Here is a 115,343-nt window from a genome sequence, read left to right on the forward strand (position 1 = left end):
ATCGGGGCCATCCGCGGCACCGGCGTGTGCGGACCGGTCCCGGCGGTGTACGGCGGCTGGGGCTGCGGGTAGCCGTACGCGTGCGCCGGGGGCCGGTGCGCGGCGAACGCCTGGTACGCGTAGCCGAGCGCGTGGAAGTGGCGGATCTCCGCCGCGAGGTAGTACGAGATCACGGGGACGAGGGAACCCAGGAGCAGGGCCAGGCCCGTCCAGGCTCCCGTGGTGTGGATCTCCTCGCCGGGCTCGGTGCCGATCAGCACGAAACCGAGCATCTCGGCCGAGAAGGTGGCCACCAACAGGCCCCAGTCGAGCGATTTACGGGTCACGAGCGCCAGACGCAGCATCAGCACCCAGCCGAGAAGGCCGAAGCTGCACACGGAGATCACCACGAAGAACACGCGCAGGGAGACCAGCACCCCGGTCGAGGGGGGTGGCTTCACCGGCTGCGTCTGGCCGTGGCCTTGCATGGTTGCTCCTGGAGGCCTGATGGGGACGGACGGAAGTACGGGCGGAAGTATGGACGTACAAGTGCGGAGTCCGAGCGTATAGGCCGACAAGGACAACTGGTCCAGGGTTGTACCGAACCGTTGTCGTGCTGGTCACCGCGTCCGTCCCACGGGCCTCAGCCGGGCTCGACCGTGCCGTCCGTCAGACCGTCGTACATGCCGCGGACCAGCTGCTCCCCGAGGCGTCCCGCGAGCCGCAGCGTCTCCTCGAACTCGGCGAGCGCGCGGAACCGTTCGCCGTAGACACGCTGCTGCGCCAGGGGCAGCCGGGGCAGTTGGAGGCGGCGTACGTCGAGCCGGGTCGCGGTGGACGCGTAGCTGCTGGCCTGGCGGTTGTTGGCGGTGCCCCGCAGGAAACCGGCGAGGAACCACGGGTCGAGCGCGGCCGGGTCGGGCCGCAGCAGCGCGAGGTTGCGGCCGAGGGCCGCCCCCGCGGTCGCCCCGTCGACCACGCGCGCGATGGAGCCGCCGCCGAGCACGGGCACGACCACGTCCCCCGCCTCGGTGAGCACGGCCTCCTCGTCGCTCTCGGGCAGCGTCCCGGACGGTGCCGTGCCGGCCAGGACGTCATGGTCGGTGAGGACGGGCACGCGCGCGTGCCCGCCGCTGCCTCCCGTACGCAGCTGGAGCGCGCCCCCGCGCGCGAGTTCACCGATCGTGGTGAGCGGCCAGCGGACGGGCGGGCGCGGCGCGGCGGGGGGCGGGGTGAGGCGGTCGGTCAGCCGGAGGGTCTCGCCCAGGCTGTCGCGCACGTCGGCCAGTCGCTCCGCGCCGCCGCCGGCCGCGGAGGGCGGCAGATGGCGGGCCGGGGCCAGGTCGACGTCGTCGTCGAGGAGTTCGATGACCGGCACGCAGCGGCTGAGGCCCGGCTGCTCCGGCACGGTGCCGGTCCGGTCGAAGGGACGCCAGGCGTCGAGGACGGCGGTGCGCACGGCCTGCCAGTCGAGGCCGCCCCGGCTGTCCGCGGTGTACACACCCGTGTCGGCGAGGAGCACCTCGGGCTGCGCGGCCTGCGAGCCGACGGCGGGCTTGCGCAGCACCCACAGATGCAGGGGGAGGTTGTACGGGGGTGCCGCGCCCGGCGGCAGGGCGATCACCGCGCGCAGGGCGCCGCGGCGCAGCAGATCGGCGCGGATACGGCGGCCGGAGCGGCGGGAGGCGGCGGCGGGCGGCATCAGCAGGACGGCGACGCCGCCTTCCCTGAGGCGGGCCAACGCGTGCTGCACCCAGGCCAGTTCCGACTCGGTACGGGCCGGGAAGCCGTACTCCCAGCGGGGGTCGTAGGCCAGCTCGTCGTGCCCCCAGTTGCGCTCGTTGAACGGCGGGTGGCAGACGACGGCGTCGGCCCGGAGGCTGTCGAACGCGTCCTCGCGCAGGGTGTCGGCGGCGGCGGTGCGGACGACCGCGCGGGTGTGGAGGGCGAGGCGCAGCGCCGTCAGGGCGGCCAGTTCGGGTGCGCTGTCCTGGCCGTCGAGGTGCTGCTCCTCGGTGGCGGACGTGCCGTGGGCGGTCGCCACCGCGCGCAGCAGGGCTCCGGTGCCGCAGGCCGGGTCGAGGACGGTGGTGGCCGGTCCGGCGAGGTCGGCCATCAGGGCGGCGAGGCCGGGCGGTGTGAGCGTGTACTGGCGGGGGTTCGCGTCGAGGTGCCTGCCGAGCAGGAACTCGTACGCCTTGCGCGCGTCCAGTTCGGCGGCGAGTTCGGCGGCGGCGCGCAACAGGGGTGCGGACGGCCGCAGTCGGTCGGCGGTCGGTGTGGCGACGGCCCGTTTGCGGATCGCGCCGAAGCGCGGGGTGAGGACCTGGTCGAGGGGGGCGGGCAGCAGTTCGGCGAGGCGGGCGTCGGAGCCGGCGCTCACCTCCAGCCAGACCGTGGGCCGGTCGTGCACGAGCAGCAACGCGCAGCCGACGTGGATCAGTGCGGTGACCGGGCCCTGCGGGTGTCCGGCGACCTGCTGCCAGACGCGCTCGCGCAGGGGGACCTCGGCCAGCTTGCCCTGGGCGCGCAGCCAGTCCTCGATCTCGGCGAGCGCGAAGGAGGGGCTGGTCTCGGTGCCGCCGACGGGCTTGGGGAAGTCGGCGTGCCGGCGGCGCCAGTTGCTGACGGCGGCGCGGCCGACTCCGGCGAGCCGGGCGATCCCGGCCGCGGTGACCTCTGTCCCGTTCTCCTGCACCCGCTCGGCTCCCCTCGTCCGGTGTGACGCCCGTCTGGTGTGTGGCGCCGATCATAGCGACGCAGGCAAGGTCTACCCATTCACGCCCGTGTACACAACCATCTCCGTGAACCATGTTGACTCGGTTCACAAGCTCTGCTGTGATTGACCCATCGGATGAACGGCCGCCGGGTTACGGCGGTCGTCAGCCTCTGGGGAGGGGACTGTCATGGGCGCCAAGGGAAAGATCGCGCTGGGGGTCGTCGTGGGCGTCGTCGTCATCGGCGCGGTGTCGGCGAACGCGGGCGACGACGGCGACGGCGGTTCCGGGAGCGGCAAGGACTCCACGGCCGCCGCCGGGCGCGAGTCCGGCAAGAAGGCCGGGGACGACGCCGGTTCGGACGCCGACACCAAGAGCGACACCAAGGCCGGCAAGGCGGCGGGCGCCGAGAAGAAGGCGGCGTTCGAGGGGGACGGCGACTTCCAGGTCGGCACCGACGTACAGCCCGGCACCTACCGGACCACCGGCAACGCCGACGGCCTCTGCTACTGGGAGCGCTCCAAGGACGCCTCGGGCGAGATGGACTCGATCCTCGCCAACGACAACGTCAGCGGCGCCAGCTACGTGACGATCCTGAAGACCGACAAGCTCTTCAAGTCGAGCGGCTGCAAGGACTGGGAGGCCGTGGACGCGAAGACCTCCGGCACGCCGGCCAAGCTGATCAAGGGCGACGGCGGGATGCACAGAGTGGGCGCCGACATCGCCCCCGGCACCTACAGGTCCGCGGGCAACACGGACGACCTCTGCTACTGGGAGCGGACCAAGGACTCCTCCCACTCGATGGAGTCGATCATCGCGAACGACAACGTGTCCGGCTCGGCCGTCGTGACCGTCGCCGCCGGGGACGCGTACTTCAAGACCTCGGGCTGCAAGGACTGGAAGAAGACGGGCTGACGCCCCGCCCTCCCCTGCCCCACCACCGTTCCACCTCGATCTCGAAGGAAACCGTCATGCGTCGCACCGCACTTGCCGCCCTCTGTCTCGCCGCCGCGGCCACCGCCTCGCTCACCGGCTGTCTGCCCGGCGAGGACAAGGCCGACAGCAAGCCGAAGGGCCCGTTCGCCGGGCTGACCGGGGGCGAGATCGCCGACCGGGCCGTGAAGGCGACCTCGAACGCCTCGTCGCTGCGCATGAAGGGCGACATCCTGGACGACGACGGCAGCCGTATCGACCTCGACATGGCCCTCGACAAGAAGGGCCGGTGCGCCGGCACGATGAGCGCCGACGGCCAGGGCGAGGCCCAGCTCATGAAGACCGGCGACACCCTCTACATGAAGTACGACGAGAAGTTCCTCCGCGCCCAGGACGAGGACGCGCCGAAGGAGGAGACCGACCAGGTGGTGGCGATGCTGGCCGGCAAGTGGACCAAGATGTCCGCGAAGGGCTCGGACGCCAAGGACATCGCCGGCTTCTGCGACCTCGGCACCGTCCTCGCGGACTTCGAGGACGTCAGCTCCGACGCCACCCGCGGCAAGGCCACCACGGTCGACGGCGCCCCGGCGATCGTCCTGCACGAGAAGGACGGCAAGGACACCTCCACGCTGTTCGTCGCCACCGAGGGCAAGCCCTACCTGCTGAAGGTCGTCAACAAGTCCGCCAAGGACCCGGGCACGGTCATCTTCAGCGACTTCGACACGCCTGTCCCCGCCGAGACCCCCAAGGGCAAGATCCTCGACCTGGACGCGCTGGGCGGCTGACGGTCGTCGCGGGATCCCGGCGAGGCGCGCCCACGGGGGGGCGCGTCTCAAAGGGCGTGCCGCACCCATACGTTGGGCTCGACGTACACCGCGTACCCGAGCGCCGGCTCGCAGTGCACCGGCACCAGCGCGCCGGGCACCGCGACGCGGCCCTCCTTGTCGAACGGCAGCCCCGTCCACTCCCGCCACTCGTCCAGCGACGCGGCGACGGTCATCGACGCCGGTGCCACCGCCTCGATGCGCCCGCCCGCCCGGACGTGGACCCGCAGCCACGGGTCGTGCGGCAGCCCGTCCTCACGCGTCCGGAACGCGTACTCCTCCATCGCCGTCCACGGTTCCCGGTGCTTCGCGCTCGGCCGCACCGGTGCGACGACCTCGCCGAAGCCCTTGGCCCGGGCGTTGTCGCGCATCGCCGAGAGCATCCGCGCCGACAGGCCGGTGCCCTGGGCGTGCGGGGCGACGACGATCGAGATGGCGCTCACGGTGTCGGGTGCGACGCCCTGGCGCAGATCCCCGAACGCCCGTACCAGCACCTCGTCCCAGCCCCGGGCCGGCAGCGCGCCCGGCCCCTCGTCCCCTAGGGCGAACGGCACGCTGTAGGCGTGCGCGACCACTTCGCCGCCCTCGTCCTCGGCGAACAGCACGTACTCCGGCAGTTCCCTGGCGATCCGGCCGTAGTGCGCGTTGCCGACGAGGTCGTTGCGGATGAACTCCGGCCAGGTGTCGGCCATCCCCGTCACCGCGTCGTACATCTCCGGACGCTCGGCGAGGCTCGCGATTCTCAGCACCATGCCGGACACGGTAGGCACCGCACCGGCCCCGGTGAAACCGCTTTTCCGGCACGGAACCGCCCGGCCCGGGGCCCGCGTGGAGCCGACGCGAAGCCCGCCCCGGAGCCCTGCCGCAGCCCCTCTGCGACTCCTCGTCAGCCCGCCGCGAGCCTGCCGTCAGTCGGCGTGGAACCGGCTCGGCGCCTGCGTCGACGTGCCACCCGTGGGGAGCTTCTGCCCCGGGCAGGAGGACAGCACCTTCTTCATCGCGGCCTTCTCCGCGTCGGTGACCCACAGTTCGTACTTCTTCTTCACGGCCACCTGACCGGCCACGTACGTGCAGCGGTACGCCTTGTGCGGCGGGAGCCAGGTCGCGGTGTCCCCGTCGCCCTTGCTGCGGTTGCGTCCGGCGTCGACGGCGAGGAGGTTCAGCGGGTCGTTGGCCAGCGCTATCCGCTTGCTCGCGTCCCACTTGCCGGCACCCTTCTGCCAGGCGTCCGACAGGGCGACGAGATGGTCTATGTCGACCTCGCTGCGCCCGCCGCGCACGAAGGTGACGTCCTTGTCGGTGTACGGGTCGGGGGAGAGCGTCCCCGATTTCACGCTGCAGTCGCCGTCGCTGAACTTCACCTCCTTCAAGTCCCGTTTGAGGATGTCGTCGCGGGTGTCGCAGCCGTTCGAATCGGTGTCCGCCCAGGGGGTGCCGAACTTGTCCCGGTCGTACCCCGTCTTGGGCGCCCTCCCCTTGACGGTCAGTGAGTCGACCGCGGTGAGGGCCGCTCCGCCCGCGCCGGCCGGCTCCTGAGGTCCGGCGGCACCGGTCGTCTCCGCGGTGCAGCCGGTCGCGGCGAGCAGCAGAACCGCGGCACCTGCGGTCCTGGTCCAGAACGTCACGGGCGCTCCTTCTTCTTGCTTTCCCTGCCCGCCCCGAGGGGCGGTCTTCCGTCATCTCACCGTACTGGCCCGGAGGTTGGGAGAGAACGGCGCGAAAGGTACGTATGGTGACTTTGGTGAGCAAGTGGCGCACAACCGGCGTGACGGAGGTGGTGAGACGCCCCCGGTCCGCGGTGAGGCGTCCTCGACCCCCGGAGACCGGCTGTCCCGGATCACGCCCCTCACACCTTTCCGATCCCCAGCGTCGTCTCCGACGGCGCAACTCGGCGCTGGCGGCGGCGAGGGGCCGCCCGGCCGGGTCGACGGACTCGGCCGCGCGACGGGCCAGGCGGCGGCTTCGCGACGCTCCTCCTGAGCCACAATCTGAACTGCCCGGTGGGCGGCCAGGACCCGGAGGAGGTGTTCCACGCTCTGACGGGGCTGCTCTTCAAGTCCACGTGACACCGGCGCACCAGCGCCACAGGCCCGCGGCCCACCCGGGCCGCAGCCCGCAACCTCCCCCTACGACCCCAGGATCGAAGCCAAGAACTCCCCCGTCCACCCCAGCAGCTCCCGCCCGACCAGCGGCTTGCCGCCGACCTTCGCCGTCTTCGGGCGCGGGACCAGAACCTGGTGGGCGGACGGCTTGACGACGGTGCCCGGGTACAGGCGCTGGAGCCGTAGTTCCTGCGACTCCCGCAACTCCACCGGGGCGAACCGGATGTTGTTGCCCTGGAGGACGACCTCGCCCACTCCGCACGCGCGCGCGAGCATCCGCAGTCCGGCCACCAGGAGCAGGTTCTCCACCGGCTCGGGCAGCTTCCCGTACCGGTCGACGAGTTCCTCGCGTACGGCCTTGATGTCGTCCTCGGAGTTGACCGAGGCGATCGCGCGGTAGGCCTGCAGGCGCAGCCGCTCGCCCGGCGCGTAGTCGTGCGGGACGTGCGCGTCGACCGGGAGCTCGATCTTGACCTCCAGCGGCGCCTCCTCGACGACCCCGCCCTCCATGGAGGCGCGGTAGTCGGCGACCGCCTCGCCCACCATGCGTACGTACAGGTCGAAACCGACGCCGGCGATGTGGCCCGACTGCTCGCCGCCCAGCAGGTTTCCGGCGCCGCGGATCTCCAGGTCCTTCATGGCCACGTACATGCCCGCGCCCATCTCCGTGTGCTGGGCGATGGTCGCGAGGCGTTCGTGCGCCGTCTCCGTGAGCGGCTTCTCCGGGGGGTAGAGGAAGTAGGCGTAACCGCGCTCGCGGCCTCGCCCCACCCGGCCGCGCAGCTGGTGCAGTTGCGAGAGGCCGAAGTTGTCGCCGCGCTCCACGATCAGCGTGTTCGCGTTCGAGATGTCGATGCCCGACTCGACGATGGTCGTGGAGACGAGGACGTCGAACTTCTTCTCCCAGAAGTCGACGACGACCTGCTCCAGGGCCTGTTCGGTCATCTGGCCGTGGGCGGTGGCGATCCGCGCCTCCGGCACGATCTCGCGCAGCCGGGCCGCGGCCCGGTCGATCGACTCGACGCGGTTGTGGATGTAGAAGACCTGGCCCTCCCGCAGCAGCTCCCTGCGCACGGCGGCGCCGATCTGCTTCTGCTCGTAGGGGCCGACGAAGGTCAGGACCGGGTGCCGCTCCTCCGGCGGAGTGGTGATCGTCGACATCTCACGGATGCCCGTCACCGCCATCTCCAGGGTGCGCGGGATCGGGGTGGCGGACATGGTCAGTACGTCCACGTTCGCGCGCAGCTTCTTCAGCTGCTCCTTGTGCTCGACGCCGAACCGCTGCTCCTCGTCGACGACGACCAGTCCCAGGTCCTTGAACTTGGTCTCCGAGGAGAACAGCCGGTGCGTGCCGATGACGACGTCCACGGAGCCCTCCCGCAGCCCCTCCAGGGTGGCCTTCGCCTCGGTGTCGGACTGGAAGCGCGACAGGGCCCGTACGTTGACGGGGAACTGCGAGTAGCGCTCGCTGAACGTCCCGAAGTGCTGCTGCACCAGCAGGGTGGTGGGCACGAGGACGGCGACCTGCTTGCCGTCCTGGACCGCCTTGAAGGCCGCGCGGACCGCGATCTCCGTCTTGCCGTAACCGACGTCGCCGCAGATCAGCCGGTCCATCGGGACCGTCTTCTCCATGTCGTCCTTGACCTCGGCGATGGTCGTGAGCTGGTCGGGCGTCTCGGTGTACGGGAACGCGTCCTCCAGTTCGCGCTGCCAGGGCGTGTCGGCGCCGAAGGCGTGGCCGGGGGCCGCCATCCGGGCCGAGTACAGCCTGATCAGGTCCGCCGCGATCTCCTTGACGGCCTTCTTGGCGCGCGCCTTGGTCTTCGTCCAGTCGGCGCCGCCGAGGCGGTGCATGGTCGGCGCCTCGCCGCCCACGTACTTGGTGATCTGTTCCAGCTGGTCCGTGGGGATGTAGAGGCGGTCGCCGGGCTGGCCGCGCTTGGCGGGCGCGTACTCGACGACCAGGTACTCGCGGGTCGCGCTCTGCACGGTCCGCTGGACCATCTCGATGTAGCGGCCGACGCCGTGCTGCTCGTGGACGATGTAGTCGCCCGTCTCCAGCGTCAGCGGGTCGATGCTCTTCCTGCGGCGGGCCGGCATCCGGGCGCCGTCCTTGCCGGCAGCCTTCTGCCCGGTGAGGTCGGTCTCGGTGAGCACGGCGAGTCTGAGCGCCGGGTCGACGAACCCGTAGTCGATCGAGCCGCAGGACACCTGCACGACCGAGGGGGCCAGCGCGCCGAGGTCCGACTCCAGGCGGGCCGCGATGCCCTCCCCGCCGAGCACCTCGACCGTACGGGCCGCCGGGCCGTGCGCCTCGGTGACGAACACCGTGCGCCAGCCGTCCGCGAGCCAGCCCTTGGTGTCGGCGAGGGCCTTCGCGGTGTCGCCGCGGTAGGTCTCGGGGGCGTGCATCCCGAGCTTCAGCGTGTCCGCGTCACCGGCGGCGGCGTCCGCGAACGTCTCCGTCAGTGCCTCGTCCGCCGCGAACTGCGACACCGACCACCACATCATGTCCAGCTCGCGCGCCCGCTCCCGGACGTCCGCGATCGACCACAGGGACGCCGCGTCGACGTCGATGGGGGCCTCGCCGCCGCCCGCCGTCGCCGCCCAGGACGCCTGGAGGAACTCCTGCGAGGTCGCCACCAGGTCGGCGGCGCGCGTACGCACCCGCTCGGGGTCGCACACGAGGGCCATGGAGCCCTTGGGCAGGACGTCGATCAGCAGCTCCATGTCGTCGACGAGGACCGGAGCGAGGGATTCCATGCCCTCGACCGCGATGCCCTCGGCGATCTTGCCGAGCAGCTCGCCCAGCTCGGGGTGCTCCTCCGCCAGCGCCGCCGCCTTGGCCCGTACGTCGTCCGTGAGCAGCAGTTCGCGGCAGGGCGGCGCCCACAGTCCGTGCTCGGCGACCTCAAGGGACCGCTGGTCGGCGACCTTGAAGTAACGGATCTCCTCGACGTCGTCGCCCCAGAACTCCACGCGCAGCGGATGCTCCTCGGTGGGCGGGAAGACGTCCAGGATCCCGCCGCGTACGGCGAACTCGCCGCGCTTCTCCACCAGCTCCACCCGGGCGTACGCCGCTGCCGCCAGGCCCTTCACGATGTCGCCGAGGTCGGCGCTCTGGCCGGTCCGCAGGGCGACGGGTTCCAGGTCGCCCAGGCCCTTGACCTGGGGCTGGAGGACCGAGCGCACGGGGGCGACCACCACGGAGACGGGGCCGGTCTCCGGGTCGTCGGGGCGCGGGTGGGCGAGCCTGCGCAGGACGGCGATCCTGCGGCCGACGGTGTCGCTGCGGGGGGACAGCCGCTCGTGCGGCAGGGTCTCCCAGGACGGGTACTCCACGACGCTGTCCGACGGCAGCAGTGAGCGCAGGGCCGCCGCCAGGTCCTCGGCCTCGCGGCCGGTGGCGGTGACCGCCAGGACCGTGCGGCCGGCCTCCCTGGCCAGGGCCGCCACCGCGAAGGGCCTGGCGGCGGGTGGGCCGACCAGGTCCACGTGCATGCGGTTGCCGTCGCCGGCGGCCTTCACCGCTTCGGTGAGTGCGGCGTCCTTGACGACGGCGTCGAGCAGACCGTGCAGGCTCATGAAGGGGTTCCGTCCGAGGATCTGGGGAGCTGAGGGGGTGGGTGGGGTGGGCAACGCGAGGCACCCGACACGTCTGACGGGCCGGGGGTGTCCAGGGTACGACGCCGGGGTGCTCCCCGCCCGCCCCTGTGGACAGAGGGGGGCTTCCTCGCCCCCGCCGCCCCTACCCTCCCCGTCACTGCATGGGGGCTGCGCCCCCTCGCCCCCATCGCGCAGTTCCCCGCGCCCCCAGGAACCTGGGGCGCGGGGAACTGCGCGATCTTTCGGGGCCACCCCCACCGGGCCCGCACCACCGGGCTCCCACCAAGACCCCCGTCCGTGGTGGACGCTCAAGCAGCGCAGCGGCCCGGCGGCAGCTAATCCGTCGCGATCGCGTTCAGGACGTTCATCCGGCCCGCCCTGAACGCGGGGACCAGCGCCGCGAACAGCCCCACGAACGCCGAGCCGATGAAGACTCCGATGATCGTCGGCCAGGGGATGTCGAGGACCTTCAGGCCCTCCAGGGCGAGGAGCTGCTGGGCGGTGGCGCCCCAGCCCATGCCCAGGCCGAGGCCGAGCAGCGCTCCGAAGAGGGCGATGACGACCGACTCCAGGCGGATCATGCGGCGCAGCTGGCGGCGGGAGAGGCCGATGGCGCGCATCAGGCCGATCTCGCGGGTCCGCTCGACGACCGAGAGGGCCAGGGTGTTCACGACGCCCAGGACCGCCACGATGATCGCGAGGGCCAGCAGGCCGTAGACCATGTTCAGGAGCTGGCCGATCTGGTCCTTGAGCTCCTCCTTGTAGTCGGTCTGGTCACGGACCTGGTACTGCGGGTAGGCGTCCAGGGACTTCTTGAGCGACGCGTACGCCGTCTTCTCCTGGCCGTCCTCGGCGGTGGCGAACATCATGTCGTTCGGCGGCATCTTGTCGGCCGGGACGTAACTCTTCAGCGTGGTGATGCTGAGGTAGCGCGAACCCTTGTCGAGGGCCGTGTCGTCGTCCGTGATCGCGGCGACCTTCAGCTTCGCGGTCCGTGCTCCCTTGAAGGCGACGGTCATCGTGTCGCCGACCTTCACGCCGTGCTTCTTGGCGTAGTCGGAGCCGACCGACATGGCGTCCTTGCCGTACGCCGCCGACAGCTCGCCGGAGAGCGTCTCGCGGCGCAGGTCGCTCGCGTACGTGGGGTCGGCGGCCGTGACGTCGGTGTCCTCGGTCTTCCCGTCGGGCGAGGTCAGCTTCGCATCGACGATCTTGTAGCTGGTGACGTGCTCCAGGCCGGGCGTGTCCTCGATGGCCTTCTGGGCCTGCGGGACGATCCGCTGGTTGCCCTGGACGATGAAGTCCGTGCCCACCGACTTGTCGAGTTCCTCCGTCGCGGAGGCGACCATGGAGGAGCCGACCACGGAGAGGCAGGCGACCAGCGCGAGGCCGATCATCAGGGCCGCTCCGGTGGCGCCGGTACGGCGCGGGTTGCGCAGCGCGTTGCGTTCGGCGAGGCGTCCGACGGGGCCGAAGCCGCGCAGCAGGACCGCGCTGAGGACGCGGACCACGCCGCCCGCGAGGACCGGGCCGATGATGACGAGCCCGATCAGCGAGAGCACCACACCGATGCCGAGCATCGACGCGCCGTCGCCGGCCTTGTCGGCGCCGGCCGCCGTGAAGAGGGCGGCGCCGCCGGCACCGGTGAGGACCAGGCCGATGAGGCCGCGGATCCAGCCGGCCTTGCCGTCGGCCGGCGTACCGGCGTCGCGCAGTGCGGCCATCGGGGAGACCTTGCCGGCCCGGCGGGCGGGCAGGTAGGCGGCGAGGACGGTGACGACGACGCCGAGGACCAGGCCGATGACCGGGGTCGCGGCCTTGACCGTCAGGTCGGCGGTGGAGAGGTTCATGCCCGCCATCGACATGAGCTTCATGAGGCCGACCGCGATGCCGACACCGGCGGCGACGCCCAGGATCGAGCCGACGATGCCGAGGAACAGCGCCTCGATGAGCACGGACCGGTTGACCTGCTTGCGGGAGGAGCCGATGGCCCGCATCAGGCCGATCTCCCGGGTGCGCTGGGCGACGAGCATCGAGAAGGTGTTGATGATGAGGAAGATGCCGACGAGGAAGGCGATTCCGGCGAAGCCGAGCATGGCGTACTTGATGACGTTCATGAACTCGCCGATGCCTTCGCGGCTCTCGTCCGAGTACTCCTTCTGCGTCTGGACCTTGAACGTCCCGTCGGCGGCGGTGAGCTGCGCGGTCACGTTCTGCTTGAGCCGGGCGTCGGTCACGCCGGCGGCGGCCGTGACGTTGATCTGGGTGAACCGGCCGGTGGCGCCGAGCAGTTCGCGCTGCGCGGTGGCGGTGTCGTAGTAGACGACGGCCGCGCCGGGGTTGGTGATCTTGAAGGTGGCGATACCGACGATCTTCGCCTTGAAGTCACCGGTGACGGCTATGGTGCGCAGCTCGTCACCCATCTTGAGGTGGTGCTTGTCCACGGTGTCGGCGTCGACCATCACCTCGGTGGGTCCGCGCGGGGCGTGCCCGGAGGTGATCTCCATCGAACGCAGGTCGTTCTTCGTCCAGTTGCCCGCGATCGTCGGGGCGCCGGTGCTGGACCCCATGTTCTTGTTGTCGCTGTTCACGACGGTCACGTTCATCGAACTGACCGCGCCCTCGGCGGACTTGACGCCCTCCGCCTTCCGCGTCCGCTCGACGGCCGAGGCGGGCAGCGATTCCGGCTTGCCGTTCTGCGGGGTGTCGTCGGCCTCGGCGCCCTTGGGCGAGACCGTGACGTCGGACGAGGTCGTCGCGAAGAGCTTGTCGAAGGTGGTGTTCATGGTGTCGGTGAAGACGAGCGTGCCGCACACGAACGCCACCGACAGCAGGACGGCGACGGCCGACAGGGCCATGCGTCCCTTGTGCGCGAAGAAGTTGCGCATCGAGGTCTTGAAGACGGTCATGACGTGCGCCCCCGGGCGTCGAAGTCCTTCATGCGGTCGAGAACGGCGTCGGCGGTCGGCCGGAGCATCTCGTCGACGATCCGGCCGTCGGCCAGGTACAGCACGCGGTCCGCGTAGGAGGCGGCGACCGGGTCGTGCGTCACCATCACGATGGTCTGGCCGAGTTCGTCGACCGAGCGGCGCAGGAAGCCCAGTACCTCGGCGCCGGCGCGGGAGTCGAGGTTCCCGGTGGGCTCGTCACCGAAGATGATCTCGGGCCGGGCGGCCAGGGCGCGGGCCACGGCGACGCGCTGCTGCTGGCCGCCGGAGAGCTGGTTCGGCCGGTGCTTGAGCCGGGAGGCGAGGCCGACCGTCTCGACGACCTGGGCCAGCCACGCCTTGTCGGGCTTGCGGCCCGCGATGTCCATCGGGAGCGTGATGTTCTCCAGGGCGCTCAGTGTCGGCAGCAGGTTGAACGCCTGGAAGATGAAGCCGATCCGGTCCCGGCGCAGCTGCGTGAGCTTCTTGTCCTTGAGGCCGGTGATCTCGGTCTCGTCCAGGTAGATCTTTCCGGCGGAGACGGTGTCGAGGCCGGCGAGGCAGTGCATCAGGGTGGACTTGCCGGACCCCGAGGGGCCCATGATCGCGGTGAACCGGCCCCGCGCGATGTCCACGTCGACCTGGTCCAGGGCGACGACCCGGGTCTCCCCGGACCCGTACGCCTTGACGACCTGCCGTGCCCGCGCGGCAACGGCCGTACGCTCTCCAGTGCCCCCGTGCCTGGGAATGGTTACAGCCGATGTCACGGTATGTCTCCTAAGTCGGTCGCTGTCAGGACAGTGACGGTCTGCGGTTGTCTTGCAGTGCCCGCGTGCTGCGGTTGTCGTGCGGTGCGGCGGTGCGGTCACGCCGCCCGGTCACAGCCATAAGTCTGGTGGTGGAGGGCGGTCCCCCGCGCTGGTGCCCAGCGCAGTCTTCTGCTGGGGAAAACCCCACCCCCGAAGGTGCGGGACACCGCCCCCGGCACCGCCCTGAGTACCGCCCGCGGCGGCACCCTCAGCGGCATAAAGCCAGGTTAAGGACGGCACGCCTACCGTCTCGTCCTCCGCCGGGACGAACCCTCCCCGAGCCGTAGTACGGAGGTTCCCCTAGGGGCTGTCCACCCGTCGGTGGAGTCCTCCTCGGGGATGCCTCCACCTTCCGGCCCTTCGAGCATCCGCCCTCCCGCGACGTGGGGCGCAAGTGGGAGAGTGGCCACGGCAGATAGGTGCAAGGGGAAGGAATCCTGTGGGCCAGGGGGACACCGAGATACCGGCGGTCACGGAGGACGGGCCCGCCAGGGCACGGGCCGGGGCCGGGAACCGCAGGGCCGTCGTCGCCTCCCTCATGCTCTGCATGGGTCTGGCCGCGCTCGACTCCACGATCGTGTCGACCGCCGTCCCGCAGATCGTCGGCGACCTCGGCGGCTTCTCCGTCTTCTCCTGGCTGTTCTCCGGCTATCTGCTCGCGGTGACCGTCACCCTGCCCGTCTACGGCAAGCTCTCCGACACCTTCGGCCGCAAACCGGTCCTGATCGCCGGTTCGATCCTCTTCCTGCTCGGCTCCCTGCTCTGCGCGCTCGCCTGGAACATGGCCGCGCTGATCGCGTTCCGTATCGTCCAGGGCCTCGGCGGCGGCGCCCTCCAGGGCACGGTCCAGACGCTCGCCGCCGACCTCTACCCGCTCAAGCAGCGCCCGAAGATACAGGCGAAGCTGTCCACGGTGTGGGCGACCTCGGCGATCGCGGGCCCGGCGATCGGCGGGCTGCTCGCCTCGTACGCCGACTGGCGCTGGATCTTCCTCATCAACCTGCCGCTCGGCGCGGTCGCCCTGTGGCTGCTGGTCCGCCACCTCCACGAGCCCGAACGGGCCGCCCCCGCGCGCCGCCCGCGCATCGACTGGGCGGGCGCGCTCACCGTCTTCGCCTGCGGCGGCGTACTCCTGACGGCCCTGGTGCAGGGCGGGGTGGCCTGGCCGTGGCTGTCTGCGCCGTCAACAGCGCTGTTCGGTACGGGAGTCGCGCTCATCGGCGTCCTCGTGCTCGTCGAACGCCGGGCCGCCGAACCGATCATCCCCGGCTGGGTCTGGCGCCGCCGCACCATCGCCGCCGTGAACCTCGCGCTCGGCGCGCTGGGCCTGCTGATGGTCGCCCCGACCGTCTTCCTGCCCACGTACGCGCAGTCGGTGCTGGGGCTCACTCCCGTCGCCGCCGGATTCGTGCTCTCCGTATGGACGTTGAGCTGGCCGGTGTCGGCGGCCCTCAGCCAGCACGTGTACCGGCGCATCGGCTTCCGCAGCACGGCGATGCTCGGCATCGGCACGGCCACGCTGATCCTGTTCGCCTTCCCGTTCCTGCCGTATCCCGGCGCGGCCTGGCAGCCCGCCGTCCTGATGCTCCTGCTCGGCGGGGCGCTCGGCCTCTTCCAACTGCCCCTGCTCATCGGGGTCCAGTCGACCGTCGACTGGGCGGAACGCGGGACGACCACCGCGTCCGTACTCTTCTGCCGGCAGACCGGCCAGACGGTCGGCGCCGCGCTCTTCGGCGCGGTCGCCAACGGCGTGCTGGCCTCCCGGCTGGGCGGCGCGGGCGACCTGGACTCGGTGACCGCGTCCCTGGAGTCGGGCGCACCGGCCGAGCACGTACGCCGGGCGGTCGCGGAGGCGGTCCACGCCGTCTACTTCGGCGCGGCCTGCGCGGCGGCACTCGCCTTCCTGGTCCTGCTGTTCGTGGCCCCGCGCCGCTTCCCGGTACTGAAGAGCCCCGGGGACTGAGGACATCCGGCGATCCGGAGGCGCGGGTCCCTCCGGCCGCACGTGGACACCTCGGAAGCGGACGTAAAGAGGTTAACGCGGGTAACACCCCAGGTCAGCGAAGTAAGCGCATACCGACCAATCAGTTTGTCAAAACCCTCGCGTCGCTCGGCTACCTGCGAGTAACGTGCGTCGTCGCTCCACCCCCCGCTCCCTGCGGTCCGTTTCGGGCCCGAGCCACGCAAGGAGAACCGGGATGTCATACGACACGTCCCCGTCGTACCCCGTTCCACCGCACCGTCCGCCGCACCAACCGCAGTACAGCTCTTCGCAGTCCTACTCCACCTATCCCTGGGCGCCCCAGCCGCAGCCGGAGCCCGGACCCGCCGGGCCGCACCGGCCCCGGCACAGCACGCTCGGACAGCACAGCGACATCCGGGTGCTGCGCTCCGCGTACCGGTTGCAGCGGCGGGTGGCGACCCTGACCGCGCTCGGCTACTTCACGCTGTTCCTCGTCCTGTCGGCGTTCGCGCCCTCGCTGATGAGGGACGAGGTGACCGACGGCCTGACCGTCGGCCTGCTCCTCGGCCTGATCCAGGTCCCCGTCACCGGCGCGGCGATCGGACTGTACGAGTACACCGCCCGCAGGACCGTCGACCCGATCGCCGAGCGGCTCAGAAAGCAGGCCGAGCTGGACACCAGGCGCGCGGAGGTGCGCCCGTGACCGGCTTCAGCAACTCCGCCCAGGCGATGTCCCTGGTGGCGTTCACCGTCGTGGCCACCATCACCCTGCTGCTCTGTGTGATGACCGGCCCCGACCGGGACGACCTCGACGAGTTCTACACCGGCTACGGCAGCCTCTCCCCCATGCGCAACGGCCTCGCCATCGCCGGTGACTACATCTCCGCCGCCACCGTCCTCGGCACCGGCGGCGTGATCGCGCTCTTCGGCCACGACGGTGTCGTACTCGCCCTGAGCACCGCCCTGTCCCTCATGCTCCTGATGTTCCTGCTGGCCGAACCCCTGCGCAACGCGGGCCGGTTCACCATGGGCGACGCCCTGGCCCGCCGGATGCCGGGCCGGGCGGTACGGATCGCGGCGTGCGCGGCGACGCTGACCGCGCTGCTCCCGCTGATGCTCGTGCAGTTGGCGGGCACCGGTGACCTGCTCGCCTTCATCCTCGGCTTCTCCAGCGAGGGCCTGAAGACGGGCTGCATCATCGGCCTCGGCATCCTGATGATCAGCTACGCGGCGATCGGCGGTATGAAGGGCACCGCGCTGATCCAGATCCTGAAGATCGTGATGCTGCTCGGCTCCGGCGCCGTCGTCGCCCTGCTCATCCTGCACAGGTTCGACTGGAGCCTGGGCGACCTGTTCGGCCAGGCGGCGCGGAACAGCGGGGCCGGGTCCGCGTTCCTCAGCTCCGGCCTGCAGTTCTCGGCCGGACCCAACCCACGCCTCGACATGATCAGCGCCCAGCTCACCGTGGTGCTGGGCGGGGCCTGTCTGCCGCACATCACCATGCGCATGTACACGGCGGGCAGCGCCCGTCAGGTGCGCCGCTCGATGTCCTGGGCGGTACCGGCCGTGGCCCTGTTCGTCCTCGTCATCACGGTCGTCGGCTTCGGCGCGACGGCGCTGATCGGGCGTGAGGCCATCGCGGGCGCGGACCCGCAGGGCAACACGGCGTATCTGCTGGGCTCCCGGGCCGCGTTCGGGGCGGACGTCTCCACCGCGGAGACGTTCCTCTTCACGACCGTCACCGCCGCGCTCTTCCTGACGCTGCTCGCCTCCGTCGCCGGCATGATCCTCGCCTGCGCCAACTCCCTCGCCCACGACGTCTTCGCCCACCGCAAGGAACAGCTCACCCCGCGCCGGGAGATGACGCTGGCGCGGGCGTCCGCGGCGGCCGTCGGTATTCCGGCGATCGTGCTGGCCACGCTCGTCCAGCACCACAGCCTGCAGCCGCTGGTCACGCTGTCGTTCTGCCTGGGCGCCTCGGCGATCGCGCCCGCGCTGGTCTACAGCCTGTTCTGGCGGCGCTACACCCGGGGCGGGCTGCTGTGCACGCTGATCGGCGGCTCGGTGGGCACGCTGATCCTGATGACCGGTACGAATCTGGTGTCCGGGTCGCCCATCTCGGCGTTCCCCGACCACGACTTCACGTGGTTCCCGTTCACCACGACCGGCATCGTCTCCATCCCCCTGGGCTTCGCCCTCGGCTGGCTCGGCACGGTCGCCTCGGGGCGGCGGGCGGGGGAGGAACACCGGCGCCGGTACGAGTCGGTGGAAAGCTGGATCCTGGCGGGCGCCACCCGTAAGGAGTGACCTCCGGGGGGCCGGGGGGGCGTGTTGCGCAGTTCCCCGCGCCCCTAAGGGGAGGGGCGAACGGTGCGTTGTTATGTGCGGGCGGGTGGGGGTTGGCCGCGCAGTTCCCCGCGCCCCTAAGGGGCGAGGGGTGGACGGTGCGTTGTTTTGTGCGGGCCGGTGGGGGCTGAGCGCGCAGTTCCTCGCGCCCCTAGGGGGCGAGGGCGAAGCCCCGCCTTCAGGGGCGCGGGGAACTGCGCGGCCAACCCCCACCGGCCCGCACATTCCAGGGGCGCGAGGAACTGCGCGACAAGCCCCCACCCACCCGCACACGACATCCCACCGTCCGTCCTCAGGGGCGCGGGGAACTGCGCAATCCTTTGGGCCCGCCCCCCACCGGCGCAGCCGGCCCCGGCCCGGTGGGGCTACTCCGCCGTCGCGCGCCCCGTCAGCGCAGCGAGGCTGCTGCGGACATGGTCCATGTGCGTCTGCACCTCGTCCCACCGCTCGCCGTGCTCCCGCAGGACCCGTTCCGTCTCGCGGGCCACCCGCTCCTCCCGGACCCGGGCCTCCGCGAGGAGCTCCGCGGCGCGGGCGTCCGCGTCCTCCTGGAGGTGGCGCCCCGCCTCCCGCGCGGAGGCCAGCTCCCGACCCGCCGCGGCCACACTCTCCTCCGCGCGCGCGACAAGTTCCTCGTGGCGCGCGTCGAGCGCGGCCTCCCGCTCGGCGGCCTCGCGCCCGGCCCGCTCCCAGCGTTCGGTGTGCTCCTTCTCCTGGTCGGCGACGAGGTCCTCCCCGCGCCGCCGCGTCTCGCGCAGCGCGACGAGGGCCTCACCACGGCCCTCCTTCACCTCGCGCCGCGCGGAGATCCGCATCTCGTCGGCCTCGGCCTGCGCGGCCAGCAGCCGGTGCCGGGCCCGGTCGTCGGCCTCGCCGCGCACCTCGTCGGCGTCCGCCCGCGCGGCCTCGCTCACCCGGTCGGCCGCCGCCCGCGCCTCGTCGACGGTCCGGCGCGCCTGCCGCACGGCGTCCTCGCGCAGCTCCGCGGCCTCCTCCTCGCCCAGTTCGAAGAGCCGCCGGGCCCGGTCGCCGAGCGTCTCGTACGTCTGGGGGACGAGCCCCGTCACGACCTCGCGCAGCCGTAGCGCCTCGGACTCCATCTCCCTGGCCAGCACGGTCAGCCGCGCGGCCCGCTCCCAGGCGGCGTCGCGCCCCTCCGAGAGCGCCGCGGCGTACGCGTCGACCTGCGCGGGGCGGTAACCACGCCCCCGCACGGCCTCGAAGCCCTGAAACGACACCGATGAGCTGCTCATGCCGCTCATCCTGATGGATCAGACGGAAGTGTTCATAACGCGACACTCCGCGCATTCCGCCACCCGGATCCGGCCGGATCCGGCCGGTTTCAGTGAGGGTCCGTCAGAGCAGCCCGTCCCACATCTGCTCCAGCAGCACCGACCACCAGCTCTCCGGCGACCCGAGGGCCGCCGGATCGATCGCGGCCAACTGCGCCTGGAAATCGACGGTCCAGCGCCCCGCCTGCTCCTGGTTGAGCCCGAAGCGAAGACGCCACATACGGCCCAGCAGCGCGAGGCTGCGCGCGAACTCGGGCAGCCCCGTGTTCACGAACTGCGGCGGTACGGGAGCACCGCCCGGGCCCGCCTCCACCGGCACGGCCACGATGTTCGCGGTCCCGTACTGGACGCAGATCGCCTTGCCGAAGTCACTGCCCATGACGAGGTACGAGCCCGCGTCGGCGCCCGGCTGGATGCCACGCTCCTGCGCCAGTTCGGCGAGCGTGGGCACCGGGCGGCCCGGCTGGGCCTGCGCCCAGAAGAACGGGTTCATGTCGACGGGCAGCCCGGCCACCACCAGGGTGTGCGCCACGATCGGCGGTACGCCCTGCCGGGAGACCGCGGCCTGGTCGAACCGGAACAGACCGGGCCCGAAGGCCGCCGCCAGCTCCTGCCCGATGGCCTCCGGCGGGATCGGCGGCGCGGACTGCACCGGCGGCAACGGCGCCCGTACGGGTCCGGGCCGCGCGGGACCGTCCGCGACCTGGTGCAACTCACCCTGATGGGCGAGCAGTTGGGCCATGCCCTGCTGACGGCTCGCATGGTCGGTGCCGTACGAGGCGATGCTCGTGATCCGCGCCTGCGGCCAGCTCTCCCGGATCATCCGCGCGCAGTACGCGCCCGGCAGCTCGCAGGACTCCAGCTCCGTGTGCAGTTCGAGCACCTGCTGCGGCGGCACGTTCATCGCCCGCAGCTCGTGCAGGATCTGCCACTCCGGGTGCGGGGTGCCGGGCGCGGACCGCCGGATCAGCTGCTGTTCGCTGCCGTCCTGGGCGCGGTAGCGCAGCACCGCCTGGTAGCCGGGGCCGACCGTGGGCTGCCCCTGCTGCGGATAGCCGTAGGCCGGCGGCTGCTGGCCGGGGCCCGGCTGGCCCGGGAACGGCTGCTGCTGTCCCGGGAACGGCGGCCGGCCGGCCTGGTTCGGGGCGGGCGGCGGCATACCGGGCGCACCGGGCGCGGGGGGCGGCGGCGGAGCCGTACCCGGCCCGCCGACCGGCGGACCGGCCAGCATGGTCGCGGCATGGTGCACACCACCGGGCGGCGTACCCCCCGGAGTGCCGGGGCCACCCGGAGCGCCGGGAGCACCCGGGGCACCGGGCGCACCGGGAGCGCCCGGAGGCTGCGGAGCACCGGGGCCGCCGACCGCGGGCCCGGCGAGCACGGTCGCGGCATGGTGCACACCACCGGAACCACCGGAAGAACCACCGGGCGAGCCCGGGGGGTTGGGCGCGCCGGGAGCACCGGGCGCACCCGGAGGCTGGGGGGCACCCGGACCGCCGGGACCACCCGGACCGCCCTGCGCACCCGGCACCTCCGGCCCGTCCGGGCCGAGCTGCGAGACGAACTGCGTCGGTACGTAGCCACCGGCCGGTACGCCCGGCGCACCGGGCCCGGACGCGGGAGCGGGACCGCCGGCGGGAGGACCGCCCGGAGCCGGACCGCCCGGCCGCGCACCCGGCGTACCGGGCACCCCGGGAGGCGGCGGCGTACCCGGCGCGTTCGCGCCCCGCGCGCCACGCGGCGGGCCCTGCGCCTTGCTGGTCGCCGCGTCCGCGATGTCACCGGCGCCCGGCGGCAGCGGCCGGCCCGGCGCACTCGGCGCGGGCGGCTGCTGCGGAGCGTCGCCGGCGGGCGGCTGCGGAGCGCCCTGCGGATACCCGTAGGAGGGAGCGCCCGGAGGAGGCGTACCCGGGCCCTGCGGGACCGCGGGCGGCGCCGGATCTCCGAGGGCGGGCGAGACGCTCGTGCGCGGCAGCTGGCTGCCGCCAGAGATCAGCTTGGTCCTGGCCTCGGGCTCCGCCTCGGGCGGCGGGCCACCGGGTCCGACGTCGCGGATCTGCGGCGCGTACACCGTCGCCGGCAGCGGTACGGAACGGTCGTCCCCCGCCTCGGCGTTGGTGTCCGTACCGGCCCACGGAGTCGCGTCGGCGGGCACCGCGGCGGAACCGGGAGCGCCCCCTCCGGCGGCGGGCCACGCCGTGCCACCGCTCGGAGCGGCGGGCGCCGGCGAAGCGGCGGGCGGCCCCGGCAGGGTCTCGGGCAGCGGACCCACGGAACCGCTGTGAGCGGCAGGGGCCGAAGGAGCTGCGGGAACCGCGTCGGACGGAGGAACGGCGTCGACCGGAGGAGCGGCAGGGGCGGCGGGAACCGCGTCACTGACCTCGGCGGCGGGCCGCGACCCGGCGCCGTCCGACGGCCGGGCCGCAGCCCCGCCGGACGTGGCGTCCCGGCGGTCCGGGATGCCCATCCGGTCCGCGGCCTCCTGCAGCCACTCCGGCGGAGTCAGCAGGAACGACGTCTGGTTGAGGTCCACACGCGCGGGCGGCGCGGGCGCCGGATCGGGCGCCGCCGCCGACACGCCGTACTCCTCCTCGTACCGGCGGATCACCTCGCCCACCGGCAGCGAGGGCCACAGGGTGGCCTCCCCGCTGTCGCGCGCGATGACGAGCCGCTGGGCGCCGCCGTCGGAACGCGGGCCCTCGGCCCGGTCCTCCGCCCACACCACGAAGCCGAGTTCGAACTCCCGGACCCGCACCTCGCGGTGCTGGTAGCCGGGCACGTCTGCGTTGATCCATTCCTCGGCGCGCTCCTGCGCCTGCGCGAAGGTCACCATCGGACGCTCACTCCCCCACCGAAGACACGGCGGACACCGGGACCGCCCGCGCGAAACCGCCGTCCACCATCAGGTTCGCCACCGTCTCCAGCTCGGGCGGATTGCCCGCGAGCCGGGACAGGAACTGATCGAAGTCGTCACCACAGGGCAGCAGCAGCCGCTGTACGCGCTCCGCGGGCGGCCACTCGTCCCGGTCACGGGCGTCGTCGAACGCGCAGAACCACACCGAGCCGATCCGGTCGCCCTTGACCTTCACCGCGAGCAGCCCGCCCTGCACGAAACCGACTCCCAGATAGTCCTTGGTGAGATGGTCCCGCAGGCACTTGTTGACGTAGACGAGGTCGTTGACGGCCGCCTCGTCCCGCACCGTGAAGAACGGCTGGTCGACCAGCAGCCCCAGCTCCGCGTCCAGCGCGGCCCCCACCGGGGCGCACCCGCCGGCGGCCTTGAGGAAGGAACGGTACGCCCCCGGCAGCCGGTAGCCGAGATCCTCCTCGACGCCCTGCACCTGCTGCTCGGTGACGGCGACCGACGACTTCGGCAGTCCGAAGTGCGCGGGGCGGGTCTCCTGCAGCGGCCGGGTGCCGCGCTTGTCCTGGTCGACGACCGCGGTGGCGAGCCCGCCGTGATGCCGCAGCAGCGCCTTCACCTCGACCGGCACCAGCTCCAGCCGGCGCGTGCGCGGCACGTGGTGCCACGTCCAGCCGTGCGGGGTCGCCACCGCCGGGATCGTGTCCCACAGATCATGTCCGGAAGCCGCCAGGGCGGCGTTCGCCGACACGTAGTCGGTCAGCCGCAGCTCGTCGACACCGAACCCCTCGGGCGGTTCGGCGATCTCCGCGGCCGCACGTGCGTAGAACGAGAAGTCGGGGTAACCGACCTCGTCAACACGTACCCCTCTGGGGTGACGTGCCGCCCGCACCGGATCCGGGAAGTGCACGACCTGCCCGGCATAGGCCGCGTTCGGCGGCGCGGCTTGTTGCCCGAGCCGACCTGTCGTCATGGCGGTTGCCCCCTGCGGCGTAATGAAGGATCGCGGATGTCGACAGCCTATGCGGTGCGGCGACACCGGTCACCGGGCCTCCTGTTCCATACCGGCCAAGGGCCCTCCGGTTCCGTGACCTGCCGTCATCGAGCCGTGACGGTAAGACGAAGACCGCGCGTGTCGCACCGCCCCAGCTTCCGCACCAGCCACGGAGTTTGGCACTCTGTCGGAGCACCGGGGGATGCATTAAGGGGAGGTAACAGGACGATGAGCGCGACACGGACGGGTACGACAGGGGATCCGCGGGTCGGCTGGAGCAGCAGTGAGGCGCCCGCCGCCCCGGTCCTGCTGCACCGGCGCGACGGCATACTCCCGACCATCGCCGCCGCCCTCTCCGTGCGGGGCGCCACCCTCACCGGCACCGCGGGCCGCGGCGACCAGCCGCCGCCCCTGCACCCCCTCGTGCGGGACTTCCTCGACACCCTCACCAGCGGCCAGCGCGACCGATTCACCGGCCGATGCGCCGAGGCGATCCTCATCTCCCGCCATCTCTCCACCGCCGACGCCGCCCGCTCCAAACGCGCCACCCGAAAACCCATGACCAACGGCGAGGCCAGAAAATCCCTCAAGCAGGCCAAACTCACCGCCCGCCGCATCCGCGAGGACGGCGACCCGCTGCACGGCTGCTTCGCGCAGCCCTGCCGCGCCTGCACCGCGCTCAGCGCCCACTTCGGCGTACGCATCGTCGACCCGACGGCCCAGGAGAACTGACGGCTCAGGAGAACCGACGGCTCAGGAGAACCGACGGCGGCCCCGCCACCGGCAGCGGGCTTCGACCCGCGCACAGGCGCCGCCGACGCCACCAGAAACAGCCGACCGGACACCAGACCACCGCACGGCGGCTCAGACCGATCGCGAAGGGCAGATGCACACCGACCGCACCGCCTCCACCTCGACCACCCGCTTCTCCGTCCAGGTCGACGCCTCGCTGCGCGACGCCGGATGGCAACCGGGCCGCTGGGACATAAAGCAGGCCGAGTTCTGGGCCGACGCCCTGCGCGGCCACGAGTCCCCCGCGGGGCACCGCCACGCCGTGTTCCCGGCGGCGGTGGAGGCATGGGCGGAGTTCGGCGGGCTGCGCGTCAGCACGGCCGAGGCGGGCCGCCAGATCGCCTCGTCCCCCCTGCACCTGGACCCCCTGCACGGCCTGCACATGGCCCGCACCCTCGCCGACCTGGGCAGAGCCCTGGACACCGAGGTCGCCCCCCTCGGCGAGGAGACCGACAGCAGGGCCCTGCTCGCCATCGACATGGAGGGCCGCGTGTACACCCTGGACCACACGGGCGACTGGTACCTCGGCGCCGACATCGACCAGGCGCTGGCCACCCTCATCGCGGGCCGGGAACCGGTACGCCTGACCACCGGCTGAGCCGGCACCACGGCCGGTCCGGGCTCAGCCTCCGGCGGGTCCGGGCTCAGCCCCCGGCCGGAATGACCGCCGACACCCGGAAGCCGCCCGCGTCCGTCGGCCCGGACACGAACACCCCGCCGAGCCCGACGACCCGCTCCTTCATCCCCAGCAGGCCGTTCCCCCCGCTGGGCAGCCTGGCGTCGGACGCGGCCCCCGGCTCCGGCGGCGGACCGTTCTCCACCTGCATCGCGATCTCCGCCCCCCGATGCGCCAGCCGCACCCGGGTCTTCGCCCCCGCGGCGTGCTTGTGGACGTTCGTGAGCGCCTCCTGCACCACGCGGTACGCGGTCTGCTCCACCATCGCCGCGTACACCCGTGTCTCCCCCTCCACGGAGAGATCGACGACCATGCCCGCGGCGGCGGACTGCCCCACCAGTTCGTCGAGATCGTCCAGACAGGGACCGTCCGACTCCTCCTCGACGGCCCGGGACGCGGCTGCGGCGGCGGCAGCCCCCACGGCCGCCAGCGGCACGGCCTGCACGGGCGCGGAGCCGTACCCCACGCCCCGCGCGGAGCCGTCCCCCGTCCGCAGGACCCCCAGCATCTCCCGCAGCTCGGTCAGCGCCTGGCGCCCCATGTCACCCACCAGCGAGGCGTTCTTCACGGCCTTCTCGGGATCCTTGCGGGCCACCGCCTGCAAGGCTGCCGCGTGCACCACCATCAGACTCACCCGGTGCGCGACCACGTCGTGCATCTCGCGGGCGATCCGGGTCCGCTCCTCGTTGCGCGCCCACTCGGCCCGCTCCTCGGCCCGCTCCGCCAGCAGCTGCAGCTCCCGCTCCAGGGAGTCGGCCCGCTCCCGCAGGCTCTCCATCAGCCGCCGCCGCGCCCCCACGTACAGCCCGAGCAGCACCGGCGGGGCCGTCATCCCGAGCGAGGTCGTGATCGACACGAAGGGGACGAACCAGTCCCCCAGCGCCACATCGCCGCGCACCATCCCCTGGTGCGCCCGCACATAGGTGACGATGAGCATCCCCACCATCGACATCCCGGCCAGCGCCCCGATGATCCGCCGCGGCAGCTCGGACGCCGCCAGCGTGTACAGCCCGACGAGTCCCATCAGGAACCCCATCTGGGCCGGCGTGATCGCGATGGACACCAGCACGACGGCGATCGGCCACCGCCGCCGGAACAGCAGTACGGATCCGGCGACGGCCCCGAACAGCATCCCCGCGGGCACCGGCACCCCGGCCGCCCCCGCGAACGGAAATCCCTCTATCGCACACTCCACGGACGACACCAGCGCGAGGGCCCCGTCGAGCACCGCGCTGCGCCACCTCGCCCACCACCACGGCCCCGCCAAGGCCGCGGTGTGGTCTTCCCCCGTCGTGGTCATGACTCCAGCCTACGGTCGCCGCCCGCCCCTTTTCCGGTGAGTTTCCCGTACTGGCCTACACCACTCCCCGTAATCGAACAGAAGCGAAACGGCCCGTTATCCCTCGAACTGCAGAATCGCCCGCCGTTCGACTCCGGCTCCGTGATCCACACGCCCCCCGTGTGCCGATCTGTACCGTCGCATCGAAGGGCCTTGGTACGGCATAGTGTTGGGTGCCAACTCGACGGCCGACCCTATGTCCGGCTTCAGTCGACTTCCATCCCCCGTGGTGTAATTGGCAGCACTGTGGCTTTTGGTGCCATCTGTCCGGGTTCAAGTCCTGGCGGGGGAGCTGTGGACGTCCGGGCCCTGACAGCACTGTCAGGGCCCGCTCTCATGTCGCTCCTGAAACGCCCCGGTATCCTGCGGATGTCCGCACCCCAGACACCAGTAGCCGAAAGGCATATCCGTGAGCGCCAACCTTCCCCAAGCTCTCGGCTCCGGAGCAGGGGAGACCCCACCCGCAGCCGTCGTCGTTCTCGCAGCGGGTGAGGGCACCCGTATGAAGTCGGCCACACCCAAGGTCCTGCACGAGCTCTGCGGCCGTTCCCTCGTCGGCCATGTGCTCGCCGCGGCGGACGAGTTGGATCCCGAGAACCTGGTCGTCGTCGTGGGTCACGCCCGCGAGAAGGTCACCGATCACCTCGCCGGAACCGCTCCCGGCGTCCGGACCGCCGTACAGGCCGAGCAGAACGGCACGGGGCACGCCGTACGGATGGGCCTCGAAGAGCTGGGCGGCGTCGTCGACGGCACCGTGGTGGTCGTCTGCGGCGACACCCCCCTGCTCACCGGCGCGACCCTCCGGAAGCTCGCCGCGACCCACACGGGCGACGGCAACGCGGTCACCGTGCTGACCGCCGAGGTGCCGGACGCCACCGGCTACGGCCGGATCGTCCGCGACAGCGCCTCGGGCGCCGTGACGGCGATCGTCGAGCACAAGGACGCCTCGGACTCCCAGCGCGCGATCCGTGAGATCAACTCCGGTGTCTTCGCGTTCGACGGGCAGCTCCTCGCGGACGCGCTCGGCAAGGTCCGCACCGACAACAGCCAGGGCGAGGAGTACCTCACGGACGTCCTCGGCATCCTCCGGGAGGCCGGGCACCGCGTCGGCGCCGCCGTCGCGGGCGACCACCACGAGATCGCCGGCATCAACAACCGGGTGCAGCTGGCGGAGGCCCGCCGCATCCTCAACGACCGGCTGCTGCGCGACGCGATGCTCGCCGGCGTGACCGTCGTCGACCCGGCCTCCACCTGGGTCGACGTCACCGTCACCTTCGAGCAGGACGCGATCGTGCACCCCGGCACCCAGCTCCAGGGCGCCACGCACCTGGGCGAGGGCGCCGAGGTCGGCCCCAACACCCGCCTGAACGACACCACGGTGGGCGCCGGCGCCCGCGTGGACAACACCGTCGCGAACGGCGCGGAGATCGGCCCCCAGGCGAACGTGGGCCCCTTCGCGTATCTCCGCCCCGGCACCCGCCTCGGTCTGAAGGCCAAGGTGGGTACGTATGTGGAGACGAAGAACGCCACCGTCGGCGAGGGAACGAAGATCCCGCACCTGTCGTACGTGGGCGACGCGACCATCGGCGAGTACTCGAACATCGGTGCCGCGAGCGTCTTCGTGAACTACGACGGCGAGGCCAAGCACCACACGACGGTGGGCTCGCACTGCAAGACGGGTTCGGACAACATGTTTGTGGCTCCTGTCACCATCGGGGACGGCGCCTACACCGCGGCCGGCTCCGTGATCACGAAGGACGTACCGCCCGGTTCACTGGCCGTGGCCCGTGGCCAGCAAAGGAATATCGAGGGCTGGGTGGCCCGCAAGCGTCCCGGCAGCGCGGCCGCGAAGGCCGCGGAGGCGACATCCCGGGAGGCCGGCGGCGAAAGCTGACCGGAAAAGGTCGGGTCCGACTCGGCGTACCGTGATAGACGCACACCCGCACATCCAGCTGAGACCGCATCTGAGAACTCGACTCATCTCGACATCCGGCTGAGACACCTCTGAGGAGACAGTGCTGTGACCGGGATCAAGACGACCGGCGAGAAGAAGCTGATGTTCTTCTCCGGCCGCGCCCACCCCGAGCTTGCCGAGGAGGTCGCCCACCAGTTGGGTGTCGGGGTCGTTCCGACGAAGGCCTTCGATTTCGCCAACGGTGAGATCTACGTCCGCTACGAGGAGTCGGCCCGCGGCGCCGACTGCTTCCTGATCCAGAGCCACACCGCGCCGATCAACAAGTGGATCATGGAACAGCTGATCATGATCGACGCTCTGAAGCGGGCCTCCGCCCGGAGCATCACCGTGATCATGCCGTTCTACGGTTACGCGCGCCAGGACAAGAAGCACCGTGGGCGTGAACCCATCTCGGCGCGTCTGGTCGCCGACATGATGAAGACGGCCGGTGCGGACCGCCTCCTGACGGTCGATCTGCACACCGACCAGATCCAGGGCTTCTTCGACGGCCCCGTGGACCACCTGTTCGCGCTGCCGCTGCTCGCGGACTACGTGGGCCACAAGGTGGACCGCTCGAAGCTCACGGTCGTGTCCCCGGACGCCGGCCGCGTGCGGGTGGCCGACCGCTGGTGCGACCGCCTCGGCGCGCCGCTGGCGATCGTCCACAAGCGCCGCGACAAGGACGTCGCGAACCAGGTGACCGTCCACGAGGTCGTGGGTGACGTCGAGGGCCGTGTCTGCGTCCTGGTCGACGACATGATCGACACCGGTGGCACGATCTGTGCCGCGGCGGACGCGCTGTTCGCGCACGGCGCGGAGGACGTCATCGTGACGGCGACGCACGGTGTGCTCTCGGGTCCGGCGGCCGACCGCCTGATGGCCTCGAAGGTCAGCGAGTTCGTCTTCACCGACACCCTGCCCACCCCGGGTGAGCTGGAGCTCGACAAGATCACGGTCCTGTCGATCGCGCCGACGATCGCGAACGCGGTCCGCGAGGTCTTCGAGGACGGTTCGGTGACGAGCCTCTTCGACGAGTAGTCGAGGACCCCTCTAGATCGATTTCTTGTACGGCCTCCCCGCCACGTAAGCTGTCACAGTTGCTCGGCGAGGGAGGCCGCACTCTTTGGTGCGGCGGTCCGTTATCGACGCGCTCTTCGTAGCAGGCCGACGGTTCGGCCGGGTGACTTCTTCCCTGGCTTTCCCTGAACTACGAGGAGTGATCATGTCCGAGGTCAAGCTCGCCGCCGAGACCCGTAACGAGTTCGGCAAGGGCGCCGCGCGCCGCATCCGCCGTGAGAGCAAGGTTCCCGCGGTGGTCTACGGCCACGGTGGCGAGCCGGTCCACATCACGCTGCCGGGCCACGAGCTGCAGCTCGCCCTGCGCACCCCGAACGTCCTGCTGACCCTGGACATCGAGGGCAAGACCCAGCTCGCGATCCCGAAGGCCGTCCAGCGTGACGCCATCAAGGGCTTCCTTGAGCACGTCGACCTGCTTCTGGTGACGCGCGGCGAGAAGGTCAACGTCGAGGTCTACGTGCAGACCGAGGGCGACCTGGCCCCGGGCGCGTTCATCCTTGAGCACGTGCTGAGCACGCTGACCGTCGAGGCCGAGGCCACGCACATCCCCGAGTCGGTCACCGTCTCCATCCAGGGCTTGGAGGCCGGCGCCTCCATCCTCGCGAAGGACATCACGCTGCCCGAGGGCACCACGCTGTCCATCGACGAGGACGCGGTCGTCCTGCAGGTCCTGGCCGCCCAGTCGGAGGAGCCCTCGGACGACGCGGCCGACGAGTCCGCCGAGGCCTGATCCCGCACCGGATCACTGTTCGCCGGCCGCCGCTCCCCAGGGGGCGGCGGCCGACGCGTATCCCCCGAACCGCACCGGCAGCGCCGGTCAAGGACTTATGGGAGTGACGGACGTGACCACGGAACCAGGCGCGCCCTGGCTGATCGTGGGGCTCGGAAACCCCGGCCCCGAGTACGCCATGAACCGCCACAACGTGGGCTTCATGGTGGCCGACCTCCTCGCCGGGCGGATCGGCGGCAAGTTCAAGCGGGCGGGCAAGGCGCAGGCCCAGGTGATCGAGGGGCGGATCGGCCCGCCGGGGCCGCTGAACCGCCGGGTGATCCTGGCGAAGCCGATGTCGTACATGAACCTGTCGGGCGGTCCGGTGACGGGCCTGCGGGACTTCTACAAGGTCCCGACGGCGAACATCGTGGCCGTCCACGACGAGCTGGACATCGACCACGGCGTGCTGCGGCTGAAGCTGGGCGGCGGCGACAACGGCCACAACGGCCTGAAGTCGATGACGAAGGCGATGGGCCCGGACTATCACCGGGTGCGGTTCGGGATCGGGCGTCCGCCGGGGCGTATGCAGGTGGCCGATTTCGTACTGAAGGACTTCTCCTCCGCGGAGCGCAAGGAGCTGGACTACTTCGTGGACCGGGCCGCGGACGCGGTGGAGGCTCTGGTCGTCGAGGGTCTGGAGCGGGCGCAGTCGACGTACAACTCATGACAATGCGGTACGTGAACCCTGCCTGAGCCCCACCGGAGTTGACCGACCGCACGGGCATGGCCAAGGATCGCCGCCATGCCCGCCCATTCCCACGCCCGCGCCTCCCGTCCGAAAACGGCCGCGGCACTGCGGTTCGGGCAGTTCGCGGCGATGGGTACGGTCGCGGTGCTGATCCTGATCGCGGGCGTCTGGGCCTCCTGGGGCACCGCCCAGCACGTGATGCTCACCAAGGGCCGTGAACGCGGCACGATGACGGTCACCAAGTGCGCCGACGACCACTGCACGGGCCCGTACCGGCCCACGTCGGAGGGTTCCACCGCCCGGGACCGGGTCGTCCTCGACAGCGAGGTGGCCGTGGAGAAGGGCCGCACGTACACGGTCGTGGTGAAGCCCGGCACCGACGAGGTCGTCCGCGCGGGCACCGGCGGCCTGCTCTACGCCTGGGTGCCGCTGGGCGGCGCGCTGATGCTCGCCTCGGTGGTGGTGGCGGGCGGTCTGGGCAGGACCCGGCTGGGCTGGGTGCTCGGCGGCGCGGGCCTGGCGCTGGTGACGACGGCGTTCCTGGCGCTCTAGACATGCGGAAGGGGGCCGGGCGGTCGTGACGACCGCCCGGCCCCCTTCCGTGTGTCCGCGGGTCAGCCGGTGTTGCGCAGACCCGCCGCCACACCGTTGACCGTCAGGAGCAGGGCGCGGGACAGCAGCGGGTCCGGCTCGGAGCCGGCCGCGGCCGCGTCGCGCTGCCGCTTGAGGAGGGCCACCTGGAGGTACGAGATCGGGTCCAGGTAGGCGTCGCGGACCGTGAAGGTCTGCTTGAGCACCGGGTGGGCGTCGAGGAGTTCGGCCTCACCGGTGATGCGCAGCACCTCGCGGACGGTCAGCTCGTGCTCGGCCTCGATGGTGGCGAAGACGTGCTGGAGCTCCTCGGGGACGAGGGTCTCGACGTAGTGGCGGGCGATCCGGAGATCGGTCTTGGCGAGCGTCATCTCGACGTTGGAGATGAAGTTGCGGAAGAAGTGCCACTGCTCGTGCATCTCCTCCAGGACGCTGTCGAGACCGGCCTCGCGCAGCGCCTTCAGACCGGCGCCGACACCGAACCAGCCGGGGACGATCTGCCGGGACTGGGTCCAGCCGAACACCCACGGGATGGCGCGCAGGCCGTCGAGCGAGACGCCCGAGCCGGGGCGGCGGGAGGGCCGCGAGCCCAGGTGCAGGTCGGCGAGCTGGTCGACCGGCGTGGAGGCGAGGAAGTACGTCGGCAGGTCCGGGTCCTCGACCAGCCGGCGGTAGGCGGCCTCGGCGGCCTCCGAGACGACGTCCATGGCGGCGTCCCAGCGGGCGAGCGCCTCGTCGGACTGGCGGGGCGCGGTGTGCAGCGCGGACGCCTGGAGGGTGGCCGCGACGGTCAGTTCGAGGTTCTCCCGGGCCAGCGACGGCACGAGGTACTTGTCGGAGATGACCTCGCCCTGCTCGGTCACCTTGATCTCGCCCTCCAGCGTGCCCCACGGCTGCGCGAGGATCGCGTCGTGCGAGGGGCCGCCACCGCGGCCGACGGTGCCGCCGCGGCCGTGGAAGAGCCGCAGGCGTACGCCGTACCGGTGGGCGACGTCGCGCAGGCGCCGCTGCGCCCGGTGGATCTCCCACTGGCTCGTCGTGATGCCGCCGAACTTCGACGAGTCGGAGTATCCGAGCATGACCTCCTGGACATCGCCGCGCAGGGCCACGAGCCGCCGGTAGGACGGGTCGGACAGCATGTCCTCAAGGATGGTGTCGGCGGCCTTGAGCTCGTCGGTCGTCTCCAGCAGCGGCACGATGCCGATCTTCGCCCAGCCGGCGTGCAGATCGAGGAGTCCGGCCTCACGGGCGAGCACGGCGGCGGCGAACACGTCGTCGGCGCCCTGGCACATCGAGATGATGTACGACTCGATGACCTCGGGCCCGAAGACCCGCAGCGCCTTCTTGACGGTCTCGAAGACTCCGAGGGTCTTCGCTCCGGCGGCGTCCAGCGGGGCCGGGGTCGGTCCGAGCGGCCGGCGCGAGCGCAGCTCCTTGGCGAGCAGCTTGTGCCGGTACTCGCGCGGCATGTCCTCGTAGCGCCAGGACTCCTCGCCGAGCCGGTCGAAGAGCTGCCCGAGCGCGTGGTGGTGGGCGTCCGCGTGCTCGCGTACGTCCATGGTGGCGAGCTGCAGGCCGAAGGCGGCGAGCGTGCGGATCGTACGGTTCATGCGGCCGTCGGCGAACAGGGCGCCGCGGTGTTCGCGCAGGGAGCTCTGGATGAGCGTGAGGTCGCGCAGCAGCTCGGCGGTGCCGAGGTAGTCGCGGCCGTCCTCGTGCGGGATGTTCTTGGCGAGGCGGAGCTTGGTGTTCTCCAGCTTCTGGCGGATGCAGGTGGCCTTGAGCCGGTAGGGCTCCTCGGCGTTGAGGCGCTTGTAGCGGGGGCTGATCTCCGGCAGCCGCTCCAGGTCGGACTGCAGCGAGGAGAGCAGTTCCTCGGTGGCACCGGTGTAGCGGATGGAGTTGGAGAGGAAGTGACGCAGTTCGTCGATCAGCTCCAGCGCGTCGTTGATGCCGTGCTCGTGCTGGAGGATGAGGACGTCCCAGGTGACCTGCGGGGTCACGTTCGGGTTGCCGTCGCGGTCGCCGCCGATCCAGGTGCCGAAGGTCAGGGGACGGGTCTCGTCCGGCAGCTGGACGCCGACGCGCTCCAGTTCCGCGGTCAGATCCTCCAGGACGTCCCCGACGGCGCCGGCGTGCAGCTCGTCCAGGTAGTAGATGGCGTTGCGGGCCTCGTCGGCCGGTTCGGGGCGCACGACCCGCAGCTCGTCCGTCTGCCAGACCAGGTCGATGTTCTCGGCCAGACGGGTGTCGTAGCGGCGCCGGTCGGCTTCGATGACCGGGGTCTCCAGCAGGGCGGCGATGCGGCGCAGCTTGTTGAGGACCGACCGTCTGGCCGCCTCGGTGGGGTGCGCGGTGAAGACGGGGCGGACGTTGAGGTTCTTGACGGTGGCGCGCAGGTGCTCGGGGTCGGCGTCCTTGAGGCGGTCGGCCGTCCGGGCGAGCAGGCCGCCCTCGGCGGCGCGCCGGGCGCGCAGCTCGCGGCCGCGGTGCACCTGCTCGGTGACGTTGGCCAGATGGAAGTAGGTGGAGAAGGCGCGGACCAGCTTGGCCGCGGTCTCCAGTTCGGTGCCGCGCAGCAGCTCGGCGGCGGCTTCACCGTCCTCGCGGGTGAGGCGGCGGACCTTCTCGACCAGCTCCAGGAGCTCGGGTCCCTCCTGCCGTACGAGGGTCTCGCCCAGCAGATCTCCGAGGCGGCGGATGTCGGCGCGCAGTTCACTGCCGGTTGTCGTGTTCTGGTCGTCGGCACTGCTCACAGGTGCGGCTCCTTGCAGTGTTGAAGCTCGTCTGGAGGGGAACCCGTCGGCCCGAGGCGGCACGTGCCGCATCAGCGGCTGGGCATACGGGAATGAAACAGAGCGGACCGCGCTGTCCGACCGAGACCAAGGATAGGTGTCCATCCGGACGCGCAGTCTCTCGGGCTCTTGCCCCGGGGCAACGCGCTGCCATACTTACGACGCCGTAGGTTACGCAACCGTAAGCGCTGTTTCCGGCTACCCACAGCCACGCTTACCGGCCACACCCACCCTCCTCGACCCCCCAGGGGACGCCCCCATGACCGCAAGTTCCGACGTGATCGATGACGCCCCGAGGGCGCACGACGACTCCCCCGTCCCCTCCGCCACGCTGGGCGGCGAGAAGAAGCGTTCCATCGAGCAGATCACCCTTCTCCTCTTCATCACCGTCCCTTTCCTGGCCGTCCTGGCGGCGGTTCCGCTGGCCTGGGGCTGGGGTGTGAGCTGGCTGGACCTCGGTCTGCTGGTGTTCTTCTACTTCCTGGGCTGCCACGGCATCACGATCGGCTTCCACCGCTACTTCACCCATGGCGCCTTCAAGGCGAAGCGGCCCCTGCGGATCGCGCTCGCCATCGCCGGTTCCATGGCCGTCGAAGGGCCGCTGGTCCGCTGGGTGGCCGACCACCGCAAGCACCACAAGTTCTCCGACGCCGAGGGCGACCCCCACTCGCCGTGGCGCTTCGGGGAGACGGTCCCGGCCCTGATGAAGGGCCTGTGGTGGGCCCACATCGCCTGGATGTTCGACGAGGAGCAGACTCCGCAGGAGAAGTACGCGCCGGACCTGATCCGGGACCGGGCGCTCCGCGCGATCTCCCGCCAGTTCCTCCTGTGGGCGGGCCTGTCCATCGCGCTCCCCGCGCTGATCGGCGGCCTGGTGACGATGTCCTGGTGGGGCGCGTTCACCGGCTTCTTCTGGGGCTCGCTGGTCCGGGTGGCGCTGCTGCACCACGTGACGTGGTCGATCAACTCGATCTGCCACGCGGTGGGCAAGCGCCCCTTCAAGTCGCGTGACCGCTCGGGGAACGTGTGGTGGCTGGCCGTCCTGTCCTGCGGCGAGTCCTGGCACAACCTCCACCACGCGGACCCGACCTCGGCCCGGCACGGTGTGGAGCGCGGCCAGGTGGACTCGTCGGCCCGTCTGATCCGCTGGTTCGAGCGCCTCGGCTGGGCCTACGACGTGCGCTGGCCGTCACGCTCACGTATCGATTCCCGTCGCAACCCGGACGAGAAGGGCGCCCGGCGCAAGTCGGAGACGGCCGAGGCGGCATGATTGACGGCGTGGCCGACTCCAGCACACCCAGCAATGAAAAGCCGCGGCGCGCACGCCGCACCCGGATGACGGGGGCGGAGCGACGGGCCCAGTTGCTGGAGATCGGCCGCACCCTCTTCGCCCAGAAGGGCTTCGAGGCGACGTCGGTGGAGGAGATCGCGGCGAAGGCCGGCGTCTCCAAGCCGGTCGTCTACGAGCACTTCGGCGGCAAGGAGGGCCTGTACGCGGTGGTGGTCGACCGCGAGATGCGGCGCCTGCTGGACGGCGTGACGAGTTCCCTCACCGCGGGCCACCCCCGGGAACTCTGCGAACAGGCGGCCTTCGCCCTCCTCGACTACATCGAGGAGTACACGGACGGCTTCCGCATCCTGGTCCGCGACTCCCCGATCCCCCAGTCGACGGGCAGCTTCGCGTCCCTGATCTCGGACATCGCCACGCAGGTGGAGGACATCCTGGGCCGCGAGTTCAAGCGCCGCGGCTTCGACCCCAAACTGGCCCCTCTCTACGCCCAGGCCCTGGTGGGCATGGTCGCCCTCACCGGCCAGTGGTGGCTGGACGTCCGCCGCCCCAAGAAGGCGGAGGTGGCGGCCCACCTGGTCAACCTGGCCTGGCACGGCCTGGACGGCCTGGAGGCGAAGCCTCGGCTGATAGGGCGCCGAAAGAGTTAATGCACGTACCACAAGATGAACCTTGTGATATCAATGCACCCATGACTGAGATCGCGATCAGCGCCGCCCGTTCCCAGCTCGGTGACCTCGTCCGCCGCGCGGCCCACGGCCGCGAGACGATCGCCCTCACCGACCATGGTCATGTGGCGGCGCTGCTTGTCTCGCCACAGGTCATAGAGGACTTGGAGGACGCGCTCGCGGTCGCCGACTACCAGCGCCGCAAGGCTGAGGGGACGCTGGGAGAGGGCGTGTCCCACGAGGAGGTCGGGCGCATGCTGGGGCTGCGGCCATGACCTACCGAATCACCTGGGAACCGACCGCCACGAACGCGGCCGTGCGGTTCCTCAAGGACGACCCCGCGGGACTCGCCGCCGTCTACGAAGCCGTCGACACCCTCGCCAAGGAGCCGCGCCCCACCGGCTCCACCGCGTACGGCCCGAACATCCGGCGGCTGCGCGTCGGCGACTACCGCGTCCTCTACGTGATCGACGAGGACGTGATCCGCATCCTGGTCACCAACCTGGGCCGGACCCCCTGAGACAAGGCTCCAGAAACTCCAGCCGGTTGCCCACGGGGTCCTCGGAGTAGAACCGCCGACGTCCGGGAAGTGCGGCGAGCTGGACGTGGTCCACCGCCGTCAGCATCCGGGTCAGCCGGTCTTCCGTGCCACCGCGAACAGCCGCCGGAACGGCAGGACCGTGCCGTACGCGGCCGTCGGGTAGGCCGTGCGGAGCAGGTCGCGGTATTCGGCGGTGAAGGCGTCCCCGGCTTCCGGGTCGTCGGCGAGAGCCGTGAGGGCCGGCCGCATCCCCGTCCCCTTCGACCAGTCGAGGACGGCGTCCTCCCCCTGAAGAAGCTGCATGTACGTCGTCTCCCAGACATCCACCTCGCAGCCCAGCCGCGCCAGCCGGTCCAGATAGACGAGCGGGTCGTGCACCGAGTCGGGGCGCCGGAGGACTCCGCCCAGCCGCCCCTTCCACCGCGGGGAGACCGCGAGTTCGCGCATCAGGGCATGCAGGGGCGCGTCGATGTTGTTCGGCACCTGGAAGGCGAAGGTCCCGCCGGCGGCCACCGCGTCGAGCCACGTCCCGAACGCCTCCAGATGCCCCGGCACCCACTGCAGCGCGGCATTCGAGACGACCAGGTCGTACGTCTCCGCAGGCGCCCACTCCGTGAGGTCCGCGTGGGCGAAGTCCAGACGGCCACCCCCGCCGGTCGACCCCGCGTGCTCCTCGGCGCGGGCCAGCATCTGAGGAGAGTTGTCGTACCCGGTGACGTACGCCCCCGGCCACCGTTCGACGAGCTGGACCGTGACGTTGCCGGGCCCGCAGCCCAGATCGGCGATCCGGGCCGGTTCACCGGGCAGAGCGGGAACGCGGCCGAGCAGTTCCGCGAAGGGCCGCGCGCGATGTTCGGCATGGCGCAGGTACTGCCCCGGATCCCAGGTGGGAGTGGTGGTGGCGGACATCGGGAGCCTCCAAGACGTCAGGACGGGCCGACCTCCACCCTCACACCCCAACTATCTCGTCGTCAAGATACTTCACATCAAGAGACTTCACATCGACACAACCACTACACTGATCGCCATGGAGGACGAGGTCGATCGGCTGGTCGCAGCATGGCGCCGGGAGCGCCCCGACCTCGACGTGGAACCACTCGAAGTGCTCAGCCGCGTGAGCAGGCTCGCGCGGCATCTGGACCGGGCCCGGCGCATCGCGTTCGCCGAGCACGCCCTGGAACCCTGGGAGTTCGACGTGCTGACCTCACTGAGGCGCGCGGGAGCCCCGTACCAGCTCTCCCCCGGGCAGTTGCTCACCCAGACCCTCGTCACCTCGGGCACGATGACGAACCGTATCGACCGGCTTGCGAAGAAGGGCCTCGTCGAGCGGCTCCCCGACCCCAGCGACCGCCGGGGCGTACTCGTGCGCCTCACCGGGGAGGGCCGCGACCGCGCCGACCAGGCGCTCGCCGGACTCCTCGACCAGGAGCGCGCGATCCTCGCGGAGCTCAGCCGGGCCCAGCGCGGCGAACTGGCCGGGCTGCTACGCCAGTTGACCGCCCCGTTCGACAACATCCCCGGCTAGGTCCACCGGACCGACCCCGGCCCGGCGGGCGAGCGCCACGGCCGCGAGGGTCGAGTGCACGCCCAGCTTCCCCAGCACGTTCTGCATATGCGTGCGGACCGTGTGCGGGGAGAGGAACAGCCGCTCGGCGACGGCCTTGCGCCCCAGCCCCGCCACCATGCACCGCAGCACCTCGCGCTCGCGCGGGGTCAGCGACTCCACCAGCCGCTCGCTCTCGGTGCGGTGCTTGCGGGCGGCGGTCAGCTCACGCAGCACACCCGTGAGCAGGGCGGGCGGCAGATGCGTCTCGTCCCGCAGCACCCCCCGGATGACGGTCAGCAGCCGGGACAGCGAGCAGTCCTTGGCCACCCAGCCCGAGGCGCCCGCCTGCAGGGCGAGAGCCGCACGCCGCGGATCGTCCTTCTCGGCGAGTACGACGGTACGGACACCGGGCTGGCCCGAACGGACGCCGGCCACCAGCGAGATGCCGTCGACCAGGCCTTCTTCGTTGTTGTCGTGCACGGGCACGGCCGGGCGGACACCCGGCACATTGCCGCCGAGGTCGGCGTCGACGAGCAGCACGTCGAACCTGCGGCCTTCCGCGACCGCCCGTTCCAGGCAGCGCAGCGCGGCCGGGCCACTGCCCGCCGCGGAGACATCGACATCGGGCTCGGCGGCCAGGGCGGCGGCGAGCGACTCGGCGAAAATACGATGGTCGTCGACGACCAGAACACGGATGCGAACCACAAAAACCCCCACTGGTCGGGGGACGGACCGGCGCAGGTACGGCGCCCGAGGTGTTCCCGAGCCTCCTGTCGGCTCAGAAAACGGGGTGCCGCAGTCGCACGGCCGCCGCCGTGCTGAGACTGCTACCCCCACTTCGGGCGTCGTACCCGACTGTCTCGCCCCCTGATCGGCACCGGCCCCCACCGGTGCTGCTCATCAGAGTAAGGCCGTGCGGCAGGAGCGGAAGGTGATTTGCAGAACTGATTGGCCGACGCGTTTATGGTGTGCCGTATGTTTCGTATCGAGACAGAAGTCGACAAAGAGCGTAGCCAATTCCTGCGGTCTCGGCTGCGGGAGGCCAATACGGCGGCGTCTCCGGTGCTGCGTTCTCTGAGCGGAACCCCTGGTGAACGGGAAGTTCCGCTCCAGGTGTGGGCGGTGGAGCCGGGGGGCTCGGTCGCGGGCGGGCTGATCGGGCACACGTGGGCGACGTGGCTGCATGTCGCCTATCTCTGGGTCGACGGGCGCCACCGCGGGGCCGGGCTCGGGTCGCATCTGCTGTCCCGGGCGGAACGTCTGGCCGTCTCGTCGCGGGGGTGCCGGGCGTCCCGGCTGGAGACGTGGGACTTCCAGGCGCCGGACTTCTACCGGAAGCAGGGGTACGAGGTGGTGTGCGCGATCCCGGACTATCCCCCGGGGATCACGGAGTACACCCTGACGAAGCGCCTGCTGCTCTGACCGGCCCTTCTCTCGCCCCCGCCGCCCCTACCCGTTCCCGTCCACGCATGGGGCTGCGCCCCTCGCCCCCTGATCGCGCTTCGCGCTCGTCCTCAAACGCCGGACGGGCTGAAAGACATCTTTCAGCCCGTCCGGCGTTTGAGGACCGGGGGTTCGGGGGCCGCGCCCCCGAGTCAGTGACGGGAAGGGTAGGGGCGGCGGGGGCGAAAAACCCGTCAGCCCACCCGCCGGGCCCCCTCCGACGGCACCGCCGGGAAGACGCGCGGCGCCGTGTACCCGGCCGCCGCGAACGCCTCACCCACCGCCTTCGTGACCGTGTCCGCGTCCGCCGCCTCGACCAGCACGACGGCCGAGCCGCCGAACCCGCCACCCGTCATCCGCGCCCCCAACGCCCCGGCCTGGTTCGCCGTGGCGACGGCGAGGTCCAGCTCCGGGCAGGAGATGCGCAGGTCGTCACGGAGCGACTCGTGGCCGGCCGTCAGGACGGGCCCGATCCCCCGGATGTCCCCCGCGTCGAGAAGCGCGATGACCTCCTCGACCCGGTGGTCGTCCGAGACGACGTGCCGCACGTACCGCCGCAGCCGTTCGTCCGAGAGCCGGTCGAGCGCCGCGTCGAGGTCCTCGTACGCGAGGTCCCGCAGGAACGGCACGCCCAACTGCCGCGCACCCTCCTCGCAGCCCTCCCGCCGCTCCGCGTACGCCCCGTCGCCCAGCGCGTGCTTGACGCGGCTGTCGACGACGAGGAGCTGGAGCCCCTGGGCCGGGAGGTCGAAGGGGACCTGCCGGATCGACAGGTCGCGGCAGTCGAGGTGGAGGGCGTTGCCCTCGGTGCAGCAGGCGGACGCGGTCTGGTCCATGATCCCGCAGGGCACGCCCACGAAGTCGTTCTCCGCGCGCTGGGCGACGCGGGCCAGCTCGGGCCCGGTGAGGCCGAGTTCGTACAGGTCGTTCAGGGCCAGGGCAGTGACGACCTCAAGCGCCGCCGAGGAGGACAGGCCCGCGCCCGTCGGGACCGTCGAGGCGAGGTGGATGTCCGCGCCGGTGACGGTGTGCCCGGCCTCGCGCAGGACCCACACGACCCCGGCGGGGTAGGCCGCCCAGCTGGTGTTCGTCAGCGGGGCGAGGCCGTCGACGTGCAGTTCGACGACCGGGCCCTCGATGTCGGCCGAGTGGATGCGCAGCACCCCGTCGTCGCGGCGCGAGACCGCGGCCACCGCCGTGTGCGGCAGCGCGAGGGGCATGACGAAGCCCTCGTTGAAGTCGGTGTACTCACCGATCAGGTTGACCCGGCCGGGCGCCGCCCAGATCCCCTCGGGGGGTGTCCCGTACAGCTTCTCGAAACCGCCGCGGACCTGCTGAACCGCTTCCTGCGTCCCCACTAGTGCCCCTCCGCCTTCGCGTTGTTCTGCGCGAACTCCCACGCGTCCGCGACGATTCCCGCGAGATCCGCGCGGGACGGGTTCCAGCCGAGCCGGTCGCGGGCCGTGGCGGCGGACGCGACGAGGACCGCCGGGTCGCCGGCCCGGCGCGGCGCCGCGACCTCGGGGATCGGGTGTCCGGTCACCTTGCGGACGGTCTCGATCACCTCGCGGACCGAGAAGCCGTTGCCGTTGCCGAGGTTGCAGATCAGGTGCTCGCCGGGCTGCGCGGCGGCGACCGCCAGCAGGTGCGCCTCCGCGAGGTCGGCGACGTGGATGTAGTCGCGGACGCAGGTGCCGTCGGGCGTCGGGTAGTCGTCGCCGTAGACGGAGATGGCGTCGCGGCGGCCCTGGGCGACCTGGAGGACGAGCGGGATGAGGTGCGACTCGGGGTCGTGCCGCTCACCGCTGCTGCCGTACGCGCCCGCCACGTTGAAGTAGCGCAGCGAGACGGCGGCCAGTCCGTGCGCGGCCGCCTCGCCCGTGATCATGTGGTCGACGGCGAGCTTGGAGGCGCCGTAGGGGTTGGTGGGCAGCGTCGGCGCGGACTCGGTGATCGGGGTGGTCTCCGGCTCGCCGTACGTCGCCGCCGTGGAGGAGAAGACCAGCGTGCGCACGCCCGTCTCGCGCATGGCGCCGAGCAGGGCCATCGTGCCGCCGACGTTGTTGTCCCAGTACTTCTCGGGCTTCACGACCGACTCGCCGACCTGCGAGAACGCGGCGAAGTGCAGCACGGCGTCGTACGAGGGGTCCAGCCACTTCGCGGCGTCGCGGATGTCGCCCTCGACGAAGGCGGCCCCGGCCGGGACGCCCTCGCGGAAGCCGGTGGAGAGGTTGTCGAGGACGGTCACCTCGTGGCCCGCCTCCAGCAGGTGCTGGGCGACCACGCTTCCCACATAGCCCGCACCGCCGGTGACCAGGTACTTCCCACTCATGAACTCGCTACCTCTCGCAGTCGCTGGGCCGCGGTCTCCGGCGGCACGTCGTTGATGAACACGTTCATGCCGGACTCGGAACCCGCGAGGAACTTCAGCTTGCCGGAAGTGCGGCGGATGGTGAAAAGCTCAAGGTGGAGCGCGAAGTCCTCACGCACCACGCCGTCGAACTCCTCCAGCGTGCCGAACGGCGCCTGGTGCCAGGCCGAGATGTACGGCGTCGGAGGCTCACCTTCGCCGAAGATCCGGTCGAAGCGCCTCAACAGTTCCAGATAGACCTGGGGGAACTCTGTGCGCGCGGCCTCGTCCAGGCCCAGCAGATCGGGCACGCGGCGGCGCGGATACAGGTGCACCTCGTAGGGCCAGTGCGCCGAGAACGGCACGAAGGCCACCCAGTGCTCGGTCTCCAGGACGACCCGCTCGTCGGCGAGCTCCCGCTCCAGCACGGCGTCGAAGAGGTTCTCCCCGCCGGTCGCCTCCTTGTGCGCCGCCAGCGAGCGCAGCATCAGGGCCGTTCGAGGCGTCGTGAAGGGGTAGGCGTAGATCTGCCCGTGCGGATGTCCGAGGGTCACACCGATCTCGGCGCCGCGGTTCTCGAAGCAGAACACCTGCTCCACGGAGGGAAGATGCGACAGCTCGGCCGTGCGGTCGGTCCACGCCTCCAGGACCAGGGCCGCCTGCTCCTCCGTCAGATCGGCGAAGGACGCGTCGTGGTTCGAGGTGAAGCAGACGACCTCGCACCGCCCGGAGTCCCCGGCCAGCGAGGGGAAACGGTTCTCGAACACCGCGACGTCGTACGACGAGTCCGGGATCTCGCTCAGCCGGTCGCCCTCGGACGGGCACAGCGGGCACTCGTCGGCCGGCGGGTGGTAGATGCGGCCCTGCCGGTGCGAGGCGATGGCCACCGCGTCACCGAGCAGCGGGTCGCGCCGTACCTCCGAAGTGGTGACCGTCCGGTCGAGCGGGCGCCGGTCCACCGCGTCGCGCACGGTGTCGTCGCGCGAGTCGTAGTAGATGAGCTCACGACCGTCGGCCAGCCGGGTCGAGGTCTTCTTCACGCCGGACTCCCCATCCCTAACCCGATCAAACCAATAAACAGAATCAAACACATCAAACCACAAACCCCCACGTAAGTCAGCACCACAACCGAACAAAGAACACCAAGACGAAGTGAGAGCAGGATGCAGACCCCCACATACCCGGTCACGGACCTGGTCCCGGTCACGGTCCCGGCCCCGGACCTGGCCACTCCCCTGGGCCCGGACCTGGCCGCACCCCTGGCGGCGGAGCTGCGGCTCCCGACCAACTGGCTCGACTACACGATCCTGGCGATCTACTTCGTCGTCGTGCTCGGCATCGGCTTCGCCGCCCGCCGCTCGGTGAAGACCAGCCTCGACTTCTTCCTCTCCGGGCGCTCGCTGCCCGCCTGGGTGACCGGACTGGCCTTCGTCGCCGCCAACCTCGGCGCGACCGAGATCCTGGGGATGGCCGCCAACAGCGCCCAGTACGGCGTCTACACCGTGCACTGGTACTGGATCGGCGCCATCCCCGCCATGGTCTTCCTGGGCCTGGTGATGATGCCCTTCTACTACGGCTCGAAGGTCAGGTCCGTCCCTGAGTTCCTGCTGCTGCGCTTCGACCGGGGCGCGCATCTGCTCAGCTCCGTGCTGTTCGCGTTCGCCGCGGTCCTCATCGCGGGCGTGAACCTCTACGCGCTCGCCATCGTCGTCGAGGCGCTGCTCGGCTGGCCGGAGTGGGTGTCGATCGTCGTCGCGGGCGCCTTCGTGCTCGCGTACATCACCCTCGGCGGTCTGTCCTCGGCGATCTACAACGAGGTGCTGCAGTTCTTCGTCATCCTTGCCGCGCTCATCCCGCTCACGGTGCTCGGTCTGAAGAAGGTCGGCGGCTGGGACGGTCTGACCGACTCCCTGACGGCGAGCCACGGCGGTGACTTCACCACCGCGTGGGGCGGCACCGGCATCGGCAGCGACAACCCGCTCGGCGCCAACTGGCTGACCATCGTGCTCGGCCTCGGCTTCGTGCTCTCCTTCGGCTACTGGACGACCAACTTCGCCGAGGTACAGCGCGCCCTGTCCGCGAAGAACCTGTCCGCGGCCCAGCGCACCCCGCTCATCGCCGCGTTCCCGAAGATCTTCATCGTGTTCCTGGTGATGATCCCCGGGCTCGTCGCGGCCGTGCTCGTACCGAAGATCGGCACCGCCGGCTCGGACCTCCAGTACAACGACGCGATCCCGTACCTGATGGAGGACCTGCTCCCCAACGGCGTCCTCGGCATCGCGGTGACGGGCCTGCTGGCGGCGTTCATGGCGGGCATGGCGGCCAACATCTCGTCCTTCAACACCGTCTTCACGAACGACATCTGGGGCAAGTACGTGAAGCGGGACGAGGAGGACGCGTACTACGTGCGCTTCGGCCGTCTCATCACGGCGATCGGGGTGCTGGCGTCGATCGGCACGGCGTTCCTCGCCTCGTCCTTCTCGAACATCATGAGCTACCTCCAGACGCTGTTCTCCTTCTTCAACGTGCCGATGTTCGTCGTCTTCATCGTCGGCATGTTCTGGAAGCGCGCGTCCATGAAGTCCGGCTTCTGGGGGCTGCTGGCCGGTACGACGGCCGCGATGGTCAACTACTTCGTCCTCTACAAACAGGACATCATCGGCATCCCCTCCGACCAGGGCGCCAACTTCGTCTCCGCGATCGCCGGATTCGTGGCGGGCGCGGTCGTGATGTTCGCCGTCTCCCTCTTCACCGCGCCGAAGCCGGAGGAGGAACTGCGCGGGCTGGTGTACGGGACCAGCTCCCCCGGTATGGAGGAGCCGGCCGACTCGGGCGACGACGCCTGGTACCGCAAGCCGGCGCTGCTCGGCTGGGGGGCCGTCGTTCTGGCCGCCGCCTGCTACATCCCGTTCTCGTTCTGATCACCGTCACCGAAGGACCGACAGCCCATGAGCGACCACTCCGAGCGTGACGTCCATCGCGAAGTCACCGAACTGCAGGGAAAGTCGGCCACCGCGGCCCGGCTCTTCGACATCCGCCGCATCATCGGCGGCCTCTTCGTGGTCTACGGGATCATCGTGACGATCGCCGGGATCACCGCGTCCGACGCCGACATCGACAAGGCGGAGGGCGTCAACATCAACCTCTGGACGGGGCTGGGGATGCTGGCCCTGGGCCTGTTCTTCCTGGGCTGGCTGTGGCTGCGGCCTTCGGCTGCGCCTGTGCCGGACGAATCCTCTACGGAGGGGCCCCCGAAGGTGTGACGGCCGACGGGCCCGAGCCGCCTCCCTCCGGCGGTTCGTTCTCTGCGGGCCGGTGGGGGCCGGTCGCGCAGTTCCCCGCGCCCCTGAAGGGGCACGGGGTGCTCAGAGTTCCGGGGCCGGGCCCGTTGTCGAGTGTTGGGAGACCGGGCCCGCGCGGTCCAGCAGGCCCGTGCGGGCCGCCAGGGCGGCCGCCTCAAGGCGGGAGCCCACGCCCAGCTTCATCAGTACCCGCTGGACGTGCGTGCGGGCGGTGCTCGGCGCTATGCCCATACCGGCCGCGATGAGCCGCGTGTCCTCGCCGTCGGCCACCCGCACCAGCACCTCCACCTCGCGGGGCGTCAGCATCTGGAGCAGCCGCTGGCCCTCGTCGTCGGGCTGCGCGGCCGGGTTGAGCAGTTCGCTGAAGGCGCCCTGGAGGAGCTGCGGCGCCACCGCGGCCTCCCCCGCGCGTGCCTTCATGATGGCGCGCTCGACACCCTCTATGCGTTCGTCGTGCCGTACGTAACCGGAGGCGCCGGCGGCGAACGCGGCGGCGATGCCCCGCGGGTTGGGCACCGGTCCGAGGACCAGCACCGCGACCTGCGGCCGCTCCCGTTTGATCTTCACCACCGGGTCGAAGATGCCCGGTTCGGCAGGCGTGGCCGTGCCGATCAGGCACACCTCGGGTGCCCTGGTGATCACCAGCTCCGCCGCTCCCGCGGCGGGCGCGGCCGCGGCCAGCACGCGGTGCCCGCGCAGTTTCAAGGCCGAGGCGAGCGCCTCGGCGAGCAGTCGGTGGTCGTCGACCACCATGAGCCGCACTCCCATCGAGCCCAACCCCCCAGTCCCCCCAGGATCCCTACTGGTACCCCATGGATAGGAGCCCCCCGGCTCTCCATCCCCCGGAAGCTACACGCTTGTTCGACGTTGCGCTCCCCCCAGTGAAGAGAAGTGCCCCGTTATGTAAAGATTCATCTCATTCGTGGAACGGCGCGTGAAAGACAACCTCCCCGCGTCAACACACGGGTATACACCCGGAAGTTTCCTTTGATCATGGGTCTCCGTCGAGCGCAGGGGGGCAACTTGCCACACTCCGCAGCGAACAAGCCTGACCCGGACCACTGTTTGACCACCCCGTATCGCCCTTGGACCATTTCCCGGCCGTCTCACCGCCCTGCCGACGCGCCGTCCTTTCGGCAGGACAGCGGAACGCCCCCGCCGCCCGGGAAGCGGGCGACGGGGGCGTTCCGCGGAGCGCGGGGGCGCCGCGCGGGCTACTCGGCGCCGAACCCGATCGCCGCGTAGTCCTTCTCGTCCTTGGAGTACGGGGCGCTGACCAGGTCCTCGGCCATGAAGAGCCGGCCGGCCGTGTACAGCATCTCCGACGACTTGGGCACCATTCCGCTGATCGCGCTGCGGACCTGGTCGGTGGCCGGGGTCTCCAGGAGCTTGGTCTCCTTGAAGGACTTGCCGTCGATGGAGACGACCTGGGAACCCTTGTCGTAGGGGCCGTTCTTGTACGCGATGATGTCGGTGCCGTCCATCCGGACCGGCCAGATCTCGTAGCCGTCGCCGGCGTCGGCCCGGTCGCTCGTGGACTTGCCGGTGGCCAGCGAGAAGGACACGATCTCGTTGACCCGGCTGTACTTCTCGTCGCCCTCGTGCTGCTTGGTCGGCACGTACAGCTTGTCGTTGCCGACCGCGATCGCCTTGCAGCTGTGGACCTTGTTCACCCCGCAGTCGTGCGCGTACTTACCGTCCTCCAGCGTGATCTTCGTACGCAGCTTGCCGCTGTCGTCCAGCGAGAAGACGTCGGTCGCGCCGGACGCGGTGATCTCACCGGAGTCCACACCGAAGACGACCGGCTTGGTGGAGATCACCTTGGCGTTGTCGATGCCCGCGGGGAGCTTGTAGCTCCACTTGACGGTGCCCGTCTTCGGGTCGAGCCGCTGGACCTCGTACTTCTCGTTGCCGTAGTCACCGCACTTGCGGACCGCGACCAGCTGCTCGCCGCCCGCGTAGCCCACGTCCTCGCACGAGCTGACCTTCGGCTGCCACAGGACCTTGCCGTCGGTGATGTCGAAGGCGGCGCCGCCGTCGAGGCCGGAGCCCACCGCGACCGTGGTGCCGGAGATGCTGGCCTCCTTGAACTTGGCCTTCTCACCGCCCCCCGGGGCCACGGACTTCGTCCAGAGCGCCTTGCCGGTGTTCACGTCGAAGGCCGTGACCTCGGTGCACGACGGGTACGGGTCGGCCTTGGTGCGCGGGGCGTCCTCCGCGACCACCACGGCGACGCCGTCCTTGGTGACCTCGGGCGAGCCGGCGCAGGTCAGGCCCGTCAGCGGCAGGGTCCAGGTCTCCTTGCCGGTGTCCGGGTCGTGGCCGACGACCTTGCGCACGCCCGCCTTGGCGTACACCTTGTCCGTCAGCCAGGAGCCCTCGACGCTCCAGACCTCCTTCTTGGGGACCTCGGGCGCTGGCACCTGGAAGAGGACCTTCGCACTGGTGCTGGACGGCACCTTCTCCGAGCCGCCGCCACCGCCACCGCCCGTGCCGTCGTCGCCGCCGTCACCGCCCTTGCCCTCGGTGCCGCCGGGGCCCGCGGAGGTGTCCTTGTCGTCCTTGCCGGACGAGCTCGCGTACCAGACACCGCCGCCGACGATCAGTCCGATCGCCACCACGGCCGCGACGATGATCGCCGCCTGGGCGCCGAACTTCTTCCCGCCCTTGGGGGCCTGCGGCTGCATGGGCATGGTGTGGGGCTGCGGGTAGCCGTACTGGGGCTGCTGCTGCCCCGGGTAGCCGTACCCCTGCTGCGGCTGCTGGCCCGGGTAGCCGTAACCGGGCGCGGTCGGCGGCTGCGGGGGTCCCTGCGGGTAGCCGTACGGCTGCTGCGGCGGGCCCTGCGGCGCGGCGGGCGGGCCGGCCGGGGGCGGAGTCTGCGGCGCCTGGGGCGGAGTCTGGGGCGGGGGCGCCTGCGGGTAGCCGTAGCCCGGCTGGGGCTGCTGCGGGGGCCCGGCGGGCGGCGTGGGCGGTCCGAACCCGCCCGGGGGCGGGTCCTGCGGGGCGCCGAAACCGCCACCCTGGGGCGGCTGGTTCGGCGGCGGGGGCGGCGGCTGGCTCATGACGTGTGTACCTCGGGTGCGAAGGGGACGGAAGAAACGCGGAAGGCGTGGAAGGCCCGGGAAGCCCGGGAGACGCCGGTGGGGCCTCCGGTGGGGCCTCCGGTGGGGCCTCCGCTCGCGCGGCGGGCGCGGGCGGCGCGAGCGGCGTGAGCGGAGACGGGCCAGGTCACTTGCCGTAGGCCAGCATCAGCTTCTCCTTCGACTCGTCGTTGCCGGTCAGCCGGGTGGTGGAGAGGTAGAAGCGCCCGTCCACCCAGTCGACGGCCTTCGAGAAGAAACCGTTCTCCACGTCCGCCGCGCCCTGCGGGTTCTGCAGCAGCGTCTTCGGGGTGTGCGCACCGCCGCCGGTCGGGATCGAGACGATCCGGCCGCCCGCGTCGTACGAGGGACCCACGTACGCGACGAGGTCCGTGCCGTCCATCTTCAGGGGCACCATCGAATCGTCCACCGGGGACTTGGCGCGCCACTTCTCCTTGCCGCTCTCCAGGCTGATCGCGACGATCTCGTTGGCGCCGCTCTTCGCCTCGGTCGGCAGATAGAGGGTGTTGGCGTCGGCCGCCACGCCCTCGCAGCCCTGGAGGTCACGCGAGAGGATCGCCCAGCCGCACTCCGGCGCGAACGACTCGTCGACGTCGACCTGCGAACGGGCCGTGCCGTCGTTCTTCAGCGTGGTGACGTTCCACTGCTTCTTGTCCGCGTTGGTGAGGTAGAGGACGACCGGATCGACGGAGTACGCGCGCTCCACGCGCCAGCCCTTGGGGATCTTCTTGGTCCACTTGGCCTTGCCGGTCGCCGGGTCGAGCTCCTGCACCTCGTCGTGCTCGTCGTCGCCGCCCGCGCCGCAGGAGGCGACGGAGAGCATCTTGGCGCCGCCCGCGAACGCCGACGGGAAGCAGGAGTTGTCGTACTTCTTCTTGTCGAAGAGCTTGTCGCCGCTGTCCGTGTCGTAGCCGACGCCGGACATGGAGCGGCCGACCAGCAGCGTGTTCCCGGAGATGTTCAGGCTGAGGCTCAGGGAGCTGTCGAACAGGTCGCCCTTCGGGATCTTCTGCGTCCAGCCCTTCTTGCCGGTGGCGAGGTCGATCTGCACGACCTGGTTGCACTCGGCGGAGGACTTGGTGCCCTCCTTGTACGCCACGAAGACCTTGTCGTCGGACGTCTTCTGGGCGGACGCGGCACAGATCGGCTGCGGGAACGTGATCGCGGGCCAGCTGACCTTGCCGTCGGCGACGTCGTAGGCGAAGACCTGCTTGTACGCGGCCTTCACGGCGACCTTGTCCGTGATCCACATACCGGGGGCGTCGGCGCCGGAACCGGGCGCGTCGGGCGCCTCCTTGTACCAGAGCACCTTCGCCTCACCGGCCTGGCGGCCCTCGTTGAGGTCCTCGGAACCGGCGTTGCCGTCGCCGTCGCCGTCACCGGGGTTGATGGGCGCGTCGGACCCGGAGGGCTTGGCGTCCTGGCTCTTGTCGGCGACGGGCTTCTTCTTGCCACCGCCGTCGTCGTCACCGCCGGAGACGGCCCATACGGTGCCTCCGATGACGAGCACCGCGGCCAGCGCGGCTCCGATGATCATGGCGGGCTTCCCCTTGAAGGGGCTGCGCGAGCCACCGCCGGGCGGGGTGCCGGGCCCGCCCGGGAACTGCGGCTGCGTCGGGTAGCCGTACCCGGGCTGCTGCTGGCCGTAGGGCCCCGGCTGCTGGGGCTGACCGTAGGGACCGGGCTGGCCGTACGGGCCCGGCTGCTGCGGATAGCCGTACGGGCCGGGCTGCTGGGGCTGCCCGTACGGGCCGGGCTGCTGCGGGTAGCCGTAACCGGGCGCGGGCGGCGGGGTGCCCGGCGCGCCCTGCGGAGGCGGCGGGGTCTGTGGTGCGCCCTGCGGGGGCGGCGGGGCCGCCGGCGGCTGGGCGGGCGGTGGCGGCGTGGCGCCGCGCGGGTCCTGCGGAGGTCCGAAGCCGCCCTGCGGCGGCTGGTCCTGCGGCGCTCCGAACCCGCCCTGCTGCGACGGCTTTTCAGGCGGCTGAGTCATCAGCGCGTTCCCCCTCTTCACTGATTTTTAGCCATGCCCTGCAGTACGCACCGCAGCAGGCGATGCACTCACAGTGGTTGTCATAGAGCCTGAGAGTGTTCTCAGTCGGCTCTTTCTATCACCCTGGAGCGCTCGAACACCGGGCCGGTTCACCCCTGTTTCCAAGGGAGAACCGGCCCGTGATGCCCTCGTTACGCTTGTTCACGCGCTCTTCACGCGTCGTCGGCGAGCTCCAGCCAGCGCATTTCCAACTCCTCGCGCTCGGTGGCCAGTTCACGCAGCTCGCTGTCCAGTTTGGCCACCTTCCCGAAGTCCGTGGCGTTATCGGCGATTTGCGTGTGCAGCTTGCTCTCCTTCTCGGAGATCTTGTCCAGCTGCCGCTCGATCTTCTGGAGTTCCTTCTTCGCCGCGCGGTCCTCCTTGGCCGATACCGCGGTGGGCGAAGCCCCCTTGTCCGCGGCCGGGGCCGAGGCCGCGGCGGCCTCCTCCATCTTGTGACGCCGCTCCAGGTACTCGTCGATACCGCGCGGCAGCATCCGCAGGGTCGCGTCGCCGAGGAGCGCGAAGACCCGGTCGGTCGTGCGCTCGATGAAGAACCGGTCGTGGGAGATCACGATCAGGGAGCCAGGCCAGCCGTCGAGGAGGTCCTCCAGCTGGGTGAGGGTCTCGATGTCGAGGTCGTTCGTCGGCTCGTCGAGGAAGAGGACGTTCGGCTCGTCCATCAGCAGCCGCAGGATCTGCAGCCGGCGGCGCTCACCGCCGCTGAGGTCGCCGACGGGCGTCCACTGCTTCTCCTTGTTGAACCCGAAGGTCTCGCAGAGCTGGCCCGCGGTCATCTCCCGGCCCTTGCCGAGGTCGACCCGGTCGCGGACCGCCTGGACGGCCTGCAGCACCCGCAGGTTCGGGTCGAGTTCGCCGACCTCCTGGGAGAGGTAGGCGAGCTTGACGGTCCGGCCGGTGACGACCCGGCCCGCGGCGGGCTGGGTCTCGCCGTCGGAACGGGCGGCCTCCGCCATGGCCCGCAGGAGGGAGGTCTTGCCGGCGCCGTTCACCCCCACCAGACCGATCCGGTCGCCCGGACCGAGCTGCCAGGTCAGATGCTTGAGGAGCACCTTGGGCCCGGCCTGCACGGTGACGTCCTTGAGCTCGAAGACCGTCTTGCCGAGCCGGGACGAGGCGAACTTCATCAGCTCGCTGCTGTCGCGGGGCGGCGGCACGTCCGCGATCAGTTCGTTGGCGGCCTCGACGCGGAACCGCGGCTTGGACGTACGGGCGGGGGCGCCGCGGCGCAGCCAGGCCAGCTCCTTGCGGACCAGGTTCTGCCGCTTGACCTCCTCGGTGGCGGCGATGCGCTCCCGCTCGGCGCGCGCGAAGACGTAGTCGGTGTAACCGCCCTCGTAGTCGTAGACGGCGCCCTTCTGCACGTCCCACATGCGGGTGCAGACCTGGTCCAGGAACCAGCGGTCGTGGGTGACGCAGACGAGTGCGGACCGGCGCTCGCGCAGATGCCGCGCCAGCCAGGCGATGCCTTCCACGTCGAGGTGGTTGGTGGGCTCGTCGAGGATGATCAGGTCCTGCTCGTCGATGAGCAGCTTGGCCAGCGCGATGCGCCGCCGCTCACCGCCGGACAGCGGTCCGATCACGGTGTCGAGGCCCTGCGGGAAGCCGGGCAGGTCGAGCCCGCCGAACAGGCCCGTCAGTACGTCCCTGATCTTGGCGTTGCCCGCCCACTCGTGGTCGGCCATGTCCCGGATGACCTCGTGCCGGACGGTGGCCGCGGGGTCCAGGGAGTCGTGCTGGGTGAGGACGCCGACATGCAGACCGCCCGAGTGCGTGACGCGCCCGGAGTCGGCCTCCTCCAGCTTCGCGAGCATCCGGATCAGCGTGGTCTTGCCATCACCGTTACGGCCGACCACGCCGATCCGGTCCCCTTCGGACACGCCGAGGGAGACTCCGTCGAGCAGCGCACGGGTTCCGTACACCTTGCTGACTGCCTCGACATTGACCAGATTGACGGCCATCGCACTCCTGACAAGGGGGATCGATCGACCTTCCAGGGTAGTCGCCCGGAAGGGTGATCCTTCCGACTGCCCGGAAAGGGTGGGCGGGGTCGTTCAGGGGCGCAGCCCCAGGGGCGCGGGGAACGGCGCAGTCTTGTCGCTTTTAGGGGCGCGGGGAACTGCGCAATCTTGTCGCTTTTAGGGGCGCGGGGAACTGCGCAATCTTTTGGGCCCGCCCCCACACACCCGCACCCGACACCCGACCGTGCAGGTCACACCAGAACAGCCCCACGCACCGGCCCCACAGCCACGCGCGCAGCGCGACAGACCCCCGCCGCCACCAACGCGGAAACCACCTTCGCCCCACCCTCCGCATCGGCGACGAGAAACGCCGTCGTGGGCCCGGACCCCGACACGATCGCGGCCAGCGCCCCGCCCTCGACCCCGACGGCCAGCGTCGAGGCCAGCGACGGCCGCAGAGACAGCGCGGCACGCTGCAGGTCGTTGGACAGGGCCCCGGCCAGCGCCGGGACGTCCCCCGAGGCCAGCGCATCGAGCAGCACCCCGGAGGCGACCGGCTCAGGCACCGCGACCCCGTCGTTGAGCCGGTCGAACTCCCCGTACACCGCCGGCGTCGACAGCCCCCCGTCGGCGACGGCGAACACCCAGTGGAAGCTGCCCCCGACCGGCAGGACCCGCAGCTTCTCCCCGCGTCCGGTGCCGAGCGCGGCCCCGCCGACCAGGCTGAACGGCACGTCGCTGCCGAGCTCGGCGCAGATCTCAAGCAGCTCCTCCCGCGAGGCACCCGTACCCCAGAGGGCGTCGCAGGCGACCAGCGCGCCCGCGCCGTCGGCGGAGCCGCCCGCCATGCCCCCGGCGACCGGGATGTCCTTCGCGATGTGGATGTGCACATCGGGCCGGAGCCCGTACCGCGCGGCCAGCTTCTCCGCCGCCCGCGCCGCCAGGTTCGTACGGTCCAGGGGCACCTGGGCCGCGTCGGGCCCCTCGCAGGTGATCCGGAGGGTGTCGGCGGGGGTCACCGTCACCTCGTCGTACAGGCCGACGGCGAGGAACACGTTGGCGAGGTCGTGGAACCCGTCGGCCCGGGCGCCGCCCACGGCCAGCTGGACATTGACCTTGGCGGGAACCCGTACGGTCACGCTTCCCGTCACGCCGTCCGTCGCGCTCACTGCTTGTTCTCCGCGATCCGTGCGAACTCCTCCACCGTCAGGGACTCACCGCGCGCCTGCGGCGAGACCCCGGCGGCGACCAGCGCGGCCTCGGCGGCCGGCGCCGAACCGGCCCAGCCGGCCAGCGCTGCCCGCAGGGTCTTGCGGCGCTGGGCGAAGGCGGCGTCCACGACGGTGAAGACCTCGCGCTGGGAGGCGGTCGTCTTCACCGGCTCGGCGCGGCGGACCAGCGAGACGAGTCCGCTGTCCACGTTCGGGGCGGGCCAGAAGACGTTGCGGCCGATCGATCCGGCGCGCTTGACGTCGGCGTGCCAGTTCGCCTTCACGGAGGGCACGCCGTAGACCTTCGAGCCGGGCGGCGCGGCCAGCCGGTCGGCGACCTCCGCCTGCACCATCACGAGGGTGCGCTCGATGGTGGGGAAGGTGTCGAGCATGTGCAGCAGCACGGGCACGGCGACGTTGTACGGGAGGTTCGCGACCAGGGCCGTCGGGGCGGGGCCGGGCAGCTCGGACACCTGCATGGCGTCCTCGTGGACGAGTGAGAACCGCTCGGCGCGGTCCGGCATGCGGGCGGCGATCGTGGCGGGCAGCGCGCCCGCGAGGGCGTCGTCGATCTCGACGGCGACGACCCGGTCGGCCGCCTCCAGGAGCCCGAGGGTCAGCGACCCGAGGCCCGGTCCGACCTCGACGACCACGTCCTCGGGACGGACGTCGGCGGTCCGGACGATGCGCCGCACGGTGTTGGCGTCGATGACGAAGTTCTGACCGCGCTGCTTGGTGGGCCGTACGCCGAGCGCTGCCGCGAGTTCGCGGATGTCGGCGGGGCCCAGAAGGGCGTCGGAGGCGGGGCTGGTCACGCCCCAAGGGTACGGGTGACCACGGCCGACTCCCGTCCGTGGGGGCTGCGCCCCCACACCCCCTGTCGCGCTAACGCGCTCGTCCTCAAACGCCGGACGGGCTGAAAGCGGGGCGCAGCCCCGCCTTTCAGGGGCGCGGGGAACGGCGCGACCGACCCCCACCGGACCCGCAGACGAAACCCTCCCGGGGCCCCGGGGCGCAGCCCCGCCCCGAGGGGCGCGGGGAACTGCGCGACAAGCCCCCACCGGCCCGCGGACGAAACCCCCGCGGGGCCCGGGGCGCAGCCCCGGTGGGACGACCCCTACGAACGCCCCCTACAAACGCCCCCCACAGTGCGGCCAGGGACTGGCCCCCCGCCGCACATACAACTTCTTCGCCCGAAACGTCTGCTCCGACGCGGAAGCGTCCTGCGGACGCCCCTCCCCACCCAACGCCTGCCAGGTCCGCGTATCGAACTGGTACAGCCCGCCGTACGTCCCCGACGGATCGACCGCCCCCGGCCGCCCCCCGGACTCACAGTGCGCGAGCCCCTGCCAGTTCAGCCCGTCGGCCCCCTGCACGGACGTGGGAAGCGCCTTCGTCCCCACCTTCACCACCTGCGCCCGCGGCTCCCGCACCACCTCGGCCCGCAGCCGCCGAGGCTTCTGCCTGACGCCGTTGACGGTCCGCAGCGCGTACGTGACGCGCCGCAGCCCGGGCCGCCCCGCCTGTTCCACGACCTCGGTGCCCCGGAACAGCCCGGGATCCGGGGTCCGGCGTACCTCGAAGGGCAGCGGCTCCTCACGGACCTCCTTCGTGCCGGTGATCCGCATGACCGTCACCGTCTGCCCGTCACGCGGGAAGCTGTCGGCCGGCACGGAGGTGGTGTCCTGCCCGTGCAGCGTGATCCCGGCCTCGCCCACGGTCTCGCGGACGGTCGCCGCGTTCGTACGGACCGTCCGTGCCTGTCCGTCCGCCATGACCGTCACGGTCCGCTCGGTACGGACGTCGAGCGCGAGCCCCGCCCGCCCGATCTGCCGAGCGCGCGGCACCGACAGGTACGCGCCCTCCGCGCGCACCCCGAGTTCCCGCAGTGCCTCGTCCACGGTGTGGGCGGTGGTCCACACGTGGCTGGACCGCCCGTCCAGGGTGAGCCGCAGGGGCCGCCCGTACTCCACGGCGATCTCCGCACCGCTGGTCAGCGCGGCTCCGGGCGCGGGGGCCACCACGTCGTGGGCGCCCACCCGGACCCCTTCGTCGGCGAGCAGTTCGCCCACGTCGTCCGCGAAGGTGTGCAGGGTGCGGGGCTTGCCGTCGACGGTCAGTTCGATGGCCTTGTCGTCGGCGACGAAGGCGGAGGTGCCGCCCGCGAGGAAGGCGACGACCAGCGCCTGCGGGAGCAGCTTGCGTACGTCGGGCCGTTCCGCGCTCCTGCGGCGCCGCTTGGCCCGCCGGGTTTCGGCTCGCCCACCGGACCGGGCCGGGCCGTTGAACAGTTCGGTGGTCAGTTCGGAGGTCGGGGCGAGCGGCACCGCCTGCCGCGGAAGGGTCGGCGCGTCCGGGAACCAGGCCTCACCGGGGTGCACGTACCCGTGCCCGTACTCGTGTCCGTACGCGGGCTCGTGCTCAAGCTCGTACGCGTACACGGGCCCGTGCCTGTTCCCGTGGTCGTGGGCGGGCACCTGCTCATGCTCGTACGCGGGCCGGTACGTGTCCGGATGTCCGTGACCGTACGGCCCGGGGTCGCCGTGTCCGCCGTAGCCGCCATGGCCGCTGTGACCGGCGTGCCCGTGTGCCGGATTCGGGCCCGGGTTCACGTTCGGGCCATACGTCTCGTACTGCGGACTGCTCACGACGGCACGCTCCAGAAGACCGGTGGAGAGAGGTACGCCCGCGGGGCTCCTTCGGGTCGCGGGGAGGCGGGTGGGCGGGTGGGCGGACAGAACCTAGCGGAGCGTTCGTCACTCTCCAAAGCAGCGCGACCACGCGGTGTCGCGAAGCGTCCCGGTCCGGACCCCGGGAGCGCGCTGTCCGTTATGGGTCAGTAATCGAACGCGCGGGCAGTGTTCGCCGAGAGCGCCGTCGCCAGCACGTCCTCGTCGAGCCCCCGTACGGCGGCCATGGCGCGGACCGTGACCGGAATGAGATAGGGGGCGTTGGGCCGTCCGCGGTACGGGACGGGCGTCAGGAAGGGCGCGTCGGTCTCGACGAGGACGAGTTCGAGCGGCGCCACGGCGAGCGCGTCGCGCAGCGGCTGCGCGTTCTTGAAGGTCATGTTCCCGGCGAACGACATGTAGTAGCCGGCGCGGGCGCAGACCGCCGCCATCTCCGCGTCCCCGGAGTAGCAGTGGAAGACGGTCCGCTCGGGCGCGCCCTCCTCCTTCAGGATGCGCAGCACGTCGGCGTGGGCGTCCCGGTCGTGGATGACGAGTGCCTTGCCGTGCCGCTTGGCGATCTCGATGTGCGCGCGGAAGGACAGTTCCTGGGCGGCGATGCCCTCGGGGCCGGTGCGGAAGTGGTCGAGGCCGGTCTCGCCGACGCCCTTGACCTGGGGAAGCGCGGCGAGCCGGTCGATCTCGGCGAGCGCCTCGTCCAGCGCGCCCTCGCCACCGCCCTCCCGCGCACCCTGCCGCGACCAGCCGTCGGGGTCACCGTGCACGATCCGGGGCGCCTCGTTCGGGTGGAGGGCGACGGTCGCGTGGACGGCGTCGTACGCGGCGGCCGTCTCGGCCGCCCAGCGTGAGCCCGACAGGTCGCAGCCCACCTGCACGACCGTCGTCACGCCGACCGACGCGGCCTTGGCGAGGCCCTCCTCGACCGTGCCGGACTGCATGTCGAGATGGGTGTGCGAGTCGGCCACCGGTACCCGCAGGGGGTCCGGCAGGGGCGGGGCTTCGGCGTTGGAAGGCATACCCCGATCCTACGAAGGGGGCCTAACAGCAGCGGAACGCCGGGTCCCTCCCTCGCGGGGAAGCGGTCCGCGAGGAAGGGACCCGGCGCCCGTGCCGCCGGGATGCCCGGGAGTCACCCCGCCTTGCGGTGGTGGAACGGGTGCAGCAGGTCGGACAGATGCCAGTGGTGGACGGGCTTGGACGCCGTCGCCGTCTCCGGCAGCTGCGCCGTCTCGGGCGCCTGCGCCGCCTCGGCCGGCACCACGGTGACCGTGGCACGCTTCATCGGCGGTACGGACAGGGCGCGGCGCATCGAGTTCTGCGCCGAGGACACCTGGCCGGCCCGCATGATGCGCACGATGTGCCCGTCGCAGTTCACACAGCTCGGCCGGCTCAGCGGCGACGGCACGACCAGGCCGTCCGCCACGTACGTCACGAACTCGGCTCCCTCGGTGTCGAAGTGGTGCTCGATCTCGTACGACTGCTCCCAGCCGTGCCCGCAGCGCATGCAGGCGAAGGAATACGACTCGTGGACGGTGTCGGTGGCCGGGACGGCGTCGACGCGGTGTGCGGGTCCGCCGGTGATCCGACCGGGCTGCCCTGCGATCTCACTCATGCCAGCTCCTCTTGTCCGCTGGACGAGGACGGGTCTGTCCTTCCTCCAGTGGACGCCTCCGCCGCCGCGAATGCACCGCCCCTGTCGAGTGTTGGAGCCGTCTTGGCCGTTCCTTGTCGGAGGGCCCCCGATACGCGGTCGGGGCTTTGCCTTCGACGGCGGTCCTTTACGAGCGCATGGGCCGGTGCGCTCCCCTGTGAAATCGTGCGCTCCCCTGAGGGCCCGCGCGCTCCCTCAACGGGGCCGGTCGCGCGCGCTTCCAGCAGGTCACGGGCCCGTACGGCAGATCGTCCGGGGGGTCGCGCGACGGACCGCTCGGAGCCGGTTCGGAGCCGACTCCGAGCCGGTTCGGGGCCGGTTCAAAGGCGGCCCGAAGGCAGCGCGGAGATCGCTCGGAGACCGCCCAGAAGACCGCTCAGAAGACCGCTCGGGAGACCGCTCCGAGGGCCGTTCAAGGGGCCGTTCCGGGTGGTCTGGGGGCCGCTCAGGGAGCCGCGCGCTCCGCGTTCTTCGCCGCGACGACCGCGTCGAAGACCTCCCGCTTGGGCACGCCCGCGTCCGCGGCGACGGCGGCGATCGCCTCCTTGCGGCGCTCCCCCGCCTCCTCGCGCACCCGCACCCTGCGCACCAGCTCGTCGGGGCCGAGCACCTCGGTCTTCTCCGGGGCGCCCTCGACGACGACGGTGATCTCGCCGCGTACGCCCTCCGCGGCCCAGACGGCGAGGTCCCCGAGCGGGCCCCGCTTGACCTCCTCGTACGTCTTGGTCAGCTCGCGGCAGACGGCGGCACGCCGCTCGGCCCCGAACACCTCGGCCATCGCGGCGAGCGTGTCGTCGAGCCGGTGCGGGGCCTCGAAGAAGACGAGTGTGCGCCGCTCGTCCTCGACCTCGTGCAGCCGCGAGAGCCGTTCGCCGGCCTTGCGCGGCAGGAATCCCTCGAAGCAGAACCGGTCGACGGGCAGCCCGGACAGCGCGAGCGCGGTGAGCACGGCGGACGGGCCGGGCACGGCCGTGACCTTGATGTCCTTCTCGACGGCGGCGGCGACGAGCCGGTAGCCGGGGTCGGACACGGACGGCATCCCGGCGTCGGTCACGAGCAGCACGCGCGCGCCGCCGACCAGTGCCTCGACCAGTTCGGGCGTGCGCGCGGACTCGTTGCCCTCGAAGTAGGACACGACCCGTCCGGTCGGCTGGACGTCGAGGCCCTGGGTCAGCCGACGCAGCCGCCGGGTGTCCTCGGCGGCGATGACGTCGGCCCCCGCCAGCTCCGCCGCGAGGCGGGGCGGTGCGTCCGCGATGTCCCCGATGGGCGTGCCTGCGAGTACGAGGGTTCCTGCCGCGGTTGCACCGGTTCCTGTCACGGTTCCATCCTCGCAGGGGCGGCCCGCGGGACTCACACAGACCTGTTCCCTACGATGGCGCGGTGACAAGTACCGCGTCCTCCACGGACACCCGGCAGGGACAGGGCGTCGAAGAGCAGCGGCCGTCGTGGCAGCAGCGGCTGCGCAGGTTCGGCTACACGGCCGGATCCAGAGACGACGTCCGCGACCGCCTCGTGCCCGCGTACACCGAGCCCGGCCCACGTCTGTGGGCGTCGATCGGGCTCCGCCAGGAGGCCGCCGAACGCATCGTCCGCTGGTCGGCGTGGGGCGGTCCGCTGCTCATCACGCTGCTGGCGGGCCTGACGCGGTTCTGGAACCTGGGCAGCCCGAAGGCGGTGATATTCGACGAGACGTACTACGCCAAGGACGCCTGGGCGCTCATCCACCGCGGATTCGAGGTCAACTGGGCCAAGGACGCCAACGACCTGGTCCTGCAGCACGGCGACAGCGTCCGGATCCCGACGGACGCCGCCTACGTCGTGCACCCGCCGGTCGGCAAGTACGTCATCGGGCTCGGCGAGTGGATGTTCGGGTTCACGCCGTTCGGCTGGCGGTTCATGACGGCCCTGCTCGGCACGCTGTCCGTGCTGATGCTGTGCCGGATCGGCCGCCGGCTGTTCCGCTCGACGTTCCTCGGGTGCCTGGCGGGCGCGCTGATGGCAGTGGACGGCCTGCACTTCGTGATGAGCCGCACCGCGCTGCTCGACCAGGTGCTGATGTTCTTCGTCCTGGCCGCCTTCGGCTGCCTGGTCGTCGACCGCGACAGGACCCGCGAACGCCTGGCCGCCGCGCTTCCACCGGACGCCGACGGGGTCGTACGCCCGGACTCCCACATCGCCACGACCACCCGCCTGGGCCTGCGCCCCTGGCGCCTGCTGGCGGGCCTGATGCTCGGCCTCGCCATCGGCACCAAGTGGAACGGCCTCTACATCCTCGTCGCGTTCGGCCTGATGACGGTCCTGTGGGATGTCGGCTCCCGCCGGGTGGCGGGCGCCCGCCGCCCGTACGTGGCGGTCCTCAAGCACGACGTGGGCTGGGCGTTCCTCTCCACGGTCCCGGTGGCGATCGCCACCTACCTCGTCTCCTGGACGGGCTGGTTCCTGTCCGCCACCGACGGCAAGGGCGGCTACTACCGCAACTGGGCCACGGCCGACGGCCGCACCAGCGACTGGTCCTGGCTGTTCCCCGACTGGTGGCGCAGCCTGTGGCACTACGAGACGCAGGTGTACGACTTCCATGTCGGCCTGCACTCCCCGCACACGTACCAGTCGAACCCGTGGAGCTGGATCGTCACGGGCCGCCCGGTCTCGTACTTCTACGAGTCGCCGCTGCCCGGCAAGGACGGCTGCCCGACGGACGCGGGCGAGAAGTGCGCCCGCGAGGTCCTGGCCCTCGGCACCCCGCTCCTGTGGTGGGCGGCGGCCTTCGCGATCCTGTACGTCCTGTGGCGCTGGATCTTCCGCCGCGACTGGCGGGCGGGCGCGATCGCCTGCGGCATCGCGGCGGGCTACCTCCCGTGGTTCCTCTACCAGGAACGCACGATCTTCTTCTTCTACGCGGTCGTCTTCCTCCCCTTCCTGTGCCTGGCGGTGGCGATGATGATCGGCGCGATGCTGGGCCCACCGGGCGCCACGGAACGCCGCCGGGTGATCGGCGCGGCGGCATCAGGCGTCCTGGTCCTCCTGATCGCCTGGAACTTCATCTACTTCTGGCCGATCTACACGGGCCAGGCGATCCCGATCGACAACTGGCGGGCCCGGATGTGGCTGGACACCTGGGTCTAGCCCGCCCGTCGCCCCGTCCGCCACCTCGTCCATTACCCCCGGAGTAATCGACCGCTCTCCCCGCCCCCGGCAGGATCAGGCACATCGGCGGCAGCCACCGCCGAGATCCGGTCGCCGTAGCGAGGAGAGCGTCATGTCCGTCAGGTCCAGCGCAACAACCGACGTCACCGGCGAAGCCACCCGTGCCGTCGTGCAGGAGTTCCTCGCCGCCCGGCTGGCCGGGGACACCGGGCGGCTCGTCGGGATCTTCGCCGAGCAAGTCGACTGGATGCTCGCCGAGAATCCCGGGGTGCCGTGGATCCGGCCGCGGTCCACCGGCGCCGAGTGTGCCGCCCAGTTCGTGGAGTTGACCCAGTACACCGTGCCCGAGGACGCGCGTGCCAGCGTCGACGTCTTCCTCGTCGACGGCGCCGACGCGGTGCTGACGGGGCGGGTGTCGGGGACCGTACGGGCGACGGGGAAGTCCTTCGAGGGGCCGTTCGCGCTGCGCCTCACCGTCGAGGGCGGGCGGATCGTCCGGCACCACCTCTACGAGGACGGTCTCGCGATCGCCGAGGCGTGCGCCGCCTGACGGACGGGGCCCGTGCCGTCCGGCGGCCGGGCCCGCGCGCCTAACGATCGGGGAACAGCACCCCCATCCGTCACTCTCCCCGCATACAGTGCGACGCAGGGACACCGTTCTGAACGCGTTCAGAACAGTGCACGGGGAGGATCGGGGAGGGGACGCGGGATGCGGAGCGGGGTCAAGGCCGGCATCGTCGGCGGGGTGTTCGCCGTGATGGTGGGGGGCGCCGGGTACGGCGCGTACAACATCGTGACCACCGTCAGCGGGGACGGGGGGTCCGCCTCCGCTGCCGAGAGGACCGGGCCGCCCTCCGGCGACGAGGTGCGGGAGACCTCCGAGAAGTTCTTCACCGCCTGGGAGCAGGGGGACGCCCCCACCGCCGCGGACCTGACCAACAACGCCCTGGCCGCCAAGGAGCTGCTCGTCGCCTACGGCGGCCAGGCGCACATCGGGAAGGTGAAGATCACGCCCGGTACGGCGACGGGCGCGACCGTGCCGTTCGAGGTGTCGGCCACCGTCTCGTACGAGGGCCGGAGCAAGCCGCTGGCCTACAAGAGCGAGCTGGCCGTCGTGCGGGGGAAGACCTCGGGCCGGGCGCTGGTCGACTGGCAGCCGTCCGTGCTGCACCCGGACCTCAAGAAGGGCGACACGCTGATCACCGGCGAGGCGGCGAGCCCGCCCATCGAGGCGGTGGACCGCGACGACGTCGTCCTGACCAAGGAGAAGTACCCGTCCCTCGGGCCCGTGCTCGACACCCTGCGCGAGCGGTACGGCGACAAGGCGGGCGGCACCCCCGGGGTCGAGCTCGCGATCCAGCACGAGAGCGAGAGCGCGGGGGACAGCACGCTGGTGACGCTCGCCAAGGGCAGGGCCGGCAAGCTGCGTACGACGATCAGCGCGGGCGCGCAGGCCGCCGCGGAGAAGGCCGTCACGCGGTACGCGGAGTCGTCGGTGGTCGCCGTGAAGCCGAGCACCGGCGAGGTGCTGGCGGTCGCGAACCACCGCGAGGACGCCTTCAACGCGGCCTTCCAGGGCAAGGTCGCACCCGGCTCCACCATGAAGATCGTCACCGCGGCGATGCTCATCGACAACGGCGTGACCGCGATGAACAGCCCGGCGCCCTGTCCGCCGACCGCGACCTGGCAGAGCCAGACCTTCAAGAACCTCACGGGCATGGAGCCCAATGAGAAGGCCACGCTCGCGAACAGTTTCATGCGCTCGTGCAACACGGCCTTCGTGAAGCTCGTCGACGGCTCCGACGCGCGGCCGCTCACGGACGAGTCGCTCACCACCGAGGCGCAGGAGCGGTTCGGTCTGGGCAAGGACTGGAAGACGGGCATCGTCTCCTTCGACGGGAGCGTCCCCGCGTCCGGCGGTCCGAACCGCGCCGCCAACGCCATCGGCCAGGGCGAGGTCCAGATGAACCCGCTGAACATGGCGTCGGTCACCGCGACCGCGATCACGGGCACGTTCCGCCAGCCCTACCTGGTGTCGCCGAAGCTCGACGACCGCGAGATGGCCACCGCCCGCGGTCTGCCGTCCGGCACCTCCCAGCAGCTGAAGCAGATGATGCGGCTCACCGCGACCAGCGGCACCGGCGCGCAGGCCATGTCCGGGCTGAGCGGTGACATCGGTGCGAAGACCGGCTCCGCCGAGGTCGACGGCCAGAAGACGTCCGACAGCTGGTTCACCGGTTTCCGGGGCGACATCGCGGCCGCGGCCATGACGGAGGAGGGCGGTCACGGAGGGGACGCGGCGGGTCCGATTGTCGCAGCTGTGCTACGGACAGGTGGCTGAACTCACCCACACAGGCCGGGACTCTAGGGTGGTGGCTCTCGTTCTAGTGGAGCCGGTGGGGATCAGGGGAGCGTGCGGGGACTCCAGAGCCGGCAGAAACTCGTGGAGAGCCGTTGAGGGCGTCGGGGAAGCAGCTAGGGAACGGAAGCCGTGGGGAACAGAAGGCGCGCACCTGAGCGCAGCAGGACGAAGACGAAGCCCGCCGTCATCGGCGGGATGATCGCCGCTGTCGTGGGCGGTGCGGGGTTCGGCGTCTACGCCCTGTACGGCGGCGGGGCGGTGGCCGACGCGGGCTCGTCCTCCGACGCCAAGTCCGTGAAGAGCGGCCCGCTGTCGGCGGCCGAGGTGAAGTCCACGGCCACCGCCTTCCTCACGGCGTGGCAGAGCGGTGACGTGGAGAAGGCCGCCGCCGCGACGAACGACGCCACGGCGGCGCGCACCCTGCTCACGGGCTACGGCAAGGAGGCGTACATCGAGGATGTGACGCTCACCGCCAAGAAGCGCTCCGGGGACGCCGTGCCGTTCGCCGTCAAGGGCACGGTCGCGTACAAGACCCTGACCAAGCCGCTCGCGTACGAGTCCGAGCTGACCGTCGTGCGGCGTGCCAAGGACGGGAAACCGCTGGTCGACTGGCATGCGGCGGTCGTGCACCCGGAGCTGGAGGACGGCGACAAGCTGGTCACCGGCGAGGCGGGGACGCCTCCCGTCAAGGCCCTGGACCGGGACGGCGGCGAGCTGACCACCGCGAAGTACCCCTCCCTGGGGACGGTCCTGGACGGTCTGCGGGAGAAGTACGGCAAGAAGGCCGGCGGCAAGGCGGGCGTCGAGCTGCGGGTGATCCGCGCCGGCTCCGAGGACGCCGAGGGCAGCGAGGACTCCGGTACGGCGAAGAAGTCGGACGCCTCCGACAAGAACCCCGACAAGACGCTGCTGGAGCTGAGCAAGGGCACGCCGGGCACGGTCCGTACGACGCTCAGCCCGGCCCTGCAGGCGACCGCCGAGCAGCAGGTGGGCGCGAAGGACAAGGCGTCGGCCGTCATGATCAGGCCGTCGACCGGCGAGATCCTGGCCGTCGCGAACTCGGGGCACGGCTTCAACACCGCGTTCCAGGGCTCGCTGGCCCCCGGCTCGACGATGAAGATCGTCACGGCCTCGCTGCTCATCGAGAAGGGGCTCGCGTCGGTGAACAAGGAGCACCCCTGCCCCAAGTACTCGACGTACGGCGGCTGGAAGTTCCAGAACGACGACAAGTTCGAGATCAAGGGCGGCACGTTCAAGGCGAGCTTCGCTCGCTCCTGCAACACGGCCTTCATCAGCCAGGCCAAGAAGCTGAGCGACGACGCTCTGACCAAGCAGGCCCAGCAGGTGTTCGGCCTCGGCATGGACAACTGGGCGATCGGGGTGCCGACCTTCGACGGCTCGGTGCCGGTGCAGTCGCAGGCGCAGAAGGCGGCCTCGCTGATCGGGCAGGGCGGGGTGCGGATGAACCCGCTGAACATGGCGTCGGTCGTCGCCACGGCCAAGACGGGCACGTTCCGCCAGCCCTATCTGGTGTCTCCGACCGTCGACGACCGGACGCTCGCGAAGGGGTCCCGCTCGCTGTCGGCCGACACCCAGGCCCAGCTCAAGGAACTCCTGCAGTACACGGCCGCGGCCGGTACGGCGGCGGAGGCCATGGCCGGGCTCGGCCCGGACTTCGGGGCCAAGACCGGCTCCGCGGAGGTCGACAACCAGAAGAAGCCCAACGGCTGGTTCACGGCCTGGAAGGGCGATCTGGCAGCTGCGGGCGTGGTCCAGCAGGGCGGCCACGGCGGCGAGACGGCAGGTCCCATCGTGGCGGCGCTGCTGAAGGCGGGCAGCTGACCGGGACACTGCGGCAGCCGACCGGCACACGGCGGCTGCCGACCGGCGTACGACCGTTGTCGGCGGGCGTACGGCCGCAGCCGACCGGCGTACGGCCGCCGTCGGCGGGAGCACGGCCCCTCCTGGGCGGCTGAACCGGTCGGGGCGACCGAACCGGTCGGCGCGGCCGGTTCAGTTCGACGACACGGGGGTGGCCGTGTACGTCCGGCGCAGGAAGCGGATCAGCGTCTTCGCCTCGAACTGCACGACCGCCACCCCCTTCGCCGAGTGGAACTCCATGACGGCCTGGACCCGGCCGCAGGGCCAGATGCGTACGTCACCGGCGGCGGCCGGCGACCGCAGCCCCTGTTCGAGCAGGTCGCGGGCGAAGACCCACTCGTGGTGGCCGGGCAGCATGATGTGCACCCGTCGGGGGTCGGCCTCCGGGTCGTATCGAAGGGCCACCGGCACGGCGGGCGGATCCTGCACCTCGTCCGTCACGATGTGGGCGCGCGCGTACTGCTCAACGGCGGACATCGATCGCTCCCTCTTTGAACCGATACTTATCTAATGTCGCATATTTTCCGATATGCACTCCCAGCTGAGTCGTAGTCGTATTCGGGGCCACCTCGCTCTTGCAAGCTGTTCGCATTAAGCCACTATCATCGAACGGTTATCGCCAGTCGGCCTGCCCCCGGAAGCGGAGCCCTGCATGCACGTGCCAGACGGATTCATCAACGCGCCCGTCTCCGTCGCCGCCGGAGCCGTGGCCGCCACGGCGGTCGCGGTGAGCCTGCGCGGCGCCCGCCGTGAACTGGACGAACGTACGGCCCCGCTCGCGGGACTGGTCGCCGCGTTCATCTTCGCCGTGCAGATGCTGAACTTCCCGGTCGCGGCCGGGACCAGCGGACATCTGCTCGGAGGCGCGCTCGCCGCGATACTCGTGGGCCCCTTCACCGGGGTCCTGTGCGTCTCCGTCGTGCTCCTCATGCAGGGCATCCTCTTCGCGGACGGCGGCCTCACCGCGCTGGGCGTGAACATCACGAACATGGCGGTGGTCACCACGGTCGTGGCCTACGCCGTCTTCCGCGGCCTCGTGAAACTCCTGCCCAGGAAGCGTCGGTCCATTACCGTCTCGGCGTTCGTCGCCGCTGTGATCTCCGTCCCTGCCGCCGCTGTGGCCTTCACCCTGATCTACGCGGTCGGGGGCACCACGGACGTCCCGATCGGGCAGGTCTTCACCGCCATGGTCGGCGTCCACGTCCTCATCGGCATCGGTGAGGCCGCGATCACCGCGCTCACGGTCGGCGCCGTCATCGCCGTACGACCGGACCTCGTGTACGGGGCCCGCGGGCTGACCGCGCCCCTGAAGCTGCGGGTCAACGGCGAACTGGTCGACACCCCCGCCGCCGAGCCCGTCCCCGTCGCCGCCCGGTCCCACCGCAGGGTGTGGCTGGCGGGGCTCGCCACCTCCCTCGTTCTCGCCGGGTTCGTCAGCTTCTACGCCTCGGCGAACCCCGACGGGCTGGAGAAGGTCGCCTCCGACAAGGGCATCGACGCCAAGGTCGAGGACCACGCCGCCGCGGACTCCCCGCTCGCCGACTACGGCGTCGAAGGCCTGACGAACAGCCGGATCTCCGGCGGCCTCGCGGGCGTGATCGGCGTGGGCGTCACGGTCGTCGCGGGCACGGGCGTCTTCTGGGCCGTCCGCAGGCGCCGTACGCCCGAGAACCAGAGCGGGCCCTCCCAGGTCGGCGAGTCCGTCTGACATGGGAGCAGGCCACGCGCACCGGCTCTACCGGCACGGACACTCGCCCGTGCACGGTCTGCCGCCGCACACCAAGCTCGCCGCCGTCTTCGCCTTCGTCCTGGTCGTCGTCTCGACCCCGCGCGAGGCGATGTGGGCCTTCGGGCTGTACGCGTTGCTGCTGGCGGGCGTGGCGTACGCGGCCCGCGTCCCCGCCGGCTTCGTACTGAAGCGGCTGCTGATCGAGGTGCCGTTCGTGGCCTTCGCCGTGCTGATGCCGTTCGTGGCGCAGGGCGAGCGGGTCGACGTGCTCGGGCTCTCCCTCAGCGTGAACGGCCTGTGGGGCGCCTGGAACGTCCTCGCCAAGGGCACGCTCGGGGTCGCCGCGTCCGTGCTCCTCGCCTCGACGACCGAGCTGCGCGAGCTCCTCCTGGGGCTCCAGCGCCTGCGGCTGCCACCCCTGCTCGTACAGATCGCGTCCTTCATGATCCGGTACGGGGACGTCATCGCGGACGAGATGCGGCGGATGCGGATCGCGCGGGAGTCGCGGGGCTTCGAGGCCCGTGGCGTCCGCTCCTGGGGCGTGCTCGCCAAGTCCGCGGGCGCCCTGTTCATCCGCTCCTACGAACGCGGGGAACGGGTGCACCTGGCCATGGTCAGCCGTGGCTACACCGGTTCGATGCCGGTCATCGACGAGGTGACCGCGTCGCGCGCGCAGTGGTCGTACGCCTTCGCCCTGCCGTGCGCCGCACTCGTCGTATGTCTGCTGGGATGGACCCTGTGAACTCGCCTCCGCCGCTCCCCTCCCCCGCCCCCTCGCTCGATGTGGCCGGGCTGGCCTTCGCCTACCCCGACGGGCATCAGGCCCTCTTCGGTGTGGACTTCACGGTCGGCCGGGGCGAGCGCGTGGCCCTGCTCGGCCCGAACGGCGCCGGCAAGACGACCCTCGTGCTCCACCTCAACGGCATCCTGACCGGCGGCGCCGGGACGGTGACGGTCGCCGGGCTGCCCGTCGGCAAGAAGCACATGGCGGAGATCCGGCGGAAGGTCGGCATCGTCTTCCAGGACCCGGACGACCAGCTCTTCATGCCGAGCGTGCGCGAGGACGTGGCGTTCGGGCCCGCGTCCGCCGGGCTGAAGGGGGCCGAGCTGGAGGCGCGGGTGCGCACCGCGCTCGAACAGGTCGGCATGGAGGCCTTCGCGGACCGTCCCCCGCACCATCTCTCCTTCGGGCAGCGGCGCCGGGTGGCCGTCGCGACCGTGCTGGCGATGGAGCCGGAGATCCTCGTCCTCGACGAGCCGTCCTCCAACCTCGACCCCGCCTCACGGCGTGAACTCGCGGACATCCTGCGCTCGTTGGACGTGACCGTGCTGATGGTCACGCACGATCTGCCGTACGCGCTCGAACTGTGCCCCCGTGCCCTGATCCTCAGCGACGGCGTGATCGCGGCGGACGGCCGCACCGGTGAACTGCTCTCGGACGAGGAGCTGATGCGGGAGCACCGCCTGGAGCTGCCGTTCGGCTTCGATCCGCGCTCGGTGACAATGGGCGCGTGACGCTGGCGCGGCGAAGGGTACGGACGTGGTGAAGGTGAACGGCTCAGTGGCCGAGGGCTTCGAGCCGGTCGAGGCGGCGTTCGTACGGGACTTCGAGACGCTCGGGGACCGGGGCGCGGCGGTGGCCGTGTACCGCGACGGCCACAAGGTCGTCGACCTGTGGGCGGGCACGAAGGACATCGACGGCGCGGAGCCGTGGGCGCGCGACACCGCGCAGATCGTGCGCTCGGCGACGAAGGGGGTCGCGGCTGCCGCTCTGCTGCTCCTGCACCAGCGGGGTCTGCTGGACCTGGACGCGCCGGTGGGCGAGTACTGGCCCGGGTTCAAGGCGGCGGGCAAGGAGCGGGTGCTGGTCCGGCACGTGCTCTCGCACCGGGCCGGACTGCCGGTCCTGGACCACCCGCTCACCCCCGAGGAGTCGCTGGACCCGCTGCGGGGCGCCGAGGCGGTCGCCCGGCAGGCCCCGGTGTGGGAGCCCGGCACGGACCACGGCTACCACGCGCTGACGTACGGCTGGCTGACCGGCGAGCTGCTGCGGCGCGTCACGGGCGACGGCATCGGCGACTGGATCGCGCGGGAGATCGCGGGCCCGGTGGGCGCGGACCTGTGGGTCGGGCTGCCGGAGCGGGAGGCGGCCCGGGTCGGCAGGGTGGGACGCATAGAGACCCCGGCCGGCGACGGGGGCCTGCGGGCCCGCCCGAAACAGTCGGTGGTTCAGGCCTACGAGGACCCGGACTCCCTCACCCGGCGGGCCTTCGCGGCGATCACCCCGTTCCCGGACCAGAACGACCCGGCGTACCGGGCGGCGGCGCTCCCCGCGACGAACGGCATCGCGACGGCGGACGGGCTGGCCCGCTTCTACGCGTCCCTGATCGGCGAAGTGGACGGCGGAGCCCGGCTGTTCACCCCGGCGACGCTGGCCGCGGCCCGCACGGAGGAGTCGGCGGGCCCGGACCGCGTCCTGGTGATCAACACGAGCTTCGGCCTCGGCTACATGCTGCACGGCTCGGCGTCCCCGTTCCTGTCCCCCGGTTCCTTCGGCCACCCGGGCCGAGGCGGCTCCCTGGGCTTCGCCGACCCCGACTCGGGCACGGCGTTCGCCTACGTGACGAACGGCTTCCGCAAGACGGTCACGGCGGATCCACGGGCGCAGGCGCTTGTACGGGCGGTGCGGGGGGTGTTGGGGGCGTAGAGCCCGCAGACACGAGTCGTGCAGCGCGCACGTGGTGCACACGGGTTCCGTGTACGGCGGGTCGTGTGTCGGCTGCCGGGCCGGTGTGGGCCGGCCGCGCAGTTCCCCTCGCCCCTGAGGGGGCTAACCCGCGTGCAGCATCAGGCCTATGCCCACCACCAGCAGGCCCGCCGCCGCGATGCGTGGTGCGCCGAAGCGTTCCTTGAAGAAGACGGCTCCTATGGCGGCGCCGACGATGATCGACGATTCTCGCAGGGCCGCGACCGGGGCCAGTTCCGCTCGGGTCTGGGCCCAGAGGACCAGGCCGTACGCGGCGACGGACAGGGCGGCGCCGAGGAGGCCCACCGCTGCGAACGGGCGCAGTACGGCGAGGAGTTCGCCGCGCCAGCGGTGGAGGGCGTATGCCGGAACCGCCACGCCCTCCACCGCCATCAGCCAGGCGATGTAGGCGAGGGAGGAGCCCGAGGCGCGTACGCCCAGGCCGTCCACGACCGTGTACGCGGCGATGGTCAGGCCGGTCGCGAGCGCCGCGACGATCGCCGCCCAGTTCGGCCGCTTCCCGCGCAGGCCCCACAGGGCGACCCCGGTCAGTCCCGCGCACGACACGGCGATGCCCGCTGCCGCCCAGCCGTCGGGCACCTCGTGGGCGAAGAGCGCGGCGAGCAGGGTGACCACCAGGGGCGCGGTGCCGCGCGCGATGGGGTAGGCCTGGCCGAAGTCGCCCAGCCGGAAGGAGCGCATGAGGAGGACGTAGTACGCGACGTGGATGACCGCCGAGACGATCAGGTACGGCCAGGCCTCCGCGGCGGGGAACGGGACGAACGGCACCATGGCGAAGCCGATGAGCGCGCCCCCGCCCGCTATCAGCGTGAACCCGACCAGTTTGTCGGTGATGTGGTGGGCCAGCGCGTTCCAGCCGGCGTGGGTGACCGCCGCGGCCAGGACGGCCGCGGTGACCAGCGGGGTCACGCGGACTGCTCGCGGACATCCACCAGGGTGCCGCCGGCGTGGTCGATCAGGGTCCTCGGGGCCATCGGGAACACGGAGTACGGGGTGCCCGCGGCGGCCCACACGATGTCGTGGTCCAGCAGTGAACGGTCCGCCAGGACACGGGTCTTGCTGCGGTGTCCGAAGGGGGGCACGCCACCGATCGAGTACCCCGTCGTCTCGCGTACGAGGTCCGCCCTGGCCCGGGTGACCTTCTCGGCGCCCAGCGCGTGCTGTACGAGGTCGAGGTCCACGCGGGACGAGCCGTCCATGAGGACGAGGACCGGGACGCCGTCCGCGGCGAAGATCAACGACTTGCAGATCTCGCTGAGTTCGCAGCCGAGCGCCGTGGCGGCCTCGGCGGCGGTGCGGGTCGCCTCCGGGAAGCGGCGGATGCGCGGGAGCAGGTCGTCGAGACCCAGCTTCCGCACGGCCTCGGCGAAACGGGGGTTGGCTCCGGACTCTTCTGTGCCGTCAGTGGCGCTCGTCGTCATACACGGCACGCTAGCGGTGCGTGTACGAGGCAGGCGAACGAGTTGTGCGGCACGGACCGCGGACCGGCCGGCAGAGCGGAAGCCGGTGAGGGGCTCCCGTCCCCACGGGCCCCTCACCGGCTGGTCATGCGTGGCCGACCTGTCAGGCGCGGACCAGTTCCCGGTCCTCGTCCGGCGAGGTCGTCGGGCGGTCGGCGTCCAGCGCCTTCAGGCCCTCGCCCTCGACGTCCACGTTCGGCAGGGCCCGGTCCAGCCACTTCGGGAGCCACCAGGCCCGCTTGCCGAGCAGGGCCAGCACCGCCGGGACGATCGCCATGCGGACCACGAACGCGTCGAAGAAGACGGCGATCGCGAGGCCGAAGCCGATCATCTTGATCATCGAGTCGCTCGCGCCGATGAAGCCGCCGAAGACCGCCATCATGATGATCGCCGCCGCGACCACGACGCGGGCGCTGTGCCGGAAGCCGGTCACCACCGCCTGGCTCGGGGACTCCCCGTGCACGAACGCCTCCCGCATACGGGTCACGAGGAACACCTCGTAGTCCATCGCCAGGCCGAAGACCACACCCACCATGAAGATCGGCATCATCGACATGATCGGGCCGGTCTCCTCGACGCCGATCAGTCCGGCCAGCCAGCCCCACTGGAAGACCGCGACCACCGCGCCGAGCGCGGCGAGCACGCTCAGCAGGAAGCCGAGCGCCGCCTTGAGCGGGACCAGGATCGAGCGGAAGACCACGATCAGGAGGAGGAAGGCGAGGCCCACCACCAGGGCGAGGTACGGGACCAGCGCGTCGTTGAGCTTCTGGGAGAAGTCGATGTTCATCGCCGTGGTGCCGGTGACCAGCACCTCCGCGTCCGTGTCCGCCTTGATGTCGGCGCTCTGGGCGCGGATGGCGTGCACCAGGTCCTCGGTCTGCGTCGAGGACGGCTTGGAGTCCGGGATCACCGTGATCGTCGCGGTGTCGCCCGCCTTGTTGGGGGTCGCCGGGGTGACCGTCACGACGTCCTTGAGGCCCTTGATGCCGTCCGTCACGGCGGTGAAGGCGGCCGTCGGGTCGGCGGCTTCCTTGGCGTCGACCACGATCATCAGGGGACCGTTGAAGCCGGGGCCGAAGCCCTCCGACAGCAGGTCGTACGCCCGGCGCTGCGTCGTGGACGTCGGCTGCGAGCCGTCGTCGGGCAGGCCCAGTTCCAGCTGGGTGGCCGGTACGGCGATCACGCCGAGGCCGACGACGCCGAGCAGGAGTACGGCCGCCGGTCGGCGGATGACGAAGCTCGCCCAGCGGGTGCCCATGTTGGGCCTGGCCGGCTTCCCCGAAGTGCCGGTGCCGGTGCCGGTGCCCTCGACCTTGTTCTTGTCCTTGTCCTTGTCCTTGCGCTTCTCGTCCGCCGGGCGGATCTTCCTGCCCGCGTAGCCGAGCATCGCGGGGATCATGGTCAGCGCGATGAGGACGGCGACCACGACCGTGCCCGCCGCGGCGAGGCCCATCTTGGTGAGCATCGGGACGTTGACGACCGCGAGGCCCGCCAGGGCGATGACCACCGTGAGGCCGGCGAAGACGACCGCCGAGCCGGCGGTGCCGGTGGCGCGGCCCGCCGCCTCCTCGCGGTCGCGGCCCTCGGCCAGTTCAGCCCGGTAGCGGGAGACGATGAACAGCGCGTAGTCGATACCGACCGCGAGGCCGATCATCAGCGCGAGCGTCGAGGTGGTGTCGCCGAGGTCGAGCGCGTTGGCGAGCGCAGTGATGGTGGAGACGCCGATGCCGACGCCGATGATCGCCGTCAGCAGCGGCAGTCCGGCCGCGACCAGCGAACCCAGGGTGACGACGAGGACGACCGCGGCGAGGGCGAGGCCGATGATCTCGCCGGTCGCGCCCATCTCCGCCCCGGCCTCCAGCGCGTCGCCGCCGACGTCGACCGTCAGGCCCGTGTCCCGGGCCGACTCCCCGGCCGCCTCAAGGGCGTCCCTGGTCGAGTCCGCGAGTTCCATGCCGGGGGCGTCGTACCGCACGGAGGTGTAGGCGACCGTGCCGTCCTTGCTCACGGCGTTCGTCGTGTACGGGTCGGTGACGGAGACGACCTCGGAGCCGTCGCCCAGTGCCTTGACCGTCTTCGCGACGGTCGCCTTGTTGTCGGCGTCCGTCATCTTCTGGCCCTCGGGCGCCTTGAAGACGATGCGCCCGGTCGCTCCGTCGGCGCTGGCGCCGGGGAAACGCTGTTCCAGCAGGTCGAAGGCCTTCTGCGCCTCGGTGCCGGGGATGGAGAAGGAGGTCGTGCCCGCGGCGGGCGCGGAGGCCGCTCCGACGCCCGCGAGCGTCAGCAGCGCCACCCATATCAGGACGACGAAGTGCCGTCGCCTGAAGGCGAGGCGGCCGAGTTTGTAGAGGAACGTTGCCACGGGGGCGTACTCCCGATCAGGTCGGTGATGCAGGTCGGTGATGCGGCTCGGTGATGCCCCGGTGGCGCGGAGGGCGATGGCTGGCATCGGCGCCGGCATCAGGGCAGGGATCATCGGCCCGACGACGTGAGCGGTCGCGTCAGGTGCGTGAGGAGAGGGGAGGGGAGGGGAGAAGAGGGCAGGGCGGGGTAGGGCGCGGTGGTGCGGTGCCGGTTCTCGGGAGTTCTCGGAGGTTCTCGGAAGGGTGGGGTGGGGTCAGGCGACGAGGGCGGGGACGACCACTGCGTCGATGTACGAGGACAGGAAGGCCTGGGTCGGTGGCTCGTTGTCGATCATCGTCCGGGCCACCACAGCCCCGATGATCATGTGCAGCACGTAGTCGATCGCGCGGTTGTCCGCACGGACCTCGCCGCGGTCGACGGCACGCTGCACCACCTGGCGCATCTCTTCCAGTTCCGGCTCGACCAGCCACTCCCGCAGGGCGGCCAGCAGATCGGGGTTCGAGTGGACCGCCGTCCCCAGGGCGCGCATCAGAGAGGAGTTCTGCTCCATCTCGCAGTCGTCCTGGCGGGTCGTCATCGCGTGGAGGTCACCCCGCAGGGTGCCGGTGTCCACGACGGCGATGCCGACCGGTTTGTGGTGCCGGACCGACCTGGCGACCAGTTCGGCCTTGCCGCCCCACTGGCGGTAGAGCGTGGCCTTGCTGGACCGGGTGCGGGTCGCCACGGCGTCCATGGTCAGGGAGTCGTAACCGACCTCCCGGAGCAGGTCGAGGACGGCCTCGTACAGCTCGGCCTCGCGCTCGGGCGTGAGCCGGCTGCGACGCGTCGTTGCTGTCTCAGCCATCCCATTCACCGCTTCCGCTCGAACGAAACTGTCTCGTACTCCTTTGAAGATACCCTGCGCGTCAACGAAACGAAACCGTTTCGTACGTGTGGTGGGTCACGCGTCCGTCCGGAACCACGAGTTGCCGGGCCCCGCCCACCGGAAAAGCATGGGTGGGTGAGCGACGAGAGCGAGAACGGGACCCGGTACGGGGATGAAGAAGCGGCCGGGGCCGGAGCCGGGGCGGGCGGTGGCTCCGGCTCCTATCTGCGGTTCCCGCATCTCAGCGGGGACCGGCTCTGCTTCGTCGCCGAGGACGATCTCTGGGTGGCGCCCCTCGACGGGCCCGGCCGTGCCTGGCGGGTGACCGTCGACCGGACCAAGGTCAGCCACCCGCGCTTCTCCCCCGACGGGCGGCATCTCGCGTACACGTCCTGGCGCAGTCTCGTGCCGGAGATCCAGCTGGCCCCGGTCGACGGCGGTCCGGCCCGGCGGCTCACCTACTGGGGCAACGCCGACACCCAGGTCTGCGGCTGGTCGCCCCCCGACGCGGAGGGCACCTGCGAGATCCTCGCCGTCGCCTCGCACGGTGAGCCCTTCTCCTACTTCACCTGGGCCTACAGCGTGCCGGTCGACGGCGGCCCCGGCCGCAAGCTCCCGTGGGGCCCGGTCTCCGACATCGCGGTCGCGGACTTCGACGGCGAGCGCAGGACGCTGCTCCTCACCGGTACGCCCCCGCACGAGCCCGCCGCCTGGAAGCGCTACCGCGGCGGCGCCACCGGGCGGCTCTGGCTGCACGGGCAGCGTCTCCTCGCCGACCTGGACGGGCATCTGGACTCGCCGATGTTCGTCGGCGACCGGATCGCCTTCCTCTCCGACCACGAGGGCGTCGGCAATCTGTACTCGTGCCTGCACGACGGCTCCGGGCTGCGGCGCCACACCGACCACGACGCCTTCTACGCCCGGCACGCGTCCAGCGACGGCGACCGGGTCGTCTACCAGTGCGCGGGTCAGGTGTGGATCGTCGACGACCTGGCCGCGGACGCCCGGCCCCGCCGCCTCGACGTACGGCTCGGCGGGCCGCGCGCGGGCCGCCGCCCCTACCAGGTGCCGGCCGCCCAGCACGTCGACGGGATCTCCGTGGACGAGACGGGCCGGGCCGGCGCGGTCGTCGTCCGCGGCAGCCTGTACTGGCTCACGCACCGCGACGGCCCGGCCCGCACCATCGCCGACACCCCGGGCGTCCGCGTCCGGCTGCCCGAGATGCTCGGCTCCGGCGGGCAGGTGGCGTACGTGACGGACGCGGAGGGCGAGGACGCCGTCGAGATCGCGTACCTGCCCCGCGCGACGGGCGCGCGCGAGCCCCGCCGGCTGGCCGCGGGGGAACTGGGCCGCGTCCTGGAACTCGTCTCCGACCCGAAGGGCGAACGGCTGGCGATCGCCTCGCACGACGGCCGACTGCTGCTGCTCACCGTGGGCGAGAACGACGAGGGGAGCGAGGAGGACGAGGGGGCGGTCACGGAGCTCGTGCGGTCCGTCAACGGGCCCGTGCGCGACCTCGCCTTCTCCCCCGACGGGACCTGGCTGACCTGGTCCCATCCGGGAATCGGCCGCACGCTCCGCCAGATCAAGCTGGCGCGGATCGACGGGCCGGGCGCCCGCACGGTCGTCGACGTCACCAACGGCCGCTTCGAGGACGAGAACCCGGTCTTCACCCGCGACGGCCGCTTCCTCGCCTTCCTCTCCTGGCGCGGCTTCGACCCGGTGTACGACGTCCACACCGGCGACCTCTCCTTCCCGCTGGGCTGCCGCCCGTACCTCGTACCGCTGTCCTCGGCGACCCCGTCCCCGTTCGCGCTGACCCCCGAGGGCCGTCCGGCGGCCGGCGGTCTGGACGAGGAGGGGGGTGGGGACGGGGGTGCGGGGGCCGGCACGGTGACCGTCGAGACCGAGGGGCTGGAGAGCCGGGTGACGCCGTTCCCGGTCACGGCCTCCAAGTACTCGGCGCTGTACCCGGTCGCGGGCGGCGGGCTCGTCTGGCTGCGCTGGCCGATCTCGGGGGCGCTCGGCGAGACGTTCGCGAACCCGGACGACACCAGCGGCCGGCCGACCCTGGAGCACTTCAACCTCTCCAAGGCGAAGAAGTCCGAACTCGTCGACCATCTCGACTGGTTCGCGCCCAGCGGCGACGGCAGCCGGCTCGTCGTGGTCGACGAGGGAGAACTGCGGGCCGTCCCGTCCACCGAGCCGGGTGACGGCGACTCGACCGTCTGGATCGATCTGCGCCGCATCCTGCACGAGGTCGACCCGGCCGCGGAATGGCGGCAGGCGTACGCCGAGGCGGGCCGCCTCATCCACGCGTACTTCTGGGAACCGGGCATGTGCGGCATCGACTGGCCGGGCGTGCTGGACCAGTACCGTCCGCTGGTCGAACGGGTCGCGTCCCCCGACGAGTTCGCGGACCTGCTCCGCGAGGTGCTGGGCGAACTGGGCACCTCGCACGCGTACGTGGTCGCCGCGCGCCGCAACGAGGGGCCGCCGCACTATCAGCGGCCCCAGGGCCTGCTGGGCGCCAACTTCGCCTGCAGGGAGGGCAATTGGTTGCTCAAACGCATCCTGCCCGGCGACTCCTCCGACTCCAAGGCGCGTTCCCCGCTGGCCGGTACGGGCATCCGCGAGGGCGCGCGGCTGACGCATGTGGACGGGCGGCCGGTGGACCCGGTCACCGGTCCGTTCCCGCTGCTCGCGGGGGCGGGCGGTACGACGGTGGAGCTGACGTTCACCCCGGCGGAGGGCTCGGGGAGCGTGGGAAGCTCGGGGGGCGCGGGAGGCTCGGAGGGCTCGGGGTGTTCGCGCCGGGTGGCGGTGGTCCCCCTCGTCGACGAGCGGCCGCTGCGCTACCAGGACTGGGTGGCGAAACGGCGTGCCGTGGTACGGGAGTTGAGTGGCGGCCGGTGCGGTTACCTGCACATCCCCGACATGGGCGGCTCGGGCTGGGCCCAGTTCAACCGCGATCTGCGCATGGAGGTGTCACGGCCCGCGCTCATCGTCGACGTACGCGGCAACGCGGGCGGCCACATCAGCGAACTGGTCATCGAGAAGCTCACCCGTACGATCATGGGCTGGGACCTGACCCGTAACGCGCAGCCGGTGTCGTACACGTCCAACGCCCCGCGCGGGCCCGTGGTCGCCCTCGCCGACGAGATGACCTCCTCGGACGGGGACATGATCACGGCGGCCTTCAAACTGCTGAAACTGGGGCCGGTGGTGGGGCTGCGCACGTGGGGCGGGGTGGTCGGGATGACCGGGCGCCATGAGCTGGGGGACGGGTCGGTCATCACGGTTCCGATGAACGCGGCGTGGTTCGACGCGTACGGGTGGTCCGTGGAGAACCACGGGGTCTGTCCTGATCTGGAGGTGCTGCGGACTCCGCTGGACTGGGCGGAGGGGCGGCATGCGCAGTTGGACGACGCGGTGCGGTTGGCGTTGGACCTCCTGGCCCTGCATCCGGCGGCCACGCCGCCGCCGTACACGGACCTTCCCGACAGGTCCCGGCCGCGCCTGCCGCCCCGACCCTGACCCTGCCCCTCGGCGGGGGCGCTGACCGTTTCACTCCAACCTGCGGCCCGGCGGGGGCGGATCGCGCAGTTCCCCGCGCCCCTACGGGGCACCCCCTCAGGGGCGCGGGGAACGGCGCAGGCTTTTGGTTTTTAGGGGCGCGGGGAACTGCGCAATCTTTTCGTCTTTGAGGGGCGGAGCCCCTTAGGGGCGCGGGGAACTGCGCGGCCAGCCCCCACCGGCCCGCAGGCGACAAAAAACGTGGGGCGCCCCAGAGAAGAGGGCACCCCACGTCAATTCCGGCCAAGGCCGAAGGCTGAAGGCTGAAGGCTGAAGGCTGAACAGAGCGTCAGCTCAACCGAGTCGCACGTCTCAGACGTCGAACTCGTCCAGCCGCTGCCGCGCACCTTCAGGCGAACGCCGCTCCGGCCGCTCACGATCCGGCCGCTCCCGCTCGGCGGGCCGCTCACGCTCGGGCATCTGCTGCCCACGCTCGCCCGCCTGGTCACGACGCTCGCCGAGCTTCTGCTTCGCGGTGCGCTGAAGTTCTTCGGCCTTGTCCTGGAACTGGTCCTTCATGGCCATGAGGTTCACTCCCGTTGTGGGTGAGGGGGTTGGGCCTCGACCAGAGTGACACGCACGGACATCACGCGCATTTCGGTCAGTCACGGTCGGTGACGCACCGTGTCCCGCCCGGCCTGATCAGCCTCCCCACCTGCACCGACGAGCCCCGTACCGACGCTCCCCAGCCTCGGTGCGAACCGCCGCATCTCCCGCTGCCCGACCGTCCCGATGAGCGCGGGGAGATAGCCCCGTACCCCCTGCATCCCGCGCAGCCACCACTGCCCGTACACATGACTGGACCTCCGCTCGATCCCGGCGACGATCCGGTCGACGGCCGGCCCCAGCGGGTACGTCTTGTTGGCGGGCCACGGCAGCCGCTGGCGCAACTCCCGCATGACGTCGTCCTGGTCGGCCCCGCGCACCATGTCGGTGTCGGTCCAGGAGAGATAGCCGACCCCGACGCGTACGCCCTGGTAGCCGACCTCGGCCCGCAGGCTGTGCGCGAACGCCTCGACACCGGACTTGGACGCGCAGTACGCACTCATCATCGGCGCGGGCGTGATCGCGGCGAGCGAGGCGATCTGGAGCAGATAGCCGCGGCTCTCCTGGAGGACGGGCAGGAAGGCCCGGGCGGTGACGGCCGAACCGATGAGGTTCACCTCGATGACCCGCCGCCAGGCCACCGGGTCGGAGTCGACGAACGGACCGCCGTTGGCGACACCGGCGTTGGCGACGACGATGTCGACCTTCCCGAACCGCGCCTTCACCTCGCGCGCGACCTCGGCCATGGCCTCGTGGTCGGTGACGTCGGCGTGCCAGTACCCGCTCTCGCCGTGCAGCCGTTCGGAGACGCCCTTCAGTTCCTCGGGTTCAAGGCCGACGAGCGCGACGGTGGCGCCGCGGGCGGAGAGCTTGCGGGCGAGGAGTTCCCCGACGCCCCGCGCGGCTCCCGTGACGACGGCGACCTGTCCTTGAAGTCCGACCCTGCTCATGCGCCCTCCTTGATCACTGCGTATGTGGCGACGAGTGCACGGATCCGGGTGGTGACCAGGTCAGGTGCCTCGATGGGGGTCATGTGCCCGATGCCGGGCAGCTCGGTGGAGCCCACGCAGTGCGGCAGCGCGGCGACCAGGGAGCGCGCGTGCACGGCGGGCGTGAGCCGGTCGGCCGTACCGACCACGACCTCGGCGGGGACCCGCAACTCCCGTACCGCGTGGTCGAGATCGAGCAGGTCGAGCACCTTCGACCAGGAGTGGCGCACCTGCCGGGGACACGCGTGCACGATCCGCGCGCACGCGTCGACCATGGCCGGCGCCGAACCGGGGCCCATGGTCCCGTACTTGAGGATCCGCCGGGCGAGCGGTGTGACCGGCCCGAGCGGCGCCCGCGACCCGAGGATCTGCTTGGTCAGCCAGGTACGCGACCGCCCGGCCCGCATCGGGAGTACGAGCGACTCGGCGACCAGCCGCGAACTGCCCGTGCTGCACAGGAGTACGGCGGCGGCGTGTTCGCGGAACCCGGCCCGTTCGGACGCGGCGATGAGCGTCATCCCGCCCATGGAGTGCCCGGCGAGAACGGCCTTCTCGCCCGGCGCGAGGGTGGCCGCGAGCACCGCCTCCAAGTCGTCGGCGAGCCCGTCCGTGCTGCACGCGGGGCTCGCGGGGCTGCGCCCGTGCCCGCGCTGGTCGTAGACGATCACCCGGTGTTCGGCGGCGAGTTCCTGTATCTGCGCCGCCCAGAAGGCGGTCGAGCACGTCCAGCCGTGCGCGAGCACCACCGCGGGGGCGGCCGGGTCGTCCACGGCTCCGTGCACCTCGACGTGCAGCCGCGCCCCGTCGGCGGAGACCGCCGTCAGCTCGCGCGCGGGGACGGGCGGCGCGTAGGGGCCGGCGGCCTCGCGCGTCAGTCGGCTCATGCTTCTGCCTCGGCCTTCTTCTGGGTACGGGCGGCCGGTTTCGCGGGCTGCGCGGCCGATGCCGGTACGAGTTCGGGTTCGGGTGTGGGCGCCGGTGCGGGCGCGGGTGGGCGGATCAGGTCGTACTCCGCCAGGTCCACGTGCCGTGTCGCGCCGCGGAACTCCGTGGTCGTACCCGGCCAGACGGTCGTGTTGACGCCGTTCTCGTCGAGGTACCAGCTGTTGCAGCCGCCGGTGGACCAGACCGTGCGCTCCATGCGTTTCTGGACGCGGTCGTTCCAGGCGTCGACCGCGCCGGGGCGTGCGTCGAGTGCGGCCCGGCCGCCGAGCACGTTCAACTGCCGTACGTAGTCGGCCAGGTAGTTCAGCTGGGACTCGATCATCAGGATCATGCTGGAGTTCCCGAGACCCGTGTTGGGGCCGATGATCGTCATCCAGTTGGGGAACCCGGCGGCGGTCGCGCCCCGCAGGGACCGCATGCCGGACGCCGACCACGCCTCGGCGAGCGTCCGGCCCTCCACGCCGACGACCCGGTCGGCGATGGGCATGTCGGTGACGTGGAACCCCGTACCGAAGACGATCGCGTCGACCTCGGCCTCGGTGCCGTCGGCGGCGACGACGGTAGAGCCGCGGATCTCGCGCAGTCCGCTGGCGACGACGTCCACATTGGGCTTCGCGAGGGCCGGGTAGTACGTGCTGGACAGCAGGATGCGCTTGCAGCCGATGCGGTAGGACGGGGTGAGTTTGGTCCTGAGCCGCGGATCCTTGATGGCGCGGTACATGTTCCGCCTGGCGATCTGCTCGACCAGCCCCAGCTCGTTCGGACGCTTGGTGAACGCCTGGACCTGCAACTCCCGGATGCCCCACAGGAGTCCGCGGCGCAGCCGGGCCGTGACGGGCAGCGTCCGGTGCAGCAGGCGCTCGGCGCCGCTGACGGCCCGGTCCATGCGCGGCATCACCCAGGGCGGGGTGCGCTGGAAGAGGGTGAGCTTCGCGACCTCGGGCTGGATCGCCGGCACGATCTGGATGGCCGAGGCCCCGGTGCCGATCATCGCGACCCGCTTGCCGCGCAGGTCGTAGTCGTGGTCCCAGCGGGCCGAGTGGAAGACCTTGCCGGGGAAGGTGTCGAGGCCGGGGACGTCCGGCACCTTGGGGTCGGAGAGCGGCCCGGTGGCGGACACGACGAGGTCGGCGGTGAGGGTGCCGCTGCTGGTCTCGATCACCCAGCGCAGTCGCTCGATGTCCCAGGTCATGAGCTTGACCTCGGAGTTCAGACGCAGATGCGGCCGCAGTCCGAAGGTGTCGGTGACGTGCTCCAGATAGGCGCGGATGTGCTCCTGCCCGGAGAAGGTGCGCGGCCAGTCGGGGTTGGGCGCGAAGGAGAACGAGTAGAGGTGGGAGGGGACGTCGCAGGCGCAGCCGGGGTAGCTGTTGTCGCGCCAGGTCCCGCCCACGCTGTCGGCCCGCTCCAGGACGACGAAGTCGGTGACGCCCTCGCGGCGCAACCGCACGGCGGCTCCCAGCCCGCCGAAACCGGAGCCGATCACCGCCACCCGTACATGTTCGTGCTCGGTCATCCCGATGCCTCCATGCCGCGTCCATGCCACGTACGACCGCGCCAGTGAACACTGGCGCAATGGGGAGACTAGAGCAGCTCCGTACTCATGGGTAGGGGTTGCGCGCAGGAAAGTTACCGGCGGTACGACATAGGGTGCCGATGTGGCGGACAAGCGGGAGTACCGAATGGAGGAGCTGGCCCAGCAGGCCGGCATCACCGTGCGCACGCTGCGCTTCTACCGTGAGCGGAAGCTGATCCCGCCACCGCGCCGCGAGGGCCGCATCGCCTGGTACGACGAGGACCACCTCGCCCGGCTGCGCACGATCGCCGCCCTCCTGGAGCGCGGCCACACCCTCAACGGCATCGCGGAACTGGCCGAGGCGTTCGACCACGGCCGCGACGTGGGCGAACTGCTGGGGCTCGGCGCGCCCACCGAGGAGACCCCGGTGCGCCTCTCCCCCGAGGAACTGGCCGACGTCTTCGCGGGCCAGGCCACCTCGGAGAACCTCGCCGCGTCCCTGGACCTCGGCTATCTCGCCACCGACGGCACGGACATCGTCCACATCAGCCGCCGGCTCCTGGACACCTCGGCGGCGCTCGTCCGCGAGGGCATCCCGCTCGCGGACATCCTCGCGGCCGCCCGCCGCGTACGCGAACACGCGGACGCGCTGGCGGAGTTGTTCACCGACCTGGTCCTCACCGAGGACCGCACCCCGCAGGACCTCCAACGCCTGCGCCCCCTGGCGAAGAGCGTGGTGGAGGCGGAACTGTCGATGGCACTGGACCGACGGATGGGCGGATTGCCTCGCGACAGGAAAGCGGATGCTTAGGCAGGGTTTCGACGCCGCTCGCACATAAATTCCATGCAGTCGCCCAGATGGGCTATGATCCGCAGAAATCCATCGCACTGATGGATTTGATTCAAACTCTTGCACGAATCGGGAGAGAAGTGCGTACGTTTTCCACGCTCACAGCCACCACGGCCTTCTTCTACATCCTCTCGGTATCCGTCGCGGCGGCCGACTGCATCTGGTAATACCCGGAGTGCCGGACCCCTCTCCCACAAGGACCCTCAGGACCCGGTAGCCCCCCAGTCGGCGAACAGCCGCCGCAGCTCAACAGCCTCGGCCACCGCTCCGAGTCTTCCGTAGATCGTCAGCGCGCGCTCGGCATGAGCGCGCGCCGACTCGATGTCTCCCACACGGAGACAGGTACGACACATTCCCGCGAGGGCCTGCGCCGAGCACAGGGAATAGCTGTATTTATCAGCAATCTCCTGCGCGAGCAGATAAGTTTCCAGGGCGGTGTTCAATCGCCCCATCGCGTACTGCGTATCCGCAATCCCGATGAGACTCCGCTGCCTCTCATAAGAATTGCCAATTCGTCGCGCGGCCTCCTCCGCCGCACCGAAGTGGGACAGCGCGTCCTCCGTCCGTCCCGACCCCGCGCAGGTCTCGCCGAGCCGGATCAGAGTCGTGATCTCCCCGATCGCGTCACCACTGGCCCGATGGCTGGCGAGGGCCCGATGAAAACAACCGAGAGCCCGGCCCGATTGACCCGTCGCGTGATATACCGCGCCGAGGTTGGTGTCGATGATGGCGAGATCCTTCTTCCCGCCGACCCGGCGCATGAGCACCAGGGCCTGCTCGTAGTAACCCCGGGCCTCCTCGTGCCGCCCCACGGCAAACCGGATGTCGCCCAGGTTGTTCCAGGCGATCGCCTCCCCGTGGAGATCGCCCAGTTCGCGGTGGATCGCGAGCATTGTCTCGAACCGGTCGCCCGCCTCCGCGTACTCCGCCCGGTGCACCAACGCCGTGCCCTGCACATTGAGGGTCTCGGCCACCCCGTGCCGGTCGCCGACCAGCAGATAGAGCTCCAGGGCCCGTTCGAGTTGCCCCAGACACGCCTCGCCGTGGCCCGCCCCGAGATGGGCGCGGCCTATCTCGAAGTGGGCGTCGGCAAGGCCGTGGGTGTCCCGCAGCTCCCCGAAGACCCCGAGCGCCTCGGTGGCGGCGGCCAGCGCGGCACTGTGGTTCTCGCGGGCCAGCACGCTCGCCCGCTCCACCAGCATCTGCGCGAGAGCGGCCCGGTCACCGCCGGAGCGCAGCGCGGCGAGCGCCGCCTCGTGCAGCTCGGCGGTGATGTCGTGCGTGCCCCAGAGCTTGAGGGAGTGCGCGAGCACGTGCGGGAACTGGGCGGCGAAGTCCGGGAACTCGGCGGCGGCCGTACGGGCCACGGCCAGCAGGTTGCCCCGCTCCACGGTGAGCCACACCGTGGCCCCGTCGGCGTCGGACGCCGGGCCCTGCTCAGGAACGTCCGGCGACACGAGCCCGGCCCCGAGGGCCCTTCGGTGCCGACGCGGATACGCGGCCCTGTCCGCCCGGTCGGCGGCCGTGAGGTAGTACGCCATCAGCCGCCGCAGAGCCTCCCGCCTGGCCGGTTCCGGATCCTCCCGGCGCCCGAGCCGGCTGCCGAACGCCCGCGTCAGATCATGGAGTCGGCAACGGTCGCGGACCGGCTCGTCGAGCAGGTGACGGTCCAGCAGGGCGTCCACCGCGCGACGGATCACGTCCGGGTCGTCCCCGGACAGCGCGATCGCCGCCTCCAGGGTGATGTCCGGACCCGGGTGCAACGCCAGCCGCCGGAAGAGCCGTTGCGTCGGAGCGTCCAGATCGGTGTACGACAGTCTCAGGGCGGCGGCCACCCGTTCGTCGAACTCGTCCAGCCGGTCACCCGCGCGCGCCAGCCGGTCGGCCACGTACTCCAGATCCCAGGTGTCCCGGTGCCGGAACCGGCTCGCGAGGAGCTGGAGAGTCAGCGGATGGCTGCCGCACAGCTCCACGACGCGGCGCAGCGCGGAGGTGTCGGAGACCCTCGCCGCACCCGCGATCCGGGCGAAGAGCGAGGACGCCTCGGACACGGACAGCACGTCCAGCGGGAGGGAGGTGGCGCCGTCGAGGCCGGCGAGCCGGTTGCGGCTGGCCACGATCGCGTGGCATTCCGGCGCACCGGGGAGCAGCGGCCGTACCTGCTCGGCACTGCGCGCGTTGTCGAGGACGACGAGCACCCGGTGGTGGGCGGTCCACTCCCGCCAGCGCGCGATCCGCTCGTCGAGCGTGGCCGGCAGCGGATCGGCCACACCGACGGTGTGCAGCAGGAACGCCAGGGCGTCGGCGGGTTCGTACGGCGGCTGGTCGCTGTAGCCGCGCAGGTCCACGTAGAACTGGCCCGCGGGGTAGCGCGACCGCATGCGGTGGGCGGCATGGATGATCAGCGCGGACTTACCCACACCGGGCATACCGTGCACGACGGTGAGGGGCAGCGCCGTGCCGTTCTCCTCGGAGGCGGGTTCGGCGAGCAGGATGTCCAGCTCGCTCCTGCGGCCGGTGAAGTCCCTCGTGTCACGGGGGAGACTGCTGCCGACGTGTCCGGCGGAATCGTCCGCGGTCGCGGGGCCGGCGGTGGGCCATGGTGCACGTCCCTCACCGGCCACCTCCCTGGCGCGTGAGGAGTCGTTGCGCGCCATTCGGGACGAGCCGGTTTCCGGCCCGTGCTCCCGCAGGGCCGGGTCCTGGCGGAGGATGCGTTGCTGCAGATCCCTCAGGTTCGCACCGGGGTCCATGCCCAGCTCGTCACCGAGGCGGTCGCGGGTGTCCCGGTACAGGGTCAGCGCCTCGCCATCGCGGCCCGAGCGGTAGAGGGCCAGCATCAGGGAGGCGACGGCCTGTTGGGCGAGCGGGTTGAGAGAGACGAGTTCGTGGAGTTCGCCGACGAGGTCCGCATGACGGCCCAACTGCATTTCCAGGCGGATGCGTTCCTCGTGCACCCGCCGGTGGTCCTCGGTCAGCCGGGCCCGCGCGGAGGCAGCCCAGGCGCCGGTGAACTCCGCGAACGGCTCCCCGCGCCAGAGCGCCTGAGCGGCGTGCAGCAGACCGACGGCGTACTCCGTGTCGCCCCGCCCCGCCGCCACCCGGGCCTGCGCGCGCAGCCGTTCGAGACGAACGAAGTCCACGTCCTCCTCGCGCCCGAGCCGCAGCCGGTAGCGGCGCGGCGACGCCCGCTCGACCAGCGCGTCGTCGCCGACGGCACGGTGGAGCCTGGTGCGCAGCCGCGAAAGGTAGGTGTGCAGCACTTCCACCGGAGCCGCGGGCAGTTCGTCGTCGTCCCAGACCCGCTCGACGAGCGTGTCCACGGAGACCGGATCTCCCCTGGCATAGAGCAAAATCCCGAAGACGCATCGCGCCTTCAGCGAGCCGAGCGCGTACTGACGTCCCTGGTGCCACAGTTCGAGCGGCCCCAGCGCAAGAAGGTCCACCATCTCCCCCAGATGGTTCAGCCGCTTCCTGCACTCACTGTCAGGGCGCTGCCGGAACGAACGGAGGGAGCGGAGCGGGGCGCACGGACGCGTGAGGGGCGCACGCAGACGCCACGCGGTGTCCCGGGGCGATCCACAGGCTCTCCCGCACGGGGACTGCAAGGTTTCTGCAAGCCCGATGTCCACCCTCCCGGGCAGACAGGGAAAGCGGGGCCCGGACTGCCGCAAGCGGTCGGCCCCGCCTCAACTTATGTCGCCGACAACGGTGTTGGCATAACGGGGGAGTTCTCATGAGTATGACGATGCCGGATGCCGACCGGCGTCTGGCGGTGCCCTTGCGCCTGGACGTGGAGCGCTGGGCCACCTTCCGGATACGCAGGAGGGTGCTCGCCGTGGTGCACACGGTCACCTCCGCGCGACGACTGCTGGAAGCGGTCCGGCTGTTGGAGGGCGACCCGCGGGTCCAAGTCGTGTTCACGACGGCCGCGGACGTCTTCAACCATGGCGTGGACGCGTTTCTGGAGGGCACCAGGGCACTGGTCGTGCCCTGGAACCAGGCGGTGCACACCCGGTTCGACCTCGCGCTGGCCGCGAGCTACGGCTCGCTGCACGAGCTGCAGGTCCCGGTGATCGTGCTCCCGCACGGTGCCTCGTACAACAAACGGGTCTCCATGCCCGGCGACCACCGGCGGCGGGCCATGGCGGAGCGCGAGGTGTACGGACTGGGCCGGCAGTGGCTGGTCAGGGACGGCGTGGTCGTCCCGTCGGCCATCGTGCTGGCACACGAGGACGACCGGGAACGGCTCGGCCGCCAGTGCCCGGAGGCGCTGCCCGTGGCCGAGGTCATCGGGGACCCGTGCTACGACCGGGTGGTGGCGAGCCTGCCCTCGCGGGCCCTGTACCGGGAGGCCCTGCGGACCGGGCCTCGTCAGGAACTGGTCCTCGTCTGCTCCACCTGGGGACCCGACTCCCTGCTGGGACAGCAGTGGGACCTGCTGGAGCGGCTGGCCGCCGAGCTTCCCCGGGAAGAGTTCCGCATCGTGGTCATGCTGCATTCCAACGTCTGGAACGCGCACAGCGAGTGGCACATCCGCAGCGCCTTCGCCCGGCTGAACCGGTCCGGCGTCGGGCTGGTCGGCCAGCACGCCGAGTGGTGCGGGGCCGTCGTCGCCGCCGACTACCTCGTGAGCGACCACGGTTCCGTGTCGCTCTACGGCGCTATGACCGGTGCGCGGATCCTGACGGCCGGCTCCCCGGACACGGAGCTGGACCCCGGCTCGCCGATGGCCGAACTACGGTCCCTGGCACCTCGGATCCGTACGGACCGTCCGCTGCGCAGGCAACTGCGACAGAGCTCGGCCGCGTACCGCTCGGAGCTGTACACGCGGATCGCGACCCGACTCAGCTCGGAGCCCGGCCGGTTCGCCCCCCGGATGCGCGCGCTGTTGTACCGCCGGCTCCGCCTGCGGCCACCGGTCGCGGCGCCCACCACGGAACGGGCACGGCTGCCGGTCGTCGTGCGCTGTGACGAACCGGGGGCACAGGCTCATGAATGACTTCGGCGCTTTCTCCGCCTCGTCCTTCGTCGCTTCCTGTGCGGCCTCCCACGTCGAACAACGTGTCGCGTCCTTCCATGAGCGGCTGCGGGCGTCCTCGGTCCACGACGTGGAAGTCACCTTGGCACTGCCCGGTCGCGACCGGCCGTTCGTGGACCGGCATCTGCGGGTCGCCCTGCCCGCTCCGTACCCCTGGCCGCCTCTGGCGGACGTCCTGCTCGCACAGGGCGCACCGGACACGACAGCCGACACGTCGGCCTACGGCCATCCGGGCGCCGCGGTGGTCGCGGTGCACCACGGGACCCGCGTGTGCCGACTGCGGCTGGGACCGTGCGGCTCCGGCGCCACCCGCACGCCGCTCACCGTGACGCTCACCGCACGCCATGCGGCCCTGCACTCCTGGCCCGTCTGGGCCTCGCTCGCGCACGCCTGGCTGGTCGCCCACGCGGAACCGCCTTGGCCGGGCGCTTCCCGAGCCCGCGCTCGCCCACAACGGGATCCTTTCGCGGAAGTTGCTCAGCCACCGGCTCCTGAACCGGAGGTCCCGGCCTCGTCGAGCCTCCGTAACCGCTCCCGTACGCCGTCAGCCGGTCCCGGCCGGTTCACGCCGACGTAGAGATCGAGCGCTTCCCGGTAGTGCCCCTGGGCGAGTTCGCGCTGTCCGCGCAGTTCGGCGACCTCGCCCAGGACATCCAGCGCACGGGCCGTCTCGTAGTGGGCCGCGGCCTCACGCAGCACGGACAACGCACCGGCGAGCCAGCGCTCCGCCTCGTCGGGCCGGCCGTCGCCGAGACAGATCCTGCCCAGCAGGGTGGTCGCACGCGCGGCGTTGTAGGAGTCGTCAGCCGTCAGCAATGCCGTACGTGCCTCGGCGGCGTCCTCGGCTGCCCGGGCGAGCCGGCCCCGGCCGAACTCGACGTCGGCCGCGTTGAGCCGGGCGAGCCCGCAGGCCCGTGGGTCCCCGCACCGGCGGAGTTCTGCGGCGGCCCACGCGAACAGCTCGGCCGCCTCGTCCGGTCGGCCCGCCCGCTGATGGGCCAGCCCACGGTAGTTCGACGTTCGCGCGTATCCCAGCTCGTCCCCGGCGGCCGCGAAGAGCCGCGCCGCCTCCTCGAACATCTCAAGGGCGTTGGCGGTGTCTCCCCTGCCCAGCGCGCACTGTCCGCCGGAGGTGAGCATCCGGCACTCGGCCGGCCCGTCCCTCAACTCCCTTGCCGCCGCGAGCCCTTCGGCGTGCGAGGTATGCCATATGTCATAGTGCTTGCGCCGCAGGAAGAAGGGGCCAAGGGCATCGGCGAGCTGCCAGCTGATGTCCTGCTCCCCCGTCGTCCTGGCCCGCCGTATCACCGCCAGCAGGTTGGGCAGCTCCCGCTCCAGCCAGTCCAGCGCCGCCCTGACACCGTCGCCGAAGTCCTCGGTGATCACCGGGCCGGGCCCGTAGGAACGTTCCCGTAAGGGATGTCGAGGATCGATGGCCCGCTCGGCCCGCGTCGCGGTGGCCAGATAGTGGTCGGCGATACGGCGGAACACCGCCACCCGCTCCGCAGCCGTCTCCTCCTCCGCGGCCTTCCCCACGGCGTGCAGCCGTACGAGGTCGTGGAAGCGGTAGCGGTCCTCGCCGATGTCGATGAGCAGGTTGGCGTCGTGGAGGACGTCGAGCAGCTCGCCGGGGTCGGGCCACTCACCGGTTCCAGGACCCGTACCGGCGCCGGAGACGCCCTCGGCGGACCCTCCGCGGGCCGACCCCAGTACCGCTGCCGCGACCCCGCCCCCGAACTCCGTTCCCGGATGCACACCGAGCAGCCGGTAGAGCCGGGCGGCTTCCCGGGGCAACCCCTGATAGGAGAGGTCGAGAGCGGCGCGCACACCGTGGTCACCGTCGATCGCCAACTCGTCCAGCCTTCCTCGTTCCGCGGTCAGGGCCCGGACCATCGTGGTGATCGGGCGCCGCGGCCGCGCGGCCAGCCGCGCCCCGGCGACCCGGACCGCGAGCGGCAGCCCGGCGCAGAGCCCGACGAGGGCGCGGGCGTCGTCCGGCTGGGTGGCCACGCGGTCGTCGGCCAGGGTGACCGCGAGCAGTTCGACCGCCGCTTCGGGGGAGAGAGGTTCCAGGTGCACCTGGTAGCCGCCTTCCAGGGCCAGCCCCGACATCCGCCGACGGCTGGTGACCAGCGTGACGTTGGACCTGCCCGGCAGCAGCGGCCGTACCTGCGCGGCTGTCGCCGCGTCATCGAGCAGCACGACGATCCGACGGTCCGCTGTGTGCGTGCGGTACATCGCGGCCCGCTCGGCGACGCCGTCCGGCACCTGCTGCGGCGGCACACCGAGCCCCCGCAGGAAGCTGCCCAGCACCTGGGCCGGGTCGACAGGGCCGGCCGGCGCCTGCGCGCAGAGGTCCGCGTACAACTGGCCTCCCGGGAAGTCCGGGCGCAACCGGTGCAGCCAGGCCAGGGCGAGCGCCGTTTTGCCGACTCCCCCGAGACCGCTCACGGCGGCGAGGGCGGGGTGGTCCCGTTGCGCGGCGAGAGCCCGGTGGCGGTCCAGCCGCTCTACCTCCACGGTGCGGTCGGTGAGGCGGACGGCCGGTGGAAGTTGCCACGGCGGCTGTGGTTCTGCCGTCCCACCGGTGCGGATGTGCAGCCCACCGTGCACGACGGCTGCCTGCACGCTGGCGCCCTGGACGACACCGCTCAGTTCGTTGTGGACACTCCGCTCCTGCCCCCGCACGCGTCCCCCCACGACCGACCGGTAAGTACCGTCCTATCGGCAGGAGCCTTTCCGCGCACGCGTGCCCGCACACACGCCCGAGGTCCGGCGGCCCGAGGACTACTCGTACGCGACGGTCACCGGCGCGTGGTCCGACCAGCGCTCGCCGTGGGTGGCCGCCCGCTCCACGAAGGCCTTGACGGCCCGGGCCGCGAGTCCGGGCGTGGCGACCTGGTAGTCGATCCGCCATCCCGAGTCGTTGTCGAAGGCCCGCCCGCGGTAGGACCACCACGAGTACGGCCCGTCCACGTCGGGGTGCAGCGCGCGTACGACATCCACGTACCCGAGCCCGTCGGCGCTGCCGTCCCCGCCCTCCGCCTCGGCGAAGACCTTCCCCAGCCACTCCCGCTCCTCGGGCAGGAAGCCGGAGTTCTTCTGGTTGGCCCGCCAGTTCTTGAGGTCGGCCGGCTGGTGGGCGATGTTCCAGTCGCCGCACACGACGACCTCGCGCCCGTCGGCGGCGGCCCGCACGCGCAGCGCCTTCAGATAGGTGCGGAACTCGTCCATGAAACGGATCTTCTCGTCCTGCCGCTCGGTCCCGACCTCGCCGGAGGGCAGGTACAGGCTCGCGACGGTGACGCCGGGCAGGTCGGCCTCGACGTAGCGCCCGCTGCCGTCGAACTCGGCCGATCCGAAGCCGACCTGGACGCGGTCGGGCTCGCGGCGCGTGTAGAGGGAGACACCGGCCCGGCCCTTGGCGGCGGCGGGCGCGTGCACGACATGCCATCCGTCGGGCTGCCGTACGCCCTCCGGGAGCTGCTCGGGCTCGGCCCGTACCTCCTGGAGGCACAGGACATCGGCTGACGTCTCCGCCAGCCACTCCACGAAGCCCTTCTTGGCGGCGGCCCGGAGCCCGTTTACATTCACAGAGGTCACAGTGAGCACCCGGGCACGATACCGGCACACTGGACGAGCACAGCGCACCGCTCCGCCCTCACCTACTGCATAGAAGTACGATACTCGGCATGGATATACGCCCGGTCGCCTTCGACCACCCCGACGCCGTCAAGCTCAACGACGAGGTGCAGGCCGAGTACGCCGTGCGCTACGGCGACGAGGGCGATGTCACCCCGCTCGACCCGACGATGTTCGAGCCGCCGCTCGGCCTCTACCTGATCGCGTACGACACCGGGGACCGGCCCGTGGCCACCGGCGGCTGGCGCACCCAGGACGAGAACGACGAGGGCTACTCGGACGGCGACGCCGAGCTGAAGCGCATGTTCGTGATTGGGGAGGCCCGCGGCAACGGCCTCGCCCGCCGCATCCTCGGCGCCCTGGAGGCCGACGCACGGGCCGCGGGCCGCACCCGCATGGTCCTGGAGACCGGCAACAAGCAGCCCGAGGCCATCGCCCTGTACGCGTCCAGCGGCTACGAGCCCTGCGTCAAGTTCGGCCACTACCGCTTCCACGAGGACAGCCGCTGCTTCGCGAAGCGCCTGTGAGGAACCGCACGTCACGGGCCGCGTCCAGGCACGCGGCCCGGGCGGCGCGGGCCTGCGCCGGGTGGAACGCTGGATTGTCGTCAACCTTCGACCCCGACCGAATCTGCTGACCCCGACGGACGCAAGTCCCCCGCCCTGGCCACCGCGCAACCCTGGGGCCGCACGCAACACCAAAGAACCCCCGCCGGATCTCCCCGGCGGGGGTTCTGAGCTGCGGTGGACCTGTGGGGATTTGAACCCCAGACCCCCTCGATGCGAACGAGGTGCGCTACCAGACTGCGCCACAGGCCCTTGCAACGAGTGAAACTCTAGCATCCCGATCCGGGTGCTTGGAAATCCGTTCCCGGTGGCTCTCCCGCTGGTCAGGGGCAGGGCCTCCGGTGGGGTTCTGAGGTGCCGTCACTCGTTGGCGGCGCGCGGCCGGTCGCCGTCCTCGTACTGGTCGAAGAGGGGCGTACGGCCCCGTTCGCGGGCCCGGCGGGCCGAGGCCGCGCGGCGGGCGTCCGCGGCGCTGCCGGAGCCGTCGTCCCCGTCGTCGCCGTCGGGCTCGATCAGCTCCTCATGCGCCTCGGCCGCTTCGGCGGCTTCCGCCGCCTCGGCCGCCTCCGCCGCCGTGCGGTCCGCGTTCGGCTCGGCCGTGCTGGACCGGGCCGAGCTCCACGCGTCGGGCGCGCCCAGGTCGACGTCGGACGTCGCGCGCGGGGCGACCGGCGCCGTCACGTACGTCGGCAGGGGCACCGGGACGGGGTCCCAGCTCTCACCCCGCGCGGGCCCGTTGCGGCGCTCGCGCTGCTGGTCGACCCACTCCGCGTGGTCGGTCTGCTCGACGAGGGCACGGCGGTCCGCCGCGAGCGCCGACATACCGGGATCGGTGTCGGGCTCGGGTCCGTCCTCCGGCTCGTCGGCGGCGCCCGGGTCGGCCGGGGGCCGCCGGCGCGGCTGCCGCTCGCGCAGCCGCTGCGCCGCGGCCTCGGCCTGCCTGCGGTCCATCACATAGGTGAAGCGCCGACGCTCCTGGGAGCGCAGATACGCGATGTAGATGCTCAGCATCACGGCGGGCACCCCGGGCGCCCACAGGAACGCCAGTCCGCCGACGGCCGCGACGATCGCACCGAGCGTGAAGGCGACGAAGAGCATGACAGTCGTACGCCGTCGGCGCGCGAGCACCTTCGAGCGCCGGGCACGGGCTGCGGCCTCCGCCGCGGCGGCCCTACGCGCGGGGGACGCGGTCGCCCCGTTCGACGCCTTCGACGGCTTCGATGCCTTTGACGTCTTTGGTGTCTTCGACGCCTTCGAGCCGTTCGGCGCGGGCTTGGCGCCCTGCTGGGGCACGGGGCGGCCGCCCGTCGCGCGGCCCTGCTTCGGCGCCGGGTGGGCGGCGGGCTGGGGCTGGGCGCCGGGCTTGGGGGCCGTCGCGGCCGACTGCCGCGACGCCTGCCGCGATGCCTGTCTGGAGGCCTGCTGCACCTGGGCCTGGGCCTGCTGCGCCTCGGCGCGCGACTCCCGCGCCTCGTCGACGTTCGCCCGTACTTCACGGCGCGTCGGAGGCATGGCGAAGGCCCGGACGTCCACCGAGTCGGTGACGCCGTCCGGGTCGGCGCGGTGCTCCCCCTCTTCGGCGGAGCGCGCCTGCAGGTCCTTGGCGTAACGGCGCTCCATCCCCGCCCGTCCGGACAGAAGCCGGATGGCGGTGCTGAAGCGTTCCGTCGGACGGGCCTCATTCAGCTCGTCCTGCCTACGGAGCCACATAGGCACCAAGTAGGCGGCCCAGGCCCCGACAATGACTGCGTAGATGAGGCCGCTGCTGCTCACGCCTCACACGGTAGAGGGGTTTGCATGAGGCCATCTGCCAATTGAGTCGGTGTGTCGCACGATCTGGCTGATATTTCGAGCTTTTTTTGTGACCGATGCGATCAGCAGGCCGCTGAGAGCACGAAATTAATGCCCGAGGATGGTCGATCGCCGATCATTTTCGAACACCTATTTCATTTACGCGGTGTTCCGGGGTGTGTCCCGAGGTGAGTTTTCGGACGCGTTCCTCGTGCGTGTGCGGCGCCAGCGGGCCAGCAGTCCTTCGGGGATCTCCTCGGCCGTGAGGGCGAAGACGAGGTGGTCGCGCCAGGCTCCGTCGATGTGGAGATAACGCGGACGGAGACCTTCGTCACGGAATCCGAGTTTCTCGACGACCCGCCGGCTGGGCCCGTTCTCGGGCCGAATGCAGACCTCGATGCGGTGCAGACCAACGGTTCGGAAGCAGTGGTCGGACACGAGTGCCACGGCCGTCGGCATCACTCCGCGCCCGGCGACCGCCTCGTCCACCCAGTAGCCGATATGGCCCGAACACATGGAGCCCCAGGTGATTCCGGCGACCGTTAGCTGTCCGACGAGCCTCCCCTGGTACTCGATGACGAACGGCAGCATCCGCCCCGCGTTCGCCTCGGCGCGCAGATGCCGGACCATCTGCCGGTACGTCGGCCGGTGGGCGATCGGCCCGCTGGGCGTGGGCGGCGGAATCGTCGCCTCCCAGGGGCGCAGCCAGTCCCGGTTGCGCCGGTTGACGTCACGCCAGGCTCGCTGGTCGCGCAGCTTTATGGGCCTGAGGACCACATCGCCGTGCGCCAGCTCGACCGGCCAGGATGGGCTGTTCAGCTCGCACCCCCACTGCCGCCGGGTCTGGGGTGGTCGCCGCCGCGCAGCTGGTCGACGGCGTGGATCAGGAGGGGTTCGAGGACGGCCAGACCGTCCTTGACCCCGCCGGTGGATCCCGGCAGGTTCACGATCAGCGTCCCCTCGGCGACCCCGGCGAGGCCTCGGGAGAGCGCCGCCGTGGGCACCTTCTCCCGTCCGAACGCCCTGATGGCCTCGCCGATGCCCGGCACCTCGTACTCGATCACCTTCCGGGTGGCCTCCGGGGTGCGGTCGGTGGGCGAGATGCCCGTACCGCCGGTGGTCACGACGATGCTGTAGCCGGCGCGGACGCCTGCCCGCAGCGCCTGCTCCACGGGGTCCCCGTCGGGAACCGCCCACGGGCCGTCGACGGCGAAGCCGAACTTCGCGAGTCCCTCCGCGATCAGGGGCCCGCCCCTGTCCTCGTAGACACCGGCCGCCGCGCGGTTCGAGGCCGTCACGACGAGCGCGCTGTACGGGGCGGTCAGGGCGCCGCCGATCGGCGGATCGGCCGGGGCCTGCGGGGGCTGCGCGTTCTCCGGGGCGCCCGTCATGGCCGGCTCCAGTCGCCCGACTTGCCGCCCGTCTTCTCCTCCACGCGCACGTCCGTGATGACCGCCCCCTTGTCGACCGCCTTGACCATGTCGATCACGGTGAGAGCCGCCACGGTGACCGCGGTGAGGGCCTCCATCTCGACGCCCGTGCGGTCGGTGGTCTTCACGGTGGCCAGGATCTCGACGGCGTCGTCCGCGACCGACAGGTCAAGCTTGACACCCGACACCGACAACGGGTGGCAGAGCGGGATCAGATCCGGTGTGCGCTTGGCGCCCATGATGCCCGCGATGCGCGCGGTGGCGAGGGCGTCGCCCTTGGGCACCCCCTCGCCGCGCAGCAGCTCGATCACGCGGGGCGAGACCAGGACGCGGCCGCTCGCGCGGGCGGTGCGGGCCGTCACGTCCTTCTCGGACACGTCGACCATGCGGGCGGCACCCGCCTCGTCGATGTGGGTCAGTCTGTCCTGCGTGCTCATGCCGTACTCATGCTGTGGCGGCGCTCCCGGTCGTGCCTGTCGTGCGCGACACGGTACCCCCAACCCGGAGCTCTCAGCCCAGGAGGACCACGTCGACCTCGGTGCCGGTCTCCACGGACTCGACGGTCTCGGGGACGACGATCAGCGCGTCGGCGTGCGCGAGGGCCGCGATCAGATGGGATCCGGCGCCGCCGACGGGCTTCACTTCCCCGTTCGCGTACCGGCCGCGCAGGAATTGACGGCGGCCGGCGGGCGAGGTGAGTGACTTGTCCGTACGGAGCGTCGCCCGGACGGTGGGCCGGTGGACGTCCGCCAGGCCCGCCAGGGTGCGGATCGCGGGGCGCACGAACAGCTCGAAGGACACGTACGAGGAGACGGGGTTGCCCGGGAGGGCGAGCAGCGGGGTGTGGTCGGGGCCGATGGTGCCGAAGCCCTGGGGCTTGCCGGGCTGCATGGCGAGCTTGCGGAACTCGATGCCGCCGCCCGCCTCGTCCTCGTCGCCGACCGAGGAGAGCGCCTCCTTGACGACGTCGTACGCGCCGACGCTGACGCCGCCCGTGGTGACCACGAGGTCGGCGCGGATGAGCTGGTCCTCGATGGTGGCGCGGAGCGTCTCGGCGTCGTCGGCGACGGCGCCCACGCGGTAGGCGATCGCACCGGCGTCCCGGGCCGCGGCGCACAGAGCGTAGCTGTTGGAGTCGTAGATCTGGCCGTTCTCCAACTCGCCGTCGGGCTGGATCAGTTCGCTGCCGGTGGACAGGACCACCACGCGCGGGCGGGGGCGGACGCGGACGGTCCCGCGGCCGATCGCGGCGAGCAGGCCGATCTGCGGGGGGCCGAGGACGGTGCCGGCGGACAGGGCCCGGTCGCCAGCCTGCACATCGCTGCCCTTCGCGCGCACGTGCGCGCGTGCTCCCGCCGGGCGGTGGACGTGCACCTGTCCCGAGGCGCCCTCGGGGGACGTGCTGCGGGCGCGCATCCCGGAGACGGGGCCCTGGCCCAGGCCGCCGTCGGTCCACTCCACGGGGACGACCGCCTCGGCGCCGGGCGGCAGCGGGGCGCCCGTCATGATGCGGGCGGTCTGGCCGGGACCCACGTGGAGCAGCTCCGACTGGCCCGCCGCCACGTCGCCGACGACCGTGAGGACCGCCGGGTACTCCTCGCTGGCGCCCGCGACGTCGGCGACCCTGACCGCGTACCCGTCCATCGAGCTGTTGTCGAAGGGCGGCAGGGACACCGGCACCATGACGTCCTCGACCAGGACGCAGCCCTGGGCGTCGAGGATCTGCAGTTGGATGGGGTCCAGGGGCCGCACGGTCGCGAGGATGTCCTCCAGGTGCTCGGTCACCGACCAGAGGTGGTCCTGGCCGGTGGCACGGGTCGCGGCGGTGCTCAAATTGCTACATCTCCTCGGTGACGTAACTGCGAAGCCAGGCCCGGAAGTCCGGGCCCAGGTCTTCACGTTCGCACGCGAGTCGGACAATGGCACGCAGGTAGTCCCCGCGGTCACCGGTGTCATAGCGGCGGCCCTTGAAGACGACGCCGTGCACGGGGCCGCCGATCTTCTCGTCGTCCGCGAGCTGCTGGAGGGCGTCGGTGAGCTGGATCTCGCCGCCGCGGCCGGGCTCGGTCGTGCGGAGTATGTCGAAGACGTGCGGGTCGAGGACGTAGCGGCCGATGACCGCGTAGTTGCTGGGGGCGTCCGCCGCGTCGGGCTTCTCGACGAGGCCGGTCACCTTGACGACGTCGCCGTCCTCGGTGACCTCGACGGCCGCGCAGCCGTAGAGGTGGATCTGCTCGGGCTCGACCTCCATGAGCGCGATGACGCTGCCGCCGTACTGCTCGTGGACGTCGACCATGCGCTTGAGCAGCGGGTCGCGCGGGTCGATCAGGTCGTCGCCGAGGAGTACGGCGAAGGGCTCGTGGCCGACGTGCGGGGCGGCGCACAGCACGGCGTGGCCGAGGCCCTTGGGGTCGCCCTGGCGTACGTAGTGCATGGTGGCGAGGTCGCTCGACTCCTGCACCTTGGCGAGCCGGCCGGCGTCACCCTTCTTCTGAAGGGCCGACTCCAGCTCGTAGTTGCGGTCGAAATGGTCCTCCAGGGGCCGCTTGTTGCGGCCCGTGATCATGAGGACGTCATCGAGGCCGGCGGATGCGGCCTCCTCGACCACGTACTGGATCGCGGGCTTGTCCACGACCGGCAGCATCTCCTTGGGAGTGGCCTTGGTGGCCGGCAGGAACCGGGTACCGAGACCTGCTGCGGGGATGACAGCCTTGCTGATCCTTGGGTGCGACTGAGTCATGCCCGACACCATATCCGGTGCCTTTGTAGTGAATCTGTGGCTCCGGTTAATTCGCTCTCATATGAGCGCATTATGAAGGGTACGGAACAAGTCTATGAGTCACCTGAGGCCTGAAGAGGACTCTGCCAAGCGTTCGTTGCGGCGGGAGATCCTCACGGTGAGGGACAGGTTGACGGCCGATGACGTGCGGGAGACGGAGGCCTCTCTCGCGGTCCGCGCGCTGGAGCTGCCCGAACTGGCGCGTGCGCGCGCGGTGGCGGCGTACGTCTCCGTGGGGAGCGAGCCGGGCACCCGTGCGCTCCTCGACGCACTCCACGCGCGCGGTGCGCAGGTGCTGCTCCCCGTGCTCCTCTCGGACAACGACCTCGACTGGGGTACGTACGACGGTCCGGACTCACTCGTGCCCGTCCGGCACGGGGGCAGGATGACCCTCCTGGAGCCCGCGGGCGCCCGCCTGGGTCCGCAGGGCGTGCTCGGCGCCGACGCCGTGCTGCTGCCGGGTCTGGCCGTGGACGGGCGCGGGATGCGGCTCGGCCGCGGCGGCGGATCGTACGACCGGGTGCTCGCGCGGCTGGAGCGGGCGGGCGCCGATCCGGCCCTGGTGGTGCTGCTCCACGACTCCGAAGTGGTGGGCCACGTACCCGCGGAGCCGCACGACCGGCCGGTGCACGCGGCGGTGACCCCGTCCGGGGTGCACCGCTTCCGCTGACCCGGCCGAAGCACCCGGGTACGGGAAAGGGCCCTCCACGCGTGCGTGGAGGGCTCTTTAAGCGATGCCTTTCAGCGATGCCCGGCAGCGGTGCCTGTCAGGGCTTCAGCACCAGGGTGTCCGACGTGGCCTTGTCGACGGCCCGGTCCGAGGAGACCCACGGGAGCAGTTCGCCCTTGACCCACTTGCTGGTCTGGTCGATGTAGTGGGCGCTGTACGCGTGGCCGGAGGCCCCGGTCAGGTTGATCCACTTGGACTTGTCGAAGTTGTCGAGGTTGACCACCATGCGCATCGACGGCACCCAGACCACCGAGTAACCGCCCGCCGCGTTCCAGCCGGTGGCGTTCACCGCCGCCTCGCCGCCGCCCATGTTGTACGGGCCGCGGTTGAGCATGTACTGCACGAAGTTCGGGCCTTCGGTGCCCAGGGTCTGGTTCTTCAGGTACAGCCGGTGCAGCCGGCCCCAGCTCCAGGTGTCCAGGTCCTTGCCGAGCTTGGCGGTCAGCTCCCAGCGGGCGTCCGCGAGGGCCCGCCCGAAGAGCTCGTCACGGGTGTCGACGGCGTCGTCGGTACGCGTCCTGGGCGCCGACCACCAGTCGTTGTCCTCGTCGTCGAGGATCTTGCGCACCACCTCGAACCAGCGGTCACCGCCGTCCGGCTGGGCGCTGTCCGCGTCGCGCTGGCCGCACTCGCGCACCTTGTCGTCCTCGTCGTCGACCGGGCCGGTCGAGTCGGCCGGTTCGACGTACAGGCACTGGCCCTTGACCCGCAGCTCCTTGGGGAGCTTGTTGCCGAAGGCGAGCTTGAGGATGTTGCGCCAGGTCGCGTTGAAGTACGCGGCGGCGGCCGAGTCGGCGTCCTGGGTGTAGTTCCAGCCCTCCAGGAGCTTCTGCGCCTCGCGGACGTCCTTGTCGGGTACGTCGATCTTGAGCAGCTTGGGCACCAGCAGCTTGGCGATCTCGCTGCTGTTGTCGAGCTGCATCTGGCGCATGTCGTCCGTGGAGACCTTGCCGCCGTTCTTGATCTTCGACGCGATGAGGTCGGAGATCCGCTGACTGCGGGTGCCGTAACCCCAGTCCGTGGTCAGCGTGTACGGGTACTTGTCCTTGTCGACCACGGCCTGGTTGGCGGTCACGATGTAACCGCGCTTGGGGTTGTACTCGTTGGGCAGTTCGTCCTGGTCGATGTAGTCGGTCCAGCGGTACTTGGAGTCCCAGCCCGGTGACGGGAGCGAGCCGTCGCCCTCGCCGCGGATCGGGATCCGGCCGGGCAGCTGGTAGCCGATGTTGTTCTCGCGGTCCGCGTAGACGAGGTTCTGCGAGGGGACGTCGAAGAGGGTGGCCGCCTTGCGGAAGGACGTCCAGTCGGTGGCCTTGTTGATCGCGAAGACGGCGTCCATCGAGGTGCCAGGGTCCAGCGCGGTCCACCGCAGGGCGATGCCGTAGCCGTCGCCGCGGTCGGGGGCGGCGCTGTCGACGCCGGCCTTCTTGCCGACCTTCACGAGCTCGTCGTCGCGGTCGGACAGCAGCGGTCCGTTGTTGGTCTCCCGGACGGTGATGGTCTTGCTCGCGCCGCCCGCGACGTCGATCTTCTCCTTGCGGGTGGTGAAGGGCAGCACCTTGTCGTCGTACTCGTAGCCCTCCCCGGTGAGCTTCTCCAGGTAGAGGTCGGTGACGTCGGCGCCGGAGTTCGTCATGCCCCAGGCGATCTCCTGGTTGTGGCCGATGATCACACCGGGCATGCCCGCGAAGGTGTATCCGGAGACGTCGTACTGGCACTTGTCGGAGACGCTCTTGCAGTGCAGGCCCATCTGGTACCAGACCGACGGGAGCGAGGGCGACAGGTGCGGGTCGTTGGCCAGCAGGGGCTTGCCGCTGATGGTGTGGGATCCGCCGACGACCCAGGAGTTGGAGCCGATGCCGTTGCCGTTCACGCCGACGGCCTCGGGAACGTCGTCCAGCACCCCGTAGAGGCCCGACAGCTGGCTCTCCAGCCCCGCGGGGGCCTCGGTGCCGTTCGTGAGCCCACTGCCCGCCACGGACTGCGTACCGCCGGTGCCCGTACCTGTGCCCGTACCCGTGCCAGTACCTGTGCCCGTGCCGGAGTCGGTGCTGTCCTGCGAGTACTGGCCGGTGACCGTGTCGTACCGGCCCTCCTGCACGATCGGCTTGTTCCGGTCGTACGGGTACTGCGGGTACAGGTCGGCGATCTGCTTGGGGCCGAGCCGGCTGGTCATCAGGGAGCGGTCGATCTCGTCCTGCATGTTGCCGCGCAGGTCCCAGGCCATCGCCTTGAGCCAGGCCACGGAGTCGACCGGGGTCCACTCCTTCGGCTTGTAGTCGTTGGTGAAGCCGAGGGCCGCGTACTCCAGGGAGATGTCCGCGCCGTCCTTGCCCTTCAGGTAGGCGTTGACCCCCTTGGCGTACGCCTGGAGATACTTCTTAGTCTCCGCGGAGAGCTTGCTCTTGTACTCCTTCTCCGCCACCCGTTCCCAGCCCAGCGTGCGCAGGAACTCGTCGTTGTCCACCTGGCTCTTGCCGAACATCTCGGAGAGCTTGCCGGCCGTCATGTGGCGGCGGACGTCCATCTCGTAGAACCGGTCCTGCGCCTGGACGTAGCCCTGCGCCATGAACAGGTCCTCGTCGGTCGAGGCGTAGACCTGCGGGATCCCGTAGCCGTCCCGCTTGACGTCCACCGGCCCCGACAGACCGTCGAGGGTGATGGAACCCTTGGTCTGCGGGAAGGAGGCGCGGACGGTGCTGATGCTCCAGAACGCCCCGTAGGCGATACCGCCGACAATGGCCAGAACCAGGACGATCAGGATCAGACGGGCTCTGCGCCCCTTCTTCCTGCCGGACTTGCCGGACTTCTGACCGGAAGATGCGGTGGTGTTGGGGGGCATCGCTGTCCTTGCTGTCCTCACGCGAGCGGCAGACGGGCTTGTCCAGTTGACTGAACGCTGGAGCAACCATAGGCGCAGGGCCAACCCCGGCTTGACGCGGCGTCGGGAACCCGAGCGGACGAAAGTTCGATCATGCCCTGGCAAGCGTCAAGAAAGCGTCAAGAGTTAGGTAAGGTAACGAAGTAGTTGCGCTGACGGAACCGATCGGGCCGAGCCACTCGGAACAGCAGGATCGGAACGACGAGAAGGGAACAGCCGCTGACTGTCCACCACCTCAACCAGCTCTTGCTCGTCTGCTCGCTCGTCCTGCTCGTCGCGGTGGCAGCGGTTCGGATCTCCTCGCGCAGCGGGCTCCCCAGCCTGCTCGTCTACCTGGGCATCGGCGTCGCCATGGGCCAGGACGGCATCGGCGACGTCCACTTCGACAGCGCCGAACTGACCCAGGTCATCGGATACGCGGCCCTGGTCGTGATCCTCGCCGAGGGCGGTCTGGGCACGAAGTGGAAGGAGATCAGACCGGGGCTGCCGGCCGCCTCCTCCCTGGCGATCGTCGGCGTCTCGGTGAGCGTCGGCGTCACGGCGACGGCGGCCCACTATCTGATCGGGCTGGAGTGGCGGCAGGCGCTCATCATCGGCGCGGTGGTGTCCTCCACGGACGCGGCGGCGGTTTTCTCGGTCCTCCGGAAGGTGCCCCTCCCCTCGCGCGTGACGGGCGTCCTGGAGGCCGAGTCGGGGTTCAACGACGCCCCGGTCGTCATCCTCGTCGTCGCGTTCTCCACGGCCGGTCCGGTGGACCACTGGTACCACCTGATCGGCGAGATAGCGCTGGAGCTGGCCATCGGAGCGGCCATCGGGCTCGCGGTGGGCTTCCTCGGGGCGTACGGGCTGCGGCATGTGGCGCTTCCCGCCTCCGGTCTCTATCCGATCGCGGTCATGGCGATCGCGGTCACCGCGTACGCGGCCGGGGCGCTGGCCCACGGCAGCGGCTTCCTCGCCGTGTATCTGGCGTCGATGGTGCTCGGCAACGCGAAGCTGCCGCACTGGCCCGCCACCCGCGGCTTCGCCGACGGGCTCGGCTGGATCGCGCAGATCGGCATGTTCGTCCTGCTCGGCCTGCTCGTCACCCCGCACGAGATGGGCGACGACATCTGGCCGGCGCTCGTCATCGGCCTGGTGCTGACCATGGTGGCGCGACCCCTGAGCGTCGTGGTGGCCCTGCTGCCGTTCCGTATGCGCTGGCAGGAACAGGCCCTGATGTCCTGGGCCGGGCTGCGCGGCGCCGTGCCCATCATCCTGGCGACGATCCCGATGGTGAGCGGCATCGAGGAAAGCCGTCGCATCTTCAACATCGTGTTCGTCCTTGTCGTCGTCTACACCCTCGTGCAGGGGCCGACGCTCCCCTGGCTGGCCCGGAAATTGGGGCTGTCCAAATCCGACTCCGAGACCGCCGACCTGGGGATCGAGTCGGCGCCCCTGGAGCGGCTGCGCGGACATCTGCTGTCCGTCGCCATCCCGGACGGGTCGAAGATGCACGGCGTCGAGATCAACGAGCTGCGGCTGCCCGCGGGGGCCGCGGTCACGCTGGTCGTACGCGGAGGAGAATCGTTCGTTCCGCTTCCCGTGACCGTGCTGCGGCGCGGCGACGAACTGCTCGTCGTGGCGACGGACCCCGTCCGGGACGCCGCCGAGCGACGGCTGCGGGCGGTCGGCCAGGGCGGAAAGCTGGCGGACTGGCTGGGGACCGGCGGGGATCGCTGAGCGCTGGGCGCTGGGCGCTGGGCTGGGGCCGACGGGGGCGGGGCTTGGCGAGGCCGGGTGGTGGGTCGGGGCGGGGCGTTGTGAAAGCCAGGCGGCGGGTTTGGAAGTGCTGGTTTTCACAGGTCCGGCCTCTGAGGGGCCTGTATCATCAAGGCACACTTGATCGAACCAACTCTGCCTGACGCAGTGCTGGCGCGACCGTATGGCGGCCGCGGTGCCCCTCTCAGCGGGCGGCCCGGTATCTACCGCAGTTCCGCGCAAGAGGACAGCTCTCGGCGCCCCGCGCCCCGCCACAGGGGCCGCGCTACCAGGCGGCAGAAAGGCACGGCCGTGGCATCCACGGTCACCCTGGAGACCGGCGGGACTCCGGACTCCTCCGGCACCTCGGCTACCACCGGGACTTCGGCTTCCACCGGAACTCCGGTCTCCAAGCGCCCGGGGTACGGGCAGCTGCTGCGTACGCGCGGGGCCTGGACGTTCCTGCTCCCCGGCTTCGCCGCGCGCCAGCCGTTCGCGATGCTGACCATCTCCATCGTGCTGCTCGTGCAGCACACCACCGGCTCGTACGGGACCGCCGGCGCCGTCGCCGCCGTGACCGGTGTCGCCATGGCCCTGTTCGCGCCGTTCACCGGCCGTCTCGCCGACCGGCACGGTCAGCGGGCCGTGCTGCTGCCCGGCGTCGTCGTGCACGCGCTGGCGGGCCTCTCCCTGACCGCGCTGGCCCTCGCTGACGCCCCCCTGTGGGCCCTGTTCGCCGCCGCCGTGCCGACCGGTGCCTCGGTGCCGCAGGTCGGGCCCATGGTGCGGGCCCGCTGGGGCGCCAAGCTCCAGGGCTCGCCCCTCATGACGACCGCGGCGGCCTTCGAGTCCGTCACGGACGAGCTGACCTTCGTGTTCGGACCGCTCCTGGCGACCGCGCTGTGCACCGCCGTGGATCCGGCGGCGGGGCTGCTCACGGAGGCCGCACTGACGCTGGTGGGCGGCTTGCTGTTCGCCGCCCAGCGGGGCTCCCAGCCGTCCGTCGACGCGGGCGTGCGAGCCGGTGACGGCGGACACGCGCGCGTGAAGGCCCATTCCGCGCTCGCCGTGCCCGGTGTGCGGGTGCTGGTCGTGGCCTTCCTCGGCATCGGTGCCGTCTTCGGCGGCATGCAGGTCTCGCTGGCCGCGTTCAGCGAGTCGATCGGCGAGCCCGGCCTGAACGGCGTCCTGTACGGCACGTTCGCCGCGGGCAACATGCTCTCCGGCATCGTCTGCGGCGCGATCGCCTGGAAGGTGGCCCCGCGCCGCCGCCTCCTCATCGGGTACGCGGCCCTGGCGCTGACCGCCTCCGGGCTGTGGGCGGCGCAGTCCGCGGTCGTCCTCGCCGGGACCGGTCTCGTGGTCGGCATGTGCATCGCGCCCGCCCTGATCACCGGCTACACGCTGGTCGAGGGGCTGGTGCCGGTGGGCGCCCGCACGGAGGCCTTCACCTGGCTGACGGGCGCGGTCGCGCTCGGCCAGGCCGCCGCCGTCATGATCGCCGGACAGCTGGAGGACCGTCTCTGGGACGGGGCCGGTTTCCTGGTCCCGATGGGCGGCACGCTGCTCGCTCTGGCGACCCTCGTGGGCCTGCGTTCGCGGCTCGCTCCGCCGGTCGTGAGCCGTACCGTCGCACGTGGCGTGGGTCACCGCGTGCCGGTGGCAGTGGACTGATCCCGAGGAATAGGTCAGTATGGACCGTCGTTAGCACTCACTGAGTGAGAGTGCCAGGAGGAAGACACAGTGCCGACCTACCAGTACCAGTGCACCGAGTGCGGCGAAGGCCTTGAGGCGGTGCAGAAGTTCACCGATGACGCCCTGACCGTGTGCCCCAACTGCGATGGCCGCCTGAAGAAGGTGTACTCCGCAGTAGGCATCGTCTTCAAGGGCTCCGGTTTCTACCGCAACGACAGCCGCGGCTCGTCGTCGAGCAGCAGCCCCGCCTCGGCGTCGAAGTCCTCGGGCTCGTCGTCCGACTCGAAGCCGTCCAGTTCGTCGGACTCCAAGTCCTCGTCCTCGTCTTCGTCGGACTCGAAGTCGTCGTCATCGAAGTCGTCGTCCACGAGTTCGTCCTCCGGCAGCAACGCCGCCTGACGCGTTCTCGCGCCTTTTCCTACGAAGACCCTGTCGTCGCGCTTCACGCGCGCGGCGGGGTCTTCGGCGTTTTCCGGCTCCGTCGGAGCCCGGTTAGGGTGCCGTCCATGGCGAACACGGAGAACGTCGAGATCGGCGTCATCGGCGGGTCGGGCTTCTATTCGTTCCTCGACGACGTGACCGAGATACAGGTGGACACCCCCTACGGGCCGCCCAGCGACTCCCTCTTCCTCGGCGAGATCGCCGGGCGGCGGGTCGCCTTCCTCCCCCGCCACGGGCGCGGGCATCATCTGCCGCCGCATCGCATCAACTACCGGGCCAACCTGTGGGCGCTGCGTTCCGTCGGCGCGCGGCAGGTGCTCGGGCCGTGTGCGGTGGGCGGGCTGCGCCCCGAGTACGGGCCCGGGACGCTGCTCGTGCCGGATCAGTTCGTGGACCGTACGCAGTCCCGGGCGCAGTCGTTCTACGACGGGGTGCCGTTGCACGACGGCGGCACGCCGAACGTGGTGCACGTGTCGCTGGCCGACCCCTACTGCCCCGTCGGGCGCGAGGCCGCGCTCGCGGCGGCGCGCGGGCGGGAGTGGGAGGCGGTGGACGGCGGGACGCTCGTCGTGATCGAGGGGCCTCGGTTCTCGACCCGTGCGGAGTCCCTCTGGTACCGGGCGCAGGGGTGGTCCGTGGTGGGTATGACCGGGCATCCGGAGGCGGCGCTCGCTCGTGAACTGGAGCTCTGCTACACGTCGATGACGCTGGTCACCGATCTCGACGCGGGGGCCGCCGCGGGGGAAGGCGTCTCGCACGACGAGGTGCTGAAGGTGTTCGCCGCGAATGTGGAGCGGTTGCGGGGGGTTCTGTTCGACGCGGTTGCGGGGCTGCCTTCGGGGGATTCGCGGGATTGTTCGTGTGCTTCCGCGCTGGGTGGGATGGATCCGGGGATCGCTTTGCCGTAGGGCGTGTTGAGGGCGCCGGGGGGTGGGGGCCGGGGCGGTGGGTGGTGGGAGCGGGCCGTGCCGGTACGTCGAGTCCGCCGCCCCCGTGCATACGGCTCTCACTTGGAAGGTCTGACTTTTTTGCGGGAGCCGTACGCGGCGGACTTTCGACGTACCGGCACGGCCCGCTCCCGGGCGCCGTCGTCGGGCTCGCGCCGGGTGGGGTGAAGGGGAAGGACTCCTTCGGGTGGTGGGGTTTTCCACAAGTGGGGGGCTGTCCACGGGCGTCGGCGGGGATTCTCGTGAGGCTGCAGTCTGGGGACGAAAGCGATCTCCGACCGCAGGCGGTGGTATTCGTGTCGCAGTTGTCCTCCTTCCCGCGTCCGTTGCGCACGGACGTTCCCGGTACGTGCCAGGTGCCGCACTTCGCTCCTGTACGGGTTCGGGGTGGGCGGTATCGGCTTCTGCGGCTGGTTCGGTGCCGGAGACGGGCTCTGGCTGCGGGGCTGGCCTTGACTGCGGCGGCCCTTGTCGCGGCCGGGCCGCGGGAGGTGGTGGCGCGGGGTGCGGGGCCGCCCCGACCGGTGGCGGTCGATTCCGTGCGGGAGCGGCGGGCGGTGGAGATGGTGACGGCGGCTGTGCGGATCGCCGACGGGGCGACCGTGCGGCTGCTCAGGGCCGGTGATCGGGTGGACGTGGTCGCGGCCGGGCAGTCGGCGGCGGGTGACGCACGGGTGGTGGCCCGTGGGGTGCGGGTGACGAAGGTCCCGGAGTCCTCGGACAGCGTGTCCGAGGGCGGGGCGCTGGTCGTTCTGTCCGTGCCCAGGAGGACTGCCGCACGGCTGGCCGGGGCAGGCGTGACCTCGCGACTGGCGGTGACCTTGTGCTGAGCATGATCAGGCGGGTTGCCGTTTGGCTGTCAAGTCGCTCGTTGGAGTTATGGAATTGGACAGGGGCTCCGCACCCTGACGTAGGTTGCGGAGCTGTTCATTCCACAGTCTGTGCAACCGAGAAGGGTCCCCCTGGTGAGCGAGAACAAGAAGGACCCGAGCATCTGGGACGGCTTCAAGGCCTTTCTGATGCGCGGGAACGTCGTCGACCTGGCTGTCGCGGTGGTCATCGGCGCTGCCTTCACCAACATCGTCAACTCCGTGGTGAAGGGCGTGATCAATCCGCTGGTCGGCGCCTTCGGCACCAAGGACCTCGACAAGTACAGCTCGTGCCTGAAGTCCCCCTGCGACTTCGACGAGGCGACGGGGACCGCGACCAGCGGCATCCCCATCATGTGGGGCACCGTCCTCAGCGCGACGCTGACCTTCGTGATCACCGCCGCGGTCGTGTACTTCCTGATGGTGCTGCCGATGTCGAAGTACCTCGCCCGGCAGGCGGCCCGCCAGAAGGCGAAGGAGAACACGCAGGAGGTGATCGAGGTCACCGAGCTGGCGGTCCTGAAGGAGATCCGCGACGCCCTGGTGGCCCAGCGCGGCTCCGGACCCGGCGAGCGGTAGCGGCGGGCGAGGGCCCGGGCAGGGTTCGCGGGGCGGCTCTCCGGCGGCCGGGCCGCGGGTTCGGTCAGATGTGGTGGGGCGGCTTCTCGTCCAGGAAGCGGGCCAGGTCCGCGGCGCTGTCGCCGGTCGGCCTCTCGCCCCACCCGCGGTCCGTGTCGTCCTCGGACGGCCGGCTCAGCGGGTCGTCGAAGACCAGCGCGGCCTTGGGCTCACGCGGTTTCGGGGTGGGCGTTCCGGCTTCGCTCATACCTTCAGGGTACGCGCCGGCGGCCGTGCGGCCGGGCGTCCGCCGAGGTCGCCTCCGCGGGTGGGGCCGGGGTCGACACTGGGCGCATGACTGTTGACGCTCTGACGGATGTGACCGGGCTGCGTGTGGGGCATGCCACGCGGATCGGCGACGGCTGGCTCACCGGGACGACGGTCGTCCTGGCCCCGGAGGGCGGCGCGGTCGCCGCCGTGGACGTGCGGGGCGGCGGGCCCGGTACGAAGGAGACCGACGCGCTCGATCCGCGCAATGTGGTGCGCAAGGTCGAGGCGATCGTGCTGACCGGCGGCAGCGCGTTCGGGCTGGACTCGGCGACGGGCGTGATGGCCTGGCTGGAGGAGCGGGGGCGCGGGGTGCGGGTCGGCCCCGATCCGCACCATGTCGTACCGGTCGTGCCGGCGGCCTGCGTCTTCGATCTGGGTCGGGGCGGCGACTTCCGGGCCCGGCCGGACGCGGCGACGGGCCGCGAGGCGGTGGAGGCCGCGGCGGCGAGCGAGCAGGGCTCGCCCGTGCGGGAGGGGTGTGTGGGCGCCGGGACCGGGGCGGCCGTCGGAATGATGAAGGGCGGGGTCGGCACGGCGAGTGCCGTCCTCGAATCGGGGATCACGGTGGCGGCGCTCGTCGTGGCCAACGCGGCGGGCTCGGTGCTGGAGCCGGAGAAGGGGGTGCTGTACGGGGAGTTGGTCCAGGGGCAGCTGGACTGTCCGGCCGCGGAGGTCCACCGGGCGGCGCGGGTGCGGCTGGCGGAGGCCGCGGCGAAGAACTCGGTCCCGCCGCTCAACACCACGCTGGCGGTGGTCGCCACCGACGCCGACCTGTCGAAGGCGCAGGCCCAGAAGATGGCGGGCACGGCACACGACGGCATCGCGCGAGCCGTCCGGCCGGTGCATCTGCTGAACGACGGGGACACGGTGTTCGCCCTGGCCACGGGCGCACACCCACTCGCCGCCGAGGACCCCCTCGCCCTGAACGACATCCTCGCCGCAGCCGCGGACCTGGTGACACGCGCGATCGTGAACGCGGTACGAGCCGCCGAGTCGGTGGAGGGCCCGGGCGGGGTGTGGCTGTCGCATGGGGAGTTGTACGGGAGGGGGTAGGGGCAGGAGGGGATCGGGGGCGGGGGGAGGGGCCCCCGGGAAGGGGCGGAGCGGGAGAGGGCACCCCACCGAGGAAGAGACGGGGCAACTGCCCAACAGGCAAATGTGGTTGTCGGGTTCGGATTGTCCCGACTCTGTCACGTGATGGTGTTCGGGGCGGGCGGGGGGAACCCGGGTGGTCCGAAGACGCCTCCTTGTCCGTGGTTCCTCCTCCACGGACCGGAGCGGACCGACGCCCATCACGAGAACCTGGAGCAGCCCGTGACAACGCCCGACGCAACAGCGAGGCGCACGCTGGTGGCCTGTGCCGCCCTGGCGGTCGGCGCCCTGACCCTCACCGCTTGCAGCGGCGACGCCAAGGCCGACGGCAAGTCCGGTGGGTCCGACGACGCGCGGATCGTGATCTCCGCCAAGAACGGCTCGGTCGGGGCGTCGATCAACTCGACCGGTGTGAAGGTCAGCGACGGGAAGCTGACCGAGGTGAAGATGACCGAGTCGGCGACCGGAGCCGACGTACCGGGGGCGGTCGCGGGAGACGGGAAGAGCTGGAAGCCCGGGAAGCGGCTGGAGAGGGGGACCGAGTATCGGATATCGGCCACCGCCAAGGGCGAGAGTGGGAAGACCGCGGCGGCAAAGTCCACCTTCACCACGGTCTCCACGGACAACAGCTTCATCGGGACGTACACGCCCGACGGCGGGGCGAAGGTCGGTGTCGGGATGCCGGTGTCCTTCACCTTCGACAAGGCGATCACCGACAAGAAGGCCGTCCAGTCGCACATCGAGGTCACGTCGAGCAGCGGGCAGAAGGTGGTCGGGCACTGGTTCGGGTCGCAGCGGCTGGACTTCCGGCCCAAGGAGTACTGGAAGGCCGGCTCCGAGGTCACGACCAAGGTCGACCTGGACGGGGTCGAGGGCGCGAACGGCGTCTACGGGGTGCAGGACAAGACGGTCACCTTCACGGTGGGGCGTTCGCAGGTGTCCACCGTCGACGTCGACACGCAGACCATGACGGTCGTGCGGGACGGACGGACCGTCAAGACGGTCCCGATCTCGTCGGGCAGCGCGGACAACAGCACGTACAACGGGCAGATGGTGATCGCCGAGAAGTTCCGGCAGACGCGGATGAACGGGTCGACGGTCGGCTACGGCGGTGAGTACGACATCGCGGACGTGCCGAACGCGATGCGGCTGACGACCTCGGGGACCTTCATCCACGGCAACTACTGGTACGACCGGGGCAATCCGCCGTTCGGGAAGCAGGGCACCAGCCACGGCTGCATCGGTCTCGCGGACGCGCAGGGCGCCGGGAGCGACACGAGCGCCAAGTGGTTCTTCGACAACTCGCTCGTCGGGGACGTCGTGACCGTCAAGAACTCCCCCGACAAGACGGTCTCGCCGGACAACGGGCTCAACGGCTGGAACATGGCATGGAGTGCATGGACCGCCGGAAGTGCCCTCTGACCTAAGGGTTTTGTGATTTTCACGGGCCGCGCGGGAACTTCTCCCGCGGCCCCGGCGTTTTTCCTGTGTACGTTTTCTCGGTTCCCGGACATGATGTCCGACCGAGGGGCTACGGTATGCACCCACAAGGTGACATGCAGCAACGCCGGGAGAAGCCTTGAGCGTTCCGTACGAGACGGCAGCGTACGAACCACCCGAGTCGCCCGAGTCTCCGGAGGAGCATCTCGCGCGACTCCTCGGTCGTGCCCTGAACTCCTTCGAGCTGCCGGACGACACGATAGGGCGGCTCGACCGGGCGCTGGCGCACGACAGTTCACTGCACTCCGCGCACCACAGCGCGGGACTGCACCGCGAGACCTACCGTCATACGTGGCTGCTGGCCGATGGGAGCGCGCTCACGCTCTGGGAGCTGGTGCACAACACCGCGCCGGGCCGGGACACCCAGCACGAGGTCTACGAGGACGAGGAAGAGCTGCGCACCGCGACCGCGCGCCTGCCGCTGCCCGTGGACACGCCCGATTTCGAACTGCCCCTGCTGGTACGGCTGCCGGCCGTTCCTGAGCCGCTGCACGCGTATGTTCCGGACGACTCGGCGGACCACGGCCGGCGGCTGCTGCGGCGCGCCGAGAACGCGGACCGGCCGGGCGAGGACATGGCCGAGCTGCTGAGCAGGGCGTTCGCACACCAGATCACGCAGGCCTTCGGGCGGCCGGTCCGGGCCGGCCGCAGGGGGCTGAGCTTCTCGCTCTACGAGCACGGGTTCCTGCTCCGGGACGGCCGTGAGCTGTCCCTGTGGGAGGTCGAGCACACGGCGACACCCGACGGACGGCACATGTGCGAGGTGTACGTGTCGGAGGAGGACGCCCGGGAGGCCATGGAGCGGCGGGCCGCCAACCTGCGCTGAGGGAGAGCCGGCAGACAGCAGACGGAGATACGTACAGCACACGGCCGTGGCCCGGGAGTTCGTCCCGGGCCACGGCCGTGTGCTGGTTCTGCGGCTGAGTGCTTACGCCGCCACCGGCTCCTTCGGCTGCGGTGCCGTCGCGGCCTCGGCGGACTTCTCCGTACCGCCGTCGGGAGCCTGCTTGCGCATGCCCTTCAGGGCGATGACCAGGCCGGCCGTGACCGCCGTGCCGGCGGCGATGGCCAGCAGGTAGAGGAACGGGCTGCCGATCAGGAAGGTGACCCAGATGCCGCCGTGCGGGGCGCGCAGGGTCGAGCCGAACGCCATGGTCAGGGCGCCGGTGACCGCGCCGCCCGCCATCGAGGCCGGGATGACCCGCAGCGGGTCGGCGGCCGCGAACGGGATGGCGCCCTCGGAGATGAAGGAGGCGCCCAGGACCCAGGCGGCCTTGCCGTTCTCCTGCTCGGCCGGGGTGAAGAGCTTCTTGCGGAGGGTGGTCGCCAGCGCCATGCCGAGCGGCGGAACCATGCCCGCGGCCATCACGGCCGCCATGATCTTCATCGCGGAGTCGCTGGGGTCCTGCACGGCGATCCCGGCCGTGGCGAAGGCGTACGCGACCTTGTTGACGGGGCCGCCCAGGTCGAAGCACATCATCAGACCGAGCAGGACGCCGAGCAGCACCGCGTTCGTGCCGGAGAGCCCGCCGAGCCAGTCCGTCATCGCCTTCTGGGCCTCGGCGATGGGCTTGCCGATCACGATCAGCATCAGGAAGCCGACGACCATCGACGAGATCAGCGGGATCACGACCACCGGCATGATGCCGCGCAGCACCGGCGGGATCTTGATCCGCTGGATGGCGAGGACCACACCGCCGGCCAGCAGACCGGCCGCCAGGCCGCCGAGGAAACCGGCGTTGATGTTGGCCGAGATCATGCCGCCGACGAAGCCCGGCACGAGGCCCGGCCGGTCGGCCATCCCGTAGGCGATGTAGCCGGCGAGGACGGGGATCAGGAAGCCGAAGGCGACGCCGCCGATCTGGAACAGCAGCGCGCCCCAGCTGTCGATCTGGCCCCAGTGGAAGACCTCGGTGACCGGCTTGGCCTCGTTGATCTGGTAGCCGCCGATCGCGAACCCGAGCGCGATCAGCAGACCGCCCGCGGCCACGAAGGGGACCATGTAACTCACGCCGGTCATGAGCCACTTGCGGAGCTTGGTGCCGTAGCCGTCGCCGGGGTCGCCCGCCCGGTCCACCGGGGTGCCGCCGGGCCGGGCGGCCGAGGTGGACTCGCCGCGCTCGGCCCTGCCGCGTACGTCGGCGATCAGCTCGGCGGGCTTGTTGATGCCCGCCTTCACACCGACGTCCACGGTGGGCTTGCCCGCGAATCGTTCCTTCTCCCGTACGGGCACGTCGTGCGCGAAGATCACGCCGTCCGCCGCGGCGATGACGGCGGGGTCGAGCCGGGTGAAGCCGGCCGATCCTTGCGTCTCGACGACGACCTCGACGTCACCGGCCTCGCGGCCCGCGTTCTCCAGCGACTCGGCCGCCATGTAGGTGTGGGCGATACCGGTGGGGCAGGAGGTGACGGCGACGATCCGGAACGGCTGCCGGGCGCGGCCCTCGGCCGCGGGTTCGGCCGCGGGTTCGGTCCCGGGTTCGGTCCCGGGTTCGGTCCCGGCGGGGGTTTCCGCGGTCGGCGCCGGTTCGGCCGGAGCGTCGGCAGTGGGCTCCGCGGCTGCCGCGGGCTCGGGTGCGGCCACGGGGGTCTCGTCCCCGCGGATGAGCGCCGCCGCGGACTCCGCGTCGTCCACCGACCGCAGCGCGGACGTGAACTCGGCGTTCATCAACTGGCGGGCCAGCGACGACAGGATCGTGAGGTGGGCGTCGTCCGCACCGGCCGGAGCGGCGATCAGGAAGATCAGGTCGGCGGGGCCGTCCGGCGCGCCGAAGTCGATCCCGGCCGCGCTGCGCCCGAAGGCCAGGGTCGGCTCGGTGACGTGCTCGCTGCGGCAGTGCGGGATGCCGATGCCGCCGTCGAGGCCGGTCGGCATCTGGGCCTCGCGGGCGGCGACGTCGGCGAGGAATCCGTCCAGGTCGGTCACCCGCCCCAGAGACACCATGCGCTCGGCGAGGGCACGCGCCGCCGCTTCCTTCGTATCGGCGGACAGGTCGAGGTCGACCAGTTCCGCGGTGATCATCTCGCTCATCGCGGGCTCCTTCGCTCGCGTATCGCCCGGGGAGAGTGGTGGGCGGGGGTGGGGACGGGGACGGGGACTGCTTCGGTTGCCTCAGCCACTGCGGCCCTTGCGGCCACTGCGACTGCTGGGGCTGCTGGGGCTGGTGCGGTTGGTGCGGGGTGGGCCGAGGGAGTGCTCATGACGCCGGCTCCGTCAGTACGCGGTCGACCGGGATCTCCGCGGTGACCGTCACCGCGCCCGGGTCGAGGTTCGCCGGGCTCGGCATCACGCTGCCCGGCAGCTGGACGGCCGCCGCTCCGTGCGCCACGGCGGAGGCGAGCGCGCCGGGCCCGCTGCCACCGGCGATGAGGAAACCGGCGAGGGAGGAGTCGCCGGCGCCCACATTGCTGCGTACGACGTCGACGCGGGCGCTCGCGAACCACGCGCCGTCCTCGCCGACGAGCAACTGCCCGTCGGCGCCGAGGGAGGCGAGTACGGTGCGCGCGCCCAGCTCCCGCAGTTCTTCGGCGGCCTTGACCGCGTCGCCGACCGTGGCGAGCGGGCGGCCGACCGCCTCGGCGAGCTCCTCGACGTTCGGCTTGACGACGTCGGGCCCCTCGCGCAGGGCCGCGAGCAGTGCCGGCCCCGAGGTGTCCAGCGCGATGCGGGCGCCCGCCCGGTGGGCGCGGGCGACCAGTTCCGCGTACCAGGAGGGTGCGAGGCCGCGGGGCAGGCTGCCGCAGCAGGCGATCCAGTCCGCGTCGCGGGACTGCTCGCGCACCGCCTCCAGGAGCGACTCCTGTTCGGCGGAGGTGAGTTCGGGTCCGGGTGCGTTGATCTTCGTGAGGACACCGTCCGCCTCGGCGAGCGCGATGTTCGAGCGGGTCGCCCCGGCGACGGGGACCGGTGCGACCTCGATGCCCTGGGCGTCGAGCAGGTCGGCGACGAGTGCGCCGGGGGCGCCGCCGAGGGGCAGGACCGCGACGGTTCGCCGGCCGGCCGCGGCGACCGCCCGCGAGACGTTGACGCCCTTGCCGCCCGGGTCCATGCGCTCGCCGGTGGCCCGGATGACCTCACCGCGGTCGAGCGAGGGGACCTCGTACGTGCGGTCCAGCGACGGGTTCGGGGTGACGGTGAGGATCATGCGCGCACTACTTCCGTGCCGCCGCGCTCGATGGCGGTGGCGTCTTCGGGGCTCAGCCCGCTGTCGGTGATCAGGAGGTCCACCTCGTCGAGGCCGCCGAAGCGCGCGAAGTGCTCCTGGCCGTGCTTGGCCGAGTCGGCGAGCAGCACCACGCGGCGGGCCGCGGCGAGGGCGGCGCGCTTCACGGCGGCTTCGGCGAGGTCGGGGGTGGTCAGGCCGTGTTCGGCGGAGAAGCCGTTCGCGGCGAGGAAGACCACGTCCGCGCGGATCTCCCCGTACGCCCGCAGCGCCCAGGCGTCGACCGCCGCGCGGGTACGGTGCCGGACGC

General features: G+C 71.2%; 93 protein-coding genes, 2 tRNA genes and 1 pseudogene (2 of these 96 running past the window's edge). 44 read left to right on the forward strand and 52 right to left on the reverse strand.

Annotated features, from left to right (window positions below; all coding sequences use genetic code 11):
• Window positions 1–467 carry the 5' portion of a hypothetical protein gene (locus J8N05_RS02465; protein ID WP_210880840.1) on the reverse strand. 133 nt of this gene lie to the left of the window's left edge, so only the first 467 of its 600 coding nucleotides appear in the window; it begins with the start codon at window positions 465–467; its stop codon lies beyond the left edge, outside the window.
• A gap of 155 nt (window positions 468–622) precedes the next feature.
• Window positions 623–2,677, reverse strand: a complete 2,055-nt coding sequence (locus J8N05_RS02470) for an N-6 DNA methylase (RefSeq protein WP_210880841.1) — start codon at window positions 2,675–2,677, stop codon at window positions 623–625.
• Window positions 2,678–2,885: 208 nt separating this feature from the next.
• Between J8N05_RS02470 and J8N05_RS02475 the strand changes: the two genes are divergently transcribed.
• Complete coding sequence (locus tag J8N05_RS02475; protein ID WP_210880842.1) at window positions 2,886–3,611, forward strand: hypothetical protein; 726 nt, start codon at window positions 2,886–2,888, stop codon at window positions 3,609–3,611.
• A gap of 56 nt (window positions 3,612–3,667) precedes the next feature.
• On the forward strand, window positions 3,668–4,414 hold the full coding sequence (locus J8N05_RS02480; RefSeq protein ID WP_210880843.1) for a hypothetical protein: 747 nt from the start codon (window positions 3,668–3,670) through the stop codon (window positions 4,412–4,414).
• 47 nt (window positions 4,415–4,461) lie between these two features.
• Here the strand turns inward: J8N05_RS02480 and J8N05_RS02485 are convergent, their stop codons facing one another.
• The 5 genes from J8N05_RS02485 to J8N05_RS02505 form a co-directional block, all read right to left on the reverse strand.
• Complete coding sequence (locus tag J8N05_RS02485) at window positions 4,462–5,205, reverse strand: GNAT family N-acetyltransferase (RefSeq protein WP_210880844.1); 744 nt, start codon at window positions 5,203–5,205, stop codon at window positions 4,462–4,464.
• Window positions 5,206–5,361: 156 nt separating this feature from the next.
• Window positions 5,362–6,078 carry an HNH endonuclease family protein gene (locus tag J8N05_RS02490; RefSeq protein WP_210880845.1) on the reverse strand — a complete coding sequence of 239 codons (717 nt, stop codon included), beginning with the start codon at window positions 6,076–6,078 and terminating at the stop codon, window positions 5,362–5,364.
• A 501-nt stretch (window positions 6,079–6,579) separates the two neighbouring features.
• The gene (gene mfd / locus J8N05_RS02495) at window positions 6,580–10,140 is read right to left on the reverse strand and encodes a transcription-repair coupling factor (protein ID WP_210880846.1); all 3,561 of its coding nucleotides are present in this window, start codon (window positions 10,138–10,140) and stop codon (window positions 6,580–6,582) included.
• Between the two features lie 356 nt (window positions 10,141–10,496).
• Entirely contained in the window at window positions 10,497–13,070 is a 2,574-nt protein-coding gene (locus tag J8N05_RS02500) for an ABC transporter permease (RefSeq protein WP_210880847.1), read from the reverse strand.
• Window positions 13,067–13,855: an ABC transporter ATP-binding protein gene (locus J8N05_RS02505; protein WP_189769808.1), complete on the reverse strand. Its 789-nt coding sequence runs from the start codon at window positions 13,853–13,855 to the stop codon at window positions 13,067–13,069. The genes J8N05_RS02500 and J8N05_RS02505 overlap by 4 nt, the downstream gene beginning before the upstream one ends.
• A gap of 481 nt (window positions 13,856–14,336) precedes the next feature.
• Here J8N05_RS02505 and J8N05_RS02510 point away from each other — a divergent pair, with 481 nt between their 5' ends.
• The 3 genes from J8N05_RS02510 (at window position 14,337) to J8N05_RS02520 (ending at window position 18,167) form a co-directional block, all read left to right on the forward strand.
• A complete protein-coding gene (locus J8N05_RS02510; protein WP_407699881.1) occupies window positions 14,337–15,860 on the forward strand; it encodes an MFS transporter in 1,524 nt (507 codons plus the stop codon).
• Between the two features lie 235 nt (window positions 15,861–16,095).
• A complete protein-coding gene (locus J8N05_RS02515; protein ID WP_210880848.1) occupies window positions 16,096–16,563 on the forward strand; it encodes a DUF485 domain-containing protein in 468 nt (155 codons plus the stop codon).
• 26 nt (window positions 16,564–16,589) lie between these two features.
• Window positions 16,590–18,167, forward strand: coding sequence for a sodium/solute symporter (locus J8N05_RS02520; RefSeq protein WP_210889973.1), 1,578 nt, complete (start codon window positions 16,590–16,592; stop codon window positions 18,165–18,167).
• A gap of 404 nt (window positions 18,168–18,571) precedes the next feature.
• Here J8N05_RS02520 and J8N05_RS02525 read toward each other — a convergent pair whose 3' ends face one another.
• The 3 genes from J8N05_RS02525 to J8N05_RS02535 all read right to left on the reverse strand — a co-directional run bounded on the left by J8N05_RS02525 (window position 18,572) and on the right by J8N05_RS02535 (window position 23,334).
• Entirely contained in the window at window positions 18,572–19,459 is an 888-nt protein-coding gene (locus tag J8N05_RS02525) for a coiled-coil domain-containing protein (protein ID WP_210880849.1), read from the reverse strand.
• Between the two features lie 103 nt (window positions 19,460–19,562).
• The gene (locus tag J8N05_RS02530) at window positions 19,563–22,331 is read right to left on the reverse strand and encodes an SUKH-4 family immunity protein (protein ID WP_210880850.1); all 2,769 of its coding nucleotides are present in this window, start codon (window positions 22,329–22,331) and stop codon (window positions 19,563–19,565) included.
• 7 nt (window positions 22,332–22,338) lie between these two features.
• Window positions 22,339–23,334 carry an SMI1/KNR4 family protein gene (locus J8N05_RS02535; protein ID WP_210880851.1) on the reverse strand — a complete coding sequence of 332 codons (996 nt, stop codon included), beginning with the start codon at window positions 23,332–23,334 and terminating at the stop codon, window positions 22,339–22,341.
• A gap of 249 nt (window positions 23,335–23,583) precedes the next feature.
• Here J8N05_RS02535 and J8N05_RS02540 point away from each other — a divergent pair, with 249 nt between their 5' ends.
• Complete coding sequence (locus J8N05_RS02540) at window positions 23,584–24,087, forward strand: YwqJ-related putative deaminase (RefSeq protein WP_210880852.1); 504 nt, start codon at window positions 23,584–23,586, stop codon at window positions 24,085–24,087.
• A gap of 154 nt (window positions 24,088–24,241) precedes the next feature.
• On the forward strand, window positions 24,242–24,745 hold the full coding sequence (locus J8N05_RS02545; RefSeq protein WP_210880853.1) for an SUKH-3 domain-containing protein: 504 nt from the start codon (window positions 24,242–24,244) through the stop codon (window positions 24,743–24,745).
• Window positions 24,746–24,791: 46 nt separating this feature from the next.
• Here the strand turns inward: J8N05_RS02545 and J8N05_RS02550 are convergent, their stop codons facing one another.
• Complete coding sequence (locus J8N05_RS02550) at window positions 24,792–26,123, reverse strand: sensor histidine kinase (protein WP_210880854.1); 1,332 nt, start codon at window positions 26,121–26,123, stop codon at window positions 24,792–24,794.
• A 259-nt stretch (window positions 26,124–26,382) separates the two neighbouring features.
• Here J8N05_RS02550 and J8N05_RS02555 point away from each other — a divergent pair.
• From J8N05_RS02555 to J8N05_RS02580, 6 genes are all read left to right on the forward strand, one after another.
• Window positions 26,383–26,454 (forward strand) — tRNA-Gln (locus J8N05_RS02555).
• A gap of 117 nt (window positions 26,455–26,571) precedes the next feature.
• The gene (glmU, locus tag J8N05_RS02560) at window positions 26,572–28,056 is read left to right on the forward strand and encodes a bifunctional UDP-N-acetylglucosamine diphosphorylase/glucosamine-1-phosphate N-acetyltransferase GlmU (RefSeq protein ID WP_210880855.1); all 1,485 of its coding nucleotides are present in this window, start codon (window positions 26,572–26,574) and stop codon (window positions 28,054–28,056) included.
• Window positions 28,057–28,182: 126 nt separating this feature from the next.
• On the forward strand, window positions 28,183–29,154 hold the full coding sequence (locus J8N05_RS02565; RefSeq protein ID WP_210880856.1) for a ribose-phosphate diphosphokinase: 972 nt from the start codon (window positions 28,183–28,185) through the stop codon (window positions 29,152–29,154).
• A 184-nt stretch (window positions 29,155–29,338) separates the two neighbouring features.
• A complete protein-coding gene (locus J8N05_RS02570) occupies window positions 29,339–29,923 on the forward strand; it encodes a 50S ribosomal protein L25/general stress protein Ctc (protein ID WP_210880857.1) in 585 nt (194 codons plus the stop codon).
• Between the two features lie 97 nt (window positions 29,924–30,020).
• Window positions 30,021–30,632: an aminoacyl-tRNA hydrolase gene (pth, locus tag J8N05_RS02575; RefSeq protein ID WP_210880858.1), complete on the forward strand. Its 612-nt coding sequence runs from the start codon at window positions 30,021–30,023 to the stop codon at window positions 30,630–30,632.
• 75 nt (window positions 30,633–30,707) lie between these two features.
• Window positions 30,708–31,205, forward strand: a complete 498-nt coding sequence (locus J8N05_RS02580) for a hypothetical protein (protein ID WP_210880859.1) — start codon at window positions 30,708–30,710, stop codon at window positions 31,203–31,205.
• 62 nt (window positions 31,206–31,267) lie between these two features.
• Here the strand turns inward: J8N05_RS02580 and ppc are convergent, their stop codons facing one another.
• Window positions 31,268–34,000: a phosphoenolpyruvate carboxylase gene (gene ppc, locus J8N05_RS02585; protein ID WP_210880860.1), complete on the reverse strand. Its 2,733-nt coding sequence runs from the start codon at window positions 33,998–34,000 to the stop codon at window positions 31,268–31,270.
• Between the two features lie 298 nt (window positions 34,001–34,298).
• Here ppc and J8N05_RS02590 point away from each other — a divergent pair, with 298 nt between their 5' ends.
• Genes J8N05_RS02590 through J8N05_RS02605 form a run of 4 tightly spaced genes read left to right on the forward strand, consistent with a single transcriptional unit; the run spans window position 34,299 to window position 36,515 of the window.
• Window positions 34,299–35,309 (forward strand): acyl-CoA desaturase, encoded by a 1,011-nt coding sequence (locus J8N05_RS02590; RefSeq protein ID WP_210880861.1) that lies wholly within the window; start codon window positions 34,299–34,301, stop codon window positions 35,307–35,309.
• A complete protein-coding gene (locus J8N05_RS02595) occupies window positions 35,306–35,977 on the forward strand; it encodes a TetR/AcrR family transcriptional regulator (RefSeq protein ID WP_055617961.1) in 672 nt (223 codons plus the stop codon). Before J8N05_RS02590 ends, J8N05_RS02595 begins: the two co-directional genes overlap by 4 nt.
• Window positions 35,978–36,018: 41 nt before the next feature.
• Window positions 36,019–36,270 carry a type II toxin-antitoxin system Phd/YefM family antitoxin gene (locus tag J8N05_RS02600; RefSeq protein ID WP_210880862.1) on the forward strand — a complete coding sequence of 84 codons (252 nt, stop codon included), beginning with the start codon at window positions 36,019–36,021 and terminating at the stop codon, window positions 36,268–36,270.
• Complete coding sequence (locus J8N05_RS02605; protein WP_210880863.1) at window positions 36,267–36,515, forward strand: type II toxin-antitoxin system RelE family toxin; 249 nt, start codon at window positions 36,267–36,269, stop codon at window positions 36,513–36,515. The genes J8N05_RS02600 and J8N05_RS02605 overlap by 4 nt, the downstream gene beginning before the upstream one ends.
• Here J8N05_RS02605 and J8N05_RS47195 read toward each other — a convergent pair.
• Window positions 36,490–36,585, reverse strand: a pseudogene (locus J8N05_RS47195) (glyoxalase); the annotation flags it as partial. The gene J8N05_RS02605 and the pseudogene J8N05_RS47195 sit on opposite strands and share 26 nt — an antisense overlap.
• A 41-nt stretch (window positions 36,586–36,626) precedes the next feature.
• Entirely contained in the window at window positions 36,627–37,445 is an 819-nt protein-coding gene (locus J8N05_RS02610; protein ID WP_210880864.1) for a trans-aconitate 2-methyltransferase, read from the reverse strand.
• A 118-nt stretch (window positions 37,446–37,563) separates the two neighbouring features.
• Between J8N05_RS02610 and J8N05_RS02615 the strand changes: the two genes are divergently transcribed.
• The gene (locus tag J8N05_RS02615) at window positions 37,564–38,061 is read left to right on the forward strand and encodes a MarR family winged helix-turn-helix transcriptional regulator (protein ID WP_210880865.1); all 498 of its coding nucleotides are present in this window, start codon (window positions 37,564–37,566) and stop codon (window positions 38,059–38,061) included.
• On the opposite strand, the gene J8N05_RS02620 is transcribed toward J8N05_RS02615, so the two are convergent.
• Window positions 38,020–38,787, reverse strand: a complete 768-nt coding sequence (locus J8N05_RS02620; protein ID WP_107015605.1) for a LuxR C-terminal-related transcriptional regulator — start codon at window positions 38,785–38,787, stop codon at window positions 38,020–38,022. The genes J8N05_RS02615 and J8N05_RS02620 overlap by 42 nt on opposite strands.
• Before the next feature lie 258 nt (window positions 38,788–39,045).
• Here J8N05_RS02620 and J8N05_RS02625 point away from each other — a divergent pair, with 258 nt between their 5' ends.
• A complete protein-coding gene (locus J8N05_RS02625) occupies window positions 39,046–39,504 on the forward strand; it encodes a GNAT family N-acetyltransferase (RefSeq protein ID WP_210889974.1) in 459 nt (152 codons plus the stop codon).
• A 215-nt stretch (window positions 39,505–39,719) separates the two neighbouring features.
• Here J8N05_RS02625 and galK read toward each other — a convergent pair whose 3' ends face one another.
• Genes galK through galT form a run of 3 tightly spaced genes read right to left on the reverse strand, consistent with a single transcriptional unit; the run spans window position 39,720 to window position 42,915 of the window.
• Entirely contained in the window at window positions 39,720–40,883 is a 1,164-nt protein-coding gene (galK, locus tag J8N05_RS02630) for a galactokinase (protein ID WP_210880866.1), read from the reverse strand.
• Window positions 40,883–41,857 (reverse strand): UDP-glucose 4-epimerase GalE, encoded by a 975-nt coding sequence (galE, locus tag J8N05_RS02635; RefSeq protein WP_210880867.1) that lies wholly within the window; start codon window positions 41,855–41,857, stop codon window positions 40,883–40,885. Before galE ends, galK begins: the two co-directional genes overlap by 1 nt.
• The gene (galT, locus tag J8N05_RS02640) at window positions 41,854–42,915 is read right to left on the reverse strand and encodes a galactose-1-phosphate uridylyltransferase (protein ID WP_210880868.1); all 1,062 of its coding nucleotides are present in this window, start codon (window positions 42,913–42,915) and stop codon (window positions 41,854–41,856) included. Before galT ends, galE begins: the two co-directional genes overlap by 4 nt.
• Window positions 42,916–43,038: 123 nt before the next feature.
• Between galT and J8N05_RS02645 the strand changes: the two genes are divergently transcribed.
• Window positions 43,039–44,796: a sodium:solute symporter family protein gene (locus J8N05_RS02645; protein ID WP_247706122.1), complete on the forward strand. Its 1,758-nt coding sequence runs from the start codon at window positions 43,039–43,041 to the stop codon at window positions 44,794–44,796.
• A gap of 27 nt (window positions 44,797–44,823) precedes the next feature.
• Window positions 44,824–45,138, forward strand: coding sequence for a hypothetical protein (locus J8N05_RS02650; RefSeq protein WP_210880869.1), 315 nt, complete (start codon window positions 44,824–44,826; stop codon window positions 45,136–45,138).
• A 102-nt stretch (window positions 45,139–45,240) separates the two neighbouring features.
• Here the strand turns inward: J8N05_RS02650 and J8N05_RS02655 are convergent, their stop codons facing one another.
• From J8N05_RS02655 to rsmI, 10 genes are all read right to left on the reverse strand, one after another.
• Window positions 45,241–45,945: a helix-turn-helix transcriptional regulator gene (locus tag J8N05_RS02655; RefSeq protein ID WP_210880870.1), complete on the reverse strand. Its 705-nt coding sequence runs from the start codon at window positions 45,943–45,945 to the stop codon at window positions 45,241–45,243.
• A gap of 446 nt (window positions 45,946–46,391) precedes the next feature.
• Window positions 46,392–48,242 carry an outer membrane protein assembly factor BamB family protein gene (locus J8N05_RS02660; RefSeq protein ID WP_210880871.1) on the reverse strand — a complete coding sequence of 617 codons (1,851 nt, stop codon included), beginning with the start codon at window positions 48,240–48,242 and terminating at the stop codon, window positions 46,392–46,394.
• A gap of 166 nt (window positions 48,243–48,408) precedes the next feature.
• Entirely contained in the window at window positions 48,409–50,271 is a 1,863-nt protein-coding gene (locus J8N05_RS02665) for an outer membrane protein assembly factor BamB family protein (RefSeq protein WP_210880872.1), read from the reverse strand.
• A gap of 212 nt (window positions 50,272–50,483) precedes the next feature.
• The gene (locus J8N05_RS02670; RefSeq protein WP_210880873.1) at window positions 50,484–52,292 is read right to left on the reverse strand and encodes an ABC-F family ATP-binding cassette domain-containing protein; all 1,809 of its coding nucleotides are present in this window, start codon (window positions 52,290–52,292) and stop codon (window positions 50,484–50,486) included.
• 251 nt (window positions 52,293–52,543) lie between these two features.
• Window positions 52,544–53,443 (reverse strand): 4-(cytidine 5'-diphospho)-2-C-methyl-D-erythritol kinase, encoded by a 900-nt coding sequence (locus J8N05_RS02675; RefSeq protein WP_210889976.1) that lies wholly within the window; start codon window positions 53,441–53,443, stop codon window positions 52,544–52,546.
• A gap of 14 nt (window positions 53,444–53,457) precedes the next feature.
• Window positions 53,458–54,318, reverse strand: coding sequence for a 16S rRNA (adenine(1518)-N(6)/adenine(1519)-N(6))-dimethyltransferase RsmA (rsmA, locus tag J8N05_RS02680; RefSeq protein ID WP_210880874.1), 861 nt, complete (start codon window positions 54,316–54,318; stop codon window positions 53,458–53,460).
• Window positions 54,319–54,633: 315 nt separating this feature from the next.
• On the reverse strand, window positions 54,634–56,151 hold the full coding sequence (locus tag J8N05_RS02685; protein WP_282108140.1) for a resuscitation-promoting factor: 1,518 nt from the start codon (window positions 56,149–56,151) through the stop codon (window positions 54,634–54,636).
• A 188-nt stretch (window positions 56,152–56,339) separates the two neighbouring features.
• A complete protein-coding gene (locus J8N05_RS02690) occupies window positions 56,340–57,209 on the reverse strand; it encodes a TatD family hydrolase (protein ID WP_210880875.1) in 870 nt (289 codons plus the stop codon).
• A 113-nt stretch (window positions 57,210–57,322) separates the two neighbouring features.
• Entirely contained in the window at window positions 57,323–57,805 is a 483-nt protein-coding gene (locus tag J8N05_RS02695; protein WP_210880876.1) for a hypothetical protein, read from the reverse strand.
• Between the two features lie 484 nt (window positions 57,806–58,289).
• Entirely contained in the window at window positions 58,290–59,165 is an 876-nt protein-coding gene (gene rsmI, locus J8N05_RS02700) for a 16S rRNA (cytidine(1402)-2'-O)-methyltransferase (protein WP_210880877.1), read from the reverse strand.
• A gap of 62 nt (window positions 59,166–59,227) precedes the next feature.
• Between rsmI and J8N05_RS02705 the strand changes: the two genes are divergently transcribed.
• The 4 genes from J8N05_RS02705 (at window position 59,228) to J8N05_RS02720 (ending at window position 65,195) form a co-directional block, all read left to right on the forward strand.
• Window positions 59,228–60,970 (forward strand): dolichyl-phosphate-mannose--protein mannosyltransferase, encoded by a 1,743-nt coding sequence (locus J8N05_RS02705; RefSeq protein WP_210880878.1) that lies wholly within the window; start codon window positions 59,228–59,230, stop codon window positions 60,968–60,970.
• 133 nt (window positions 60,971–61,103) lie between these two features.
• Complete coding sequence (locus J8N05_RS02710) at window positions 61,104–61,541, forward strand: nuclear transport factor 2 family protein (RefSeq protein ID WP_210880879.1); 438 nt, start codon at window positions 61,104–61,106, stop codon at window positions 61,539–61,541.
• 159 nt (window positions 61,542–61,700) lie between these two features.
• The gene (locus J8N05_RS02715) at window positions 61,701–63,332 is read left to right on the forward strand and encodes a penicillin-binding transpeptidase domain-containing protein (RefSeq protein ID WP_210880880.1); all 1,632 of its coding nucleotides are present in this window, start codon (window positions 61,701–61,703) and stop codon (window positions 63,330–63,332) included.
• 150 nt (window positions 63,333–63,482) lie between these two features.
• Window positions 63,483–65,195 (forward strand): penicillin-binding transpeptidase domain-containing protein, encoded by a 1,713-nt coding sequence (locus J8N05_RS02720; RefSeq protein WP_210880881.1) that lies wholly within the window; start codon window positions 63,483–63,485, stop codon window positions 65,193–65,195.
• A gap of 171 nt (window positions 65,196–65,366) precedes the next feature.
• On the opposite strand, the gene J8N05_RS02725 is transcribed toward J8N05_RS02720, so the two are convergent.
• Complete coding sequence (locus J8N05_RS02725) at window positions 65,367–65,711, reverse strand: SsgA family sporulation/cell division regulator (protein ID WP_210880882.1); 345 nt, start codon at window positions 65,709–65,711, stop codon at window positions 65,367–65,369.
• A 175-nt stretch (window positions 65,712–65,886) separates the two neighbouring features.
• On the opposite strand from J8N05_RS02725, the gene J8N05_RS02730 reads away from it, so the two are divergent.
• The 4 genes from J8N05_RS02730 to J8N05_RS02745 are packed head-to-tail and all read left to right on the forward strand — an operon-like array spanning window position 65,887 to window position 69,670.
• A complete protein-coding gene (locus J8N05_RS02730; protein WP_210880883.1) occupies window positions 65,887–66,942 on the forward strand; it encodes an energy-coupling factor ABC transporter permease in 1,056 nt (351 codons plus the stop codon).
• A gap of 1 nt (window position 66,943) precedes the next feature.
• Window positions 66,944–67,705, forward strand: a complete 762-nt coding sequence (gene cbiQ, locus J8N05_RS02735) for a cobalt ECF transporter T component CbiQ (protein ID WP_210880884.1) — start codon at window positions 66,944–66,946, stop codon at window positions 67,703–67,705.
• Window positions 67,693–68,478: an energy-coupling factor ABC transporter ATP-binding protein gene (locus J8N05_RS02740; protein ID WP_210880885.1), complete on the forward strand. Its 786-nt coding sequence runs from the start codon at window positions 67,693–67,695 to the stop codon at window positions 68,476–68,478. The genes cbiQ and J8N05_RS02740 overlap by 13 nt, the downstream gene beginning before the upstream one ends.
• Before the next feature lie 28 nt (window positions 68,479–68,506).
• Window positions 68,507–69,670: a serine hydrolase domain-containing protein gene (locus J8N05_RS02745; RefSeq protein ID WP_210889978.1), complete on the forward strand. Its 1,164-nt coding sequence runs from the start codon at window positions 68,507–68,509 to the stop codon at window positions 69,668–69,670.
• 123 nt (window positions 69,671–69,793) lie between these two features.
• Here J8N05_RS02745 and J8N05_RS02750 read toward each other — a convergent pair whose 3' ends face one another.
• From J8N05_RS02750 to J8N05_RS02765, 4 genes are all read right to left on the reverse strand, one after another.
• Window positions 69,794–70,639, reverse strand: a complete 846-nt coding sequence (locus J8N05_RS02750) for an EamA family transporter (RefSeq protein WP_210880886.1) — start codon at window positions 70,637–70,639, stop codon at window positions 69,794–69,796.
• Window positions 70,636–71,151: a YbaK/EbsC family protein gene (locus J8N05_RS02755; protein ID WP_210880887.1), complete on the reverse strand. Its 516-nt coding sequence runs from the start codon at window positions 71,149–71,151 to the stop codon at window positions 70,636–70,638. The genes J8N05_RS02750 and J8N05_RS02755 overlap by 4 nt, the downstream gene beginning before the upstream one ends.
• A gap of 142 nt (window positions 71,152–71,293) precedes the next feature.
• Window positions 71,294–73,552: an MMPL family transporter gene (locus J8N05_RS02760; protein WP_210880888.1), complete on the reverse strand. Its 2,259-nt coding sequence runs from the start codon at window positions 73,550–73,552 to the stop codon at window positions 71,294–71,296.
• Between the two features lie 255 nt (window positions 73,553–73,807).
• Window positions 73,808–74,398 carry a TetR/AcrR family transcriptional regulator gene (locus tag J8N05_RS02765; protein ID WP_210880889.1) on the reverse strand — a complete coding sequence of 197 codons (591 nt, stop codon included), beginning with the start codon at window positions 74,396–74,398 and terminating at the stop codon, window positions 73,808–73,810.
• Between the two features lie 246 nt (window positions 74,399–74,644).
• On the opposite strand from J8N05_RS02765, the gene J8N05_RS02770 reads away from it, so the two are divergent.
• Entirely contained in the window at window positions 74,645–77,956 is a 3,312-nt protein-coding gene (locus tag J8N05_RS02770; protein ID WP_210889979.1) for a S41 family peptidase, read from the forward strand.
• Between the two features lie 351 nt (window positions 77,957–78,307).
• Here J8N05_RS02770 and J8N05_RS02775 read toward each other — a convergent pair whose 3' ends face one another.
• The 4 genes from J8N05_RS02775 to J8N05_RS02790 form a co-directional block, all read right to left on the reverse strand.
• Window positions 78,308–78,520: a hypothetical protein gene (locus tag J8N05_RS02775; RefSeq protein ID WP_210880890.1), complete on the reverse strand. Its 213-nt coding sequence runs from the start codon at window positions 78,518–78,520 to the stop codon at window positions 78,308–78,310.
• 80 nt (window positions 78,521–78,600) lie between these two features.
• Window positions 78,601–79,491 carry an SDR family oxidoreductase gene (locus tag J8N05_RS02780; RefSeq protein WP_210880891.1) on the reverse strand — a complete coding sequence of 297 codons (891 nt, stop codon included), beginning with the start codon at window positions 79,489–79,491 and terminating at the stop codon, window positions 78,601–78,603.
• On the reverse strand, window positions 79,488–80,414 hold the full coding sequence (locus J8N05_RS02785) for an alpha/beta fold hydrolase (protein WP_210880892.1): 927 nt from the start codon (window positions 80,412–80,414) through the stop codon (window positions 79,488–79,490). Before J8N05_RS02785 ends, J8N05_RS02780 begins: the two co-directional genes overlap by 4 nt.
• Window positions 80,411–81,991: a flavin-containing monooxygenase gene (locus tag J8N05_RS02790; protein ID WP_210880893.1), complete on the reverse strand. Its 1,581-nt coding sequence runs from the start codon at window positions 81,989–81,991 to the stop codon at window positions 80,411–80,413. The genes J8N05_RS02785 and J8N05_RS02790 overlap by 4 nt, the downstream gene beginning before the upstream one ends.
• A gap of 166 nt (window positions 81,992–82,157) precedes the next feature.
• Between J8N05_RS02790 and J8N05_RS02795 the strand changes: the two genes are divergently transcribed.
• On the forward strand, window positions 82,158–82,802 hold the full coding sequence (locus J8N05_RS02795; protein WP_210889980.1) for a MerR family transcriptional regulator: 645 nt from the start codon (window positions 82,158–82,160) through the stop codon (window positions 82,800–82,802).
• A 242-nt stretch (window positions 82,803–83,044) separates the two neighbouring features.
• Here the strand turns inward: J8N05_RS02795 and J8N05_RS02800 are convergent, their stop codons facing one another.
• Window positions 83,045–86,290, reverse strand: a complete 3,246-nt coding sequence (locus J8N05_RS02800; RefSeq protein ID WP_210880894.1) for an AfsR/SARP family transcriptional regulator — start codon at window positions 86,288–86,290, stop codon at window positions 83,045–83,047.
• Between the two features lie 287 nt (window positions 86,291–86,577).
• Between J8N05_RS02800 and J8N05_RS02805 the strand changes: the two genes are divergently transcribed.
• Both J8N05_RS02805 and J8N05_RS02810 read left to right on the forward strand, forming a co-directional pair.
• Window positions 86,578–87,843, forward strand: coding sequence for a hypothetical protein (locus J8N05_RS02805; protein WP_210880895.1), 1,266 nt, complete (start codon window positions 86,578–86,580; stop codon window positions 87,841–87,843).
• Window positions 87,836–88,459, forward strand: coding sequence for a hypothetical protein (locus tag J8N05_RS02810; protein WP_210880896.1), 624 nt, complete (start codon window positions 87,836–87,838; stop codon window positions 88,457–88,459). The genes J8N05_RS02805 and J8N05_RS02810 overlap by 8 nt, the downstream gene beginning before the upstream one ends.
• Here the strand turns inward: J8N05_RS02810 and J8N05_RS02815 are convergent.
• Both J8N05_RS02815 and J8N05_RS02820 read right to left on the reverse strand, forming a co-directional pair.
• Window positions 88,360–90,582, reverse strand: a complete 2,223-nt coding sequence (locus tag J8N05_RS02815) for an ATP-binding protein (protein ID WP_407699882.1) — start codon at window positions 90,580–90,582, stop codon at window positions 88,360–88,362. The two genes, J8N05_RS02810 and J8N05_RS02815, sit on opposite strands and share 100 nt — an antisense overlap.
• Window positions 90,583–90,669: 87 nt before the next feature.
• Window positions 90,670–91,515 carry an exodeoxyribonuclease III gene (locus J8N05_RS02820; RefSeq protein ID WP_210880897.1) on the reverse strand — a complete coding sequence of 282 codons (846 nt, stop codon included), beginning with the start codon at window positions 91,513–91,515 and terminating at the stop codon, window positions 90,670–90,672.
• Window positions 91,516–91,574: 59 nt separating this feature from the next.
• Here J8N05_RS02820 and J8N05_RS02825 point away from each other — a divergent pair, with 59 nt between their 5' ends.
• A complete protein-coding gene (locus tag J8N05_RS02825; RefSeq protein WP_210880898.1) occupies window positions 91,575–92,051 on the forward strand; it encodes a GNAT family N-acetyltransferase in 477 nt (158 codons plus the stop codon).
• A 217-nt stretch (window positions 92,052–92,268) separates the two neighbouring features.
• Here the strand turns inward: J8N05_RS02825 and J8N05_RS02830 are convergent.
• The 7 genes from J8N05_RS02830 to galU all read right to left on the reverse strand — a co-directional run bounded on the left by J8N05_RS02830 (window position 92,269) and on the right by galU (window position 98,051).
• Window positions 92,269–92,342 (reverse strand) — tRNA-Ala (locus J8N05_RS02830).
• A 108-nt stretch (window positions 92,343–92,450) separates the two neighbouring features.
• Window positions 92,451–93,863 carry a divisome protein SepX/GlpR gene (sepX, locus tag J8N05_RS02835; protein ID WP_210880899.1) on the reverse strand — a complete coding sequence of 471 codons (1,413 nt, stop codon included), beginning with the start codon at window positions 93,861–93,863 and terminating at the stop codon, window positions 92,451–92,453.
• Window positions 93,864–94,040: 177 nt separating this feature from the next.
• Window positions 94,041–94,700: a GNAT family N-acetyltransferase gene (locus J8N05_RS02840; RefSeq protein WP_210889982.1), complete on the reverse strand. Its 660-nt coding sequence runs from the start codon at window positions 94,698–94,700 to the stop codon at window positions 94,041–94,043.
• Window positions 94,697–95,272, reverse strand: a complete 576-nt coding sequence (locus J8N05_RS02845) for a MogA/MoaB family molybdenum cofactor biosynthesis protein (RefSeq protein WP_210880900.1) — start codon at window positions 95,270–95,272, stop codon at window positions 94,697–94,699. The genes J8N05_RS02840 and J8N05_RS02845 overlap by 4 nt, the downstream gene beginning before the upstream one ends.
• Entirely contained in the window at window positions 95,269–95,748 is a 480-nt protein-coding gene (gene moaC / locus J8N05_RS02850; protein ID WP_189774961.1) for a cyclic pyranopterin monophosphate synthase MoaC, read from the reverse strand. The genes J8N05_RS02845 and moaC overlap by 4 nt, the downstream gene beginning before the upstream one ends.
• A 73-nt stretch (window positions 95,749–95,821) precedes the next feature.
• Window positions 95,822–97,144, reverse strand: coding sequence for a molybdotransferase-like divisome protein Glp (gene glp / locus J8N05_RS02855; RefSeq protein WP_210880901.1), 1,323 nt, complete (start codon window positions 97,142–97,144; stop codon window positions 95,822–95,824).
• A gap of 4 nt (window positions 97,145–97,148) precedes the next feature.
• Window positions 97,149–98,051, reverse strand: a complete 903-nt coding sequence (galU, locus tag J8N05_RS02860) for a UTP--glucose-1-phosphate uridylyltransferase GalU (RefSeq protein WP_210880902.1) — start codon at window positions 98,049–98,051, stop codon at window positions 97,149–97,151.
• Window positions 98,052–98,145: 94 nt separating this feature from the next.
• On the opposite strand from galU, the gene J8N05_RS02865 reads away from it, so the two are divergent.
• The gene (locus J8N05_RS02865; protein WP_210880903.1) at window positions 98,146–98,760 is read left to right on the forward strand and encodes a 5-formyltetrahydrofolate cyclo-ligase; all 615 of its coding nucleotides are present in this window, start codon (window positions 98,146–98,148) and stop codon (window positions 98,758–98,760) included.
• A gap of 97 nt (window positions 98,761–98,857) precedes the next feature.
• On the opposite strand, the gene J8N05_RS02870 is transcribed toward J8N05_RS02865, so the two are convergent.
• A complete protein-coding gene (locus J8N05_RS02870) occupies window positions 98,858–101,662 on the reverse strand; it encodes a penicillin acylase family protein (RefSeq protein WP_210880904.1) in 2,805 nt (934 codons plus the stop codon).
• A 231-nt stretch (window positions 101,663–101,893) separates the two neighbouring features.
• Between J8N05_RS02870 and J8N05_RS02875 the strand changes: the two genes are divergently transcribed.
• The 6 genes from J8N05_RS02875 (at window position 101,894) to J8N05_RS02900 (ending at window position 107,969) form a co-directional block, all read left to right on the forward strand.
• Complete coding sequence (locus tag J8N05_RS02875; RefSeq protein WP_210889983.1) at window positions 101,894–103,420, forward strand: potassium/proton antiporter; 1,527 nt, start codon at window positions 101,894–101,896, stop codon at window positions 103,418–103,420.
• Window positions 103,421–103,870: 450 nt separating this feature from the next.
• Window positions 103,871–105,112 carry an MFS transporter gene (locus J8N05_RS02880; protein ID WP_247706657.1) on the forward strand — a complete coding sequence of 414 codons (1,242 nt, stop codon included), beginning with the start codon at window positions 103,871–103,873 and terminating at the stop codon, window positions 105,110–105,112.
• 69 nt (window positions 105,113–105,181) lie between these two features.
• Window positions 105,182–105,532, forward strand: a complete 351-nt coding sequence (locus J8N05_RS02885) for an FmdB family zinc ribbon protein (RefSeq protein WP_210880905.1) — start codon at window positions 105,182–105,184, stop codon at window positions 105,530–105,532.
• Between the two features lie 107 nt (window positions 105,533–105,639).
• Window positions 105,640–106,482: an S-methyl-5'-thioadenosine phosphorylase gene (locus J8N05_RS02890; protein ID WP_210880906.1), complete on the forward strand. Its 843-nt coding sequence runs from the start codon at window positions 105,640–105,642 to the stop codon at window positions 106,480–106,482.
• 326 nt (window positions 106,483–106,808) lie between these two features.
• Entirely contained in the window at window positions 106,809–107,351 is a 543-nt protein-coding gene (locus J8N05_RS02895; RefSeq protein WP_407699962.1) for a hypothetical protein, read from the forward strand.
• Between the two features lie 189 nt (window positions 107,352–107,540).
• The gene (locus tag J8N05_RS02900; protein ID WP_247706658.1) at window positions 107,541–107,969 is read left to right on the forward strand and encodes a large conductance mechanosensitive channel protein MscL; all 429 of its coding nucleotides are present in this window, start codon (window positions 107,541–107,543) and stop codon (window positions 107,967–107,969) included.
• Window positions 107,970–108,033: 64 nt separating this feature from the next.
• On the opposite strand, the gene J8N05_RS02905 is transcribed toward J8N05_RS02900, so the two are convergent.
• Window positions 108,034–108,216 carry a hypothetical protein gene (locus J8N05_RS02905; RefSeq protein WP_210880908.1) on the reverse strand — a complete coding sequence of 61 codons (183 nt, stop codon included), beginning with the start codon at window positions 108,214–108,216 and terminating at the stop codon, window positions 108,034–108,036.
• A gap of 86 nt (window positions 108,217–108,302) precedes the next feature.
• Here J8N05_RS02905 and J8N05_RS02910 point away from each other — a divergent pair, with 86 nt between their 5' ends.
• The 3 genes from J8N05_RS02910 to J8N05_RS02920 all read left to right on the forward strand — a co-directional run bounded on the left by J8N05_RS02910 (window position 108,303) and on the right by J8N05_RS02920 (window position 111,696).
• Window positions 108,303–109,331, forward strand: coding sequence for a P1 family peptidase (locus tag J8N05_RS02910; protein WP_210880909.1), 1,029 nt, complete (start codon window positions 108,303–108,305; stop codon window positions 109,329–109,331).
• A 261-nt stretch (window positions 109,332–109,592) separates the two neighbouring features.
• On the forward strand, window positions 109,593–110,792 hold the full coding sequence (locus J8N05_RS02915; protein ID WP_210880910.1) for a L,D-transpeptidase: 1,200 nt from the start codon (window positions 109,593–109,595) through the stop codon (window positions 110,790–110,792).
• Window positions 110,793–110,949: 157 nt separating this feature from the next.
• A complete protein-coding gene (locus tag J8N05_RS02920) occupies window positions 110,950–111,696 on the forward strand; it encodes a DUF6227 family protein (RefSeq protein ID WP_210880911.1) in 747 nt (248 codons plus the stop codon).
• Between the two features lie 102 nt (window positions 111,697–111,798).
• Here the strand turns inward: J8N05_RS02920 and J8N05_RS02925 are convergent, their stop codons facing one another.
• From J8N05_RS02925 to J8N05_RS02935, 3 genes are all read right to left on the reverse strand, one after another.
• Complete coding sequence (locus J8N05_RS02925; protein ID WP_210880912.1) at window positions 111,799–113,901, reverse strand: PTS fructose transporter subunit IIABC; 2,103 nt, start codon at window positions 113,899–113,901, stop codon at window positions 111,799–111,801.
• 166 nt (window positions 113,902–114,067) lie between these two features.
• Entirely contained in the window at window positions 114,068–115,015 is a 948-nt protein-coding gene (pfkB, locus tag J8N05_RS02930; RefSeq protein ID WP_210880913.1) for a 1-phosphofructokinase, read from the reverse strand.
• Window positions 115,012–115,343 carry the 3' end of a DeoR/GlpR family DNA-binding transcription regulator gene (locus J8N05_RS02935; RefSeq protein ID WP_210880914.1) on the reverse strand. Its footprint extends 430 nt past the window's final position, so the window shows 332 of its 762 coding nt (coding positions 431–762); its start codon lies off the right edge, out of view — the gene reads right to left on this strand; it ends in the stop codon at window positions 115,012–115,014. The genes pfkB and J8N05_RS02935 overlap by 4 nt, the downstream gene beginning before the upstream one ends.

It is taken from the genome of Streptomyces liliiviolaceus, assembly GCF_018070025.1.
In the GTDB taxonomy this organism is placed as follows: Bacteria; Actinomycetota; Actinomycetes; order Streptomycetales; family Streptomycetaceae; genus Streptomyces; species Streptomyces liliiviolaceus.

Bases quoted from the DNA above. Each gene is read 5' to 3' on its own strand.
- J8N05_RS02475 (WP_210880842.1), top strand. From the start codon at position 2,886: ATGGGCGCCAAGGGAAAGATCGCGCTGGGGGTCGTCGTGGGCGTCGTC.
- J8N05_RS02480 (WP_210880843.1), top strand. From the start codon at position 3,668: ATGCGTCGCACCGCACTTGCCGCCCTCTGTCTCGCCGCCGCGGCCACC.
- J8N05_RS02485 (WP_210880844.1), bottom strand. From the start codon at position 5,205: ATGGTGCTGAGAATCGCGAGCCTCGCCGAGCGTCCGGAGATGTACGAC.
- mfd (WP_210880846.1), bottom strand. From the start codon at position 10,140: ATGAGCCTGCACGGTCTGCTCGACGCCGTCGTCAAGGACGCCGCACTC.
- J8N05_RS02500 (WP_210880847.1), bottom strand. From the start codon at position 13,070: ATGACCGTCTTCAAGACCTCGATGCGCAACTTCTTCGCGCACAAGGGA.
- J8N05_RS02515 (WP_210880848.1), top strand. From the start codon at position 16,096: ATGTCATACGACACGTCCCCGTCGTACCCCGTTCCACCGCACCGTCCG.
- J8N05_RS02520 (WP_210889973.1), top strand. From the start codon at position 16,590: ATGTCCCTGGTGGCGTTCACCGTCGTGGCCACCATCACCCTGCTGCTC.
- J8N05_RS02525 (WP_210880849.1), bottom strand. From the start codon at position 19,459: ATGAGCAGCTCATCGGTGTCGTTTCAGGGCTTCGAGGCCGTGCGGGGG.
- J8N05_RS02530 (WP_210880850.1), bottom strand. From the start codon at position 22,331: ATGGTGACCTTCGCGCAGGCGCAGGAGCGCGCCGAGGAATGGATCAAC.
- J8N05_RS02535 (WP_210880851.1), bottom strand. From the start codon at position 23,334: ATGACGACAGGTCGGCTCGGGCAACAAGCCGCGCCGCCGAACGCGGCC.
- J8N05_RS02540 (WP_210880852.1), top strand. From the start codon at position 23,584: ATGAGCGCGACACGGACGGGTACGACAGGGGATCCGCGGGTCGGCTGG.
- J8N05_RS02545 (WP_210880853.1), top strand. From the start codon at position 24,242: ATGCACACCGACCGCACCGCCTCCACCTCGACCACCCGCTTCTCCGTC.
- J8N05_RS02550 (WP_210880854.1), bottom strand. From the start codon at position 26,123: ATGACCACGACGGGGGAAGACCACACCGCGGCCTTGGCGGGGCCGTGG.
- J8N05_RS02570 (WP_210880857.1), top strand. From the start codon at position 29,339: ATGTCCGAGGTCAAGCTCGCCGCCGAGACCCGTAACGAGTTCGGCAAG.
- pth (WP_210880858.1), top strand. From the start codon at position 30,021: ATGGGAGTGACGGACGTGACCACGGAACCAGGCGCGCCCTGGCTGATC.
- J8N05_RS02580 (WP_210880859.1), top strand. From the start codon at position 30,708: ATGCCCGCCCATTCCCACGCCCGCGCCTCCCGTCCGAAAACGGCCGCG.
- J8N05_RS02590 (WP_210880861.1), top strand. From the start codon at position 34,299: ATGACCGCAAGTTCCGACGTGATCGATGACGCCCCGAGGGCGCACGAC.
- J8N05_RS02595 (WP_055617961.1), top strand. From the start codon at position 35,306: ATGATTGACGGCGTGGCCGACTCCAGCACACCCAGCAATGAAAAGCCG.
- J8N05_RS02600 (WP_210880862.1), top strand. From the start codon at position 36,019: ATGACTGAGATCGCGATCAGCGCCGCCCGTTCCCAGCTCGGTGACCTC.
- J8N05_RS02605 (WP_210880863.1), top strand. From the start codon at position 36,267: ATGACCTACCGAATCACCTGGGAACCGACCGCCACGAACGCGGCCGTG.
- J8N05_RS02610 (WP_210880864.1), bottom strand. From the start codon at position 37,445: ATGTCCGCCACCACCACTCCCACCTGGGATCCGGGGCAGTACCTGCGC.
- J8N05_RS02615 (WP_210880865.1), top strand. From the start codon at position 37,564: ATGGAGGACGAGGTCGATCGGCTGGTCGCAGCATGGCGCCGGGAGCGC.
- J8N05_RS02625 (WP_210889974.1), top strand. From the start codon at position 39,046: ATGGTGTGCCGTATGTTTCGTATCGAGACAGAAGTCGACAAAGAGCGT.
- galE (WP_210880867.1), bottom strand. From the start codon at position 41,857: ATGAGTGGGAAGTACCTGGTCACCGGCGGTGCGGGCTATGTGGGAAGC.
- J8N05_RS02645 (WP_247706122.1), top strand. From the start codon at position 43,039: ATGCAGACCCCCACATACCCGGTCACGGACCTGGTCCCGGTCACGGTC.
- J8N05_RS02650 (WP_210880869.1), top strand. From the start codon at position 44,824: ATGAGCGACCACTCCGAGCGTGACGTCCATCGCGAAGTCACCGAACTG.
- J8N05_RS02655 (WP_210880870.1), bottom strand. From the start codon at position 45,945: ATGGGAGTGCGGCTCATGGTGGTCGACGACCACCGACTGCTCGCCGAG.
- J8N05_RS02660 (WP_210880871.1), bottom strand. From the start codon at position 48,242: ATGAGCCAGCCGCCGCCCCCGCCGCCGAACCAGCCGCCCCAGGGTGGC.
- J8N05_RS02665 (WP_210880872.1), bottom strand. From the start codon at position 50,271: ATGACTCAGCCGCCTGAAAAGCCGTCGCAGCAGGGCGGGTTCGGAGCG.
- J8N05_RS02670 (WP_210880873.1), bottom strand. From the start codon at position 52,292: ATGGCCGTCAATCTGGTCAATGTCGAGGCAGTCAGCAAGGTGTACGGA.
- J8N05_RS02690 (WP_210880875.1), bottom strand. From the start codon at position 57,209: ATGCCTTCCAACGCCGAAGCCCCGCCCCTGCCGGACCCCCTGCGGGTA.
- J8N05_RS02695 (WP_210880876.1), bottom strand. From the start codon at position 57,805: ATGAGTGAGATCGCAGGGCAGCCCGGTCGGATCACCGGCGGACCCGCA.
- J8N05_RS02710 (WP_210880879.1), top strand. From the start codon at position 61,104: ATGTCCGTCAGGTCCAGCGCAACAACCGACGTCACCGGCGAAGCCACC.
- J8N05_RS02715 (WP_210880880.1), top strand. From the start codon at position 61,701: ATGCGGAGCGGGGTCAAGGCCGGCATCGTCGGCGGGGTGTTCGCCGTG.
- J8N05_RS02725 (WP_210880882.1), bottom strand. From the start codon at position 65,711: ATGTCCGCCGTTGAGCAGTACGCGCGCGCCCACATCGTGACGGACGAG.
- J8N05_RS02730 (WP_210880883.1), top strand. From the start codon at position 65,887: ATGCACGTGCCAGACGGATTCATCAACGCGCCCGTCTCCGTCGCCGCC.
- cbiQ (WP_210880884.1), top strand. From the start codon at position 66,944: ATGGGAGCAGGCCACGCGCACCGGCTCTACCGGCACGGACACTCGCCC.
- J8N05_RS02740 (WP_210880885.1), top strand. From the start codon at position 67,693: ATGGACCCTGTGAACTCGCCTCCGCCGCTCCCCTCCCCCGCCCCCTCG.
- J8N05_RS02755 (WP_210880887.1), bottom strand. From the start codon at position 71,151: ATGACGACGAGCGCCACTGACGGCACAGAAGAGTCCGGAGCCAACCCC.
- J8N05_RS02765 (WP_210880889.1), bottom strand. From the start codon at position 74,398: ATGGCTGAGACAGCAACGACGCGTCGCAGCCGGCTCACGCCCGAGCGC.
- J8N05_RS02775 (WP_210880890.1), bottom strand. From the start codon at position 78,520: ATGGCCATGAAGGACCAGTTCCAGGACAAGGCCGAAGAACTTCAGCGC.
- J8N05_RS02780 (WP_210880891.1), bottom strand. From the start codon at position 79,491: ATGAGCAGGGTCGGACTTCAAGGACAGGTCGCCGTCGTCACGGGAGCC.
- J8N05_RS02785 (WP_210880892.1), bottom strand. From the start codon at position 80,414: ATGAGCCGACTGACGCGCGAGGCCGCCGGCCCCTACGCGCCGCCCGTC.
- J8N05_RS02790 (WP_210880893.1), bottom strand. From the start codon at position 81,991: ATGACCGAGCACGAACATGTACGGGTGGCGGTGATCGGCTCCGGTTTC.
- J8N05_RS02795 (WP_210889980.1), top strand. From the start codon at position 82,158: ATGGAGGAGCTGGCCCAGCAGGCCGGCATCACCGTGCGCACGCTGCGC.
- J8N05_RS02800 (WP_210880894.1), bottom strand. From the start codon at position 86,290: ATGGTGGACCTTCTTGCGCTGGGGCCGCTCGAACTGTGGCACCAGGGA.
- J8N05_RS02805 (WP_210880895.1), top strand. From the start codon at position 86,578: ATGAGTATGACGATGCCGGATGCCGACCGGCGTCTGGCGGTGCCCTTG.
- J8N05_RS02810 (WP_210880896.1), top strand. From the start codon at position 87,836: ATGAATGACTTCGGCGCTTTCTCCGCCTCGTCCTTCGTCGCTTCCTGT.
- J8N05_RS02825 (WP_210880898.1), top strand. From the start codon at position 91,575: ATGGATATACGCCCGGTCGCCTTCGACCACCCCGACGCCGTCAAGCTC.
- J8N05_RS02845 (WP_210880900.1), bottom strand. From the start codon at position 95,272: ATGACGGGCGCCCCGGAGAACGCGCAGCCCCCGCAGGCCCCGGCCGAT.
- moaC (WP_189774961.1), bottom strand. From the start codon at position 95,748: ATGAGCACGCAGGACAGACTGACCCACATCGACGAGGCGGGTGCCGCC.
- galU (WP_210880902.1), bottom strand. From the start codon at position 98,051: ATGACTCAGTCGCACCCAAGGATCAGCAAGGCTGTCATCCCCGCAGCA.
- J8N05_RS02865 (WP_210880903.1), top strand. From the start codon at position 98,146: ATGAGTCACCTGAGGCCTGAAGAGGACTCTGCCAAGCGTTCGTTGCGG.
- J8N05_RS02870 (WP_210880904.1), bottom strand. From the start codon at position 101,662: ATGCCCCCCAACACCACCGCATCTTCCGGTCAGAAGTCCGGCAAGTCC.
- J8N05_RS02890 (WP_210880906.1), top strand. From the start codon at position 105,640: ATGGCGAACACGGAGAACGTCGAGATCGGCGTCATCGGCGGGTCGGGC.
- J8N05_RS02900 (WP_247706658.1), top strand. From the start codon at position 107,541: ATGCGCGGGAACGTCGTCGACCTGGCTGTCGCGGTGGTCATCGGCGCT.
- J8N05_RS02905 (WP_210880908.1), bottom strand. From the start codon at position 108,216: ATGAGCGAAGCCGGAACGCCCACCCCGAAACCGCGTGAGCCCAAGGCC.
- J8N05_RS02910 (WP_210880909.1), top strand. From the start codon at position 108,303: ATGACTGTTGACGCTCTGACGGATGTGACCGGGCTGCGTGTGGGGCAT.
- J8N05_RS02925 (WP_210880912.1), bottom strand. From the start codon at position 113,901: ATGAGCGAGATGATCACCGCGGAACTGGTCGACCTCGACCTGTCCGCC.
- pfkB (WP_210880913.1), bottom strand. From the start codon at position 115,015: ATGATCCTCACCGTCACCCCGAACCCGTCGCTGGACCGCACGTACGAG.